The organism is Fructilactobacillus sp. X2R1C3, from assembly GCF_059901425.1.
Genome location: NZ_JBWXUW010000004.1, coordinates 57,672 through 173,014, shown reverse-complemented (window position 1 = coordinate 173,014; position 115,343 = coordinate 57,672). Strand labels below are relative to the sequence as shown.

At 40.9% G+C, this 115,343-nt stretch carries 111 protein-coding genes, 2 tRNA genes and 2 pseudogenes (2 of these 115 cut by a window edge); 50 read left to right on the top strand and 65 right to left on the bottom strand.

Annotated features, from left to right (window positions below):
• Both AC6UDD_RS05900 and AC6UDD_RS05895 read left to right on the top strand, forming a co-directional pair.
• Positions 1 to 1,464, top strand: the 3' portion of a protein-coding gene (locus AC6UDD_RS05900) for an SEC10/PgrA surface exclusion domain-containing protein (RefSeq protein ID WP_500719597.1). 1,269 nt of this gene lie to the left of the window's left edge; the window shows 1,464 of its 2,733 coding nt (coding positions 1,270-2,733); its start codon lies beyond the left edge, outside the window; it ends in the stop codon at positions 1,462 to 1,464.
• Between the two features lie 160 nt (positions 1,465 to 1,624).
• A complete protein-coding gene (locus AC6UDD_RS05895; protein ID WP_500719594.1) occupies positions 1,625 to 2,269 on the top strand; it encodes a hypothetical protein in 645 nt (214 codons plus the stop codon).
• A gap of 1 nt (position 2,270) precedes the next feature.
• Here AC6UDD_RS05895 and AC6UDD_RS05890 read toward each other — a convergent pair whose 3' ends face one another.
• Positions 2,271 to 2,921: a hypothetical protein gene (locus AC6UDD_RS05890; protein ID WP_500719592.1), complete on the bottom strand. Its 651-nt coding sequence runs from the start codon at positions 2,919 to 2,921 to the stop codon at positions 2,271 to 2,273.
• Positions 2,922 to 3,052: 131 nt separating this feature from the next.
• Here AC6UDD_RS05890 and mazE point away from each other — a divergent pair, with 131 nt between their 5' ends.
• Complete coding sequence (gene mazE / locus AC6UDD_RS05885) at positions 3,053 to 3,292, top strand: type II toxin-antitoxin system PemI/MazE family antitoxin (protein WP_500719590.1); 240 nt, start codon at positions 3,053 to 3,055, stop codon at positions 3,290 to 3,292.
• A gap of 232 nt (positions 3,293 to 3,524) precedes the next feature.
• Positions 3,525 to 4,859, top strand: coding sequence for an AbiH family protein (locus AC6UDD_RS05880; protein ID WP_500719588.1), 1,335 nt, complete (start codon positions 3,525 to 3,527; stop codon positions 4,857 to 4,859).
• 224 nt (positions 4,860 to 5,083) lie between these two features.
• Here the strand turns inward: AC6UDD_RS05880 and AC6UDD_RS05875 are convergent.
• From AC6UDD_RS05875 to AC6UDD_RS05865, 3 genes and pseudogenes are all read right to left on the bottom strand, one after another.
• Positions 5,084 to 5,263, bottom strand: a pseudogene (locus AC6UDD_RS05875) (DUF4357 domain-containing protein); the annotation flags it as partial.
• 34 nt (positions 5,264 to 5,297) lie between these two features.
• The gene (locus AC6UDD_RS05870) at positions 5,298 to 5,900 is read right to left on the bottom strand and encodes a GIY-YIG nuclease family protein (RefSeq protein WP_500719586.1); all 603 of its coding nucleotides are present in this window, start codon (positions 5,898 to 5,900) and stop codon (positions 5,298 to 5,300) included.
• 70 nt (positions 5,901 to 5,970) lie between these two features.
• A complete protein-coding gene (locus AC6UDD_RS05865; protein ID WP_500719633.1) occupies positions 5,971 to 6,543 on the bottom strand; it encodes a restriction endonuclease subunit S in 573 nt (190 codons plus the stop codon).
• On the opposite strand from AC6UDD_RS05865, the gene AC6UDD_RS05860 reads away from it, so the two are divergent.
• Positions 6,479 to 7,123 (top strand): restriction endonuclease subunit S, encoded by a 645-nt coding sequence (locus AC6UDD_RS05860; RefSeq protein WP_500719584.1) that lies wholly within the window; start codon positions 6,479 to 6,481, stop codon positions 7,121 to 7,123. The two genes, AC6UDD_RS05865 and AC6UDD_RS05860, sit on opposite strands and share 65 nt — an antisense overlap.
• Positions 7,124 to 7,132: 9 nt before the next feature.
• Here the strand turns inward: AC6UDD_RS05860 and AC6UDD_RS05855 are convergent, their stop codons facing one another.
• The 4 genes from AC6UDD_RS05855 to AC6UDD_RS05840 all read right to left on the bottom strand — a co-directional run bounded on the left by AC6UDD_RS05855 (position 7,133) and on the right by AC6UDD_RS05840 (position 14,179).
• Positions 7,133 to 8,050, bottom strand: a complete 918-nt coding sequence (locus AC6UDD_RS05855; RefSeq protein WP_500719582.1) for a site-specific integrase — start codon at positions 8,048 to 8,050, stop codon at positions 7,133 to 7,135.
• Positions 8,051 to 8,162: 112 nt separating this feature from the next.
• On the bottom strand, positions 8,163 to 9,395 hold the full coding sequence (locus AC6UDD_RS05850) for a restriction endonuclease subunit S (RefSeq protein WP_500719580.1): 1,233 nt from the start codon (positions 9,393 to 9,395) through the stop codon (positions 8,163 to 8,165).
• Positions 9,392 to 11,053, bottom strand: coding sequence for a type I restriction-modification system subunit M (locus tag AC6UDD_RS05845; RefSeq protein WP_500719578.1), 1,662 nt, complete (start codon positions 11,051 to 11,053; stop codon positions 9,392 to 9,394). The genes AC6UDD_RS05850 and AC6UDD_RS05845 overlap by 4 nt, the downstream gene beginning before the upstream one ends.
• 21 nt (positions 11,054 to 11,074) lie before the next feature.
• Complete coding sequence (locus AC6UDD_RS05840) at positions 11,075 to 14,179, bottom strand: type I restriction endonuclease subunit R (RefSeq protein WP_500719576.1); 3,105 nt, start codon at positions 14,177 to 14,179, stop codon at positions 11,075 to 11,077.
• 175 nt (positions 14,180 to 14,354) lie between these two features.
• Here AC6UDD_RS05840 and AC6UDD_RS05835 point away from each other — a divergent pair, with 175 nt between their 5' ends.
• Both AC6UDD_RS05835 and AC6UDD_RS05830 read left to right on the top strand, forming a co-directional pair.
• On the top strand, positions 14,355 to 14,537 hold the full coding sequence (locus AC6UDD_RS05835) for a hypothetical protein (protein WP_500719574.1): 183 nt from the start codon (positions 14,355 to 14,357) through the stop codon (positions 14,535 to 14,537).
• Positions 14,527 to 15,117 carry a GNAT family N-acetyltransferase gene (locus AC6UDD_RS05830; protein WP_500719572.1) on the top strand — a complete coding sequence of 197 codons (591 nt, stop codon included), beginning with the start codon at positions 14,527 to 14,529 and terminating at the stop codon, positions 15,115 to 15,117. Before AC6UDD_RS05835 ends, AC6UDD_RS05830 begins: the two co-directional genes overlap by 11 nt.
• Before the next feature lie 53 nt (positions 15,118 to 15,170).
• Here the strand turns inward: AC6UDD_RS05830 and AC6UDD_RS05825 are convergent, their stop codons facing one another.
• Positions 15,171 to 16,847 carry a glycoside hydrolase family 13 protein gene (locus tag AC6UDD_RS05825; protein WP_500719570.1) on the bottom strand — a complete coding sequence of 559 codons (1,677 nt, stop codon included), beginning with the start codon at positions 16,845 to 16,847 and terminating at the stop codon, positions 15,171 to 15,173.
• Positions 16,848 to 17,046: 199 nt separating this feature from the next.
• Between AC6UDD_RS05825 and AC6UDD_RS05820 the strand changes: the two genes are divergently transcribed.
• The 3 genes from AC6UDD_RS05820 to rbsU are packed head-to-tail and all read left to right on the top strand — an operon-like array spanning position 17,047 to position 20,653.
• On the top strand, positions 17,047 to 18,240 hold the full coding sequence (locus AC6UDD_RS05820) for a galactokinase (RefSeq protein ID WP_500719567.1): 1,194 nt from the start codon (positions 17,047 to 17,049) through the stop codon (positions 18,238 to 18,240).
• Between the two features lie 13 nt (positions 18,241 to 18,253).
• Positions 18,254 to 19,723: a UDP-glucose--hexose-1-phosphate uridylyltransferase gene (galT, locus tag AC6UDD_RS05815; protein ID WP_500719565.1), complete on the top strand. Its 1,470-nt coding sequence runs from the start codon at positions 18,254 to 18,256 to the stop codon at positions 19,721 to 19,723.
• Between the two features lie 12 nt (positions 19,724 to 19,735).
• Entirely contained in the window at positions 19,736 to 20,653 is a 918-nt protein-coding gene (gene rbsU / locus AC6UDD_RS05810) for a ribose/proton symporter RbsU (protein ID WP_500719563.1), read from the top strand.
• Positions 20,654 to 21,250: 597 nt separating this feature from the next.
• Here rbsU and AC6UDD_RS05805 read toward each other — a convergent pair.
• The 7 genes from AC6UDD_RS05805 to AC6UDD_RS05775 form a co-directional block, all read right to left on the bottom strand.
• A complete protein-coding gene (locus AC6UDD_RS05805) occupies positions 21,251 to 21,493 on the bottom strand; it encodes a type II toxin-antitoxin system Phd/YefM family antitoxin (RefSeq protein WP_500719560.1) in 243 nt (80 codons plus the stop codon).
• Positions 21,494 to 21,646: 153 nt separating this feature from the next.
• Entirely contained in the window at positions 21,647 to 22,639 is a 993-nt protein-coding gene (locus AC6UDD_RS05800) for an NAD(P)-dependent oxidoreductase (protein ID WP_500719558.1), read from the bottom strand.
• 11 nt (positions 22,640 to 22,650) lie between these two features.
• Positions 22,651 to 23,724: an AEC family transporter gene (locus AC6UDD_RS05795; RefSeq protein ID WP_500719556.1), complete on the bottom strand. Its 1,074-nt coding sequence runs from the start codon at positions 23,722 to 23,724 to the stop codon at positions 22,651 to 22,653.
• Positions 23,725 to 23,839: 115 nt separating this feature from the next.
• Positions 23,840 to 24,442 carry a hypothetical protein gene (locus AC6UDD_RS05790; RefSeq protein ID WP_500719554.1) on the bottom strand — a complete coding sequence of 201 codons (603 nt, stop codon included), beginning with the start codon at positions 24,440 to 24,442 and terminating at the stop codon, positions 23,840 to 23,842.
• Between the two features lie 475 nt (positions 24,443 to 24,917).
• Positions 24,918 to 25,403, bottom strand: coding sequence for a hypothetical protein (locus tag AC6UDD_RS05785; RefSeq protein ID WP_500719551.1), 486 nt, complete (start codon positions 25,401 to 25,403; stop codon positions 24,918 to 24,920).
• A 12-nt stretch (positions 25,404 to 25,415) separates the two neighbouring features.
• On the bottom strand, positions 25,416 to 25,571 hold the full coding sequence (locus tag AC6UDD_RS05780) for a hypothetical protein (RefSeq protein ID WP_500694168.1): 156 nt from the start codon (positions 25,569 to 25,571) through the stop codon (positions 25,416 to 25,418).
• Between the two features lie 139 nt (positions 25,572 to 25,710).
• Positions 25,711 to 27,618 (bottom strand): thiamine pyrophosphate-dependent enzyme, encoded by a 1,908-nt coding sequence (locus AC6UDD_RS05775; RefSeq protein WP_500719549.1) that lies wholly within the window; start codon positions 27,616 to 27,618, stop codon positions 25,711 to 25,713.
• A gap of 223 nt (positions 27,619 to 27,841) precedes the next feature.
• Here AC6UDD_RS05775 and AC6UDD_RS05770 point away from each other — a divergent pair, with 223 nt between their 5' ends.
• Positions 27,842 to 28,039 carry a hypothetical protein gene (locus AC6UDD_RS05770; RefSeq protein ID WP_500694170.1) on the top strand — a complete coding sequence of 66 codons (198 nt, stop codon included), beginning with the start codon at positions 27,842 to 27,844 and terminating at the stop codon, positions 28,037 to 28,039.
• A 131-nt stretch (positions 28,040 to 28,170) separates the two neighbouring features.
• Here the strand turns inward: AC6UDD_RS05770 and AC6UDD_RS05765 are convergent, their stop codons facing one another.
• From AC6UDD_RS05765 to AC6UDD_RS05710, 12 genes are all read right to left on the bottom strand, one after another.
• Positions 28,171 to 29,007 (bottom strand): MetQ/NlpA family ABC transporter substrate-binding protein, encoded by an 837-nt coding sequence (locus AC6UDD_RS05765; RefSeq protein ID WP_500719546.1) that lies wholly within the window; start codon positions 29,005 to 29,007, stop codon positions 28,171 to 28,173.
• A 1-nt stretch (position 29,008) separates the two neighbouring features.
• Positions 29,009 to 30,184 (bottom strand): amidohydrolase, encoded by a 1,176-nt coding sequence (locus AC6UDD_RS05760; RefSeq protein ID WP_500719543.1) that lies wholly within the window; start codon positions 30,182 to 30,184, stop codon positions 29,009 to 29,011.
• 377 nt (positions 30,185 to 30,561) lie between these two features.
• The gene (locus tag AC6UDD_RS05755; RefSeq protein ID WP_500719541.1) at positions 30,562 to 31,332 is read right to left on the bottom strand and encodes a YibE/F family protein; all 771 of its coding nucleotides are present in this window, start codon (positions 31,330 to 31,332) and stop codon (positions 30,562 to 30,564) included.
• Positions 31,329 to 32,444, bottom strand: coding sequence for a YibE/F family protein (locus tag AC6UDD_RS05750; protein ID WP_500719538.1), 1,116 nt, complete (start codon positions 32,442 to 32,444; stop codon positions 31,329 to 31,331). Before AC6UDD_RS05750 ends, AC6UDD_RS05755 begins: the two co-directional genes overlap by 4 nt.
• Positions 32,445 to 32,577: 133 nt before the next feature.
• The gene (locus AC6UDD_RS05745) at positions 32,578 to 33,834 is read right to left on the bottom strand and encodes a NupC/NupG family nucleoside CNT transporter (protein ID WP_500719536.1); all 1,257 of its coding nucleotides are present in this window, start codon (positions 33,832 to 33,834) and stop codon (positions 32,578 to 32,580) included.
• A gap of 196 nt (positions 33,835 to 34,030) precedes the next feature.
• Entirely contained in the window at positions 34,031 to 34,300 is a 270-nt protein-coding gene (locus AC6UDD_RS05740; RefSeq protein ID WP_500719534.1) for a hypothetical protein, read from the bottom strand.
• A gap of 11 nt (positions 34,301 to 34,311) precedes the next feature.
• Complete coding sequence (locus AC6UDD_RS05735) at positions 34,312 to 35,052, bottom strand: SDR family oxidoreductase (protein ID WP_500719532.1); 741 nt, start codon at positions 35,050 to 35,052, stop codon at positions 34,312 to 34,314.
• Between the two features lie 15 nt (positions 35,053 to 35,067).
• Positions 35,068 to 35,733 carry an SDR family oxidoreductase gene (locus tag AC6UDD_RS05730; protein WP_500719530.1) on the bottom strand — a complete coding sequence of 222 codons (666 nt, stop codon included), beginning with the start codon at positions 35,731 to 35,733 and terminating at the stop codon, positions 35,068 to 35,070.
• A gap of 465 nt (positions 35,734 to 36,198) precedes the next feature.
• Entirely contained in the window at positions 36,199 to 37,122 is a 924-nt protein-coding gene (gene arcC / locus AC6UDD_RS05725) for a carbamate kinase (RefSeq protein ID WP_500719529.1), read from the bottom strand.
• Positions 37,123 to 38,541 (bottom strand): basic amino acid/polyamine antiporter, encoded by a 1,419-nt coding sequence (locus tag AC6UDD_RS05720; RefSeq protein WP_500719526.1) that lies wholly within the window; start codon positions 38,539 to 38,541, stop codon positions 37,123 to 37,125.
• Between the two features lie 79 nt (positions 38,542 to 38,620).
• Positions 38,621 to 39,670 (bottom strand): ornithine carbamoyltransferase, encoded by a 1,050-nt coding sequence (argF, locus tag AC6UDD_RS05715; RefSeq protein WP_500719524.1) that lies wholly within the window; start codon positions 39,668 to 39,670, stop codon positions 38,621 to 38,623.
• A 12-nt stretch (positions 39,671 to 39,682) separates the two neighbouring features.
• Positions 39,683 to 40,921, bottom strand: coding sequence for an arginine deiminase (locus AC6UDD_RS05710; protein WP_500719522.1), 1,239 nt, complete (start codon positions 40,919 to 40,921; stop codon positions 39,683 to 39,685).
• Between the two features lie 599 nt (positions 40,922 to 41,520).
• Here AC6UDD_RS05710 and AC6UDD_RS05705 point away from each other — a divergent pair.
• On the top strand, positions 41,521 to 41,751 hold the full coding sequence (locus AC6UDD_RS05705; RefSeq protein WP_500719520.1) for a hypothetical protein: 231 nt from the start codon (positions 41,521 to 41,523) through the stop codon (positions 41,749 to 41,751).
• Between the two features lie 53 nt (positions 41,752 to 41,804).
• On the opposite strand, the gene AC6UDD_RS05700 is transcribed toward AC6UDD_RS05705, so the two are convergent.
• The gene (locus AC6UDD_RS05700) at positions 41,805 to 42,389 is read right to left on the bottom strand and encodes an NADPH-dependent FMN reductase (RefSeq protein WP_500719518.1); all 585 of its coding nucleotides are present in this window, start codon (positions 42,387 to 42,389) and stop codon (positions 41,805 to 41,807) included.
• Positions 42,390 to 42,583: 194 nt separating this feature from the next.
• Between AC6UDD_RS05700 and AC6UDD_RS05695 the strand changes: the two genes are divergently transcribed.
• Together AC6UDD_RS05695 and AC6UDD_RS05690 are read left to right on the top strand one after the other, a co-directional pair.
• Entirely contained in the window at positions 42,584 to 42,787 is a 204-nt protein-coding gene (locus AC6UDD_RS05695) for a hypothetical protein (RefSeq protein WP_500719517.1), read from the top strand.
• A 78-nt stretch (positions 42,788 to 42,865) separates the two neighbouring features.
• The gene (locus AC6UDD_RS05690; protein ID WP_500719515.1) at positions 42,866 to 43,603 is read left to right on the top strand and encodes a DsbA family oxidoreductase; all 738 of its coding nucleotides are present in this window, start codon (positions 42,866 to 42,868) and stop codon (positions 43,601 to 43,603) included.
• A gap of 43 nt (positions 43,604 to 43,646) precedes the next feature.
• On the opposite strand, the gene AC6UDD_RS05685 is transcribed toward AC6UDD_RS05690, so the two are convergent.
• The 8 genes from AC6UDD_RS05685 to yycF all read right to left on the bottom strand — a co-directional run bounded on the left by AC6UDD_RS05685 (position 43,647) and on the right by yycF (position 52,411).
• On the bottom strand, positions 43,647 to 44,264 hold the full coding sequence (locus tag AC6UDD_RS05685) for a YczE/YyaS/YitT family protein (RefSeq protein ID WP_500719513.1): 618 nt from the start codon (positions 44,262 to 44,264) through the stop codon (positions 43,647 to 43,649).
• A gap of 203 nt (positions 44,265 to 44,467) precedes the next feature.
• Positions 44,468 to 44,947: a 23S rRNA (pseudouridine(1915)-N(3))-methyltransferase RlmH gene (rlmH, locus tag AC6UDD_RS05680; protein ID WP_500719511.1), complete on the bottom strand. Its 480-nt coding sequence runs from the start codon at positions 44,945 to 44,947 to the stop codon at positions 44,468 to 44,470.
• A 581-nt stretch (positions 44,948 to 45,528) separates the two neighbouring features.
• A complete protein-coding gene (locus AC6UDD_RS05675) occupies positions 45,529 to 46,788 on the bottom strand; it encodes a S1C family serine protease (protein WP_500719509.1) in 1,260 nt (419 codons plus the stop codon).
• 59 nt (positions 46,789 to 46,847) lie between these two features.
• Positions 46,848 to 47,636 carry an MBL fold metallo-hydrolase gene (locus AC6UDD_RS05670; protein ID WP_500694189.1) on the bottom strand — a complete coding sequence of 263 codons (789 nt, stop codon included), beginning with the start codon at positions 47,634 to 47,636 and terminating at the stop codon, positions 46,848 to 46,850.
• A 30-nt stretch (positions 47,637 to 47,666) separates the two neighbouring features.
• Positions 47,667 to 48,512 carry a two-component system regulatory protein YycI gene (locus tag AC6UDD_RS05665; RefSeq protein ID WP_500719507.1) on the bottom strand — a complete coding sequence of 282 codons (846 nt, stop codon included), beginning with the start codon at positions 48,510 to 48,512 and terminating at the stop codon, positions 47,667 to 47,669.
• On the bottom strand, positions 48,512 to 49,822 hold the full coding sequence (locus AC6UDD_RS05660; protein WP_500719505.1) for a YycH family regulatory protein: 1,311 nt from the start codon (positions 49,820 to 49,822) through the stop codon (positions 48,512 to 48,514). Before AC6UDD_RS05660 ends, AC6UDD_RS05665 begins: the two co-directional genes overlap by 1 nt.
• Positions 49,806 to 51,665 (bottom strand): cell wall metabolism sensor histidine kinase WalK, encoded by a 1,860-nt coding sequence (gene walK / locus AC6UDD_RS05655; protein ID WP_500719503.1) that lies wholly within the window; start codon positions 51,663 to 51,665, stop codon positions 49,806 to 49,808. Before walK ends, AC6UDD_RS05660 begins: the two co-directional genes overlap by 17 nt.
• A gap of 32 nt (positions 51,666 to 51,697) precedes the next feature.
• On the bottom strand, positions 51,698 to 52,411 hold the full coding sequence (yycF, locus tag AC6UDD_RS05650; RefSeq protein ID WP_039143559.1) for a response regulator YycF: 714 nt from the start codon (positions 52,409 to 52,411) through the stop codon (positions 51,698 to 51,700).
• A 252-nt stretch (positions 52,412 to 52,663) separates the two neighbouring features.
• Between yycF and AC6UDD_RS05645 the strand changes: the two genes are divergently transcribed.
• A tRNA-Lys gene (locus AC6UDD_RS05645) sits at positions 52,664 to 52,736 on the top strand.
• A 101-nt stretch (positions 52,737 to 52,837) separates the two neighbouring features.
• Here AC6UDD_RS05645 and AC6UDD_RS05640 read toward each other — a convergent pair.
• The 16 genes from AC6UDD_RS05640 to dnaA all read right to left on the bottom strand — a co-directional run bounded on the left by AC6UDD_RS05640 (position 52,838) and on the right by dnaA (position 70,444).
• On the bottom strand, positions 52,838 to 53,005 hold the full coding sequence (locus tag AC6UDD_RS05640; protein WP_500694667.1) for a hypothetical protein: 168 nt from the start codon (positions 53,003 to 53,005) through the stop codon (positions 52,838 to 52,840).
• 67 nt (positions 53,006 to 53,072) lie between these two features.
• Positions 53,073 to 53,681, bottom strand: coding sequence for a hypothetical protein (locus AC6UDD_RS05635; protein WP_500719501.1), 609 nt, complete (start codon positions 53,679 to 53,681; stop codon positions 53,073 to 53,075).
• Between the two features lie 14 nt (positions 53,682 to 53,695).
• Positions 53,696 to 55,024 (bottom strand): MFS transporter, encoded by a 1,329-nt coding sequence (locus AC6UDD_RS05630; protein ID WP_500719499.1) that lies wholly within the window; start codon positions 55,022 to 55,024, stop codon positions 53,696 to 53,698.
• 63 nt (positions 55,025 to 55,087) lie between these two features.
• Complete coding sequence (dnaB, locus tag AC6UDD_RS05625; RefSeq protein ID WP_500719497.1) at positions 55,088 to 56,488, bottom strand: replicative DNA helicase; 1,401 nt, start codon at positions 56,486 to 56,488, stop codon at positions 55,088 to 55,090.
• A 30-nt stretch (positions 56,489 to 56,518) separates the two neighbouring features.
• The gene (gene rplI, locus AC6UDD_RS05620) at positions 56,519 to 56,971 is read right to left on the bottom strand and encodes a 50S ribosomal protein L9 (protein ID WP_500719495.1); all 453 of its coding nucleotides are present in this window, start codon (positions 56,969 to 56,971) and stop codon (positions 56,519 to 56,521) included.
• Positions 56,972 to 57,022: 51 nt separating this feature from the next.
• Positions 57,023 to 59,044, bottom strand: a complete 2,022-nt coding sequence (locus AC6UDD_RS05615; RefSeq protein WP_500719493.1) for a DHH family phosphoesterase — start codon at positions 59,042 to 59,044, stop codon at positions 57,023 to 57,025.
• A gap of 110 nt (positions 59,045 to 59,154) precedes the next feature.
• Entirely contained in the window at positions 59,155 to 59,391 is a 237-nt protein-coding gene (gene rpsR, locus AC6UDD_RS05610; protein WP_010022194.1) for a 30S ribosomal protein S18, read from the bottom strand.
• A 38-nt stretch (positions 59,392 to 59,429) separates the two neighbouring features.
• On the bottom strand, positions 59,430 to 59,939 hold the full coding sequence (gene ssb, locus AC6UDD_RS05605) for a single-stranded DNA-binding protein (protein ID WP_500719491.1): 510 nt from the start codon (positions 59,937 to 59,939) through the stop codon (positions 59,430 to 59,432).
• A 25-nt stretch (positions 59,940 to 59,964) separates the two neighbouring features.
• Positions 59,965 to 60,264 carry a 30S ribosomal protein S6 gene (gene rpsF / locus AC6UDD_RS05600; RefSeq protein WP_500694200.1) on the bottom strand — a complete coding sequence of 100 codons (300 nt, stop codon included), beginning with the start codon at positions 60,262 to 60,264 and terminating at the stop codon, positions 59,965 to 59,967.
• A 183-nt stretch (positions 60,265 to 60,447) separates the two neighbouring features.
• The gene (locus tag AC6UDD_RS05595) at positions 60,448 to 61,419 is read right to left on the bottom strand and encodes a GMP reductase (protein WP_500719489.1); all 972 of its coding nucleotides are present in this window, start codon (positions 61,417 to 61,419) and stop codon (positions 60,448 to 60,450) included.
• Between the two features lie 186 nt (positions 61,420 to 61,605).
• Entirely contained in the window at positions 61,606 to 64,047 is a 2,442-nt protein-coding gene (gene gyrA, locus AC6UDD_RS05590; RefSeq protein ID WP_500719631.1) for a DNA gyrase subunit A, read from the bottom strand.
• A 123-nt stretch (positions 64,048 to 64,170) separates the two neighbouring features.
• Positions 64,171 to 66,120 carry a DNA topoisomerase (ATP-hydrolyzing) subunit B gene (gene gyrB / locus AC6UDD_RS05585; protein WP_500719487.1) on the bottom strand — a complete coding sequence of 650 codons (1,950 nt, stop codon included), beginning with the start codon at positions 66,118 to 66,120 and terminating at the stop codon, positions 64,171 to 64,173.
• A 21-nt stretch (positions 66,121 to 66,141) separates the two neighbouring features.
• Positions 66,142 to 67,257, bottom strand: coding sequence for a DNA replication/repair protein RecF (gene recF / locus AC6UDD_RS05580; protein WP_500719485.1), 1,116 nt, complete (start codon positions 67,255 to 67,257; stop codon positions 66,142 to 66,144).
• Positions 67,258 to 67,265: 8 nt separating this feature from the next.
• Complete coding sequence (gene yaaA / locus AC6UDD_RS05575) at positions 67,266 to 67,484, bottom strand: S4 domain-containing protein YaaA (protein ID WP_039143789.1); 219 nt, start codon at positions 67,482 to 67,484, stop codon at positions 67,266 to 67,268.
• A 263-nt stretch (positions 67,485 to 67,747) separates the two neighbouring features.
• Positions 67,748 to 68,887, bottom strand: a complete 1,140-nt coding sequence (dnaN, locus tag AC6UDD_RS05570) for a DNA polymerase III subunit beta (RefSeq protein ID WP_500719483.1) — start codon at positions 68,885 to 68,887, stop codon at positions 67,748 to 67,750.
• A 216-nt stretch (positions 68,888 to 69,103) separates the two neighbouring features.
• The gene (gene dnaA / locus AC6UDD_RS05565) at positions 69,104 to 70,444 is read right to left on the bottom strand and encodes a chromosomal replication initiator protein DnaA (protein ID WP_500719481.1); all 1,341 of its coding nucleotides are present in this window, start codon (positions 70,442 to 70,444) and stop codon (positions 69,104 to 69,106) included.
• A 482-nt stretch (positions 70,445 to 70,926) separates the two neighbouring features.
• Here dnaA and rpmH point away from each other — a divergent pair, with 482 nt between their 5' ends.
• The 14 genes from rpmH to AC6UDD_RS05495 all read left to right on the top strand — a co-directional run bounded on the left by rpmH (position 70,927) and on the right by AC6UDD_RS05495 (position 83,746).
• Positions 70,927 to 71,061, top strand: a complete 135-nt coding sequence (gene rpmH / locus AC6UDD_RS05560; protein ID WP_500719479.1) for a 50S ribosomal protein L34 — start codon at positions 70,927 to 70,929, stop codon at positions 71,059 to 71,061.
• A 58-nt stretch (positions 71,062 to 71,119) separates the two neighbouring features.
• The gene (rnpA, locus tag AC6UDD_RS05555; protein ID WP_500719477.1) at positions 71,120 to 71,476 is read left to right on the top strand and encodes a ribonuclease P protein component; all 357 of its coding nucleotides are present in this window, start codon (positions 71,120 to 71,122) and stop codon (positions 71,474 to 71,476) included.
• A 2-nt stretch (positions 71,477 to 71,478) separates the two neighbouring features.
• Complete coding sequence (locus AC6UDD_RS05550; RefSeq protein ID WP_500696254.1) at positions 71,479 to 72,315, top strand: YidC/Oxa1 family membrane protein insertase; 837 nt, start codon at positions 71,479 to 71,481, stop codon at positions 72,313 to 72,315.
• A gap of 147 nt (positions 72,316 to 72,462) precedes the next feature.
• On the top strand, positions 72,463 to 73,182 hold the full coding sequence (gene jag / locus AC6UDD_RS05545) for an RNA-binding cell elongation regulator Jag/EloR (protein ID WP_500719475.1): 720 nt from the start codon (positions 72,463 to 72,465) through the stop codon (positions 73,180 to 73,182).
• A 146-nt stretch (positions 73,183 to 73,328) separates the two neighbouring features.
• Positions 73,329 to 74,726, top strand: coding sequence for a tRNA uridine-5-carboxymethylaminomethyl(34) synthesis GTPase MnmE (gene mnmE, locus AC6UDD_RS05540; protein WP_500719473.1), 1,398 nt, complete (start codon positions 73,329 to 73,331; stop codon positions 74,724 to 74,726).
• A 26-nt stretch (positions 74,727 to 74,752) separates the two neighbouring features.
• The gene (gene mnmG, locus AC6UDD_RS05535; RefSeq protein WP_500719471.1) at positions 74,753 to 76,681 is read left to right on the top strand and encodes a tRNA uridine-5-carboxymethylaminomethyl(34) synthesis enzyme MnmG; all 1,929 of its coding nucleotides are present in this window, start codon (positions 74,753 to 74,755) and stop codon (positions 76,679 to 76,681) included.
• 152 nt (positions 76,682 to 76,833) lie between these two features.
• A complete protein-coding gene (locus tag AC6UDD_RS05530; protein WP_500719469.1) occupies positions 76,834 to 77,718 on the top strand; it encodes an ROK family protein in 885 nt (294 codons plus the stop codon).
• A gap of 102 nt (positions 77,719 to 77,820) precedes the next feature.
• Positions 77,821 to 78,075 (top strand): type II toxin-antitoxin system RelB/DinJ family antitoxin, encoded by a 255-nt coding sequence (locus AC6UDD_RS05525; RefSeq protein WP_500719467.1) that lies wholly within the window; start codon positions 77,821 to 77,823, stop codon positions 78,073 to 78,075.
• The gene (locus AC6UDD_RS05520; protein ID WP_500719466.1) at positions 78,068 to 78,352 is read left to right on the top strand and encodes a type II toxin-antitoxin system YafQ family toxin; all 285 of its coding nucleotides are present in this window, start codon (positions 78,068 to 78,070) and stop codon (positions 78,350 to 78,352) included. Before AC6UDD_RS05525 ends, AC6UDD_RS05520 begins: the two co-directional genes overlap by 8 nt.
• A 217-nt stretch (positions 78,353 to 78,569) precedes the next feature.
• Positions 78,570 to 80,207, top strand: coding sequence for a ribokinase (rbsK, locus tag AC6UDD_RS05515; protein WP_500719464.1), 1,638 nt, complete (start codon positions 78,570 to 78,572; stop codon positions 80,205 to 80,207).
• Positions 80,208 to 80,305: 98 nt separating this feature from the next.
• Positions 80,306 to 80,923: an NADPH-dependent FMN reductase gene (locus AC6UDD_RS05510; RefSeq protein WP_500719462.1), complete on the top strand. Its 618-nt coding sequence runs from the start codon at positions 80,306 to 80,308 to the stop codon at positions 80,921 to 80,923.
• 362 nt (positions 80,924 to 81,285) lie between these two features.
• The gene (locus AC6UDD_RS05505; protein WP_500719459.1) at positions 81,286 to 82,737 is read left to right on the top strand and encodes an ATP-dependent nuclease; all 1,452 of its coding nucleotides are present in this window, start codon (positions 81,286 to 81,288) and stop codon (positions 82,735 to 82,737) included.
• A gap of 155 nt (positions 82,738 to 82,892) precedes the next feature.
• Positions 82,893 to 83,462 carry an LOG family protein gene (locus AC6UDD_RS05500; protein ID WP_500719457.1) on the top strand — a complete coding sequence of 190 codons (570 nt, stop codon included), beginning with the start codon at positions 82,893 to 82,895 and terminating at the stop codon, positions 83,460 to 83,462.
• Positions 83,463 to 83,602: 140 nt separating this feature from the next.
• The gene (locus AC6UDD_RS05495; protein WP_500719455.1) at positions 83,603 to 83,746 is read left to right on the top strand and encodes a hypothetical protein; all 144 of its coding nucleotides are present in this window, start codon (positions 83,603 to 83,605) and stop codon (positions 83,744 to 83,746) included.
• A 16-nt stretch (positions 83,747 to 83,762) separates the two neighbouring features.
• Here the strand turns inward: AC6UDD_RS05495 and AC6UDD_RS05490 are convergent, their stop codons facing one another.
• Both AC6UDD_RS05490 and AC6UDD_RS05485 read right to left on the bottom strand, forming a co-directional pair.
• On the bottom strand, positions 83,763 to 85,259 hold the full coding sequence (locus AC6UDD_RS05490; RefSeq protein WP_500719453.1) for an MFS transporter: 1,497 nt from the start codon (positions 85,257 to 85,259) through the stop codon (positions 83,763 to 83,765).
• A gap of 117 nt (positions 85,260 to 85,376) precedes the next feature.
• Positions 85,377 to 85,664: an ArsR/SmtB family transcription factor gene (locus AC6UDD_RS05485; protein WP_500695935.1), complete on the bottom strand. Its 288-nt coding sequence runs from the start codon at positions 85,662 to 85,664 to the stop codon at positions 85,377 to 85,379.
• Between the two features lie 847 nt (positions 85,665 to 86,511).
• On the opposite strand from AC6UDD_RS05485, the gene AC6UDD_RS05480 reads away from it, so the two are divergent.
• The 8 genes from AC6UDD_RS05480 to AC6UDD_RS05445 all read left to right on the top strand — a co-directional run bounded on the left by AC6UDD_RS05480 (position 86,512) and on the right by AC6UDD_RS05445 (position 93,597).
• Positions 86,512 to 87,759 (top strand): MFS transporter, encoded by a 1,248-nt coding sequence (locus AC6UDD_RS05480; RefSeq protein ID WP_500719451.1) that lies wholly within the window; start codon positions 86,512 to 86,514, stop codon positions 87,757 to 87,759.
• Positions 87,760 to 88,019: 260 nt separating this feature from the next.
• On the top strand, positions 88,020 to 88,958 hold the full coding sequence (locus AC6UDD_RS05475) for a phosphate/phosphite/phosphonate ABC transporter substrate-binding protein (RefSeq protein ID WP_500719449.1): 939 nt from the start codon (positions 88,020 to 88,022) through the stop codon (positions 88,956 to 88,958).
• A 9-nt stretch (positions 88,959 to 88,967) separates the two neighbouring features.
• Positions 88,968 to 89,732 carry a phosphonate ABC transporter ATP-binding protein gene (gene phnC / locus AC6UDD_RS05470; RefSeq protein ID WP_500719629.1) on the top strand — a complete coding sequence of 255 codons (765 nt, stop codon included), beginning with the start codon at positions 88,968 to 88,970 and terminating at the stop codon, positions 89,730 to 89,732.
• Positions 89,732 to 90,526 carry a phosphonate ABC transporter, permease protein PhnE gene (gene phnE, locus AC6UDD_RS05465; RefSeq protein ID WP_500719447.1) on the top strand — a complete coding sequence of 265 codons (795 nt, stop codon included), beginning with the start codon at positions 89,732 to 89,734 and terminating at the stop codon, positions 90,524 to 90,526. Before phnC ends, phnE (AC6UDD_RS05465) begins: the two co-directional genes overlap by 1 nt.
• A complete protein-coding gene (gene phnE, locus AC6UDD_RS05460) occupies positions 90,523 to 91,329 on the top strand; it encodes a phosphonate ABC transporter, permease protein PhnE (RefSeq protein ID WP_500719445.1) in 807 nt (268 codons plus the stop codon). Before phnE (AC6UDD_RS05465) ends, phnE (AC6UDD_RS05460) begins: the two co-directional genes overlap by 4 nt.
• Before the next feature lie 109 nt (positions 91,330 to 91,438).
• Positions 91,439 to 91,936 carry a hypothetical protein gene (locus AC6UDD_RS05455; RefSeq protein WP_500719443.1) on the top strand — a complete coding sequence of 166 codons (498 nt, stop codon included), beginning with the start codon at positions 91,439 to 91,441 and terminating at the stop codon, positions 91,934 to 91,936.
• Positions 91,937 to 92,096: 160 nt separating this feature from the next.
• On the top strand, positions 92,097 to 93,425 hold the full coding sequence (locus tag AC6UDD_RS05450) for a D-alanyl-D-alanine carboxypeptidase family protein (protein WP_500719441.1): 1,329 nt from the start codon (positions 92,097 to 92,099) through the stop codon (positions 93,423 to 93,425).
• Positions 93,426 to 93,523: 98 nt separating this feature from the next.
• Positions 93,524 to 93,597, top strand: a tRNA-Lys gene (locus tag AC6UDD_RS05445).
• A 58-nt stretch (positions 93,598 to 93,655) separates the two neighbouring features.
• Here the strand turns inward: AC6UDD_RS05445 and AC6UDD_RS05440 are convergent.
• The 5 genes from AC6UDD_RS05440 to AC6UDD_RS05420 all read right to left on the bottom strand — a co-directional run bounded on the left by AC6UDD_RS05440 (position 93,656) and on the right by AC6UDD_RS05420 (position 99,443).
• The gene (locus AC6UDD_RS05440; RefSeq protein ID WP_500719439.1) at positions 93,656 to 93,985 is read right to left on the bottom strand and encodes a hypothetical protein; all 330 of its coding nucleotides are present in this window, start codon (positions 93,983 to 93,985) and stop codon (positions 93,656 to 93,658) included.
• Between the two features lie 322 nt (positions 93,986 to 94,307).
• On the bottom strand, positions 94,308 to 95,228 hold the full coding sequence (locus AC6UDD_RS05435) for an L-lactate dehydrogenase (RefSeq protein ID WP_500719437.1): 921 nt from the start codon (positions 95,226 to 95,228) through the stop codon (positions 94,308 to 94,310).
• A 536-nt stretch (positions 95,229 to 95,764) separates the two neighbouring features.
• Positions 95,765 to 96,673: a zinc-binding dehydrogenase gene (locus AC6UDD_RS05430; protein ID WP_500719435.1), complete on the bottom strand. Its 909-nt coding sequence runs from the start codon at positions 96,671 to 96,673 to the stop codon at positions 95,765 to 95,767.
• 244 nt (positions 96,674 to 96,917) lie between these two features.
• Positions 96,918 to 98,534, bottom strand: coding sequence for a DNA/RNA helicase domain-containing protein (locus AC6UDD_RS05425; RefSeq protein ID WP_500719433.1), 1,617 nt, complete (start codon positions 98,532 to 98,534; stop codon positions 96,918 to 96,920).
• A gap of 96 nt (positions 98,535 to 98,630) precedes the next feature.
• A complete protein-coding gene (locus AC6UDD_RS05420) occupies positions 98,631 to 99,443 on the bottom strand; it encodes a helix-turn-helix transcriptional regulator (protein ID WP_500719431.1) in 813 nt (270 codons plus the stop codon).
• A gap of 161 nt (positions 99,444 to 99,604) precedes the next feature.
• Here AC6UDD_RS05420 and AC6UDD_RS05415 point away from each other — a divergent pair, with 161 nt between their 5' ends.
• Entirely contained in the window at positions 99,605 to 99,784 is a 180-nt protein-coding gene (locus tag AC6UDD_RS05415; RefSeq protein WP_500719429.1) for a DUF3923 family protein, read from the top strand.
• Between the two features lie 80 nt (positions 99,785 to 99,864).
• Here AC6UDD_RS05415 and AC6UDD_RS05410 read toward each other — a convergent pair whose 3' ends face one another.
• Positions 99,865 to 101,004 (bottom strand): trans-sulfuration enzyme family protein, encoded by a 1,140-nt coding sequence (locus AC6UDD_RS05410; RefSeq protein ID WP_500719427.1) that lies wholly within the window; start codon positions 101,002 to 101,004, stop codon positions 99,865 to 99,867.
• 208 nt (positions 101,005 to 101,212) lie between these two features.
• On the opposite strand from AC6UDD_RS05410, the gene AC6UDD_RS05405 reads away from it, so the two are divergent.
• The 8 genes and pseudogenes from AC6UDD_RS05405 (at position 101,213) to AC6UDD_RS05370 (ending at position 109,036) form a co-directional block, all read left to right on the top strand.
• The gene (locus AC6UDD_RS05405; protein WP_500719426.1) at positions 101,213 to 101,887 is read left to right on the top strand and encodes a TVP38/TMEM64 family protein; all 675 of its coding nucleotides are present in this window, start codon (positions 101,213 to 101,215) and stop codon (positions 101,885 to 101,887) included.
• A 169-nt stretch (positions 101,888 to 102,056) separates the two neighbouring features.
• Positions 102,057 to 102,765: pseudogene (locus tag AC6UDD_RS05400) on the top strand (nicotinamide mononucleotide transporter).
• A gap of 351 nt (positions 102,766 to 103,116) precedes the next feature.
• A complete protein-coding gene (locus AC6UDD_RS05395; protein ID WP_500719423.1) occupies positions 103,117 to 104,238 on the top strand; it encodes an NAD(P)-dependent alcohol dehydrogenase in 1,122 nt (373 codons plus the stop codon).
• A gap of 51 nt (positions 104,239 to 104,289) precedes the next feature.
• Complete coding sequence (gene aldA / locus AC6UDD_RS05390) at positions 104,290 to 105,750, top strand: aldehyde dehydrogenase (protein ID WP_500719421.1); 1,461 nt, start codon at positions 104,290 to 104,292, stop codon at positions 105,748 to 105,750.
• A gap of 144 nt (positions 105,751 to 105,894) precedes the next feature.
• Positions 105,895 to 106,383 (top strand): GNAT family N-acetyltransferase, encoded by a 489-nt coding sequence (locus AC6UDD_RS05385; protein ID WP_500719420.1) that lies wholly within the window; start codon positions 105,895 to 105,897, stop codon positions 106,381 to 106,383.
• 120 nt (positions 106,384 to 106,503) lie between these two features.
• Complete coding sequence (locus tag AC6UDD_RS05380) at positions 106,504 to 107,340, top strand: aldo/keto reductase (RefSeq protein WP_500719418.1); 837 nt, start codon at positions 106,504 to 106,506, stop codon at positions 107,338 to 107,340.
• 23 nt (positions 107,341 to 107,363) lie between these two features.
• Positions 107,364 to 107,966, top strand: a complete 603-nt coding sequence (locus AC6UDD_RS05375) for an NAD(P)H-binding protein (protein WP_500719416.1) — start codon at positions 107,364 to 107,366, stop codon at positions 107,964 to 107,966.
• Between the two features lie 23 nt (positions 107,967 to 107,989).
• Positions 107,990 to 109,036: a zinc-dependent alcohol dehydrogenase family protein gene (locus AC6UDD_RS05370; protein WP_500719413.1), complete on the top strand. Its 1,047-nt coding sequence runs from the start codon at positions 107,990 to 107,992 to the stop codon at positions 109,034 to 109,036.
• 90 nt (positions 109,037 to 109,126) lie between these two features.
• Here the strand turns inward: AC6UDD_RS05370 and AC6UDD_RS05365 are convergent, their stop codons facing one another.
• Positions 109,127 to 109,864 (bottom strand): SDR family oxidoreductase, encoded by a 738-nt coding sequence (locus tag AC6UDD_RS05365; RefSeq protein WP_500719411.1) that lies wholly within the window; start codon positions 109,862 to 109,864, stop codon positions 109,127 to 109,129.
• A 150-nt stretch (positions 109,865 to 110,014) separates the two neighbouring features.
• Positions 110,015 to 110,761 (bottom strand): SDR family oxidoreductase, encoded by a 747-nt coding sequence (locus tag AC6UDD_RS05360; protein WP_500719408.1) that lies wholly within the window; start codon positions 110,759 to 110,761, stop codon positions 110,015 to 110,017.
• Positions 110,762 to 110,944: 183 nt separating this feature from the next.
• Between AC6UDD_RS05360 and AC6UDD_RS05355 the strand changes: the two genes are divergently transcribed.
• The 4 genes from AC6UDD_RS05355 to AC6UDD_RS05340 all read left to right on the top strand — a co-directional run bounded on the left by AC6UDD_RS05355 (position 110,945) and on the right by AC6UDD_RS05340 (position 113,800).
• Positions 110,945 to 112,171 (top strand): ammonium transporter, encoded by a 1,227-nt coding sequence (locus AC6UDD_RS05355; RefSeq protein WP_500719406.1) that lies wholly within the window; start codon positions 110,945 to 110,947, stop codon positions 112,169 to 112,171.
• A gap of 130 nt (positions 112,172 to 112,301) precedes the next feature.
• Positions 112,302 to 112,868, top strand: a complete 567-nt coding sequence (locus tag AC6UDD_RS05350; RefSeq protein ID WP_500719404.1) for an LbetaH domain-containing protein — start codon at positions 112,302 to 112,304, stop codon at positions 112,866 to 112,868.
• A 194-nt stretch (positions 112,869 to 113,062) separates the two neighbouring features.
• Positions 113,063 to 113,191: a hypothetical protein gene (locus AC6UDD_RS05345; RefSeq protein WP_500719402.1), complete on the top strand. Its 129-nt coding sequence runs from the start codon at positions 113,063 to 113,065 to the stop codon at positions 113,189 to 113,191.
• 276 nt (positions 113,192 to 113,467) lie between these two features.
• Positions 113,468 to 113,800, top strand: a complete 333-nt coding sequence (locus AC6UDD_RS05340; protein WP_500719400.1) for a helix-turn-helix transcriptional regulator — start codon at positions 113,468 to 113,470, stop codon at positions 113,798 to 113,800.
• A gap of 76 nt (positions 113,801 to 113,876) precedes the next feature.
• On the opposite strand, the gene AC6UDD_RS05335 is transcribed toward AC6UDD_RS05340, so the two are convergent.
• Entirely contained in the window at positions 113,877 to 114,893 is a 1,017-nt protein-coding gene (locus AC6UDD_RS05335; RefSeq protein WP_500719398.1) for an NADP-dependent oxidoreductase, read from the bottom strand.
• A 12-nt stretch (positions 114,894 to 114,905) separates the two neighbouring features.
• Positions 114,906 to 115,343 carry the 3' portion of an oxidoreductase gene (locus tag AC6UDD_RS05330; protein WP_500719396.1) on the bottom strand. 375 nt of this gene lie beyond the right edge of the window, so the window shows 438 of its 813 coding nt (coding positions 376-813); its start codon lies beyond the right edge, outside the window — the gene reads right to left on this strand; its stop codon occupies positions 114,906 to 114,908.

Genomic DNA, 115,343 nt, shown 5'->3' with positions numbered 1-115,343 from the left:
AATATTAATAGCCAAAATGGTTATGACGTCAACGCCATCAACAATTTGGCAGCCAAGTATGGGCTGAAAGTTTACCCCGGAGCGGACGGTTATGAAATCGTTACCCCTGGTGATTTGACCTTTGACAATTACACCACTATGGATACCATCTACTCCAAACTTTACAGTATAATTATGAACTTGCTGTTTAATGACAGTAAGGCATCGGATGCCCACGAGATGAGTCTTTTAGGTCTCGACCCGCAGACCGGAAACGTCAATAACGACAAGTACCTTGGCATCGGCGTTGATAACTACGGTCAAATTCACTTTGTTTTGATTAGCCCAAGTCAAATTCAGGATTCAACTAAGTTTAATGTAAGTGATACATTTATCGCGAGCCCCGAAAAACTGGAACGCCAAATCAATGACACGGACGAAGAAATCTCGGACTGTAAGGGAGCAATCAAACGTAATCAACAAATTCTACAAAACTTACAAAACAAACTAGGACGCTTGACCAATCAATTAGCTAACGATGAAAAGCAAGTTACCCAGTACAATCCAGCCCAATGGTCCGCTAACATTCACAAGGCCAAGACCGAAATCAACGACTTAAACAAGCAGATTGCTCAAAAGCAACAAATCATCGACCACAACAACGCTGCCCTTCCTGGCCTGCAGAACAAGTTAGCTCAGGCTAAACAACGGGTCGCAAACGACGTCAACCAACTCCATAACGATCAAAGCAAGTTGCAGAAGGCAACGGCCGCAAACGAACAGGCCCAAAGTGATTTAGACAAGGCCACCCAAGACCTCATCAATAAACAAAAGGCCCTTGAAAAAGCAGAAAAGCAATTGCAAGATGACCAAGCTAAGCTAGCTTCTTTACAAAAACAACTGATTAATTACCAAAATGAAGCCAATAGCTTAGCGAACGCCAAGGCCAAACTTGCCAACGATAAAGCAAAGTTAGCCGACCTTGAAAAACAAGCAGCCGCTGATCAAGCCGCTTTGGACAAGGCTAAGAGTGACCTGGCAAAGGACCAAGCCGCATTGGCTCGTGACGAGCAAGCTGCTAACCAAACTAGTGGTCAAAACACGACCAAAAAGGCGCACGCTCAAATCATTAACCACGCCATTGACAGGGCCCAACGGACCACGAAACCACGGGCAGCTTACATCAACCACGCGGAAACGGTTCGTCCTGAAAGTGCCCAGACCAACACGTCCAGCGTAACCCCATTAACTGAAGTTAAGTACCGAATCAGTAAACAAGCCGGTGCTCGTTTAACCACCTCACCGCTTGCTTATCGTCAAACCACTGGAGTTAACAATCTGACGAACCAGAAGCAGGGAACTTCAAACGTGACCCTTCCTCAAACCGGCCAATCAAATACCACTTGGTTATCAATCGTCGGACTTCTCACCGCTCTGACGGGGATCTTTGGATTAGCTGACAAGCGCCGTAAATACCTCAAATAATCTTTCACACATTGAAATACTAATAAGCCCTAGTGATGATCACTAGGGCTTATTTTTTAATCGTGCTAATAGGATTTTATTTTAAATAATCGAAATTCATGAAAAATTTCTCCTTAAAGTCCGTATCTAAATAATGAACTAACAAAAAAGGAGAAATATTATGGAACTAAATGAATTACCACTGAATTTATCTGAACCACTTAAGCGAAAGATGCGCAACGAATTTGCGGTCGACATCAACTCGATTTTACCGTCACAGGTGAACCGGAAACTGACCACCTACTCCATTAACTGGAACTCGGTCCTGTTGCTCATCAATTTAAAGGACGCCCACAACCAATTTGATTCCCTCGTGAAACAAACCACCAACGTTCTGACGAAGGAGCTGTGGCAAAAGAACCACCTGTCCCTTGCAAAAATCAAAGCGCTGGCGAGTCACTGTCAGATTAACAAGAACATCCCGTACGTCCGAAATGACGTCCAACTCCTACGCTTAAAATCCATTGACCACTGCAAGCGCAACACGTCGTGGGTTGCCTATCACAACCTCAATCATGTGATTCGTAAGGGTGACGACCGCCTGGAACTGTACTTCAACGACATCGTCACTCCGATCTATCTGGACGGCTCTTTTCCCTTTATCAAGAAACAGGAGGAGTATTCATACAAAATCAGAAGTCTGGAGGAAAAAATATCCAGACTGGTGAATAACTTGTTTGGCTGTCAAGATGGTGGTAATTCTAACCATCACGGTCCGCTTTCAGGTGGATGCGGATGGGAAGACTTAAGTAATCTATTGAAATGATTTAGTAGTCTTTAACGTACCGAAACTCACGATGATACCTGCGACCAGCTAACTTCTGCGCTAGTTGCTTACTACGATAGAAGTGACCACCCTCGTTCATGTCAACGATCGGATTCATCCCGTTGTTCACGTACGTCAGCATGTCAACGTGGTAATCGTCGACTTTTTGCCGTCGTTCCTGGAGGTAAATCCCGTCACCAGTTGATTGCGTCCATCCGTACAGATTAACGGTGGCCGCCCTTCCCTTTGGACCGGATTGCCACGGAATGTAACTCATGTTGCGTAACAACGACCAATTTTCGGTCTTTTTTATGTAACTGTTACTGAGCTTAGTGCGATTGCTGATTTCTTTAAAATGAGGCTTATACTTGGTTTGATGGATTGTGACACGATATGTATCAGGCGTGGAGTCGGCTCCATAAATAGTCGCCGAACTCGTCTTTTTCGTGTTGCGGATCACACTGTATTGATTAGTTTTAGTCGAATACGAGTACCAGGTCCCGCGGAACTTTGCTGGAAAACTGGCCATACTCATCCCTTTACTGGTCTGTTTCTTGTGAGCATGGTGGAATGCGGCAAAACCCGTGCCAGCTAAGGCCACCACTAACAGTACTAATGCTCCAGTAATGATGAAATACCTTTGCTTTTTCATGGACCCCTCCTAGTTAAAATTAAGTAATTAATGTTAATGAATAATCATTACAGTTTAAGCATAGCGCACTGAGGATTGAAGTGCTAGGTAAAATCGTCATTATACAAACTTTTGAAGGGGGGGAATTACTAATGAGACTTAGAAAAGTTGGAAATAAAAATGTGATTACGATTCCAAAACGATTTAACTATCCTGAAGGCACTGACTTTGACATCAGAAAAGAAAGTGATGGCTCTTTAAAACTAACGCCTAAGCACCGAAATCCATTTGAAGGATCATGGTATCTGGATGGATTAGATGAAAAACAAAGGAAAGATTTTAGACAAAAGGAAGAGTCTGGGAAAGCAATGGGAAGGGAAATAATTAAATAAATATTTACTGGTAGAATATAAAAGACTCACATCGTTTTTATATCGATGTGAGTCTTTTTACTTATCTAGAATTCGCTCAGTTACCAAGCCAGTTAATGCTATTCATTGATGGTTACCTTGGTAACTTGTTTTACCAGCAATTGTATTGCAATATTATACTACTAATGAAATAATCAATAGATTCACAAATAAAACATCTCTATACCACATATAATAAGGAGTGAAGTGAAAGATGACAGAAGAACAACAAAAAGAAGCAGACACACTTGTAATTATCGGAAATGGGTTTGATTTAAGTTTAGGATTAAGTACGAGATTCCAAGATTATTTTGAACATAATACTGACGAAAACTTTAATAAAGAAAAGGATGAATTCAATAACATATTAAACAATTTATTTGAAGTTACTACAAAAAATCCAAATAACAAAAATGAAAAGGAAATTTTTACTGAAGTAGAACAAACATTCAATAAATTTAAACCATCAATTTTAAGTTTTTGGGATTTATATTTACTATTATTAAAATATTTAAACAATAAATTGCCAAATTCTCCATACGAATTCAATAATTGGAAAAATGTTGAATCACAAATAGGATCTTTTTTTGGTAAAAATTCAGAAAATAATAAAAGTAAATCTCAAGATTATAAAAAAAATGATTTTAATATTTTTATCAACAACCAAGAAGAAATTGACAATAAAAAATTAATTGGAAATTTTGCATATTGGAGATTTCAAAAACCGCTACATGACCATGACAAAAATCTTTCTTACTTCATTGATGATTTCAAAGGAATGATATTACCTTTTTTACTCAAAAGAAAAAAAGGTTTTCATTATAATTCTCCTTATAATATAAGTAAATATAAACCCTACGTAGATGATCAGAATACTTATAATGAATTATTTAACCAACTTAAAAAATTTGAAAATAATTTCAAAAAATACATTTCTACTCTTAAAATAAATCCCACAATCTACAATGAATATTTAGATAAATTAACAAAAAATCCTAACGATTTAAACGAAAGCAAAAATTACAATGTTTTAACATTTAATTACACACCAATTATAAAAAAAGACGATTCATATATAAGTAAAGTTAGACACATTCATGGATCAGTACTTCCAAATAATAATTATTCCAACCATCCAATTATAATAGGTATTGGAAGTGAAGATATAAATCCAGACAGTAGTGTTTTCCCATTTACAAAAACATACAGAGTATTATCCGAAAGCTTTAACAAATATGAAGACTTAATTGATGAAAATATTAAAAAAATCGTTATATTTGGACATTCTTTAGGTAATGCTGATTATTCATATTTTAAATCAATCTTTGAGACTACTCATTTATACAATTCAAACGTAAATTTAACATTCAAATATTCACTGAGTTATGCAAGAAAAAATAATTATCCAGACAATATTATTCCTAAAGAACAACTAAAGATTGTAACTCAATTATTAAACAAATATGGTCAAGAGTTAAACCCAAGTGATGGAAATGATCTTATGAATAAGATGATGATTGAAAATAGACTCCATATACTTGGAGTGTAGACAATATGGAACCATTATCATAAAAAATAAGTTCTAGTACCAAATACGAAATGTTATAAAAGAATTAGACATTTTGTGTAAATTTATACTCTCAAGGATTTATACTAATATTCAAACGGTTTAAATTTTTTTCTTGCAGTAATTTACTTATTAATCTAAATTTTAAATGTATTTAAATACTTGATACAAAAAACATCATATAATTATTAGATTTAAAATTGTCATCACTTGTTTATTTCTTTTAATGTTTTCCCACCTTTAACATGCCCAAGTGTTAATCCATTGGCACTACTTTTATAAATTATTTTTGCGGCTCTTGATGGTGAATGAAATTTATAATCAGACTGAAAAATATCATTTTTAATAATATTAGATTCTTCTAATTTTTTTAATAGATCAAAGTCATCAAATGATTGAGCAAATCCTAGACGGGAGAGCTTAGATCCCTTTTTTTACTGTCAAACTACCATCTTTATTATAAATTCCAACTGCAAGACTTTCTCTTCCATTCATGTATAGATAACTATCATGATGATTATTTTTGCTAAAAACTGAAAATCCAAGAGATTTTAATAAAAGGTCAATTTTTTTAAATATATTTTGCAAGTCATATCTTCTTGATTCTTCAACAAAAGACTTATGCGGAGTATTTCCATTATATAATTCCATAACATTTGATTTTTCTCCTTTTTGATACATCAAGTTTTCTAGATACTTAATGTCAGCCTTAGATAATTGATGATTTTTGTTATTCACTACAAATGCAACCGCAATTGTCAACCAAGGTTCATTGTTTAAATGTTGAACCAAACGACGTCCAACATTTTCTGCTTCACCAATATACACAGTCTGTTTATTTAAAGAACTATTGAATAATGTGTATACACCATTCCAACTTAATTCTTCTCGACTTTGAATTAATCTTTTTAATACGTCTCTTGGTATATAAAATGCTTGAATCGTTTGACTTGTTATCTCTGATATTCTAAATCCACTGGGATCTCTATCCGGAAAGAAAGTTTTAATAGTAAATGGTTCCAATTATTCGTCCTCAATATTTCTTATTTGGTTTAAGATTATAAGTTTACGTGTATTCCGTCAAATAAATTTATTAATAAAATTTCTTGTGGAACAATATTGTGAAAGAATTTATTAGCTCACAACGATAAAATCCATTACGTTCATTGGCAGCGATAATATTTTCAGTTTTAGATAATAAATCTCCAATAAGTATTTGTTCATTAACGGAAGGAATAAATATATTTTGTTTCAAAAAGTCTCGAACTACTAACTCATTCATCATCGTTCCTGCTTTTGTAGATTTAACTAAGATTTTTTCCATCATTGGTTCATAGTGAATATATTCCTTCCAAAATTTTAATGGATACTTATTAACAGGACGTAAACATATAAATCTTGGTGACATAATACCATCACCAATATCATTCAAAACAAATCTTCCAAATGAAAAATATTTGTTTGTATGACCTTCAAACGCAATATCACCAGTTCTTAAAACTTTATATTTATCCATAGATGATAATGCAGCACCATTTCCACCTGACTTAAATTTCATTTGTGCAATAGAAATAGTCTTATCATTGTTAAATTTATCCTCATTGCGTTCATTATTATTTTTATATAACGCACTTAACTTACGCTGCTCCCAAACTAAAGCGCATATTTGCTTTGTGTATTTAGCTTACTTTTGGGAGCAGCGTAAGTTAAATACTCTTTATAAGAAAATTAGTGAAAAGAATACTAAAGGGAAATTTACAGAAGATAATATAATTTCAGTAGCGGAAATGTATTTTAAAGATGTAAATCAAAAGTCATCGACTCAATATATGAAAACCTATAATATTTTTAGATTAGGTGATATTGCATTCGAAGGGAACAAGAGTAATAATTTTTCCTTTGGAAGATTCGTTGAAAATGATATTGGAGATGGAATTGTTTCACATGTTTTTGATGTCTTTAGACCAATTAGTGAATATAATTTAAATTATTGGAAATATTATATTCATTACGAGCCGATTATGAAAAATATACTACGAATGTCAACGACAAAGGCAACTATGATGACTAATTTGGTAGCTAAAGATTTTTTGAGACAGAAACTTTTGATACCCAATATTGAAGAACAGAAAAAAATTGGAAAAATTTTTACTAAAATAGATAGCGTTATCGCTGCCAATGAACTTAAGCAAAAAAGCATCCATACAGAAAAATATGGATACTTTTTTAAGTTTTTAACTATTTAATTTCACAATCTAGATCAAACTAGCCAAATGTTTCATGACTTTATCATTATCCTGATTTTCTAACTCCTGAATAATATGAAGATATGTTTGTTGCGTTGTCGTCATATTAGAATGTCCCAGTCTTCTCGCTACCGAAGCAACGCTAACACCAGCATATAATAACAAAGACGCATGAGTATGACGTAATCCATGGACCGAAATAACAGGAATATTAACTTTCTTACACAATCGTTCTAACTTATGATTAATCGTATCGTTATAAACTTTACCATGAACGAAAACTGGCTTATCTTGCGGTAAATTCTTCGTTAGCTGAGAAAATTGGATTACTGTTTGCCAATCTAGAGGTATCTTTCTGACTGAAGATCGATTTTTTGTTGGTGCATAGCCACCTTCAGCTGACTTATAATTCCATGTTTTACTTATATTAAGTGTCTGATGAGCAAAATCAAAGTCCTCTGGAGCAACTCCTAAAGCTTCTGCAAACCTTAATCCTGTCTTAGTTATCAATAGAATAAAGTAATCCCAATTAACTTCAGAACCTAAATCTAATGAGTTTAGAAGTGCCTGTAATTCATATTGATGTAAATACTTAGTCTTGTGTTTCCGTTGTTTCACACCCTTAATAATCGCTTTTCTTGTGGGATCACGATCAATAAAATCCTCTTCTAATGCATCAATCAATGATCCCTTTAAATGCCGATGAAAGTCCATCGTTGTTTGTCGTTCATGACTTTCAGCATAATCATTTAAAAGTTGTTGATACGATAATCTACTAAGGTCTGACAACAATAGTTCCGGTGCCAATTTTACCAACTGCTTATGAGTCATAATGTACTTTTCATAAGTAATATCCCTTACCGCATCTAACTTATATAACCTCATCCATTGATAAAAATATTCGTGAAACTTTACATCCTGTGCCATTAAAGCACCTCCATAAAAAATAAGTCGTTAGAAAGCTAACGACTTATTTTATCCTAAAGGTTTCACTCACCAGGATCGTAATTCACATTTTTTTGGCATTTATACGTATTTTTTAAACAAACATGTTTTGCATCAAATATTTCTTCAGATTTTTGAGTTCATCGATCCTACGTTCATTGGCAGCGATAATAGAATCAAACATTGAAAATAGATTTCCAATTAACTTCAGTTCTATTTCATTAGGTACAAAAAATTTCATAGATTCTAAATCATTGTTTGTAATTTGATTTATAGTAGCACCAATACATTTATTTACTTCTTTTTTGAATAAATTAGTACTTAAAAGAACATTAATAAATTTTCCATTACCTCTTAAACCAGTCATAAAAGCGCCAATAACTGTATTATTCATTTTATTACGTATAATCGCATGCTTCCCAATTAATGAACGACTCCCATTACGTACAACCATAATAACGTCGTTTGTATTTACATTAGAAGAATTCACTACTTTATTGTCAACAAATACGTTGTCATTTAGTACTACATGGTCATTCGAGACATTTGAGGAACGTAAAACTAATGTTCCTCTATCTCTAATATCTCTAGGTGAATACGTTAATCCATGAAATAAAGTTGTGATTTCCAATAACTTACGCTGCTCCCAAGGGTCAGTAAATCCCTTAAATCTCCAATTTTGACTAAAAATTCGTTGCATTAACAACTTTTTTAGTCGCTTTAACTGTTCTAATTTACGTTCATTGGCAGCGATAAGTGAATCAATATCAGAAAGAAAAATACCGATCTTTAATTGTTCTTCTATAGTTTTTGGCATACTAGTTACTATTTTTTTTAAGTTTTTTTGACTTATTCCTTTGGCCGTTCCACCAGAAGATATTTTCATAATTTGTCGTTGGAATAGGTTAGATCTTAAGTATTGTTCAAAAAACTCATTATTCACTTTGAATTTATTTGTTTTAAATGCAATTATTCTCTGACTTAATATATATTTTTTATTATCAGGAACCAATGTGACATTTCCAGCTGGGGCTTCTGTAGTAAGAAGAACATCACCAGCATTAAGTTCTTTGTCCCCCATCCATTTTTTATAAAGATTATCATCAGCAAAGTGTGCATCTACTAAGTTATCAATATATCCATTTTTTACATTTAAAGCTGAAAGAGCAAGAATATTACCATTATCACTCCATTCCAACCCAATCTTTTTTGGTGTCTTACCTCGATGATCCAAGACATCGTCTAAATTGTCATAGAACTTACGCTGCTCCCAAGGATCAGTAAATCCCTTAAATCTAATTTTTGGAGTCATTTCTTCATTTTTCATTTAAACAGCCCCTTAATTTGCTCAAGCTGCTGTTGAGCGACAGCATCCTGACCCACAAGATCGTCCAACATTCCTGATACATCAGTCTCTAGTCCACTAATTTCCTTATCAGTAGATTGAATGTCTGATACTAATTTATCAACATCTACGGGTGGTTCTTCCTCAAAAGTATCAACATAACGCGGAATATTAAGGTTAAATTCATTCTCTTTAATTTCGTCTAAGTCAGCCTTATGAGCGTATTTATCTACGTCTTCTCGTTTCTTATAAGTTTCAACAATCTTATCAATGTCTTGTTGACGTAAAACATTTTGATTCTTGCCCTTTTCAAAATCACTTGAGGCATCAATAAAGAAGATATCTTTATTACTACGATGCTTAGAGAATACCAAGACAACCGTCGGAATTGAAGTTGAATAGAAAAGTTTTGCTGGGAGTCCAACAACAGCATCTAAATAATTTTTTTCAATCAAAGTTTTTCTAATGGTACCTTCAGCTCCTCCGCGGAATAGAACCCCGTGTGGTAAAACAATTGCCATCTTACCTTCGTTCGATAAATGATAAATAGCATGCAGAACAAAAGCAAAGTCAGCTTTCGACTTAGGTGCTAAACGACCAAAATCTCTAAAACGTGGATCTTTCATCTTTCGTTCATTATTATCCCAATGGGCAGAGTAAGGTGGATTAGCAACCACAGCATCAAAGTTTCGCGGATGATCGACACCATCACTGTCCATTCCATCTGGCCAATCCATTTCTAGTGTATCAGCGTTTCGTAGATCCATATTTTGGTACTCCACACCATGCATCATAAGATTCATTCGTGCCAAGTTATAGGTTGTCGTGTTTAATTCTTGTCCAAAGAAACTAACTCGGCCTTCATAACCCTTATGTTTTAACACATCTTGAACAGTCAAAAGAAGCGAACCAGAACCCATGGCAGGATCATAAACCGTAAACTGATGATCAATTCCATTAAAGTCAGAAGTTGCTAATTCTGCCAACAATTTGGAAACTTCATGAGGAGTATAAAACTCACCCGCTTTTTTACCAGAACTACTAGCGAATTTAGCAATTAAATACTCATAAACATCCCCAAGAATATCGTGCCCGTCTGCATCATTATAGTTAAATTTATTAACCATTTTAACGATATTGTTAAGAGCACGGGCTCTAGAACTCATGTTATTCCCTAGACGAGAATTGTTAAGATTCATATCAGTAAAGATGCCACTGAAATCTTGGCGAGCTTCCTTATTGATCTGAGCGTTTCGGTTAAAATCGTCAAACATTTCTTGAAAGTCAGTGGCAGTAATTGTGCCATCTTCAACTTTTTGATTAATCGTAGCCCAGGTATATTGGGGTGCAATGGCATATCCAAGTGAATCGGCAGCATCTTCCAAATAATCCTTTAAGCTATCAGGATCTTCTTTAACAGCTTTTACATATGCGTCATTGATGGTTTCACCGTCTTGTAAATCAAATAAATCAGCATTTTTTTGGTATTGTTCCTGACGTTCAGATAAATAACGGTAGAACATAAAACCCAGGATGTAGTTCCGATATTCACTAGCATCCATATTCCCACGAAGCTCATTCGCCATCGCCCATAATTCAGAAGTTATATCTTGTGCTTCTTTTGTTTGTTTTTCAGCCATTATTTAGTTCCTTCTCTATTTTTAATATTCTTGAGTTAAATTATCTGCAAATTTTTCTACTGCTTTACGTAAGTTAATTCTGTATTTAATCCTTGAAAGTGACTTAACTTCTGGATCAATGGCATCTTGCTGATAATAATTTTGAGCTAAATTAATAATCTTTTTTAATTCTCCGTTATTATCAAGATCATCATTCCCATAGATATGACGATCTAAGATCTTATTAAACAAATCTTTAGTTCCATCAGCATCAACAAATCCATACTTTTGGCGAAATTTTAAGATCTCACTTCGTCGTGATAGGTCTTCCTGATTATCCATCAAATCTTTCATGTCATCACCTTTTAAGGGATAAGCACCAAGTTTAGATTTATCGATTTCATCATTTTTAATTGCTTCAGCAGTTCGTTTGATTTTTTGAGCATATTTTTCATCAACTTGATTGGCGATATCGTTCAATTTGTTATATGTTTCTACAGCCCCATCTTCGTCTTGGTCGTTGACTTGATTGGCAAGTTTAGCCAATAATTCTCTAAGGTAATCGTAATCAACATCAATTTCATTAATATGTTCCATTTTAAAGTCAATCTCAAAATCAGGATCATCTTTTTTAAATGTATTCTTTAATTCCCGTTGGATCTTAGTGGTTAATGCAACCTCCTGGTCTTCAGAAATACCAAGCTGATTTAATAAATCATTTGGATGATCATAATCGTACTCGTCGTACTGTTTCAAAGCTACAACATTATTATTGTATGTCCTTAATAACTTTAAAGTCTCTTTATCCTCATCACGACTAGGTGAGATATATTGAAATCCATTGGTTAAGGTATCTAACTTATCAACCACATCAGACGTTTCAGTGATCATGTCCTTATAATCAGGAAGGATTACAGCCTCATCTGCTTCTTCATCCATTGGAAGTTTGGTTTGATAATTAGCAGAATCTTTGTTGGCATATACCGCTAGTGCATCATTCATTAAATCTTCAGACAGCTTGGGCCAACGATAATTAACAATGCGTCCGAACCATTTGTAGTTAGAGTCTTGAATCCGATTAGTTCTGGAATAAGCCTGAATTAAATTAGCCCCGCGTAAAGTTCGATCGACATATAACGTATTTAATGTAGGGGCGTCAAATCCAGTTAAAAGTTGATCCACTACAATTACTAGCTCAAGATAATTACCATCTGAAACACTACGATTTAGTCGTGACATCACATCTTCACGGTATTCTTTAAAAGTGGTGTCATCAAAATTTGTCCCAAACGTTTGATTATATTGTTTTATAGCATCACGTAAATTCCGATTAGTTTCTCCCATATTATCTTTGTTGGAATTGTCGTTACTAAAAGTTACCGCGACTTTTAATGGATGATCAGAATTAGCCGTTTTCTTAGTAATTGCATCATAATACATTTTAGCCATTTTAGATGATGAAGCCATCCCACCAACATGAGTAGTCAAAATGGCACTATATTGGTAATTCACAGAACGATTCTTCCACTTTAAAAGAATATCATCAACAACCTTATTAATGTGATCTTCATTATAATCATAAACACTACTTGATACCTGATCATCCATATCAGCTTGAGTTAGATTATCAATCTTATTGTCAATTTTTTTTTGCGACCATTTGGGATACTTCTGTCGATAGAATTCAGGTAAATACTGGGTTCTTAGAATTGATTCTGGCAAGGTAGTATTAAAGTCAACTTTAAATCCAAGCACATTATGGTCGGCAATCGCCTGACGAATGGTATAAGCATGAAGCAAATCACCAAAAATTTCTCGAGTCGTGGGTCCATCACTTTTACCATTTTTATCAGCAAATTTTGGCGTTCCTGTATATCCAACCCATTCAGAATGTGGAAATGCATCTTTAGCACGTTGCAACATATCACCACTAGTGGAACGATGGGCTTCATCGACGATAAACAAAATGTTTTTATCAGGTAATTTGGTTTTTCTTTGAACTAATTTATCTAGCTTTTGAATCGATGTTACAACAATTCCATTACCGTTACTTTTCAACTTTTTAGCTAAATCTCTGACGTTGGCAGTATTATCAACTACTCCATTTTTATTATTATCATCACTATCAGGATCATAAGCGGAATAACTTTCAGCCGTTTGTTGCGTTAAAGCACGCCGGTCAACAATGAAGACGACTTTATCAACATTAGGGAGACGTGAAGCTAACCAAGCTGTTTTAAAACTACTAATGGTCTTACCTGAGCCAGTAGTGTGCCAAATATAACCTAATTTTTGGTCTGCTTTTTCAAAAGTTGCCGTTTTTAGTTTATTGATGACACGTTTTGTAGCATAAACTTGATAAGGACGCATGACTTTAATACTTTGATGACCTCTAGATCCGTCTAAAATCATGTAGTTGGTTGCCATTTCATGAGCCATGGGAATTGATAGTACTCGATTACTAAAATCACGCCAGTTTAATACTGGCTCATTATTACTTTCTTTTTCCCATTGAAAAGCAAAATCCGTATTAAAATCATCGTACGTAGTATTAGCCATGTATCGTGTTTCATTGGGTGTCATTCCCACTAGGATTTGAAGCGTCGAAAAAATATCAGTGTATTGACCTTCATCAATATACTGTTGCATCTGATTAAATGCTTCTTTAACGGGATGATCAGCTCGTTTTTCTTCGATTTGAATTATAGGAAGACCATTAATCAACATGGTAACGTCAAAACGACGATCTCTTCTTCCAGAGATCTTCGCAGGTCTCTCAATTTGGTTAACGATTTGATAAATATTATCTCCGGCACCAATTTGATCCTGTTTAAAAACAGTTAAAATAGCCTGTTTTCCATTATCTAGATCAACACTTACTTCTGACTGGCCGTTAAAACCATACAAAAAACGACCTGCCATGTATGGAGTATGAAGATCCTCAATTTGCCGTTTAACTTGAGAAAACTCATTATTACTTAATGGCTTATCTAATTTATCTTGATTATGTTGTTCAAGAATCGCTTTGAAATTATTCCATAACTGCTCAGTCGTTTTAATATTAGGATCATATTGCCACTGTTTATCGTTTCCAATTTTAGTTAAATGATCAATTAGTTCATCTTCAAATCCTAGTTCTGATTTCATAAAAAAGTTCCCATCCCATAGTTCTAAAAATTGTTTATATAATGAATATTATCACTAAATCATTGTTTACTTAAGCTAATTAAAGTGATTACAAAGAAAGTGTATCAAATTTATTTACAGTAATATACAATTATCGTATTATAATTATATAGAGAATTAAAAGGAGGAATTCATCATGGGTGTAAAACCATTAAATAATACTATTTCTGTAAATTCATCCAAAGAATTTAATAAAGTTTCTAATATACTTGTTCCTTCTAAACGCACTAGAAAAACTCAAAACTATAAAAATAGTGTAAATCAAGCAAAAAAGTCATTGCAAAAAGCATTATTCGAAAATATAATTAATGGAAAATAATTGTTCAATCATAGATTTAAATAGTTCTATGGTAAATAGTAAAGAATTAATGAATTTTAACTGCGGGATAGAGCAATTAAATAATTTTATAATAAATGATGCAATAAACTCTGATGCACATTACCAGACAAATACTGAATTGTTTATTGATAAAAACATTAGCGAAAAAGTAATCAGTGGTTTTTGCACAAATAGTGTTGGATCATTAAGATTAACTACAAATTCCGACAAAGATAAATATAAGTCATTAAGTCCAATTAATGACCAAGAAACTATAAATGGTTCTCACAAAAACTTTATATTACCAGTTTTGAATTTAATGTATTTAGGTGTAGATAAAAGTGCTCAACAAAAACATATTGGTACTACTTTAATTCTAAATCTATTTAAAAACTTATTTTGGTCTTATACTAAAAATCATTTAGGAATATCTGGAATATATTTAGAAGCTTTGCCAAGTGCATCAGAGTTTTATGAGATGTTTGGATTTGATTATCTATGTGATGCAGATAAGTGGGATTATAAGCCTAATATTTATCCAATGTTTATACCAATAACTAAGATAACTGATATCTTGTAAATAGATAGAAAAAGATCGAAACGGTTGTATTAACCGTTTCGATCTTTTTCTATCTATTTCATTCTATACACTTTACTCTCATATGCCCTCAACTGCTTACCAGCATCATCAGCGTAATTTCCAATCAACTTTTCCGCACCATCAGGCACATAATAGTCACGTTCTACCTCGTGATCAGTGAAATTACTGATAACCAACAAAGTTTTATCTTGATAATGACGCTTGTAGGCAAAGGCTTCCTCATCGTTTGGGTCTAGCAGTTCAAAGTCTCCTTCAATGATAATTGGATTATTCTTTCGTAGTTCAATTAACTTCTGGTAGTAAGCAAAGACCGAGTTTGGATCATCAACTTCATCCTTCGCGTTAATTTCTTTGTAATTTGAATTTACCGCAAACCAAGGTGTCCCAGTGGAAAAGCCAGCATTCCTGGAATCATTCCACTGCATCGGTGTTCTCGCATTATCCCGAGACATATGAGCCAGATAGCTCATCATTTTTGTTGGTGAAACAATCTTCTCCTTTTTAACAAATTGGTCGTAAGCATTAATTGTTTCAATATCTTCATACTGACTCAAGTCTTCTTTGTGGGCATTCGTCATCCCGAGTTCTTCACCCTCAAAAATGTATGGTGTTCCTTGCATCATGTGGAGTGTCGTTCCCAGCATTTTAGCAGCCAACTTCCGATACTCTGGTTTATCAGTCGCAAATCGACTAACAGCTCGTGGTTGGTCATGATTACTCCAGTAAAGTGAATTCCATCCCTTACCGTACAACTTAGTTTGCCAATTATTGAAGACCCGCTTCAAATCAGTCAATTTTACGGGCTGGTCGTTCCATTTATTCAGTCGTGTGTCAGGATTAGGTGTCAATTCAACGTGTTCAAATTGAAAGACCATGTTAAGTTCATGTGCGTCAAAACCAGTATATTCTAGTGCCTGTTCTGGATTAGTTCCTGACATTTCACCGACCGTCATGATGTCATATTTCGATAAGACATCGGTATTCAATTCATATAAGAATTCGTTCAAACGTGGTCCGTTCAAGACCCCTGCACCAGGAGCGGAGTACTTCGCATTCTCAGGTTTGGGCATGTTGAGCAGTCCTTTTGGTTTTGAAATCAGGTTAATGGCGTCCATTCGAAAACCGTCGACACCCTTATCCAACCAGAACTTCATCAGGCTTTTGACTTCTTCTCTGACTTTGGGATTCTCCCAGTTCAAATCAGGCTGTCCGTCGGCAAAGAGATGCAGGTAGTACTGACCCGTTTGTTCATCGTACTTCCACGTTGAACCGTTGAAAAAGGAACCCCAGTCGTTTGGGGCGTGACCGTCAACCGGATCACGCCAGTAGTAGTAATCACGGTACGGATTGTCTTTTGATTTGCGACTTTCCTTAAACCACTGGTGCTGATCGGACGTATGATTGACAACTAAGTCCATCACAATTTTAATGCCCAGTTCATGAGCTCGGTCTAATAACTTCTGAAATGACTTCATGTCGCCGTACTTCGGATTAATCTTCCGATAATCTGAAATATCATAACCGTTATCTTCTTCTGGTGACTCATAAATGGGATTAAGCCAGATGACATTGGCACCCAACTTTTTAATGTATGGTAACCGTTCTCTAATGCCGTCTAAGTCGCCGACCCCATCACCGTTACTGTCCTGAAAACTCTGCGGATAGACCTGATATACGACTGCTTTTTTCCACCATTGCTCTTTTTTCATTCCTTTTCACCCCACAAATCTGAATATCATTATCATTTATTTCAGATTACCATACAACTCCCACTTGTTCAGCCCTTCGGTAACAATTAAATCAAATAATTATTTCACAGAATAAAAAGTCTTGCTTTAATATTTGAAAACGCTTACTCTTAAAATAGAAATCATTTTAAACGAAGTGATTGATAAGGAGATGTCTGATATGACTGAAAAAGCAACTTCAACGAACAAGATTATCAGTAACTTAACCAGTAAATTTCAGGATTTATTTAAACAAAAACCAACCAAAGCGTACTTTGCACCAGGCCGGATCAACTTAATCGGCGAACACACCGACTATAACGGTGGACACGTCTTCCCGTGTGCCATCAGCCTGGGAACGTACGCGTTAGTGACACCCAGTAGCGACAACAAAGTCCAAATATACTCGGAGAACTTTCCCGACACGGGCGTGAACTCATTTGACCTTGACGACCTGAACATCAACAAAGACGACGGCTGGATTAACTACCCGAAGGGAATGTTTAAGGCCTTTTCTGACAAGGGTCACCAACTGGGCAATGGCTTCAACATTTTAATTTACGGCACTTTACCGGATGAGTCGGGACTATCATCTTCCGCTTCCATTGAGATGTTATTTGGCAAAATCCTAAACGACCAGTTCGATGACGTCTTCTCGGGACCAGAACTAGCCAAACTCGGCCAACACGTGGAAAACACCGACATCGGTGTAAACTCTGGCATCATGGACCAGTACGCCGTTGATATGGGAAAAAAAGACACAGCCATCTTGCTGGACACCAACACGATGAAGAGCGAGTTCGTTCCGATTAAACTTGGAAACGACAAAATTGTCATCATGAATACCAACAAGAAACGGGGACTCAAAGATTCCAAGTACAACGAACGCCGCCAAGAATGTGAGGACGCTCTAAAACTCGTCAATCAGGTGGCCGACTTCTCGTCATTTGGTGCTATGTCCAACGACGAATTTGATGAGTACACCTACACCATCAATAACGCGACCCTGTTGAAACGAGCACGGCATGCCGTTTCAGAAAATCAACGAACTTTAAGGGCCGTCAAAGCCTTGCGTAACAATGCCATTGCTGAATTTGGTCGCTTGGTGAACGCTTCTCACATTTCCCTCGAATACGACTACGAAGTTACCGGACCCAACCTTGACACATTGGTGCACGAAGCCTGGAAGAACGGTGCGATTGGTGCTCGAATGATCGGAGCTGGTTTTGGTGGTTGTGCAATCGCTATCGTGCCCGCCGACCAGGTTGACAGCTTCACCAAGAACGTTGGTGACACCTACAGTTACCGCTTCGGTTACGACGCCGACTTCTACATCGCTAACATTTCGGACGGTCCAAAGGAAATTCAGATTTAGGTAGGTAAACACAATGAAAAACTTAGTTGAACACTACGCGGACCAGGTCATTGCGACTGGTCAAACGTATCGGCCAATGGACCGCACGTACCTAATAAATTACTTGTATCACCTGGTGGGCGAAAAGAACGTGACCAGTTCCAACTCGTCCGACAAACTGCTTGAGACGGTCAACCAGTTAATCGACGTGGCTATTCAAAATGGTCAGATTGAAGACACGCTCAAAAACCGTGAGCTACTAGAGGCGGAATTGACCAATCTCTATACGCCACTTCCAAGTGCTGTCAACGACCACTTCTGGAACTTGTACCACGAAGCGCCAGAACGGGCCACGGACTATTTCTACCACCTCAGTCAACAAAACAACTACATTAAGACCGCTCGCATCAAGAAGAACCTGCACTGGGACACTGACACCAAGTTTGGTGAACTCGAAATCACGATTAATCTGTCAAAACCGGAGAAGGACCCTAAAGACATTGCAAAGGCCGGTCAGAACACCCACTTTGGTTATCCAGAATGCAACCTGTGCGCCCAAACCGAGGGTTACTACGGCAACTCGCAAATTCCAGTACGGATCAATCACCGCATTATCGACGTCTTGATTGGTGGAAAACCGTGGGGCTTTCAGTATTCGCCCTACGCCTACTTCGACCAGCACTGCATCTTTTTAGATGACGTCCACGAACCGATGAAGATTAGCGCGCAGACTTTTTCCAACCTGATTGAAATCGTTTCGATGTTTCCTGCGTACTTTATCGGGAGTAACGCGGACCTGCCAATCGTGGGTGGTTCGATTCTGAGTCACGAACACTACCAGGGCGGCTACCACACTTTCCCGATGATGAAGACACAGACCCGTTTCACCTTTGACCTAGACCAGTATCCAGACGTTAAGGCCGAAGTCTTAAACTGGCCGATGTCGACGATTCGACTGACGGGACCTAACAAACAGGATTTGATTAACTTCGCCGGTCACATTTTAAAGAAATGGCGCAAATACTCGGACCCAGCCGTTGACGTGCGCGCTGAAACGAACGGGACACCGCATCACACGGTCACACCAATTGTTCGCATGAACGAACAAGGGCAGTTTGAGGTCTACGTGGTCCTGCGTGATAACCAGACGTCAAAGAAGTATCCCGATGGCATTTTTCATCCCCACGCCGAATACCAGCACATCAAGAAGGAAAACATTGGCCTGATTGAGGTGATGGGCCGTGCCATCTTACCCGCGCGCCTGAAACCCGAATTGGCGGAGGTCAAAAAATATTTACTTAATCAGCCCAACGACATCGCCGACTACCACGTTCCATGGGCCAATCAACTTAAACAAAATTACCAACTCAGTCCCGACAACGTCCAAGACGTGATCGACAAAGAAGTCGGGATTACCTTTATGCACGTCTTGGAAAACGCCGGGGTCTTTAAACTTAACGACCAGGGAACCGCGGCGTTTCAAAAATTCATTCATACACTTTAGGAGGTTATTATTATGAATTGGCTAGCGATATTAATTGGTCTAGGACCGATGGTCGGTTGGGGACTCTTCCCCACGATCTCATCGAAGATTGGTGGAAAACCCGCCAACCAAATCTTGGGTGCCACCCTTGGTACCTTAGTCTTTGCGGTTGTTCTATTCTTCATTGAAGGACTGGCCTTACCCGGTTGGATCAGTACAACCTTCGGGATTATTTCCGGACTTGGCTGGGGATTTGGTCAAATCATGCAGTTTAAGGGTTTTAAGTTAGTCGGATCATCACGAGTAATGCCGATTACCACGGCTCTCCAGCTGATTTTGACGTCACTTTGGGGTGTCTTTGTTTTAGGCGACTGGACCGGCATTATCGGAAAAGTCTTAGGATTTATTGCCTTAATCATCGTAATCCTCGGTGCTACTCTGACTGCTTGGGTACAAAATCCCGAAGCCACCAATAAGGGTGCTTTAAAGAAAGCCACGATTTTTCAGGTCATTGGTGCCTTTGGATACTTAGTTTATTCAGCCGCTCCACAGGTGGTCATCATGCCATCAATGAAATCGTTGTTGCCAAGCATGCAGGCCATGGACGGGAATCACGCATTTCTCCCTCAGGCCATCGGAATGGTACTGTGTGCCGTCATCTATGGTTTATGGAACCTAAGAGACGAGAACGTCTTCATTCAATCCGTTTCATACAAAAACATCCTGGCTGGATTATCGCAAGGTTTCGGTATGTTAATGTACTTAATCTCGGCACAACCCGACATGAACGGTCTGGCAACCGCCAACGTTCTTGGTCAGTTAGCCGTCCTTGTCTCCACTTTGACCGGAATCTACTTCTTACATCAGAAGAAGACGCCAAAGGAAATGACTCTGACCTACCTCGGGTTAGTGCTCATCGTCTTTGCTTCGGCCATTACGGCATTTATTTAATTAAATTGAAATGGTATCATAGAAGTAACGAGGCTCCCTGCGTTAGTGGGAATGGCACCATCTTGTCAATGTCTCCACATTAGCGAGACCTATAGTACCAAAAAGGCTGAAACCAATTGGGGTTTCAGCCTTTTTATATGTTTTTATGAATAAAAAAGAGTTCATCAGCGACAAGCCGACGAACTCTCGATCATCAATCCTACCAAAAATCGGTGACCATGTGTTATTTACATTTATTATTATAACCCAACTTAATAATAAAGCAATTATACTGTATAATAATTAAAGCGAGCAAATGCACTACCAAAAATCTAAATGCGCTCACTGGTGACAATATGTGTGTTATTTACAATTTATTATCGTATCTATCACGATTAGTACTTTATCACATTTAATCATTCGATTAATTGATATATTATTTGACCGTTTAAACAGACACGATAATTAAAAAGTGCAGCTTCCTAAATGGAGGCTGCATTTTTTAATCTTAAGTATAAAAAAGAGTTCATCAACTTATAGTTGATAAACTCAATCCCATCAACCCTATTAAATCGATGAGCAGATTACATAATCTTCATTAATTATTATACAACATAATTATTTCAAATGATTCGTTTTTCCATTCTTCAACTGCTTCCTCGAATGTTCCAAGAATTTCAAACTCTCACCATTTCCTAAGACAAACAGATTTTCGATCATATTATCATATTTCTTTTTTGAAATGAGCACTGCCGAATCACCATTCTCACAATGAATGGTAACCTCTTCATCGTCCTTCATAACCTGATCCATGTATGTTTCAAAGTTCACTTTGAAATTATTACAATTAACCACTTTCATGTAGTATCATCTCTCTTCATACGTAAAAAATGAAATTTTTATAGTTATGATTATACCATATAGAATAAAAAGTAAAACTAAAAAGAGTGCCTTTTAAAAAGACACTCCCAAAACTCGTCAAATGCTGACTAAAATTAATATTCTCTTTTAATCTTAAATCTCGTTCTTAGACTTACCCGTCGGCACCATTTCATGAAAATTATCGTAGCTAACGGTAATCATATCCGTCAAGGCTGGTTCCGTAAAAGAACCAACGTGTGGCGTCACAATGGCGTTTGGGTATTTCTTCATCAGGCTAACAACTTCCTGGTTCTTAATATCGTCGACGCCTTTGAATTCATGTCCAAAAATGTTGGCTTCATCAATTAACACGTCGGCACCGTAGCCACCTAATGTGCCGGAAGCAAGAGCCTTATCGACGGCTTTTAGATCCACCACTTGACCACGAGCGGTATTAACCAAAATGGCATCGTCCTTCATTAAATTAATTTGAGCGGTACTGATTAAATCATCAGTTTCACCCTTAATGTATGGAACGTGCAGCGAAACAATGTCAGAGCGCTTCAATAGTTCATCAATGGGAACGTATTCATCGATTTCAGGAGCGTCAACCTTGTGACCGTCATTAGCGAGCACGGTCGCACCCATCCCACTATACAAACTAGCTTCAGCACGACCAATGCGACCCGCACCAATAATTCCAACGGTACTGGAATGAATCTCACGACTAAAGTACGAATCGTTGACGATAAAATTGCCGTCGTGAGTGGCGTTGATTTCGGAAGCTACTTTGCGAAACAGACTCATTCCGAGAGTCATCGCCAGTTCGGCCACAGCGTATGGCGAATATCCGGGAACGCGAGCGACCTTGATACCAAGTTCTTTAGCAGCCTTCAGGTCGATGTGGTCGTATCCAACCGTTCGCGTAAAGACATGCTTAATGCCCCAGTCGGCAAATTTCTGTAAATTTTCTCGGTCAGCCAGACAATTTCCACGAACTAACACTCCATCTGAGCCTTTGGAATCGATGGCATTGTCGCGATTTAACATTTCCGAAACCAGGTTCAATTCATAATCGTATTTATTTAAATCTTTGAAGTAACTGACTTCAACGGGACGCACCCCGTACGCAGTAATTTTGAACATTTTATCACCCATTATTTGATAATCACCGAGTTATTGATGACTTCCAGCAGCGCAATCCAAATCGGCATCATGATCACTGACAGAATGGTCGACAAGAACGATGCATTCGAAGCCAAGACCGGATCCCGATTGAAACTAATTGCGTAAGCCGAAGCGACCGTAGCAGTTGGGGTTGCCATCATGATGACAATCGTTGCGATGGCCACGTAGCTCATTGGCATGATGCCCAGCATTGAGAGAGCAGTCAACGCAATCAGGTTGAACAATGGCACGATGATGACCTTATTCCAACTGTAGTACCAAGAAAGCTTGTTGGAAGCGGCCTGCTTGAATGAAATCGAACCTAGAGTGACACCGATTGATAACCAAGCCAGTGGAGATGAAAGCTGAGCCAGGTAACTTAACGGTTTCCAAAGCCACAAGGCGGTTTGGTCAATGCGGTAAAAAGCCACACTGCTGGTACCTTTGCCAGGAATACCGTTCAACATCGTTTGGACTGTTACATGTGGAACATAATTCTGTCCCAACCACAGGAAAAGTCCTAAGAAAGTGGCAATCACAACCGGATTTAGGAACATTTTCTTGATGTTCTTCATTTCCATCTTCAAACCTGACATTCTGATGTAGGCGTATGAATAAAGGAAAACCCGGTAACCAATGTTAAAAATGGAACTGTACATAATTCCCTTGGGTCCAAAGACCGCACCGACAATTGGAATTCCAAAGAAAGTGGTGGAACCAAACGTCGTCAAAATTCCCATGACTTCTTTTTTATCCTTGTCTTGCTTGGGATAAAGCAGTGGCGCAACGAAAATCAAGATGATGTAGATGATGAAGCCCCACAGCAGGACGTTCATTCCTTCTTTCAAGGTATCATCGTTGATTGGCTGCATGAATGAGTTCAGTGCCAAAGCTGGAATGGCGACGGTTAATACGACCTTTGACAACATTTTCCCGAATTTATCGGTAAAAATGTTCTTCTTACGTAAAAAGAAACCCAGTAAAATAATAAAAATCGTTGAGGTGATCGAACTAATGATTCCCGCATTAGTGACGGTCTTCTCAATTGCTTGCATAACGTTCATGAACGTTAACCTCCAAGTAGAATATTATCGTACGCACAGCAAAGTACGTAAAAATGAAATTTTTCACGATAATAATTTTACCATAGGGAATAAATGAGAAACAAGAAGATGTTTATTATTTGTCTCTAATCCATTTTGACTTCTCAGCATATAAATCATCATCAATACCATATCTAAATTCTATAACCAAAATACAAACACATGTAATCATCACCACAAAAATAGACAAGTTAACAATATATAAAAACATTCTTAATAATAAATGTGACATACTTCTTAAAGTTTCAGGGCAAACGTTGGGTTTAAGAAACAAATAGAAACCACCAAGTAAAATACCAACTATTATCGAAAACAACACAACACCTTTAAAATATATTATTGGATTGGTGGTATATTTATGCAAATTAACCATATTATCAAAAACTTTACCTAAGTAATATTTATACAATTGCAATCCAACCGATATAGTTACTAAATAAACAAACATAGTTACTATAACGTTCTCACTATGAGAATATGGTTCTAACATACTAGCTAGAAAAACAAACAAAAATAGACAACTCTGAATACCATTTATTACACTTTGACTTTTCAAATAACAATTTTGCAGATAATCATGTTCTATCTTTCTTACTCTTAATCTACTCATATTACTGTCATTTGTAATAGAAAGTAATTCTTTTGTATTTTCATTTGGCCACATCGGCTTAAAAGACAAAAAAAATCTTCCTATGCATTTATTATTACTTAAGTAATAACTCAAATAAACATACACAACTAAGACGTTACAACATATCATTACTAGAAACGCAACAACAAAAGAGGATTTAAAATGTTTAATCTTACAAATAATATTAAGAAAAATAAGTAAATAAGGAATTAAATTCAAAATGGCTGACAATAATGAAAATAAATTACTCGTTTTATTTCTAGTATGTCTATGAAAACTGTAACGTAAATAAATGCCATATATTACGAAAATTATAATAGCTATTATAAGAATCACACATGTGCTTAAACTACTCAAAAAATACATCATCATTAGTATGAAAGAAATGAGTGAAAAAGATAAATCCCATAATGATAAACATAATTGTGAATTTTTCATATTTCTAACATTCCTACTTTTCATTTTAATTACCCCAATTAAAGCATTTTATAAAAAAAAGCCCCACCACAGGGCTCTTCAACAACTATTTCATTTCCGCTTTCTTATCCTTCTTCTCCATTCTCATCTTTTCCTTATGCGTCTTCTTATGCTTCATCTGGAGATGTGAAGTTATCTCTCGATGATGCAACATATCCAACTGGTTGTTTGACGAGCAGTAGAACGCGATAAAGAAGATCAGGGTTGCAAGCAGTGCGTACACGGCTCTTCTAAAGTACTTAATGAAGACCGTCTGATCCCAACTGTAGTGTTTACCTAAAGCCACGACGAAGTAGCGAACCAGGTAGTAGACAAACAGGACGAAGGCAATCACAAAGCCAGCAACCGACAAAATGTTTCTGGTGGCAACGGCAAAAGTTACGACAGCAACCAAAATACATAACATGAAGACAAAGTATTTAAAGCTCTTGATATAACTCTTATCGTCAGCCCGACCGCGATTCGTCCAATACAAATCCCCCGCAATGATTAGGGCAATCACTGCGATAATCAACAAAATTGGCTTAAACATCTAATTCCTCCTTTAAATTTTATCTCCCAGGACACAATTTAAACTGTGAATCAGCATCCCAATTACCATCATATACATTGAGACCATACTGAAACCCATGGCTAACACCACGAAGGTTACGATCCAAAAAACAACTAAAAACCAGTTAACAAATCCCTTAAAACTCATAATTTCATCTCCGATATCCTCTTGTGATTGCCTTAATTTTACCATTAAATCACCGTAAGCTGGGGAATTTGCTCAAGTTTTTACATCACCGATTGCCTACAAAAAAAGAGCTCTCAATGAGAGCTCTTTTTCTTACTTATTAAAGTTTAACATCGTATTTGTCGAAGAAGTCCTTGAGTGGTAACAAGCCTTCACCACCATATTCTGCGAAGAATTCTGGTAATGTGTAAGTCTTGTTGTCATTCTTGTCCTTCTTGTAGTTTGGACTGATGGTTTCAACGATTTGGCCATTTTCAATCTTAACGATCAAATCTTCAACTGGGAGACCACGGTCTTGGTTAATCTTAGCGTCAATCAAGAATGGGTGACCAGCTTTGGTAACCTTAACGGCTTTGTCGAACGCTGCAGGAAGTTCAGAAACGCTGTGAACCGTGATGGCGTCAACGCCCATTCCCTTAGCGATTAATTCAAAGCTTTGACCCTGAAGTTGAAGTCCGAAGAATTGCATTGGTAAGTCTTCTTGTTCACCCTCGATGAAACCGAGGTCTTCGTTTGAGGTAACCACGTTGATAACTGGAAGTTGATACTTCGTCAAAGTTACTAGGTCTTGGATAACCATTGAAAGTGCACCGTCACCGGCAATGTTGAAGACTTGACGATCTGGGTAAGCCTTCTGAGCAGCAATTGCGCCAGGAAGTCCGGAACCCATCGTTGCGAATAATGCGGAGATGACCCACTTGTTAGTTGGTTGAATGTCCAAGTATCTGAAACTGTTGATGATGTTGTCACCAACGTCGATTGAGAAGACGGCGTCCTTGTCAGCTACACGGTTGATTTGTTTGTAGATTGGAGCAACTGGCATGGTTGAGTTAGCGTTGGTAATGGTGTCCTTCAAGTGCTTACCAAAGTCCTTGAATTCGTCCATGAAATTACCACTGCTTTGGCTTTGTTCGTCACTGCCAATGTTTAACATCTTGTGAATGTACTCCATCCAGTTAGCTTGGTCAGCAACAGCGGCCTTGTAGAATGGACTTGGAGCAACCTTTTCACTTTGAGCCAATGCCTTGTCAACAAATGAACCAGCGTCAGACCAGATTGGGAGGTCAACTTCGTGGTGACGACCAAGTTGGATTTGCGAATCGTCAACTTGGATGTAGGCGAATTTGTGACTTGCGTAAACTGATTTAGCGAATGGGAAGTCACCACCGATGGCGATTACTAGGTCGGCGGTACTCAAGATTTCGTCAGCGGCCTTTGATGCGGCACGGTTGGCGGTTCCTAGGTTAGCTTCGTAGTTAGCGTCAACGTAGCCTAAGGCTAAACCATCCATGATAACTGGAATCTGGAGTTTCTTTGAAAGTTCGATTAACTTGTCGCCGTTCCCCTTGATTCCACGACCAACGTGAAGCACTGGACGTTTAGCGTTCTTAATCATCTTAAGAGCTTGATTTACTTCGTCATCGGTTGCGACTGGTTCAGGAGCTGGCTTGTCGTAAGTCTTTGATGCAGAACTGTATGGAACATCTGGGATTTCTTCAAAACCGAAGTCATTTGGAATAACAACTACGGCAACACCCTTGTTAGCGTATGCTTCGTGGATCGCACGATCAACAACGTGTGGCAAGCTTTCAGGAGTCATTACGATCCGGTCATAAACCGAAACGTCAGAGAACATTGGGGTCTCTGGAAATTCTTGGAAGTAATTATAGTTCATGTTGTCATGACCAACTTGACCAACGATGGCAAGCACTGGAGCGTGGTCTTCTTTAGCGTCATACAAACCGTTTAGTAAGTTGACCGCACCAGGACCAGCGGAGCCAAAGGCAACTCCGATTTTACCAGTTAGTTTAGCGTGAGCAGCGGCCGTTAAAGCACCAACCTGTTCGTGTCGAATTTGTACGTAATTAATGTTATCTTTTTCTTGATCGAGCGCAGCAAGCGTTGAGTTAATGGAACCACCAGGGTATCCATAAACGTCCTTAACGCCATATGATTCAATAACTTTAAGCATTGCTACTGCTGCAGGGATTTTCTTTACATCTGTCATAATTTCTTCCTCCCAAAAGTACTTAATTCTTTTGTTGTTCCTAATATACTCCCATATGAAAACGGTTGCAATAGAATTGCTTGGTTAATTTATTAAGTATTCCTAACGTCAAATATTAAATTATCAAATGGCAAGAAATTCCCAATTTAACGGCATTTTAAGCGTGTTATTAGTTATCTTTTGGCGCGTCATATGTAATAATACTAGTAAGGAGGTGAATATCATGAACTTTTCTGGATTAGTTGAAACTGGCGACGGTCGTTTGATTAACGTAAACAACGTTAACTCAATCCATCCCCGCGAATCAGAAGGTAACATCATTTCATACCAAGTTACCTTCAACAACAATACTACTGAAGAAATCGATATCGATGCTTTTGAAGCCCTTAAGAATATCGCTTTGAACAAAGATAACAAGTAGGATTGGCAATACTTAGAAAAAACAGGTCAACTGTGAGGTTGGCCTGTTTTTGTGTGGAATAAGTTTCACGTGAAACAAAAATCCCCCAAACATTTGGAGGATTTGATCGTATTTTTAGACACAGTGTTCAATTATTTCTCAGGAATTTCCCACTCATGGTCCTGATTATGTTTCTTCATGTAGTTCATGAACTGCTTGGAGTTGTAAGCCTTCTTGACGTCTTGCGCCCACTTGGTGTGCTCATTCTTCTTGTTTACAACGGCCAGCAGCATGTACTGACTCTGTGGATTTTCCTTCAGCAGCATTGAACTTGCCGGAATCTTAGCTCCGTATGTGTCAGAACCAGGAATGATGGCGTAGTCCACGCTGTTTCTGGAACGTGGTTCGTTGGCCGAATCCATTTCGTCGAACTTCAGGTCGTACTTGTTGTCGATGATATCATTCTTAGTGGCTTTGATGGGGTCAACACCCTTCTTCAACTTAATCCAACCGGCTTTTTCCATTACCAGAAAAGCCCGTGACATGTTGGATGGATCGTTTGGAATGGCAACCGTGTCACCTTTCTTGACGTCCTTTAAACTATGCTTTTTAGCGGGGTAAATCCCAGTTGGAATCGTTGGCACCTTGGTCAAGGCAACCAAGTTCCCGTGATTTTCCTTGTTAAAGTTGTTCATGTAAGCGCCGTGTTGTTCAACATTTAAGTCAACCTGACCCTGGTTTAGCGCCATGTCAGCGTTTAGTAAGACGGAGAATGACTTGTTTTTCACCCTGTAACCGTCTTTTTCAAGAATGGGCTTGATGCCCTTCATGAATAGGTCACTGTAAGGACCGGGTGAACTCGCCAAAGTAATGGTTTTCTTGTTTGACTGTGGAGCATGGGCCTTCTGATACGGCCGGTACACAAACGTATATCCAAATAAAATCACAATAATTGCGACTAATGCGGTAATCCAATATCTCTTCTTCATCCTATTTCTCCCTTTCAACTAAATAATCCTGCAACTTTAAAGCTGAGTTATAAAACCATTTCACACCCGTCATCAAACCGTCGTCATTGACGACCAAGTTAGAATGATGGAGGCCAACGTTTGCGCCACTGCCGACTTCCGCAAAAACACTGGGAATCTTGTCGGTGTAAAACGCAAAGTCTTCACCACCAGGAGTCGGCGGTACGTCAACTAGTTTAGCGTAACCTTGGGCGTCATCTGCTAGGATTCCGGCTAACTCATCATCATTCTTGAGGACGCGGGGACCCTCGATCCACTCAATGTCTGCGTTTAACCCGTAAGTTGCGGCTTGTCCTTTAACGATTTGGTAGAATTTCGACTTCGCCATCTGGGCGTCATCTTCAGAAAACGTCCGCAACGTCCCTTCAAACCGGGCTTCATCGGGAATGGCGTTCCAAGTAGAACCACTCTCGATGTGAGTCACGGATAGAACGCTGGGCTGCAACGGATCGATGTTACGGCTAACAATTGTCTGAAGTGACGTAACTGTGTTTCCCAGTCCAACAATTGGGTCCACGTCCTGGTCGGGATGAGCGGCGTGACCACCTACTCCCTTAAAGGTTACCTTGAACTGGTCGACGGCGGCATCCTGAACGCCACCACTGACACTGATTTCTCCCGCCTGAATGCTGGGCTCATTGTGAAAGCCAACTATGACGTCAACTCCGTTTAAGGCACCAGATTCCAGCACTTCTTGGGCGCCGACGTGAGTTTCCTCGGCCGGTTGAAAGACCAACCGCATTCGACTGGTTAACTGCGACTGATGTTTAGCTAGTAGGACGGCCGCTCCGAGTAAGGACGCCATATGAAAGTCATGACCACAAGCATGCATTACCCCGGCGTTTTCGGACGCAAAGTCCAAGTCAGTGTCTTCGTTAATCGGTAACGCGTCGATATCAGAACGGAGCGCAATTACCCGTTCAGTACTTCTGGGGCCAATTTCCGCAATCACGCCAGTTTTCAGGCTACTCGGTGTAATAACGCGGTATCCTAATTGATCTAAAAAGTTGGTAATGAACTTAGTGGTCTCAAACTCCTGGTCCGACAATTCGGGATGACGATGCAGAAAGTGCCGAATTTCCTTTAACTGACTAAATAACGTGGGACTTTTAATTTTACTAACGCTTTTACTCTTCATCTTGTAATCTCCTACCTACATAAATAATGTAATAAAAAAGGACCAGTTGGACTATCATCAAGTTAGCCTAACTGATCCTTTTTCTCCACGTAAATAGAGTAGATTAGTATATTCGATTGAGTTGGAATTCACCAATCTCAGCTAGACTAACAAAATGTTGTATCTAACTGAGCACAAAAATTACTACACTTAGATACAGGCGTTTGATCAACACCCGCATCTAAAACTACGAACGCTGACCTACATGTAACAAGTACAGCAACAGTAAGTATTTTGATAGTTCGTAGTAATCGTTGTCATTGGTTTCATCCCTTTCGTATTTTTGTCAATTTAAACACAGAAATCGCGAGTTGTAAAGGATAAAGTTCACAAATTGCTTAATCTTGTTTTGCTTTTTTCAACTTGCGATGCTTCAGATACAACATCACCGCAATGGTCACGGGAATGGTCAACACCACCCCAATGGCGGAAATCAACGTCATGATTAACTCCGACGCGAAGATTTTGTCGTTCATGACCATACCAATACTGTAGTGCAGGCGCGCAAACCAGATGAATAAGCCAACTAGTTCCCCGTAAAAACTAAAGAACAAGGTGTTAAAGGCCGTTCCAACAATTTCCTTTCCAATCGAAACCCCGATATAACTGAAGTCCTTATCAGAAATCTTGATGTTGTGGTCCTGAATCTCAACTAAACCAGTTGCCATGGCAACAGCCGCTTCGGCCACCGCTCCCAGGCAACTCAGAATCGTCATCGCACACGAAATGTTCAGGAACTTCACCCCAATTAAGAGTGACATTCCCTCCAAATCCTCGGTATTTTCGGGTCCAAAGCCTTGCACCTGCGCCCAGTGTTCCACCGGAATAATCAATGCAATTACGATTGCCACCACGATTAACGAGGTCACAAACGCCACGTCGGCGTTTCGGCCCTGCTCATTACCGAAGTAAATCGTGATGACCAGGATGATAACGGCGTTAACCAGTGTGACCCAGAGATACGGAATGCCAAACGCAATCAAAACCACGGACATGAAAACCAGGCCGAAGTTACACAGTAATCCAATGAAGGCCACGAAACCCTTGGAGCCCCCTGCCAGCAGCATTGCGAGAAAGAGAATGATTAATAAGACGGTCATGGTACTCATTTGATCACCTTCGTTTCACAAAGCACACTCGCAATCAAGCTGGTAATTGGCACCGTCAGCGTGATTCCAATCGCACTAATCAAACTCTGAATGATTCCAAGTGACATAATCATTGAGAACGAGTAGCCCCAACTATTGCCGTTTCTTAAGAACAGCACCATCATTGGGAAGGTCCCGGCCACAAAGATCAGGAACAAAACGTTAATCAGCGGTCCCATGATTGACCGTCCGATGTTTTGGCCGTTCTTTAAGAGCTTTAAAAACGAAAGACTGTGGTCTTCCTCATAAACCGCAAACAGACTGGACGTGATGTCCGCTGAGAGGTCCATGATGGCCCCCAGCGACCCAATCATACAACCGACGAAGTAGATTGGCAGTCGTTGCTGAGTCACGTAGTCCATCATCTCAAAGTTCATGCCCCGTTCGTGTGTCACTGACAGCACAATGAACGCAATCAGAATTGCGACCGCGGTTCCTAGAATTGTGGACGAAATCGTTACGACCGTCTCTTTTGACATCCCGAAAATCAGGATGGCGGTGACAATCGTAAAAATGATCGACAAGATGGCAAACAAAACGAACGGATTGAAGCTCGTCCCCACGTCAATTGAGACCGCCAAAAAGAACAGGACGGCGTTGATGATGATACTTAAAAGCGCCATGGAGCCACTGAACTTCAGAATCACCAGCAACAGCATCACCGTGAGCCAGATTAAGAAGACGACCGCGGTGTCCCGCTTAAAGCCGTTGATCAGAATCGACGAGGGCTTTAAGTTCTTGTTGGCGACGTGGATAAAGACCTGTTGGCCGGCATGATACTTCATGTCGGTCGCCCCGGACCCAGAATACTGGTTGTTGGCGCTAATCGTCTTGCCCTTGTATTCTCCGTTTAAGACCTTGAGGGTCAGCTTTTGATTTTCTTGGTAATCATGATTCTTAAATTCATCAGTCTGTGAAGTTCGCCCGTAGTTATGCACGTTTACGACTCGAGCCACCGTCTGTTTGTACATCGGTGCGTCGAAATGAGTGAACGTCACGGCGACGATCCCCGAGATCAGCACCAAGACGATGGCAAGCCAACGAATCTTTAGCTTTGGATGGATTCGTTTCAAATTCTCATCCCCTAATTATTTACGTTCAGTGTATCATACTAAAATTAAGTTTCGCTAAACTTACGTATTTATAACTAGCCATAAAAAAACACCTCTGAATTAAATCAGAGGTGTCTCGAATTTAATTTTATGCTTACCAGACGAATAGTCCAACAATTCCGGCCGAAAGTAGTGATACCAAGATTCCAGAAAGAATCAGGTAACCGACGTTTCTTGAAATAACGTCGTTCTTTTCACGACTTACAAGTCCTTTCAGACATCCAATGACCATGCCAACGGTACTGAAGTTGGCAAAGGAAGTCAAGAAGACACAGAGTTGAGCCTGGTAGTGAGCTGGGAAGATGTGAAGATTGTTAATGTGTGGTGCAATGGCACCCATGACCACGAATTCGTTGGTCACTAACTTGGTTCCCATGTACTGAGCAAACTGGAAGGCGTGGTTAACGTCCATCCCCATCAGCCATGCAAACGGGAACATCACGATTCCAAGTAAATGTTGTAGAGAAAGCCAAGGATTAATGAGTCCCAGTAACTTACTGATTAAGTTAGCTAAGGCAACGAAGGCAATGACGTTAGCGGTAATGATTAAGACCAACTTACCGGCACCCAAGATTGAATCACCCAAAAATGAGAAGAACGGTTCTTTCTTGGGTTTTTCCGGCTTGTCGTCTACCGTCTCTTCAGCAACCTGTTCTGAAGGTTCCGTCATCGTCGCAATCGTGTCTTCTTCAGGCGTCACGTGAACGGGGTTTAGTAGTGAAGTCACGATGATGGCGTTCAAGATGTTAAGCGGAATCGCGGTTAAAACGTATTGACCCGGAATCATCTGGGTGTATGAACCAACGATCGCAGCCGTGATACATGACATCGACATCATGGCGACCGTCAAGAGTCGTTCACTGGATAATTTCTTGAGTTGCAGACTAGAAACAGCCAGAGCTTCCGTGTTTCCAAGGAACATCATTTCAACGGCGTAAAATGATTCGAACTTTGGTTGTCCCGTGACCTTTGATAACGCAATTCCGATCCATTTAATGATAAATGGCAAAATTCCAAAGTATGTAAGGATATCAAACAATGGAACAATCATCAAGATTGGAAGCAGTGCCGAAGTAACAAAGTTCATCTGTTTGACGTGCACCCAGTTGGGAAGTGCGAAGGCAATCCCAGTGTATGCAACCTGGACAATCCAGTTGAATCCTTCAGCAGCCCCCTTGACGGCGTCTCGACCCCAACTAAAGCGAGTAAGGAGAAACGCGATGACTAGGTTTAAGACTAAAACGAAGATAACCGATCGCCAGTTGACGTGCTTGTGATCCTTGGAAAACAAAAAGGCAATTCCGAGGAACACGGCAACCCCAATGATGTTAATGATTAGATAGTAATTCATCGAACTTTCTCCTCCATTTTTATGTGCAATGTTCGGATATTGTCAGATAACAAAATTCGAACAACCTGTTTTTTATAATAATAGTATTAAACATTAACAATTTCAACCTCAATCACGGAAATGGTTCACGGATTGCTTAATTTTTCCGTAAAAAAAGACTAACGATCGGTTAAAAGCGACAGTTAGTCTAATTAATTTATTTCTTTTCTCGTCGTTTATCAATGCGTTCGTCGTACCACGTAAAAACGAGCAGCAACCCGATCATAATCAGATTGACGATCGACTGTAGGACCTGGTCTGAAACCAGTCCGTACATTAAGACGGTAATTAAAAATAACACTAGGTACTTAGCCGAACGCAGATACTCCTGGGTGTAGACGTAGCGTGCAAACTGCATGATTGACAGGATGGCGATGATTAAAAACGAACCATCCCGTAGGACGTGTTTTGATACATCTAGTTTCATATACGTTAACCCTAAACCTGATCGGTTGGTCGAATCACGATTTCGTTGACCGAGGCGTCCTTTGGCATGTCAATGGCATACAGGATTGATTGCGCAATCCGGTCAGGACTAAGGGGCGTCAGGTCGTATGACTCAAACTGCTTCTTAATGTCCGGGTCGGTGATGTGATTAGGCAATTCCGTAGCAACCGCACCGGGTGAAATCATGGTTACCCGAATGCCGGACTTGGCCTTGGCCTCTTCCTCTCTGAGTGAATCACTAATCATCTTCACGGCCGCCTTTGTCGCACTGTACACCCCACTGTTAATTCCAGAAGTGTGGGCTGCAACCGAAGCGGTGTTGATGTATTGGCCGCCACCTTGACCACGCATGGTATCAAGTGAAGCGGTAATCCCGTACAAAACACCCCGGATATTAACGTCAATCATGAGGTTCCAACCCTTGACGTCACCCTTAATCAGTGGTGATTGGGGCATCACACCAGCGTTGTTCATCCAAACGTCAATGCGACCAAACTGGTCAACCGCAGCGGAAGCCAGGTTTCTGACCTCATCGAGTTTAGTGACGTCGGTCTTCTGAATGGCAGCGACGCCACCGTCAGCTTCGATATCTTCCTGAATCGCACGTAAGCGATCCTCTCTTCTAGCGCCCAACACGACCTTGGCGCCGTTCTTTGCCAACAACTTGGCGGTTGCTTCACCAATTCCACTAGAAGCTCCCGTAATTACAACTACTTTATCTTTAACAGCCATCTTAATTCTCCCTAACTATTTTAAATTGTTAAGTGCAGTTTCGATACTCATGTCGCCACTGTGCATGATGATTACCTTGTCAAAGGCATGCTGGTTATTTAAAACGTCAAACAGGACCTGCGAAACGTCATTGATTGAGTTCGAACCAGGTTTGTCATCATTAAAGGTGACTTCGCCGGTTCCAGGGGTCTCAAGCAAGGAGCCCGGTTGTAAAATGGTGTAGTTCAGGTCAGTATCGTGAATTAACCAGTGGTCGGCCATGAACTTAGCGGCCTGGTAGTCCTGCAACTTGGCGTAGTGTTTCTTTCCTTCCCACTGGTCCGGTTGAAGCGCAAAGGCTGAACTGAGCATGATGTAACGTTTGACGCCGGCTTTTTCAGCGGCCTGCATGGTCTTGATGGCTCCGTAACTGTCAACTAAGACCACGTTGTGGCCACCGGATCCAGCGGTGAAGTAGATGGCATCAAAGCCCATCATCGCATCGGCCATTTCGGACACACTCATGTCGACAATGCTAAACTTCAAAGTATTAATCTTGGGACGTTCCTCAACGGTATCCACAAACTTGACCTCTTCGGGATGACGAGCCGCAATGGTAACCGAGTCGTCAGTGTTTTTTTGAAATTGTTTTACTAGGTCAGAACCGACTCTTCCGGTTCCACCAATAATCATAATCTTCATAATTGAAACCTCCTATATATGTCTAAAGCATAACAAATTCAATTAAACGTTAATAGCGATATGCATGTGAAGTTTCTGTTAAGTACGGCAGTAGTTATGATGTTCATCAATCACATAAAATAAATAAAGATAGACATTTTTATCACGTGTGGTATACTATGTTTGTACCGCGTAGGCGGTAGTTTTCAAATAAGATGCACTACTCCTTTCTATTTGATGGTTATGACCCATAAGTACCATGAAGTTCCCTTTCAACTATTTTTGATAGCTGGAAGGGAACTTTTTGTTTTAAAGACTCATCATGACATTGGATTATATCTAACCAGATAAGAATAATCTTTGACATCTCGGACTTAAATGCTAATATCGAGTTGGAAAAATGGTTCACGTCCCTCCGTATCACTTAATAACAACTAAAAATCACCCAACGACTAGTTCATAGCCATCGGGTGATTTCTTCAATCGTTATTTTTTTATGACCGTTGCTCGACCGTTTTCCTCAAAATCAGCAACGTTATCTAGTGACGTAATCACGGCTTCATTGCCGGTGTTTTTTACGAACTGCATCGCCGCTTGAATCTTGGGTTCCATCGAACCCTTCCCAAACTGACCTTGTTTTAGATACATGTCCAGTTCGTCAAGTGACACGTTTCCTAATTCTCTTTGATTGGGCCGTCCGAAATTAATGGCCGCCTGGTCAATGCCGGTCAGGATAATTAACTGGTCGGCGTTCACCATTTGTCCGATTAACGAAGCCGTAAAATCTTTATCAATCACGGCTTCCACGCCTTCGACGTCCCCGTCATCGGTCATTACGACCGGAACGCCGCCACCGCCTCCAGCAATGACAGTGAAACCACTGTCAACCAGCGTGCTAATCTGCTTGGCCTCTAAAATGCTGATGGGGTGAGGTGATGGAACTACCCGCCTGAATCCGCGTCCTGAATCTTCGGCGAATTTCCAGTCCGGATGTTTCATTAAGACGGAATTAACGTCCGCATAAAACGGACCGATGGGCTTGGTTGGATCCTTAAACGCTGGATCATCGGGGTTGACTAACACCCGCGTAAGAATGGTTGAACTAGTCATATCATTGTCACACAGGGCGTCTCCAATCCACAGTCCTAACTCACCTTGAGTCATCGCTCCAACCACGTCAAGTGGCATTGGCGGATTTTCCTTCGTGCTACCGTTTAGTTCTTGTAGCAACAAGTTTCCAACTTGCGGACCATTACCGTGAGTAATCACCAACTGAATGTTCTCAGTCGAATTACGCACGAACTTCACGATTTTTTTCGTCGTTCTTTTTAAAGCTTCTCTTTGGCCTTTCGCAGTTGGATCATCGGTTAAAATCGCATTGCCACCTAGTGCTATCACGATTCTCTTCATTTATGACACTCCTATCTTTCCCATAAATAGGGCAATTACCGCACTAATGGCAGCAATCGTTATCAATGCCATCATGATCCATTCAAAGGTTGTAATTTTGCGTCCTTGATTCTTGATCGCTTTGATGTAGAAACCAAAGCCTAGAACGTATGCAATTGAGCATAACCACAAGAATTGTAGTCCCGCCACTGCGATTCCGACAACTTCAAACAGGAGAGCTAGGATTCCCGGTATCATTTTCTTGACCGAATGAGCCTGAAGTCCAGCCTTAATTTGATCGGCACCAACCAGCGCGTAACAAATCACAATCGCTGCCGTACACAACGAGATTGCCAGGTTGTACGCCTGATCGGTAAATAGTAACGAAATCAAAACAATTTGTACCAAAATCTGGGTTAACCACAATGAGTGTGAAGGTGAATTGTGCTTGTTTAAGTAACCGAACCACCGGGGTAGTAGCTTCTGATCAGCAAGTTGTGACGTCGCTTCAACCGGAAGCATGGTCCATGACAGGAGGGCACCGACCATGGTGATTATAAGTGAGATACTGACAAAAGCCGCACCTATTGGTCCAATCATATCTTTAACAACATAGGTTAGGGCCGGGTTACTCAACTTTGCTAGTTTGGCTTGGGGTAAGTAACCATATGGTAGCATCGCAATCACGATGTTGATGATCAAGAGTGAGATGGTGCCAATAATGGTCGCCTTGGCCGCATCAGAACGCTTCTTCGCACGTCCCGCCATCATCGTGGCTCCTTCAATCCCAATAAAGATCCACATGGTGGTGATGATACAGCCTTTGACTTGATCAAATACCCCCATTGCCGTCGCCGGACTATACGTGAAGTTAGTACTGAAATTAGCCCAAAAGTGGGCGGTGAAAACGTTAGCTTTGAATAAGACGATTCCTAAGATTGCGAAAGCAACCAAGGGAATTATTTTTATTACGGTGATAATGGTATTGATAAAAGCCGCGTTCTCAATCCCCATCGTTACTAACCACGTGAGTAGCCACGTGAATACCGACGCAATGATTACCGCTTGAATTGAGTTGCCTGATCGAAAAACCGGAAAGAAATAACCGATCGCTGACATCATCATGGTGGCAAACGCAATGTTACCAAGCCATGCCGATAGCCAGTATCCCCAGCCCGATAGAAATCCAGCAAAATCACCAAATCCATCTCTGGCAAAATCGGAAATTCCAGTCAGTTCTGGTTTATCCTCACTTAGAGACTTCAAACTCATTGCTAGTGCAAAAATTCCGACTCCGGTAATGATCCACGCCACCAGCGCAGGTCCTGGAGTGGCCGCCGCCGCAATCTGTTCACTGGCATTATAGATCCCAGCACCGATCGCCGAACTAATGACCAGCATGATTAATCCAAATAATGAAACTCCCTTTTTATTTCCCATATAATTTACGCAATCCTCTCAAATCCTAATTTAGGACATGATTGTATCATTGATAATCCTATTTATGCTTTAGTAAAATTTAATTTTCGTTGTACATGCTCAAGTCGCCTAAAGTGGCGGCCATAATTGCCATGATTGAGTGCTTCCGGTTACCAGCTTCAACGAACTGGCGCCCGTAAGGACTTCTAAAGATCTCATCGGTGACTTCCATTTCAGGACTGTCTAAGCCCTTGTATTTTTTAACCGCTTCTTTAGCAGTAATGGTGTTGCCGTCATGAAAGGCTGGCAGACAGTGCATGAAAATTAGTTCATCGTCTGGGGTGCCCGTCTTCTTCATCAAGTCCATGTTGACTTGGTACGGTAATAACTGGTCAATTCGTTGTTGCCAGTTGTTTTCACCCATTGAGACCCAGACGTCGGTGTAGATAATGTTTGAGCCCTTAACTCCCTTGTCAATGTCAGAGGTAATCATGAAGTGGGCGCCCGATTCCTTGGCGTACTTTTCCGCCAAGTCGACGACTGCTTTTTCGGGGTGCAGTTCGTCTGGAGCCACGATGTGAACGTTCACGCCCAGCATCGAGCCGGTCACTAGTAAAGAATTAGCCACGTTATTTCGGCCGTCACCAACAAAGGTCAAGGTGAGGCCCTTTAGGTGACCGAAGTTTTCCTTCACGGTCATAAAGTCAGCAATCATTTGAGTGGGATGCCACTCGTTTGAAAGGCCGTTCCAAACGGGAACTCCCGAGTACTTGGCCATGATTTCCATGTCGGATTGTTCAAAGCCCCGGTACTCAATCCCGTCAGCCAGTTCGCCAAAGACGCGCGCGGAGTCCTCCACTGATTCCTTTTTGCCGAACTGACTTGAGGTTGGATCAATGTAGGCCGTGTTTCCACCTAAGTCGTCGCCACCAAGCTCAAACGAGAGTCTGGTTCTGGTTGAAGTCTTTTGAAACAAGAGCACCAGGTCCTTGTCGTGTAAATACTTGGTTACCTTGCCGTACTTCTTGTGTTCGTTTTTCAAGTTAATGGCAAAATCAATCAAAGCTTCAATCTGGGCTGGTGTAAAATCAGACTCCTTTAAAAAAGAACGTCCTTGCATTGATTTTAATTCCTCTAATAATGTACTCATTGATTTACTCCCCTAATTATTTTTATCGAGTGGTTCACGAATGATTGGTTGTGACATGCAACGAGCTCCACCCCGGCCACGTGATAGTTCTGATGACAGAATCTCGTGGACTTTAACGCCGTGTTTTCTCATGACGTCAATTGTGACCGTGTTACGGTCGTAGGTGACAACTTCACCGGGAGCGATCGCTAGGTTATTTGACCCATCGTTCCACTGTTCACGTGGAGCTGCAACGGGATCACCGTCACCGGTCTCCATCAAGTCAATCTCAGAAAGTCCGAGGACTTCTTTGAGTGTGTCTGGCAGACTTTCGCGATGTTCCATGTTAATGGTGTGATCTTTTCCGGGATGAAGGATGTTAATATTCATCTTACCACCGTTCATGATCCCTGGGTATACGGTAAATTGGTCGTAGTTGACCATCGTAAAGACCGTATCCAAGTGCATCATAGCGTGGTTATGCGGAATTTGGACGGCCACGATCGTGTCGAAATGAGACTTCGGGTCCTCAAAAAGTTTGTGAGCCAGTTTCTCAATCGAACGTGTCGAAGTTCTTTGCGAGCACCCAATCGCTACCACGTGGTCGTTTAAGACGAGCTCATCGCCACCCTCAATACGAGCATCATTATAGCGGTCCAGCCAGATGTCGACTTTTCCAGCAAACCGTGGATGATACTTCATCACGTACTCCGTGATTAGTGACTCTGGACGACGAGCATCAAAAGTCATGTGGTTAATCGTTAAACCAGATCCCATTGAAGCTTGAGGATCCCTGGTAAAGTAAGCATTTGGTAGTGGATCCAGTAGGAAGGGATCAAAAGCGTTCGTCCCGGCCACGTCGTGCAAACTTGGGTGAGTAAAATGAATCTTATCTCGTCTTAAACCAGCATAAATCGTACTGACCAGGTCGTGAATCGAGAGGCTCTCAAAGTAGCGTTTGATGTCCTCGGCCGAACTACCCGTGTAGTAATGTTCCCTTAGGTAAGTTGACTCAAAATCATCCCTTACGTCATCTTTTTTCAAGATGTCTTCCAACAAATCTTCGATGTAGACCACCTCAACTCCATGATCACGGAGTAGATTGGTGAAATAGTCGTGCTCTTTGTCAGCGATCTTTTGATACGGGATGTCATCAAACAGCATCTGTTTCATGGTATCCGGAATGACGTTTTCAATCTCCTTTCCAGGCCTGTGCATTAAAACAGACTTGAGCCGTCCAATTTCAGAGTTCACTTCAATTGCAGATTTCATAATAATCCTCCTCAAGATTGTTACTTAGAAATATGGTTAAACGATTTAACCACCCATATCGTACGGGGTTTCGCAATTTATCACAAGCATTTTAACTGACTAGAAAAAGTTTCCTAGTCGTACGTCAATAATGATAACTGTTTCACAAATATTGTCAAATTGTTAAAAGATTGATAATTTGTAAAGGACGATATAGGTTGATATACTGGGAAAGTTAAACATTTTTGCCAAATTTTAACTAACTTTTTAATAGTTACATACTTAACAATTGTTGCATCAGAAAAATCCTCGAACGTAATACAACTTAGTTCTTAATTAATTAACTTTGTTGGATGGACCGACTGATGATAACCAATTATTAATTAATACTTAGACCTTTTTAAATCAAGATTGGTTTCGGATACTCGTCAACCATTTAACATAATTAAAAATAATCTGGCTTTTATTTTAATGCAATGGTATAATCAGTCTTGGTAATGAGAAGTATCAATCTCTACTACCACCTTAAAAACATACCTGTGCACCAAATCTATTGGGTAAACCTCCATGTCTACTCGGGGTTTGGTGTTTTTAGTCAATAAGAAAGGAGGTTACTTGAATTGACAGTCTTTAAGGAACTACTTGAACTACTGATTCTGGTGTTGCTGATGCTCCTCACCTTTTTTCATCCCAATCCATGGGTTGGAATTGGTCTAAACGTCCTCTTAATCTTGATCTTATGGTTCTTCCCCGAAGGAAGTAATAAGATTAACAAACTCTTCAAGTACATAATCACAGCGGTCTTCTTGATCTCGATTATCCTGATCGTCTTGCAGATGATTTTTCAATAAAAAAAGGAGCACTTCAAAAATGAGGTGCTCCTTTTACGTATTTATTTGTAGTTCTACTTACCCAAAAGCTTGGTGTAAGAAGCGATGTCACTTACGGCATCCTTTAACTGTTTGGAATAGTATTCTTCTGATGGCGCATTACTTACAAAATTGCCATCCTTTTCAAAGTTGTCGTCAATGTGGCCAATCATGGTCATGTGGGGTAACATTACCATTCCCAGCATGGATAAAGTGGGAAGGATTGCTAAAGCTGAAGCCTGACCAGCCATGGCGTTACTTGAATATGAGACAATTCGGGCCGGCTTGTCAGCCGTTTCAAAGCCGATGTAATCAAGGGCATTCTTGAACGCACCAGAAAGACCGTTGTCATAGACTGGTTCGATAAATAGATAACCGTCTCCGTCCTTGATGTTATCAATCCACTTCTTGGGTGCCCCCGTTAGTTTCCGATCAGGATTACCCATTGGTGGAAGTGGCTCATTGAAGATTGGTAGATCTAAGTCACCGATATCAATAAAGTTCAACTTGACCCCGTTATCAGACTCAAGTTCTTTTGCGTTCTTCTTTAAAAAGTTAAAAATTCCGGCACCACTAGAATTGGATCGAGCGCTACCTAAAATTACGTCAACTGTTTTCATTTAATCTCTCTCCCTTTACTCACAAAAAGTAAGTTAATATATATTTTAATTCTATTTAATTTCCCATCCAAAAGCAAGCAAAAGGTCCGCTTCGTAGTTGACCTATCACAATTCTTTATAAATTAGTTAACTTTCATTACAATCAAAACGCACTATACTATAATAAGGTGAGAAGTAGATGAGGGGGAAGTAACATGAAGAATTGGCTTAATAAGATTCTCAAATCAGTCCATGGCGATTCTGACAAGAAGTCATCGGATCATGCCGAGAATGAAAAGCAAAACACTACAAATGAAACAAAAAACAGTGATAGTAAGCAGACCACTGAACAAAACCAAGATCCAAAACAAATCAAAAACGATAAGTTACTTGGAACAAGTAACGCCATTGATAAGTGATTTTGAAGCAATATGATTGTGATTGATTCAGTTGAACACTATACTTTAGTTAGTAAATAACCTGTAGGAGGTAATGAAATGACGAAAAAAATGGAAGTCCAAGTTTGGTCCGATATCGCATGTCCGTTCTGTTACATCGGACGCGCCCACTTCAAGTCCGCACTAAATGACTTTGACCACAAGGACGATGTCGATGTTCATTACAATAGTTTTGAACTCGATCCCAACGCATCTGGTGAACCAGAAACCATGGCTGACCACATGAGTAAAGAAAAAGGGATGTCCAAGGAAAAAGTTTCCGAATTCTTATCAACCATCACCGAACTGGCAAACGAAGCCGGTCTAAAGATGGATACCAGTAAGATTAAGGTGGTTAATACTTTAAAAGCCCACCGCTTGCTTCACTTTGCTGGAACCAAGGGCAAAGAATCCGAACTGATGGACAAGTTATTTGAAGCTTACTTCGCCGACGGTTTAAACGTTGACGACAACTCCGTTTTAGTTGACCTTGCCATGAGCGTTGGTCTAAATCAAGACGAAGTCAAATCTGTCATAGACAGTGATAAATTCAAGGACGACGTCCGAGCTGACGAAGCCGCCGCTCAACAAGTTGGAATTAACGGGGTTCCGTTCTACATCTTCAACAAGAAGTACGCCGTTTCTGGTGCTCAACCAGTAAAAGTCTTCAAGTCCGCTTTAGACAAGGCTTGGGATAGCTTTCAACCAATTGAAATGGTTGGTGGCGACGACCAGCAAAAGGGTGCTAACTGTGAAGGCGGAAGCTGCAGCGTTGACCCCAATGATAATAAGAATTAGTTAAACTAAACGGTCCGTTGGAATAATCCAGCGGACCGTTTTTTTATTTAATCAGATGGAGGTGTCTACCCCAGAGTTCCACAAACGGACCTGAACACAACGAGATGATGACCGTCATGATTCCAATTGGACCGGAGACGAGGAACGCCAAAAACATGAAAAGCACATCCTGAATCACCCGCACTGACCAGTATGGCATGTGCATTCTTTGAGAGAAAATGGGCGCAATGGCGTCATACGAGGACACTCCAAACTTGGCCGACATGTACACGGCAATTCCGACCGTAAATATCAGGAATCCAAGGACGGCAAACAACAATTTCAACCAGAAGTTATCGAACACCAAGTAGGCACCAAACCAGAGCGTGAAATACTGAACTCCGTACCCCACCAGCATGTTAATTAGCGTCCCAAAACCAATCTGATGGTAATCCAAAAACAATACGATGACCAACAAGATCATGTAATCGATGAACTGGATGTTACCCAAACCAAGCGGTAAATGGTGCGACAATCCGACACTTAATGCGGTAAAGGCGTCCATTCCGAGGTTTTCCTTCCGCATCAGGGTCATTCCCATCGCGATGATGGCCGTTCCGACCGCGGTAATTAGGACTTGAACCAGAAAACGCAGCACCCGATGCGAATTTAAATTTTTCATTATTAATGACACCCTTTCGGCGTGTAATTGTAGCAAATATACGTATTCTATAAATAAAATAATAAAAAAAGCTAATCATCACTGATTAGCTTCACCACAGTAACCGCACCTAACTTGCGAACATGGAAGAGATGATACCAGCATCTCTTCCTTTTTAATTACATAATTATTATAATCTTAGTTTCTAATAAAAGTCAATCCGCCTACTTATGGTAAGGACTGCCGCTGTTAATCATAAATGCCCGATAGATTTGTTCGGTCAACACCAAGCGCATTAACTGGTGTGGCAACGTAAAACGGCCAAACGATAGTTCAAAGTTGGCCCGCTTCAACACCTTGGAAGCAAGTCCCAGCGATCCACCAATGACGAAGGTAATGTCCGAGTGACCGTACGTTGCAAGATCCTTGATTTTCTTTGCAAAAGCTTCAGAAGTCAGTTCATCACCCTGAATTGCCAAAGCAATCACATACTCGCGGTCCTTAATTTTAGCCAAAATCCTAGTTCCTTCTTGCTCCATCACCTCGTCCATTTCCGCTTGACTAAGGTTCTCAGGTGCCTTTTCATCTGGCACCTGAACGACCTTAAACTTGCAAAAACGAGAAAGTCGTTTGACGTACTCATTAATTCCGTCTTTGAAGTATTTTTCCTTCAATTTTCCAACTACCACTAATTTAATGTTCATAAGTCGACTCCTTTAAACAGACTATCCACAAAGTTATCCACAGGCATCTTCACAAACTATCATGTTTTTGAAGAAATTAAAGACCTGTTAATAATTCGATTTTGTCAACAACATTTTTATTTATCCACAGAAATAAACAATACATATGTTCGTTAACGCAACTTTTGTTGTTGCTATATCAACGGTTCTCGTGTTCTTTTTTGAATAAAATTTTGTTCCATAAACTTATGCACACTGCTTGTGGATAACTTCTTGATACTTTTCCACTATCATTAAAAGCCTAAATTACAGCTTTTGTGTTTTCACAATGAGTTTATCCCCAAAGTTATGCACAGACTTTTACCACTTGACATTTCCAATCATGTATTTTCTGATTATTAATTTTTTTTAAACCCATTTTGTTCGGAGTTTACCGTCAATAGCTCTATCACGGAATTCATAAGCATCGTTACAATAATCACAACTAAAGTCCCGGTCTTAAGAGGCCAGTTGCTTCAATTATCGCATTAAGCTTCATGAATGTCAGTTCACTCTTTTCAAACAAAAAATGTTCGCCGCATCTACGACGAACATTTTTTCAATTACTGCTGTTTAGCTTGCTGATCTAATGTAATCTCGGACGTTTTCATTTGCCCATTATGATAATAGGTAACGGAAATCTTGTCGCCAACGTTATGCTCATACAAGATGTCACGTAACTTACCCTGATTGGTAATGTCTTTTCCAGCCAATTTGGTAATCACGTCATTCTTCTTGAGACCCGCATTAGCCGCTGGTGATCCACCCTTAACGTCCATCACCACAACTCCGTTGGTGACGTTTGAAGGTAGCTTTAAAATCGATTTCTGCTGCTTAACCGAGATGTTAGCTAGGTCCACGTACTTAATTCCTAGTTCGGGACGAATTACCTTCCCGTTCTTAATGAGCTGGTTGATAATCCGTACGACCTCGTTACTTGGAATGGCAAAGCCCATCCCTTCAACACTAGTACCGGAACTATCCTTTGACAATTTCATTGAGTTAATCCCAACGACCTGTCCGGCACTATTTAGGAGTGGTCCACCCGAGTTTCCGGGATTAATGGCGGCATCGGTCTGGATAACCGTTGCGTCACCGGCACTGGCGTTCTGTTGACCATTCTCGGTGCTGGCTTGTGGGACCTCCCGTTTCTTAGCGGAAATGATTCCTTCAGTCAGAGACGAAGCGTACTCAGAACCAAGCGGTGATCCAATTGCAAGGGCGGTTTGACCCACCTTGATGTCGTCAGAATTACCGAAGTTAGCCACCTTATTGACACCATCGCCGTTAATCTTAAGAACGGCAAGGTCAGTCACGGCATCATGACCAATTAGCTTAGCTTCCTTCTTCTGGCCGTTACTCAAGATGACTTCCAGGTTAGACGAACCCGACACCACGTGATTGTTGGTCACAATGTACGCCGAGCCGTTATCCTTATTGTAGACAACTCCAGAACCCTCACTAATCTGTTGCTGATCCTTTTGGTCTTGGCCACCATTGTCTCCGCCATTTCCTCCAAACACGCCACCAAACATACCTTGCAGTGGATCAGAGTCACTGGACTTGGTCTTCTCGGTGTTAATGACCGAAACGACGGTATCCTTGTTGTCCTTAAAGACTTTTTCCGCCTGATTAGAGGCATTCACCCTTACATTCTCAACTTTTGCGGTTCCACCACGATTGGAACCCGCAGGGACGGATTGAGTTCCTAGAGACATTCCGCCGTTATACCACGAAATCCCACCATAGGCAATTCCACCGCCCAATAGACCGGCTACTAGTGCCACGATGGCAACTGTTAGTAGCGGATGTGTTCTCTTCATATTTACACCCCATTTAATATTATTCTATCAAATAGTTTTTAAAAAAGTATCAATTATTCTCAAAGAGTTATTAAATCGGATGGTTTTTCGACGTCAGTGTCAAACAAATTAAAGTCTTGTCCGACCCCAAAATCTTCATTTTCAAGCATGGAGGCGACGGTGAGATGAGCGAGTGACTTCATGTTGTTATGGTGACTGCGGTGCCCGATGAAGATGTTCTTGGTGTCACGTCCAATGATTTTCATCATGGCGTCCGCCCCGTCTTCGTTTGACAAATGGCCTTCATCACTCATGATGCGTTGTTTGGTTGGCCACGAATAATCGCCGTTTCTCAGCATTTCCACGTCATGATTACACTCTAAAACGTACGCGTTGGCGTCTCTTATGACCCCTTCAATGTGATCAGAGACATAACCCGTATCAGTCAACACCACAAAGCTCTTATCGCCGTCGTGAAAATTGTAGAACTGGGCGTCGGCAGCATCATGGGACACACTGAAACTTTCAACGTCCAGGTCCCCAAACGATTTGGTGGTATCGGGATCGAAAATAAACTTCTGTTCCTCAGGAAATTTTCCAATCTTGTTCCCCATCGCGTTCCAGGTCTTCTCGTTAGCGTAGACCTGCATGTCATACTTACGGGCTAAGATTCCCACTGATTTGGCATGATCGGTGTGCTCGTGAGTCACAAATAACTTATCAACGTCGGTCAAACTCCGTCCAATTGAATTCATGAGGTTCTCGATCTTTTTGCCCGACAGTCCGGCATCAAGTAAGACTTTGTGCTGGTTCGTCTCAATATAAGTAACGTTGCCGCCGCTTCCGCTCGACAATACACTGATTTTCATTGGATCTTCGCTCAACTTGTTCCCAGCTTTCTAATTATCTTCTGTCCCACTTGTTATTTTATTTTTAAAGTTCTCCTGAACGTTTTCGGTCTTTAATACGGACCCAGTGAAGGCGTTAATCCGCCTGATGGAAACGTCCTTGGAGTTGCGGGTCTGGATGGCAATGACCCAAGTAGGGATGTAGACCCCGTTATTATTAATGTTTAACAATTTAGTGTACGATCTTCTGGTCCAAAGCACCTTTGAGTTGTTAGGAATCTCATTGTACTGGTAGAGCCAGATCAGTGCTCGTTCTTCCGAAATGGTCTCAGAACTCTCATGTAAAATCTTGATGTTGTTAAGCGCCGTTTGCGTATAACTCTTAATATTCCCGTCGTCATCTAAATAGAAGATGATTCTGGCATTATTGTCCATCAAATTACTCGTCAAAGCCTTCTGGATGTAGACAATCTTACTTGAATTGGACTGGTTTTGGTCGTACTCATAGTCTTCACCGTTAATCACAAAACTCTTTCTTTTCATGAGCGGATCCAGCGTGTTCTGCGGATTGCGATTATCAATGTCAATCGGCGTCCGCAACGTACTTACGACCGCGCCGTTTTCAAAACGCGCGTCCTGATTTTTCAAGTTGCCCATCTCACTAGCGAGATTACCATCATTAGAAGCGGAAATGTAGTAACCGTTAGAGCGCTTATTGGAGAGCTTCCCAACGGAAATCTCATCCCTGCGCATCTCTTTGATAATGGTGGAGTTCGCACTACTTTGACTCGTGTTCTCCGACTGCATGTTTTGGTTTTGGACAATCATTAGGACCAAGAAGACGTCCAAAATAATGAAAGCCAGCAAGAAGATCTCTTGAATTCGCTTAAAATTCATTAGAAGCTCTCCTTTCCGGTCCCATTGCCGATTAACTGGGAGTTAATCCAGGTGCCATCGTAGTTAACGAACCAGGATGGCTGTAGCGTAATCAACTGCTTGTTGTTCTTTTCGGAAACGACCTGATAACCAAGGGTGATGGATCTGACCTTCTTCATGTCAATTCCCTGAGCGGACAGTTGGTTTAGGACCGTCCCGGTGCTTGGCAACGTGGTACTCTCAGCGTTGGTTGGAATTGGGATTTGAAAACTCAATAACGAGAACTCGTAGCGGGTGGCGCCACCGTTCCCCATCTTAAACGAACAAGTCCCTAGTCGTTTCTGATTGAAGACGGGATAGCCCTCCACAAACGTTCGGTAGGTGACGGTGTTTTTGACCGGATTATAGCTGTCAAAACGAGCATTATCTAGTGGAATTCCCAGCTTAGTAGCGTAGCGATAAGCCGAGTTCAAAACTTCCGCGTAACTGTGACCCCGCTTACTCTGCTGGTAATCCTGATAGATAACGTTGTCCTCATTGTCAAAGTTTAACGACTGGTCTCGGCTACTGTAGGTCGTACTCTTCTTTCTGTGCTTGACGCTGGTATCAGTCGTGTTACCAAGCACCCGATTAATGTAAGCCGTCTGGGACTGTTCGGCGAGTAAGTACCCGTAGTTACGCATCTTAACCCGGTTCGGGTAGAAGAGAAACGGACGATCGTTTAACGTCCGCATCTGGACGTCCACACTTTGAACTTTCGTGGTGAGAATGTTCTGTAACTTGGCTAAATTCCGCTTTTTGGTGGTAACCTGGTACACGTGGTAACCATCATCGCCTAGCAGGTAAAAGTGGGTGCTATCATTTAGCGGAATGACCATACGATCAACGTTAAAATCATTCTTTTTCACCTGGTTATTAAAAATCTTACTCAATAAATTAACCGGAACCTCGCCACCGTAGTTAAGCATCAGCGAATTTTCGGAGTTAAGGGTATCGATATACCGCTTTTGGTTATCTTTTGAGACCTCTTTGATTGACTTGACCTTATAGGTCTTGATGTTTTTGACGATTTCACCGGTCAAACTCGTAGTCTCACTTGTAAGCGACTTCTGCTTCCCGCTCTTAGAGGTTGAAATAACCTCGGTGGGGGAATAGATATCGTAACGATTCTTAGAAGAAACTTCGCTTTTAAGCGTAGCTGACTTGTCCTGGTGCATCCGACTCCCAAAGCGAGCTGGATTGACCAGTAGTGCCACGATGAGCACCAAACTGACTAGTACGGCAATGCACAGTGAAACCGGTAAAATATAAGGTTTAAGCTTCTCCTTCATCCCAAAGATCCTCCTCGACTGGTTCGTTTGGTAGTGAGATATAGAACGTTGAACCCTTTCCTTCAACACTATCGACCCAAATATGGCCGCCAAAGGCCTCCACAATTTCCTTGGAAATTGCGAGCCCCAGTCCACTTCCACCTTGAGCCCGTGAACGAGCCTTATCGACCCGATAGAAACGATCGAAAATGTGTTTAATGGCTTTTCGTGGCATTCCGAGTCCCTGATCGGAAATACTCATGATGATGCGGTTATTTTGTTCATACAGCCGACAGGTAATGACGCCACCGTCTGGTGAGTACTTGATCGCATTATTCATGATGTTATCAATTACCTGGGTAAAGCGGTCGGTATCAATATCGGCCCATAGATCCTGTTTAGTAAAGTCTCGTTTAATGGAATAATTCTTCTTTTTCGGATTATCATCGGTCTTAATGATCATGTCAAAACGATCCAAGATGTAGTTAAAGAGCTTGTTGATGTTAACTAATTCCGTATCGTACTTCTGGGTTCCAGAATCCATCCGTGACAGTGTCAAGAGGTCGTTGATCATTCGAATCATCCGGTCGGTCTCGTCCTGAGTGACCTTCAAAAACTTGGGTGCCAACTCTTTGTCCTTCCAGGCGCCGTCCTGTAAGGCTTCAATGTAAGAATGCACACTAGTTAAAGGCGTTCGGAGTTCGTGTGAAACATTGGATACGAACTGCTTTCGATCGTCATCAATCTTTTGTTGCAGGGTGATGTCATGAAACACGCAAACAAGCCCATTAATAAAGCCGGATTCGCGTTGAATCAACGAAAAATGAGCGGACAAAATTAACTTATGGTCATGATCGGAGAAGTCCAAGTTGACCTGCCCCGGGTCCTCAATCAAATTCTTCAGTGTGAAACGGTCGCGTAAGTGCAAGACATCCAGGATGGATTTACCGATGACCTGTTGCTTACTAACCCCTAGGAAACTAAGCGCCTCATCGTTAATGATGATGACGTTTCCACGGCGGTCCGTGGCAACAACCCCGTCGGTCATGTTATCTAAGACCGAATCCAATCGCCTTCGTTCTGACTCGGTTGACTCCTGTGATTCTTCAACTCGCACTGACAAGTTGTTGACGGCCTTCGCTAGTTGGCCCAACTCGTCATTTCCGTAGACCTTGACGTGCCCGGAATAATTTCCGCGCGCAATCTGTTCCGTTTGCTTCTTCATCGCGTCGATTGGCTTCGTAATGGCCCTCGAAATGATGAACGTTAACAGTAAGCCCAAGATGATGGCGACAATCGCCGCAAACAGGTAAATCAGGGTGATGCTGTTAATGTTTTGGTAAACCGGGTTCAGATTAGCCCGAACGTAGACGACTCCTTCCATGTTGTTCTCGTTTCCCTGACTGTTAATCAAAGGCGTAATCATGGTGTAGTAACGGTTCCCATCACTGTAGGTGTTTTTCTCGATGGTTTTACCGTTATTTAAGGCGTTCTTGATGTCATTGTCGGTGGTCTTTTGCCCCACTAACGACTGGTCACTACTCTGATTGGTTCCACGGATGTTTCCCCTGGAGTCAACCACCAGAATGTCATCAGAGTTGTTGGTATCAACGTCTTCCAGGATCGTCTGAATCTGCTTATTAGCCTTCGTTTGATTCTTTTTGGCTAACTGCTTTTTAAGGGATGTATTAACGTAGGGCTTCAGTTGAATGGAGTCCTTAAACGTATTCAAATTTTGGTACTCGAGTTGACGCACAAAAACGGCACCCACTACTTCCAAGGTAATGATCATCATTAAGGCGAAAACTAACGCAATCTTAAAATGAATGGACCTTAAAAAGTGCCAACGTCTTTTCTTCTTCATTACATGAATACCTCTAAACTAATCAATTTGGGTTATTCTTCCTTTTCGGAATCCCGCAGGTAATAACCAACCCCACGTCTGGTTACTAACCACTTGGGGTGACTTGAATCATCTTCAATTTTTTCTCGTAAACGACGTACGGTCACGTCGACGGTGCGAACGTCACCGAAGTAATCGTAGCCCCAGACGGTCTGAAGCAAGTGCTCTCTGGTCATCACCTGACCAATGTGTTGGGCCAGATAATGAAGAAGTTCGAATTCTCGGTGGGTCAAGTCCACGCCCTTCCCGCGTTTAGTAACGGAGTAAGAGTCGGGATGAATTACCAGGTCACCAATTTCAATGTCGTGATTATCGTCCTTGCCTTCACCAGCTGAGCCAGTGATATTCTGCCGCCTCAAGTTGGCCTTAACCCGGGCCACAAGTTCACGGTTAGAAAATGGTTTGGTAACGTAATCATCGGCACCAAGCTCCAGTCCGAGCACCTTATCAAGTTCGGAATCCTTGGCGGTTACCATAATAATTGGCATGTTGTGGGTCTTTCGCACTTCCTTAGCAACTTCCAGACCATCGACCTTTGGCAACATCAGGTCAAGAATAATGAGGTCAGGCGTGTTACTATCAACCTTATCAAGGGCCTCTTGTCCATCGTGGGCGACGTCAACGTCAAATCCTTCTTTGGTTAAACTAAATTTTTCAATGTCTGTAATTGGTTTTTCATCATCGACAACTAGAATTTTTTTCTTCATAATATTATTTGTCTCCTTTGGACTACTGGTAGTCCCTATATCAATCAAGTTTGGGATCAAGGCTTATTTTACGCTCAATCCTAGTTAAATTGTAACACATCAAATTACTCGCTTCACGTTATTCAACAACTGTTATTAATTAACAACGACTCGCTTCAGTATTTCTTCCGTCGCTTCAATTTCGCATTTTTTGTAAATTAGTGTTGCATGGGTTTTTGCGGTATGCTATTATAATAAATGTACTTTTGATTTGGGCAGTTAGCTCAGCTGGCAGAGCAACGGACTCTTAATCCGTGGGTCCAGGGTTCGATCCCCTGACTGCCCATCACATATCATGATTATGGTTAACGCCATGATCTTTTTTTATACCATTAATTTCAGCGCAAAATGAAAGACCTACTTTATTTACGGCAGGTCTTTCATTTTTTATTTTTTAATTGCTAAAATCTCGGTTAAAATTGCTAAAACAGCACAGAGACCTGCCATCGCTAAACCAATCCAAATCAAGCTCTGATCCTCAATGAATGGGATTAGGATCAAAAACATCGCGGCCAAAAAGGCCAAGATTAACGATAGGACATGTTGCTTTTTCACATTTAACACCTCTAATCCTTGAACCCCATGGGATTACATCAATTGTTTCACGTGGAACAATTATCATTTAAAACAGTGACATCTGTTGATGGTCAATCTCACCTAATTCTTTCAGCTGGTCGCTTACGATCCTTTCACCCTTTTCAGTGAAAGTCGCGTTGACGTACAGTTTATCTGCTCCGCACGGTTGAGGTAAATTAAAGTGGCCAATTTCTGGGACCATTAACTGTTCCTTAATGCTCAGATCACTCGGACTATTGTTACCCTTAAGCCATTTAACGGTGTAGTGGTGCGTTCTTAGAAACCGGTAGAAGTCACGCTTGGTCATTTCCATTCCACTCGCTTGTAACTCAACGTAAACGTCATCAATCGATTTAGTGGTCTGGTTCTGCTTTAAACTATTTCCGTAACGCAGCAAGATGGGTCTAACCTGCTGCTGAATCCAACGAACTAGTCGGTCGGAATCATCATAGCCACTCAAAGAAACTAAGTCACAGGCTCCCTTAATGGTTAATCGTTTAACTCCCATCTTTGTCACTAATCCGTTCGGTAGTCGTGGCACCGTTTTGAGTTTCAGTAACTTGACCACGTCCAAATAGTCAAAATAGATGTTTGATCCATCGAAACTAACGGTCAGTGGATACCCACGAAAACCACCTACATCAATTACCTGCACGTTCTCACCTCCAACTAGTCTTTAATGTCATTTAAGATCCACACTGAGATTGCTGCCAAAACCATGGTAACCGCCGCAATCACAAAAATGTTGGCGATTGATCCAATTGCCATCACCACTATTGGACTGGCAATTGAAGCCACGATTTGCGGAATACAAATTTGCACGTTAAACAGCCCCATGTACACACCAATGTACTTTCCCGGAATTTCACGGGTCACAAACGTTAGCGGGTAGACCGACACACCAGCCCATCCAATCCCGATCAGGATAAACGCAAGCACCTGCAAGAAAACGGTATGAGCGAGCGCGGACATTAAGAAGCCGGCGCCGCCAATCACCAGGCTAATTGAAAAAAGCAGCTTATACTTTCGTTGTGGGATTCGCGACAGTAAGAGTGAGACAATCACGGCCGACAGGGCATAAACAGCGGATAAAATTCCGAACAAATTACCACCGGACTGATAACCACTGCTCATCGGATTGGTCGTGTTGAAGACGTTTTTGGCAATGATACTCGTCCCGTACATCCACATGTAGGCAAAGCCAATATAAGCAAAGAGTTGAATGATTGATACTACCCAGAAAACCCGGGGCGCATCCTTTAAAAGCATCCATGTACTCTTTTTGGCCCGTTCACCATTCTGTTCCAGTCCATGGTAGTCATTGAACTGTTTGGGCGGGTACTCGTCAACTTTCATGACGGTAATAAACGTACAGAAAATTAAAACGACCACCGCCACGTAGAACGAAAAGATGACCGAATTAGGAATCATCCCTTTACTAGCGGTATTACTTACCCCGAGTTCAGTGAAGACCCACGGTGATAAACACGCTAGCACACTTCCGATGTTTAAGAAAAAGCTCTGAATCGAGTAAGCAAACCCACTCTGACGCTGATTAACCATGTCACCAATCAACATCTTGTAGGGTTGCACACACATGTTAAACGCAATCATTAAGACCAGCGTGATGACGGCAGCCAAAGAAATGGTAATGATGCTCGGCCAACCAAAATCACCAACGTTCGGCAAAAGAAACAGGGTAATGGCGGAAGCAACGGTTCCAATAATCAGGTAGGGAATTCTTCTGCCCCATTTGGGCACCCAGGTTCGATCGGACCACGCTCCCACTAGCGGTTGCACAAATAATCCCGCAATTGGGGGAATGATAAACAGAAGCCCTAAAAGACTCGGAGACGTCCCGAGGGTCTGAAAAATTCTTCCAAGTTGCGAATTCATTAAGCCAAACGCCATTTGGACTCCAAGAATTCCAAAGGATAGAAACCAGATTGCAGCCGTGGTAAGTTTTGGCAATCCTTGTGTCTTTTCGTTGTTATTCATTGAAAATCCTCTCAATCATTCTTAATTTTAATAAAAAAGGTCACTTACTCTGTAAGTGGCCTTTTATTGTACACCATCATTTGAAGCGTATGAAATCGATGAAAACTTGTTATACGATTTAATAAAGAGCAATTTAACCGTTCCTCTGGGACCCGAACGATTCTTCTCGATGATAACTTCAACTTCGCCAACGTTATCATCATCATTTTCACCACCGGAACGTGGATCTTGATCCTCATCGTCTGAATCGTGTTCATAATAATCCTCTCGGTATAAGAACGCAACAATGTCAGCATCCTGTTCAATTGAACCCGATTCACGAATATCAGACAGCACCGGACGCTTGTCCTGACGCTGTTCCACCCCACGTGAAAGCTGGGATAACGCAATCACTGGCACCTGAAGTTCATTGGCCAGCTTTTTAAGTTGTCTGGAAATCTCAGACACTTCCTGTTGCCGATTTTCCTTATTACTACCCTCAATTAACTGGAGGTAGTCGACCACAATCAGCCCTAGGTTCCCCGTTTGTTTTGCCAAACGACGACAGTTGGCTCTGATTCCAGCCATTTTATTTCCGGGAGTGTCATCAATGTAAATGTGGGCCTTTGAAAGACTACCCATCGCGATGACTAAGTTCTGCCACTCCTCTTCGGTCAACTGACCCGTTCGTAGGTGATTAGCGTCAATGCTACCTTCCGCACACAACATTCGGTTCACTAACGACTCCGCGCTCATTTCCAAACTGAAAATGGCCACCGTCTTGTCGGTCTTGGTTCCCACGTTTTGCGCAATGTTTAACGCAAAGGCGGTTTTTCCAACGGCCGGTCTGGCGGCTAAAATCATCAATTCACCAGGATGAAGCCCGGTTGTCATCTTATCGAGCTCGTGATAACCGGTCGCAAGGCCCGTGATGTCGTCCCCACCATTTTGAGAAAGTTGATCAATCTTTGTAAATGATTCGTTTAAAACGTCCTTGATGTTCTTAAATCCCGACTGATTACGGTCCTCTGAGACGTTCATAATGTCACGTTCGGCATTATCTAAGAGGTCTTCGACGTCTTCGGACTGTTCGTAACCTTGAGTGGCAATGTTAGTAGCCGTCTGAATTAAGCGCCTGAGCACGGCCTTATTTCTGACAATTTTAGCGTAGTAGACCAAGTTAGCGGCCGTAGGAACGGCGTTGCTCAGATCAATGATGTAAGGCACACCACCAACGTCTTCCAGTTGGTCACGCTGCTTCAAAAGATCGGTCACGGTCACGGCATCAATGCCCTGATCGTCATCATTTAAATCCAACATCGCCTTAAAAATTAACTGGTGAGCCCGCTTGTAGAAGTCATCTGGATTCAGGTATTCCATCGCGTCAACCAAACCGTCGGTACTCAGAAAAATGGAACCCAAAACGGCCTTTTCGGCCTCAATATTTTGTGGTGGCGTGTGATCATTTAAAGTATCGTTGTTCATTATCGACTCTTTTCTAACTGCAACTTACGATTATTTTTCGCTTACGTGAACCCGAATTTGAGCGGAAACTTGGGGATGAACCTTAACGGGAACATCGGTGTAACCCATGGCCTTGATTGGTTCACTAAGTTCAATCTTCCGCTTATCCAGTTTAATGTTGTACTGATCTAAAAGTCCCTGGGCAATCTGTTTACTGGTAATGGAACCGAACAAGCGCCCGTCAGATCCAGCCTTAGCCTTCAACTCAACAACGGTTTTGTCATTTTCAAGCTCTTTTTTCAGTTTCTTGGAATCTGCTAATTCCTCTTGCTCGTGCTCCTGTTCAACGTGTTGTTGAGCCTTTAACTCACTGATGGCTTGCTTGGTAGCTTCTTTAGCAAGACCTTTTTTAATCAAAAAGTTGTTGGCGTACCCAGACGGCATGTCCTTAACCTCGCCCCGGTTTCCCTTACCTTTAACATCGCTTAAAAAGATTACTTTCATTTTAAATCACTCCTTGTTTACTAATAATTTAACAGATTTAAACTAATTCTGCTATTTGTCCGTTTTTTCATCGTTATTAACGATTTTATCAATGGCACCCAGCAGCGTCTTCTTAACTTCTGAAACACTTTCATCGGGAATTTGCGTGGCTCCCGCTGATAAGTGGCCACCCCCACCGAGTGCTTCCATAATCAACTGAACGTTAATGTTACCATTACTTCGTGCCGAAATTCCAATGTTACCGTTCGTTCGCTTAAAGACGATAAACGAGGCTTCCACTCCGTCAATTGTCAAAAGCGAATCAACCGCTTGTGCAGCAATGACAGAATCATACTCCTTATCATCTTCAGCGGTGATCAGGGCCATGTTCTCATCAATCTGTTCCATCATGGAAATCAGGTGGTTTCGTGCCATGTAATTATTGATGCTTTCCTTCATGAAATCGGCCATTTCGTCAGCATTAGCACCAGCTGACCGCAGATAACTCGCTGCGTCAAACGTTCTCGTTCCCGTCCTAATGGTAAAGGATTGGGTGTCAACCACAATCCCACTCAGCATGGCGGTTGCTTCTAGCTGGTTGATGGGATCGGCGTCTTGAGACTGGTACTCAAACATTTCGGTAATCAGTTCACAGGCCGAAGAAGCGTAGGGTTCAATGTAAACCAGGATCGGATTCTCGGGGAAGTCCTCACCACGTCGGTGATGGTCGATGATGACCACGCGGTTCTTTAAGCGTTTGTACAGGTCACCTGAAACCCCCATGTCAGGCTTGGAATGGTCAACCATAATCAGCAGACTGTTGTCAGTGGCCCTTTTCAACGCCTTATCCGGGGTAATAATTGATTCCTTAATGTCTGGATAATCATCAATCGCGTTTAATAACCGCTTGATGTCAGAGTGCGGCTCTTCGTCATCCATCACGATCCAACACTGCTTCCCGTTCATCTGGGCAATCCGTCTAATTCCCATGGCGGCTCCCATTGCGTCCATGTCAGGTTGGGCGTGCCCCTGAACGAAGATCTGATCCGATTCTTTCATTAGTTCCTGTAAAGCGTGGGAAATCATTCGCGCTCGGACCCGCGTTCGTTTCTCCATTGGGTTCGTCTTTCCACCGTAGTAGCGGGCTTCTTTGTCCTTGGCCTTGACGACGACCTGATCGCCACCACGACCAAGGGCTAAATCAAGGTTACTTTGGGCCTGGTCGGCCAGATTATTTAAGTTATTATCATCGTATGAAATTCCCATACTAAGGGTCAACGGCAGGTTTTGTTTAGAGGTATTCTCACGAATTACGTCTAAAATCTTGAATTTATCCGCCTCAATCTGATTTAACGCGGAAACGTACAACAGAATAAAGTAATGATCGGCATCAATTCGTTTTAGAAAAATCCCGTATTCCTGCGCCCACGAACTCAGTTCATTGGTGATGTAGTTTCTCAGGTTTGAGACGTCCTGGTCACTCATTGATTGCGTAATTTCGTCAAAGTTATCCAGAAAAATCTGTCCGACCGCAATTTTACCGTTCTCATACTTACTTTCAATCTCCGCATAGTGGGTAATGTCCATCATGTAGACGGTGTTGTATTCCTTTTGAATCAACATGTCGAACATGTGCCCGCGCCAGGTAACCTCAATCGGCTTGGTCTGGTCAAGGTTGGCCTGAATGATGTCAAAGAGGTCCGGAGCAGAATGGTCAAGTGGATAGCCGACCACTTCCGTACTATCAAAGTACGGTTGTAAATATGGGTTAATCCACTCCACCACGTGTTTATCATCAAAGATTAAGATCCCAATCGGCATCTCAAGCAACGACTCCTGTTGCCCGCGCATGATTTGATAGGACAGATCGTTGATGTACTTATCGGATTCTTCACCCACGCGGTTCATCGTGTTAATGGTGTAGACGAGTCCCACACAAGCAATCAGTAAAAGAACGATTCCGATAAAGAAGTTGTAGAGAAAGGCAATTACTAGTCCCAAAATCAATGAAATTGCAATAAAAATCGTAATTTTTCTTAATCGTGTATTTTTTAAAAATGGCGGCAACGTCATTTGTGAAAAGAATTTCTTCATAGTAACTCCCATCTTTTCTCCATTATTTCTTCCATTTTATCACATTGAGGCCACCCCAATAATAGGATAAAAAAAGACCTAACTAAATTAGTTAAGTCTCAGATTCTTCATTAGTCACCAACTACGAATGGCATTAAACCCATGATGCGGGCACGCTTGATCGCAATGGTCAACTTACGTTGGTTTTTAGCGCTTGTTCCGGTAACTCGACGAGGTAAAATCTTACCACGTTCTGATACGAAACGTCTTAACAAATCAACGTCTTTGTAATCAATGTATTCAATGTGATTAGCGGCGATAAAGTCAACCTTACGGCGACGATGGCCACCTCTTCTTTGTTGAGCCATGTGTAATTCCCTCCTAAAACATTAATCAAATCGTTCCATTAAAATGGAAGATCATCATCGGAAATATCAATCTGGTCTCCAGAGTTAGCAAACGGATCGTTCGAATTGTCGTTACCCTTGCTATTGTTAGGAGTGGCTTGACCACTCGTCTTTGGAGTTCCAAATGGATTTTCGCTAGGAGCGTGATTGCCACCGTTGTTTGCTTGACCCTGACCATTCCCGTTCTGTGAACGTGGTTCAAGTAGGGTGAAGTTCTCAACGACTACTTCGGTAACATAAACTCGTTGGCCTTGCTTGTTTTCGTAATTTCGGGTCTGAATCCGACCTTCGATTCCAACAAGTGACCCCTTATGCACGAAGTTGGCAAAGTTTTCAGCTGATTTGCGCCAAATGACACAGTTGACGAAGTCAGCTTCCCGATCACCATTCGAGTTAGTGAAACGACGGTCAACAGCTAGCGTAAAAGTACCCACTGCTGCGCCGTTTTGGGTGTATCGCAAATCAACGTCTCGTGTTAAGCGTCCAGTAAGAACTACTGTATTAATCATACTGAAAAACTCCTTTCATTCTAAATTATTTGTCGTCTCTTCTTACGATCATATGACGTAAGATGTCTTTATTAAACTTAGCAAGACGGTCAAACTCGTCTAGACCTTGGTCGTTGTCGCCTTCCTCAACGTTAACAATGTGGTAAGTACCTTCATTGTAACCGCCGATTTCGTAAGCAAGACGACGTTTTTGCCAGTCTTTTGAATCGATTACGTTTGCACCGTTATCAGTCAAGATCTTATCGAATCGGTTGACCAAGTCAGTCTTGGCAGCATCGTCGATATCTGGTCTGATGATGTAAGTAATTTCGTATTTGTTTTCCATGAATTACACCTCCTTGTGGACTGTCGGCTCTCCAGTGATTTGAAGAGCAAGGGGAGTCAATTAAAATCTAATTAAACTCACAACGACTGATTATATCATTGATTGTTATTTACTTCAATAAGACATTTGAGACGTTGACTTGCGATACATGATTAAATACGAAGCATTTATTAAATCTTTTTTTTAATCACCATTATAAATTGAATTTTTTACGACTACGTAATCAACTTTTCTAATGGCATCGATGTCTTTTCCACCAGCATAAGAAATTGATGACTGCAAGTCTTCCTGCATTTCTCTTAAAGTGTCGTAAATGCTGCCCTTAAACGGAACCAGCAGCTTCTTACCCTCGACGTTTTTGTAGGCGCCCTTTTGAAATTGCGATGCGGAACCAAAATACTCTTTGTACTCTTTGCCGTCTTTTTCAACTTTTTTACCGGGTGACTCTTCGTGACCCGCAAACATCGATCCAATCATGCACATTGTAGCACCAAAGCGAATTGATTTGGCGATATCACCGTCGGTCCGAATCCCACCGTCAGCGATGATCGGCTTTCTGGCACCTTTAGCACAGTAACGAATGGCGGCTAGTTGCCATCCCCCTGTTCCAAATCCGGTCTTAATCTTGGTGATGCAGGCTTTCCCGGGTCCAATCCCGACCTTGGTAGCGTCCGCTCCAGCATTTTCAAGTGCCCGGACGGCTTCTGGCGTTCCGACGTTTCCGGCAATCAGGAAGGTGTCGGGCATTTGTTCTTTGACGAATTTAATCATATTGATAACCGAGTCTGAGTATCCGTGAGCAATATCAATCGTGATATATTCAGGAATTTGGTTGGCTTTGACTAACTCCTTAATGAAATCATACTCGCCAGGCTTAACCCCAATACTGATGGAGGCAAACACGCCATCAGCGTGCATCTTTTTAACAAAATCAAGTCGTTTTTCGGGTTGAAAACGGTGCATGACGTAAAAATAGCCGTTTTTGGCGAGGCTTTCGGCTAAATCAGCATTAATGACCGTCTGCATGTTGGCGGGTACGACCGGAATCTTGAACTTACGGCCACCAAATTCAACGGAAGTATCACACTCACTTCTAGAATTGACCACACACTTATTCGGAATCAGTTGAATATCTTCGTAATCAAACACGTCCATCTTCATAACTCTCCTTGATTATTTTACGAACTATTTTGTCAAATTTACTTTGATTGTTTCAAACACAACCAATATCATAATCGAATTGACCCATTTAATCAACATGAAAGTGCCAATTTACGAATATTAGCCATAAATTTAGCCAAAAAAATAGCACTACCGTTAACGTAGTGTTATTTTAAAGCATTATTCTTCGGATTGATCAGTAGATGAAGCTGGTTCATTGACCTTTGACTCATTCTCTTCATCCTTAGCAACGACAGCCATCGTCGCAACTTTGGCATGATCATCGACTCGGATTAAGTGAACTCCAAGGGTGGCACGACCAGTCTCTGAAACGTTATTAACCGCAAACCGAATCATGACTCCCATGTTAGTGATTAACATGATGTCTTCATCGCCAGTCACGGTACTCAACCCAACTAGTGGACCATTCTTCTTGGTAACGTTTGACGTCTTGATTCCTTTACCACCACGACCCTTGATCGGGTAGTCGGCGGCTTTCGTGCGTTTCCCGTATCCATTTTCAGAAATGACAAACACGTCACTATCCGGTGTCAGGATGGCCGCTCCAACGACATAGTCGTTTGGTCTAAGGCGAACTCCTCTAACACCTGAAGCCGAACGTCCCATGGAACGAACGTCATCGGCCTTAAAGCTAACGGCGTATCCCAAGTGGGTCCCAATGATCATGTTGTCACCATTATCAACGATTGAAACGCCAATTACTTCGTCATTATCGTGTAAGTGAATGGCCTTCAAACCGTTCTTTCTGATGTTCAAGAAGTCAGAAACCGGAGTCCGTTTAACCGTTCCTAGCTTAGTGGTAAAGAACAGGTACTTGTCCTGATCGTTGTGTTGAGAAGAAATACTGATGACCGTCTGGATCTTCTCATTTTGACCTAAGTTTAAGAGGTTAACAATTGGAATTCCCTTCGCTGATCGTCCATATTCCGGAACTTCGTAGGCTTTCATACTATAAACTTTGCCAGCGTTGGTGAAGAACAAGAGTCGATCATGGGTTGCCGTTGACAGGAGGTGTTCAATGAAATCGTCCTTATTAACGCCCATTCCTTGAATTCCACGACCCCCACGATTCTGGGCCTTGAACTCATCGGTTGGTAACCGTTTAATGTAGCCATTGTGGGTCAACGTAATTACGACGTTTTCCTCTTCGATTAGGTCTTCGTCCTCAATGCTGGTAATTTCACCAACCAGCAATTCAGTCCGACGTTTGTCACCAAACTTCTTCTGAATCTCAAGGAGTTCATCGTAAATGATGCCGTTGATTCGTTTTCGACTGCTTAAAATGTCCTTGTAATCTTTAATGTTAGCCAGTAATTTGTTGTGTTCGTCGGTAATCTTGCCACGTTCCAGTCCAGTTAAACGAACCAGTCGCATGTCCAAGATCGCCTGGGCTTGCTTGTCGTCTAAATCAAAATTACTAATCAGTTCGTTTTTGGCAATATCGCCGGTCGCAGAATTACGAATAATCTTGATGACAGCGTCAATGTTGTCAAGGGCAACCAGTAAACCTTCCAGAATGTGAGCTCGAGCCTGTGCCTTACGCAAATCAAACTTAGTTCTTCTGGTAATAACTTCCACCTGGTACTCCAGGTAGTACTGCAGAATTTGTTTCAGACTCAAGACTTTCGGAGCCCCATCAACGATGGCTAGCATGTTGAAACTAAAGGAGGTTTGCATCAGGGTTAATTTGTACAGATTGTTCAAGATAACTTCAGCTGAAGCATCCCGTTTGACATCAATCACAACCCGCATTCCGTCCTTATCGGACTCATCATTAATGGCGGTAATGCCCTCAATTCGTTTGTCCCTTACTAGTTCCGCAATCCGTTCGATTAACTTGGCCTTATTGACCATGTACGGCAATTCAGTCGCAATAATGCGCTGCTTGCCGTTTTTTTGTTCTTCAATGTCAACCTTGGCACGAACAATGATGCTACCACGGCCCGTTTCGTAGGCCTTTCTGATTCCAGATTTACCCATAACCACTCCCCCAGTTGGGAAGTCAGGTCCAGGAAGAGCTTCCATCAAATCATTGGTGGTAGCGTCTGGATTTCGCATCAAAATATGAATCGCACTAATTACTTCGCTTAAATTGTGAGGTGGAATGTTAGTGGCCATTCCAACCGCGATTCCAGAAGCTCCGTTTAAAAGGAGGTTCGGTATTCGAGCCGGTAAGACCACTGGTTCACGCTCAGTCCCATCGTAGTTGGGCTGAAAATCAACGGTGTCCTTGTTAATGTCACGCAACATTTCCATCGCAATCTTGGAGAGTCGCACCTCGGTGTAACGCATGGCAGCGGCACCATCACCGTCGACGGAACCAAAATTTCCGTGTCCGTCAACTAGCATGTAACGATAACTAAATTCCTGAGCCATTCTAACCATGGCCTCGTACACGGAACTGTCACCGTGAGGATGGAATTTTCCTAGAACATCCCCAACAATTCGCGCGGATTTCTTGTAAGGCTTATCCGGTGTAACTCCTAGTTCGTGCATGTCGTATAGGATCCGACGATGAACCGGTTTCAAACCGTCACGAACGTCAGGAAGCGCACGGGACACAATCACACTCATTGCATAATCCAAGAATGATGATCTCATCTTCTTCGATAATTCAATGTTTTGAACTCGACTTGGTTTATTATTTTCTTCATTTGCCAAGAGATTTTGCCTCCATTCCTTGTTAAATCAGTCAATTAACCTAATTGTTTCACGTGAAACAATTTATACATCCAGGTTTTCAACAAAGGTTGCGTTGTCTTCAATAAACTTCCGTCTTGGAGCCACCTTTTCACCCATTAACATGGTGAAGGCTTCTTGAGCAGCCGAAGCATCATCAGAAGTAACCCTTAGTAAACGACGATGATCTGGATTCATGGTGGTGTCCCACAACTGTGAGGCATCCATTTCGCCTAAACCTTTGTATCGTTGAATTTGTGGTTTTGGTGAAGCTGGAAGTTGAGCTAACAACTCCTGAAGTTCTTCATCAGAATCAACGTATCGTTGGAACTTATTTCCCTGACGAACTCGGTACAACGGTGGCTGGGCAATGTAGACGTATCCAGCATCAATCATTGGACGCATGTAGTTATAAATTAAGGTGAGAAGCAAAATCTGGATGTGGGCCCCATCGACATCGGCATCGGTCATGATGATTAACTTGTGGTAGTTAACCTTATTAATGTCGAAGTCACTGCCAAAGCCAGTCCCCATCGCGGTAAACAAAGAACGAATTTCTTCGTTGGCAAGAATTTTTTCCATCGTGGCCTTTTCAACGTTTAAAATCTTGCCACGAATTGGCAGGATGGCCTGCGTCAGTCTAGAACGACCCTGTTTAGCGGAACCTCCAGCCGAGTCACCTTCGACGATGAATAACTCGGAAACTTTCGGATCCTTACTAGTATTGTTAGCTAACTTCCCGGGTAAACTGTTGATTTCAAGTCCGCTTCGTTTTCTGGTTACTTCTCGAGCCCTTTTAGCGGCGGCTCGAGCTTTAGATGCCACGGAACCCTTCTCAACAATCTGTTCGGCAATTTGCGGATGTTCCATCATGAACTTGGAAAATTCCTGACCAAAAATGTGATTCGTAGCGGTTCTTGCATCAGAGTTACCAAGTTTGGTCTTGGTCTGACCCTCAAATTGAGGATCGGGATGCTTAACCGAAACGACCGCGGTCATTCCTTCTCGAACATCGTCACCAGAAAGATTCGGTTCGCTATCCTTAATTAAGTTGTTGTTTCTCCCGTAGTTATTGATAATTCGGGTCAATGCTTGCTTAAATCCTTCTTCGTGGGTTCCACCCTCATAAGTATTAATGTTATTAGTAAACGTCAAAAGGGTGCTGTGGTAATCGTTAGTGTACTGAATGGAAACTTCCACCGTGATGCCATTTTCCTGACCCTCAATGTAGATAGGATCCTTGAAGATTGGAGTCCGACCCCGATCAAGGAATTCTACGTAATGACGAATTCCACCTTCGTAGAAGAAATCGTGTTCCACGGGTTTTTCCGGACGATCGTCTCTGATTGTGATTCTTAAGCCTTTGTTTAAAAAGGCCAGTTCTCTAACACGAGTGGTCAAAGTCTTCATGTTAAAGGTCGTGGTCTCGGTAAAGATGTCTGGATCGGGAACAAAGTGGACCTTAGTTCCGTGGGCATCCCTGGGTGCGTCGCCAATGACTTTCATTGGGGTCTTGACGTGACCTCTTTCAAAGTCCATGTAGTAACGCTTACCGCCCTTGGTAACGACGACGTCCAGTTCCTTTGACAAGGCATTTACCACTGAGGCTCCAACTCCGTGAAGTCCACCAGATACTTTGTATCCGCCACCGCCAAATTTACCACCAGCGTGAAGAATGGTGAAGACGGTCTCTAAAGCCGACTTACCGGTATCTTTTTGGGTGTCAACGGGAATTCCCCGACCGTTATCCACGACCGTAATACTATTATCTTTTTCCACGGTAACGTTGATTTCGTCAGCAAAACCCGCCAACGCTTCGTCAATTCCGTTATCGATAATTTCCCAAACTAAATGATGAAGTCCCTGTTCATTAGTGGCTCCAATGTACATTCCGGGACGCTTTCTGACCGCTTCCAGTCCCTTTAAGACCTGGATTTGGCTAGCGTCGTACTCCCCGGCCCGTTCCCTTTTTGCTTCTTTTTCTTGATCAGTCACTACAATTCCTCCTTAACTACGTTACTCGGATACAATGACTCCCTTTTCAATGTGAAAAGTCTTGGGATTGTTGATTAAATCAGATGCGACCCCACTCATACTTGTGGTGGTTAGAAAGGTTTGAACCCGATCCTGAATGGCAGTCAGCAAGTGGGTCTGCCGACTTTCATCTAGTTCAGACAAAACATCATCAAGTAGTAACACCGGGTACTCACCGGTTTCTTCTTTCATTAAATCGATCTCGGCCAACTTCGTGGATAGTGCCGCCGTTCGCTGTTGCCCCTGTGAGCCAAAGGTCGAGACATCCTTGCCGTTGACCATGAAGTGTAAATCGTCACGATGCGGACCAAAGATGGTCGTTCCTTGTCTAATTTCCTTATCCCGATTGGCCTTAAATTTGGTCAGCAGACTCTGATAGATTCGTTCTACCGACGTTAAATCAGCCTTTTTTAGCGCGGTGACGTACTTAAATCGCAACGTTTCCTTTTGCTGTGAGATCTCGTGGTGAATGGTCGAAGACCACTTCTGTAACTTGGCAATCAGTTGAATGCGTTGAAAAATAATCTCAGCGGCATACGCTGAAAGCTGGTCTGACAGCACATCCAGGTAGACTAGATCACTCTGCTTGTGAAGTGAGAGTTCACGTAAATAGGCATTTCGCTGTTTCAAAATTCGCCGGTACTGGGTCATGTTGTATAGGTAGCGATTACTCATCTGGCCAAACTCCATGTCCATAAAATGCCTTCTAATCTGAGGCGAACCCTTTACAATCGACAAATCTTCGGGGGCAAACAAAATCACGTTCAGCTGCCCAACGTAAGACGATAGCTTGGGCTGCTCAATGTGATTGACCTTAGCTCGTTTGCCATTTTTACCAAAATCAAGCTCTAGTTCAGTAGTGGTGTGGTTCTTTTTAACTCTCCCCCACAATTGCGCATGGTTCTCTTCCCAATTAATCAAATCACGATTGGTAGTGGTCCGATGGCTCTTGGTGAGTGCGAGCGCGTAAATCGCTTCAAGTAGATTGGTTTTGCCCTGGGCGTTTTGTCCAAGTAACACGTTCACTCCATCTGAGAAATGAACGTCAGCATCCTTATAATTACGAAAATTGCGTAATTTCAATTCTTCTAGCTGCATGCTTAACCCTACTTTGTCTTAATAAAAAACATCCCTACGTCCGGAATTGAGACCGTATCACCTTTGTAGAGTTTCTTGCCACGTCGATTCTCAGGTTCATCGTTTAGGTACACCATATTTTCCTTTAAGTACCACTTCGCTTTGCCACCTGATTCAACAATGTTCTCTTCTTTTAAGAGTTGCCCTAAAGTTATGTACGGAGTCGTTATGAAAATGTCTTTTTTCATGAATTCACCCACTTTCAATCTATTTCTATTATACGCCAAAATTTAGCAAAAGTACATAAATCGGGCGATTTTATGCGTTTTATGCGCATATACGTATTTCTAGACAAAAATGCCTAAAATGATCTAAAAAGCTCATATTCGTAAATAAATGGAAATATGAGCTTTTTTAATATTTTGAAGTCTTTGGTAGGCAAAATTTGGTTTCATTTTCAGGACATAAAAAAAACGACCTCAAAATGAAGGTCGTTAGTAATCATTCTTAATTAAAATGTTCGAACTGGGGTAATCAGTTGGATGAAATCTTCTTTGTTTTCGGTTGGAACCAACGTAAACGGACGAAGGGCTGAGGTAAACGCAATCTCGATGTCAGTTTGGCCAAAAACTCTAAGGGCTTCCTTCATGTAATCGGGGTTAAACGAAATTTCAAGGTCGTCACCCTCTGAAGCCTTTGGTTTTAAGTCTTCCTCAACGGTTCCGACGTCAGGAGAATTCCCCGAAATGGTAACGACTTGGTCGGTTGGTTTAATCGTCAACTTAATGACATTATTTCGTGATTCATGTGACAAGAGTGAAGCCCGCTCAATTGCGGCGAGCAAGTCGCCGGCCGCAAATTCCATCTTGGTACTTGACGTCTTTGGAATCAGGCGTGATGTATCAGGATAGTTACCTTCAAGTAGACGTGAGTAGAACCGGGTGTCGCCGAGAGTAAAGAGGACTTGGTTCTCTGACAGGTTCATCTGAATGTTTTGATCGATTCCGTCAAGCATGTGAGAGAGTTCTTTCAAACTGTCACCTGGGATGACCACGTCGAATTTCCCGTCATCATCAGCTGGGAGGCTAACTCTTCGTTGGCTTAAACGGTGACTGTCGGTCGCAACCGCCAGCAACTTATTGTTAGCAAGCGTGAAGTGCACCCCAGTCAAGATTGGACGACTTTCCTGCTTTGAAACCGCAATGACCGTCTGTCCGATAACCTGTCTGAAAATATCGGCTGCTAAATCAACCGTATTTTCGGAATCAACTTCTGGAAGATGTGGGTAACCGTTCGCATCAAGACCATTGATGGTAAATTCTGAATTACCGGATTTAATCGTGGTCTGAAAGTTGTCACCAACTTCTAATGACATGGTTTTATCGGGTAACTTTTTAACGATCTCACTAAAGAACCTAGCCGGTAAGACGATACTACCGGTGGACTTAATCGTGAGTTCATTATCCGGGTTAGATGCTTGAACACTTGTTTGAATTGAAACGTCAGCGTTACTACCGGTTAGTAGGATGTCACTTTCTGATACGTCTAATTTTAAACCAGTCAAAATTGGAATGGTCGTTTTTGATGAGATTGCTCTTGATACGGTATTTAGTGCTTTGATGAAAGCATTACGGTTAATTACGAATTTCATTGCCAAATTTCCCCCTCAAAATGTGGTGCATGTTTATTTACTTAATTAAAAAGATAAAAAACAGTAGAAGCAGTAGGCACTGTTAATACTGTGGATAACTCAAGGATTAGTTACGGAATAAAAGTTATCAACTGTGGATAACTTTGTGGGTAAATCAACGGTTAACTTTCCGTTTATCCACACCCGTCATTATAACATTTTTAAAACGAGCAACGCTTAGTGTTGGAGTTCCGTCTTGATGTCTGAGATTTGTTTACTTAAATCAGAATCATTCGCGGCCATTTTACTAATCTTGTCGTAGGCGTGAATGACGGTCGTGTGATCCTTGCCACCGAATTCGTCACCAATCTTTGGAAGCGAATTGTCGGTCATTTCACGTGACAGGTACATGGCAACCTGTCTGGGAACCACGATGGCCTTGACCCGTTTGGTTCCCTTAATTTCCTTGACGCTAATGTGATAGTAAGAGGCGACTTTTGAGATGATATCCGACACGGTTAGAGCCGAACGTGCTTTTGCTAACTTCAATGGTCGTAGAGCGTTTGCTACCAGCTCAGTGTCAATGGGCGAGTTGTTGAGTTTGGCGTAAGCCTGCACCCGTGATAACGCGCCCTCCAGTTCTCGGACGTTGGATTCAATTTGACTCGCGATGTAACCTAGTGCGTCCGCTGGAATGTTCATGTTGTCAGCTTTGGCCTTGGCCCTAAGGATGGCGGTTCTAGTCTCTAAATCGGGAGCAGTAATGTCAACGGACAGGCCCCACGCAAATCGTGATACCAACCGGTCCTTTAGTTTTGGCACCTCGTTTGGCAAGCGGTCAGACGTTAGGACAATCTGTTTGTGATTGGAATATAACGCTTGAAAGGTGTTAAAGAACTCATCCTGAGTTCCTTCCTTATTGCCAAAGAACTGGATGTCATCAACTAAAAGGACGTCGATGTTTCGATAAACGTGTCTGAAATCATCCATCTTGTTGTTCTGGATGGCGCCGATAAAGTCGTTGGCGAATTTCTCACTCGTGACGTACATCACCCGCTGACTCGGGTCGTGTTTGATGATGTTGTTGCCAATCGCGTGCATCAAGTGGGTTTTACCTAAACCAACTCCACCATATAAGAAGAGCGGATTGTACAATTTTCCGGGTGATTCACTGACCGCTAGCGCAGCGGCCTGAGCCATCTTGTTACCCTGCCCAATCACGAAGGTCTCAAAGGTATAGTTGGGTTCCAGGTGCGTATCGGTGTAACTATACGGTTTTTGCCCATCATTTTCGGTTTTTGGAGCTGGAGTTTGTTCCTTTTTAAGTTCTTCTTCTAGAACAAACTTGGGCGAAATGTTCTTATAGGTAATGGCATAAGCGTACTCAACCAGTTGACTTTTAAGCATCTTCTCCCAGTAGTCACGGTGAAGCGAGGATGGTAATTCGAGTGTTAGGGTGTCGCCGTCGTATGAAATTGGTTTCACGGTGGCAATCCACGTGTCATATGTCGTTCCCTCAAATTTCGGATCCGCTTTAAATTTACTTTTAATTTTGTCCCATAGTTCGTTTTGATCCATTGAGAGTGACTCCTTGTGTTTAAATTATGATTGTATAATATCATGTAGCAAAAAAGTTTTCCACAGAAAAAACAGGGTGTGGACAAATGTTTCACAGGGTGTTCACTACTTATCCACAGAGATGTTGATAACCATGGAATTCTAATCAATATTTTAGTAAATTGACATAAAAATGTGAACAACTGATTCCCATTATGGCGGCAATAACAGCATGATTATTGTTTTTATCCACAGATTGTGGTTAACGTTGTTAACATGCTGTGTTTTTGTTCAAAAACGTGTTGGATTCGTGTTAATTATGGTATAAGTTATCCACAATAATCCACAGGTAAATTTTATGAAACTTTTTTGAATCGAACGGAGTGTTACCTATGAATTTAAAATCCCTATTTGAAGATTGTTCAATTTGTGATACTATAAGTTAGAAAAGCTATTGAATAAACAATTTAATATAGGCGATTAATTAGTAAGGAGGGTTAGTAATGAAAAGAACTTACCAACCAAAGAAGCGTCGTAGAAACCGCGTTCACGGATTTAGAAAACGTATGAGCACTGGTAAAGGTCGTAAAGTGTTATCACGTCGACGTCAAAAAGGTAGAAAAGTATTATCGGCATAGGCCACTGACCATTCAGTGGTCTTTTTCATTATTTTTTGAAAATACTTGGAGATTATTCATGAGAAAATCGTACCGTGTCAAAAAAGAAGCTGACTTTCAAAAGGTTTTCGAAAAACATGATTCGGTTGCTAATCGACAGTTTGTCGTGTATCAACTGGAAAAGCCGGGACAAAAACATTTCCGCATCGGGATTTCCGTTGGAAAGAAGATTGGAAATGCCGTGCATCGCAACTGGGTAAAACGTAGAATTCGCCAGTCGATCACCGAGTTAAAGCCAGACCTAAGAACGGACGTTGATTTTTTAATCATTGCTAGACCGAGAGCGGATGCGATGTCACAAAAAGACGTTAAGGCCAGTCTAATTCATGTTTTAAAGTTAGCTCATTTACTAGATTCTGATTATAGCGAGGAATAAAATTGAAAAAACTTAAACGAATCGCTACTACACTTGCGATTGCCAGTATTGGTCTGGTGCTTACGGCATGTAGTAACGCCCCAATTACTAGTCATAGTAAAGGAATTTGGGATGGCTTAGTTGTCTTGAATTTCTCAAGAGTGATTATTTGGTTATCAAAATTCTTTGGCGATAACTACGGAATCGGAATCATCCTCTTCACCATTTTGGTTAGAATTATTCTTCTTCCATTAATGATGTATCAAACGAAGAGTATGAAGAAGACCCAGGAAATTCAGCCCCAGCTGAAGGCTCTTCAAAAGAAGTACTCAAGTAAAGATTCTGAGACCATGGAAAAACTGCAGACCGAGCAGCAGAAGCTCTATAAGGAAGCAGGAATTAATCCATGGGCCGGCTGTTTACCAATGGTAGTCCAGTTGCCAGTGATCTTTGCCTTGTATCAAGCCATCTGGCGAACTCACATCCTGCGAACTGGTCACTTCTTGTGGTTACAGCTGGGAACTCCGGATCCGTACTACATCCTGCCAGTTTTGGCCGCCGTGTTCACGTTCCTTAGTTCGTGGTTGTCAATGAAGGGTCAACCCGAATCAAACGGAATGACCACGATGATGACGATTGGGATGCCAATCATTATCTTCTTCACTGCGTTAAACGTTCCATCTGCCTTGTCACTGTACTGGGTGGTCACCAACGCGTTCCAAGTGGTTCAGACGTTATTGATTCAGAACCCCTGGAAGATTAATCGTGAACGTGAAGAAAAAGAACGTGAAAAACGGCAGCACGATCGCGCCGTTAAAAAAGCCATTCGGAAGGCCAAACAGAGTAAACATCACAAATAAATTACTAGATAAAAAGCAGATGGTGGTCTGCTTTTTTTTATTTTTGTGGCAAATGTAATATTACATCTCTAAAATCCTATTCCAACAGCTATTTAATTTGTGCTAAGATTAATAGCGTTAGACGTTTACAAAAATAGGAGAACAATAATGACGAAATACACCGGAGCCACCATCGAAGAAGCCGTTAAAAATGGCTTAAAATCACTTGATACTAATCGAAATAATGTTGAAATTAAAGTTATTAAAACCGCAAGTAAAGGATTTCTCGGACTTTTTAAACATCCCGCAGAAGTTGAAATGAAAGTGAAATCATCTGCTCCAGATCAAAGACCAGCAGGTGGCAAGTTAAAGATTAAAAGAGAGGCGAGCACGGCGGTTGCTAATCCAGTTCAAACTGAGGATCGTCACGCCAGAAACGTCGAGGCCATTAGTGGTCTAATTAAATATTTACAGGCAATTACTGATCAGATGGGGATTGAGGCCGAACTAAGTTATGAGATGCCAAACAATCGCCACGTGACCATTAATTTTGATACGCCCAAAGAGGGCCTTTTGATTGGCAAACACGGTCGCACGATTAACGCCTTACAGGAGTTAAGTGGGATTTATCTAAATAATATTGGGATTAGTTACCTAGAGGTCGAGCTAGATACGGCTAATTATCGCAGTCGCAGACTTCAGATCCTTACTAGTTTAGCTGACCGCACCGCAAGAGAGGTCTCCGCCACTGGCAAGCCGGTCTATCTAGACCCGATGCCATCTTTTGAGCGTAAACAGATTCACGTGACGCTTCAAGATAATCCCTACGTGATGACGTATTCGGCTGGTCGTGAACCGCATCGTTCGATTGTCGTCGCCCCACGTTAAATTGATTGACAAAATAAAACTTTCGTCCTATTATATGGAGGATTGTAAATTCGAATAGGTAAAGTAGTGAAAGTACTTTATCCACGCAACGGGCGTGGTTTAAGTACTTTTTTTATGCGATTAAAAATGAGAAAGGAGTTTTTAAAGTGGCACTGACAACGACTGATTACGATACCATTGCGGCAATTTCGACCCCACCTGGTGAAGGTGGAATCTCGATTGTTCGAGTTAGTGGATCGGATGCAATGAAGGTGGCTGAAAAGATTTATCGGGGCAAGAACCTTGAAAAGGTGGCGTCCAACACGATTAACTACGGTCACATCGTTGATCCGTCCAATCACAACAGTGAAGTTGATGAAGTGATGCTTTCGGTCATGAGGGCACCCAAGACGTATACCAAGGAAGACATTATTGAAATTAACTGTCACGGTGGAATTGTGGCAACTAATAAGATTTTGCAGTTGGTTTTAAGTAACGGTGCCAGAATGGCAGAACCGGGTGAATTCACTAAGCGGGCCTTTTTAAACGGACGTTTGGACCTTTCACAATCGGAAGCCGTGATGGATCTGATTGAGGCCAAGACCGATGAATCGATGAAAGCCGCTTTAAATCAACTCGACGGCAATCTCTCTCATCTAATTAAACACCTGCGTCAGGACATCTTAGACGTGCTGGCTCAGGTCGAAGTCAACATTGATTATCCGGAGTACGACGACGTGGAGACGATGACGTCCAAGCTTTTAATGGATAAGTCCAAGGAACTAAAGGCCCAGATTGACCAATTGCTAAAAACGGCTAAACAGGGAAAAGTCTTACGAGACGGTTTAAACACCGCCATCATTGGACGTCCGAACGTGGGCAAGTCGAGTTTGTTGAACCGACTCTTACACGAAGACAAGGCGATTGTAACCGACGTTCCGGGTACCACACGGGACGTTTTGGACGAATACGTGAACGTTTCGGGAGTGCCGCTGCACCTGGTGGATACCGCCGGGATTCGTGACACTAAGGATAAGGTCGAAAAAATTGGAGTCGATCGTTCCAGAAAAGCAATCAAACAGGCGGACTTGGTTTTGTTGGTGTTAAACGCTAGTGAACCGCTGACTGACGAAGATCGGGAACTTTTGGATCTGACGCAGCACAGCAAGCGCATTATCCTATTGAATAAAACGGATTTACCCGAAAAAATTGATGTGGATGAACTTAAAAATCACTATCACGCTGATAACGTGATTAAGACCCAAGCCGTAAAGGATGACGGTACGAAGTCTCTAGAGGACATGATTTCAAAGATGTTTTTTACCGGTGGCATTAAGAGTTCCCAAAATGACGTCATGGTTACTAATGCCAGACATATCAGCCTCTTACAACAGGCCAGTGACGCCCTTCAGTCCGTTGAAAATGGGTTAAATAACGGAATGCCCGTTGATTTAGTTCAGATTGACATGACGAACGCTTGGGATTTACTGGGTGAAATCACTGGTGATAGTTACGATGGCGAATTGTTGGATCAATTATTTAGTCAGTTCTGTTTGGGGAAATAAGACTTTGACTCAATGGAGGTTTTTAAATGAATAAAATGATACAGCAAGAAGTGAAGCAGACCTACAACGGTGGCGATTATGACGTCATCGTCGTTGGAGCCGGCCACGCTGGTTGTGAAGCCGCACTGGCCGCCGCCCGCATGGGTCAAAAAACACTGCTTGTGACAATTAATCTTGATATGGTGGCGTTTATGCCATGTAATCCGTCGGTTGGTGGTCCCGCTAAGGGAACGGTCGTCAGAGAGATCGACGCCCTTGGTGGTGAGATGGGTAAAAACATCGACAAGACCTACATTCAGATGCGGATGTTAAACACCGGGAAGGGTCCCGCCGTTAGAGCTTTAAGAGCGCAGGCGGATAAGCACGCCTATCACCATGAAATGAAGAACACCCTGGAAAAAGAGCCCAATTTGACGCTCCGCCAGGGAATCGTGGAACGTCTGATTGTTAAAGACGGTCAGGTTGAAGGTGTGGTTACCAATACGGGTGCCAAATATCACTCCAAAGCCGTGGTCATCTGTGCCGGAACTGCCGCTCGTGGTAAGATCATCATCGGCGAATTGATGTATTCCTCGGGTCCCAACAACTCAATTCCAGCCATTCATCTTTCAGAAAACCTGGAAGACTTAGGCTTTGAACTGAAGCGCTTTAAGACCGGGACCCCACCGCGTGTCAACGGTGAGACCATTCACTACGATGAAGCGGAGGAGCAACCGGGCGACGAAACGCCCCATCATTTCAGTTACACCACCCCGTACGCCGATTATTTACCGGTTTCAAAACAGATTTCGTGCTGGTTAACGTACACCAACGAGGAAACTCATCAGATTATCAAGGATAATTTGGATCGGGCCCCGATGTTTACCGGTGTGATCGAAGGAGTCGGTCCCCGGTATTGTCCGTCAATTGAAGACAAAGTGGTTCGGTTTGCGGACAAGAAGCGGCACCAGGTCTTCTTAGAGCCGGAGGGACGCCACAACGAAGAGTGGTACGTCGATGGGATGTCGACCTCACTTCCAGAAGAAGTGCAACAACAGATGTTGCACTCCGTGAAGGGTCTTGAAGACGCTAAGATGATGCGTCCCGGTTATGCGATCGAGTATGACATTATCTCTCCATACCAGTTGAAACCAACCCTTGAAACCAAGAAGGTCAGTGGATTATTTAGTGCCGGCCAAACTAACGGTACCTCGGGCTACGAAGAGGCTGCCGGACAAGGCTTGATTGCCGGAATTAACGCGGCCCTTAAGATTCAGGGAAAAGACCCGTTGATTTTGCAGCGGGACCAAGGATACATTGGCGTCTTGATTGATGACCTGGTTACTAAGGGAACCAACGAACCATACCGACTTTTGACAAGTCGAGCCGAGTATCGCCTCCTGCTTAGAAATGATAATGCTGACATGCGTCTGACTCCCATTGGTCACCAGTTGGGTCTGATTTCAGACGAACGTTATGCCAAATTTGTTGAAAAACGCAGTGCCGTTGAGGATGAAATCAAGCGGTTGAACACCGTGCGGATTAAACCGAGTGAGAAGGTCAATCAATTTGTGGAAGCTCAAGGTGATAAGCCACTGAAGGATGGCATCATCGCGGCTCAGTTCTTGCGGCGTCCGTATGTAAATTACGAAAAGTTACTTGATTTTATTCCCGCTCCAGATAAAAAACTGGATCCAGAAGTGGTTGAGCAGGTTGAGATTAGAACAAAATACGCTGGCTACATCAAAAAGGAAGAGGACAAGGTCGCCCGCATGAAGAAGATGGAGTCCAAGAAGATTCCCGATAAGATTGATTATTCCGTAATTGATGGGATTGCGACTGAGGGTCGGCAAAAGTTGGAGAAAATCCAACCGGAGACGATCGCACAGGCTGCCCGAATCAGTGGGGTCAATCCATCTGACATTGCCATTCTTTCCGTGTACATTCAGCAGGGAAAAATTGCGAAGAAAAAATAAGATTAAGCTGGACTACGTGAATAGTCCAGCTTTTTGTTATTTCTAAATTAAGTTTTTAACAATTTTTGTGGTAAACTATTGCAATCAATATGTAAGCGCTTTATACTGTTAACAATAAACGATACAAAAAAATGGCAAAGGGGATCATTTTTATGCGATATGGAAGTATTGAAGCAGGTGGAACAAAGTTCGTTTGTGCCGTTGGGGATGACGATTTCAATATTGTTGATAGTGTTCATATTCCAACTACGACACCAGAAGAAACTTTAGCAAAGGTCGTTGAATACTTTAAGAAGTTTGATCACATTGATGCATTTGGGATTGCATCATTTGGACCAATCGACGTTCGAAAGGACTCCGACAAATACGGTTGGATTATTAAAACCCCTAAAAAGGGTTGGAGTAACGTCAACTTTGTTGGAACCATGAAACGCGAATTTGGCGTTCCAATTTACTGGACGACCGACGTTAACGGTTCGGCTTACGGTGAATACATCAAACGCAAGCAGGCTAATAACAACATTGAAGCCGTTAGTTACATCACTGATGGAACTGGGATTGGTGCTGGAACCGTCATTAAAGATGAATTCTTAGGGGTTCGTGGAACTCCTGAATTTGGTCACATTCGCGTTAAGAGACACCAAGATGACATGAACTTTCCTGGAATCTGTCCTTATCACGGTGACTGTCTTGAAGGAGTTGCTTCTGGTCCGACTTTTGAAGCTCGAAACAACATTAAGGGTCAAGATACTCCACCAGATGATCCAGTTTGGAACATCATTGCATACTACATTGCCCAAGGGGTTATCAGTTTAACGGTTAACTTCCGTCCTGACCAAATTGTGCTTGGTGGGGGAGTATGTACTCCTCAATTCGTGCAAAAGGTCAGAGATCAATTCAATCTGTTGTTTGATAACTACCTTGATGTTGGTCCACTTGACGAATACATTAGTCGTCCAGTCGTACCACACAACGGTTCCGCTACTTTTGGTGATTTCGTATTAGCTAAAAAAGCTTTGGATGAATCAAAGAAATAATTAATTAAATTGTTTGAAAGGGATGCCTACGGGTGTCTCTTTTTTTGTGTAAATTGACATTTATGGTACCACATGGTACCTTAAAAATAAGGAGGGATAATCATGACACCTAGTAAGTCACAAATTCATTTTAGAGTAGATACTGAAACAAAAAAACAATTTGATGAAGTTCTAGACGCAAGTGGAATTAGTTCACCAAATGAGGCTTTTAAAACATTTATGCAACAAACAATCAATCATGGGGGGCTTCCTTTTGAAGTTGATGCTCCAAATGAACGTTTAACTAAAGCAATTAAGAGTAATGACTATAAGAAGTTTGATAATCCTGATGAAGGGTTGAAGTGGTTAAATGAGTAAAAATTCTTATGTTTATAAGCTTGCCATTGAAAATAAGTTTAAAAAGCATTATAAATCAATCTTAAAAAATCCAAATTATAATAAAAAACAATTTAATTGTATTTTCGAAATATTAATGAAAGATTTGCCTCTTCCAGCTAAGTATAATGATCATGCTTTGGTCAATAGAAAACCTGAAAGAGAGCTACATATAAAGCCAGATTGGTTGTTAATATATCGTTACGATGGGGAATATATTAAGTTGATTGATACTGGTAGTCATTCAGATTTATTTTAATTTTTTATCTAGATTTACTGTAAATTATTAATAGTGTTACTTAGGCCTCTAGTTATTTATGATAATTAGAGGTTTTGATTTATACGGAGTTTAATGTTGTATTAATCAACCATCCGTGATAAGAAACATCATTTCTGACCAAATCCATGTACAACAACTTCTTACAATGATATGATGGATACATAATGAAAGCGGTTGCAAATAGGGAGGCAGTAAAATGAGTAAAAAAGTTGTTGTGATTGGATCCACCAACGTTGATAAGGTTCTAAACGTTGATAAGTATGCGTTGCCAGGTGAAACACTGGCGGTCAAGAATCACCAGGAATCTCATGGTGGCGGAAAGGGTGCCAATCAGGCAATTGCTGCGGCAAGATCTGGTGCCGATACGACTTTTATCACTAAACTAGGTGATGATGAAGACGCCAAGTTCATGATGGAAGGATTTAAAAAGGACGGGATGAACCTTGATTCCGTGATTACCTCTAAAGCACAACAAACTGGTCAGGCCTACATTACCGTTGATAGTACTGGTCAGAACTCCATCTATGTCTATGGGGGAGCCAACATGGCAATGACACCGGAGGACGTTGACCAACATGAAGACGCCGTAAAGAATGCGGACCGTGCGATTGCGCAATTAGAGATTCCGGTACCAACCATTATCGAAGCATTTAAGATTGCGAAGAAAAATGAGGTTCAGACTATTTTGAACCCAGCGCCAGCCAAGAAGTTACCAGAAGAACTCCTGCAATTGACTGACATTATTACCCCTAACGAGACCGAAGCAGAAGCGCTTACTGGGATTAAGGTGATTGACGACGATTCCATGATGAAGAACGCCGAATACTTCTTTAAGCTAGGCATTAGAATGGTCATCATCACCGTGGGTGACAAGGGTTCGTTCTACGCAACCCCAGCCAGTCATGCCTTCATTCCAGCCTTTAAGGTCAAAGCTGTCGACACGACTGCCGCTGGTGATACCTTCATCGGAGCCTTGGCATCTCGACTTGATTTAAACAGTGCCAACATCAAAGATGCGATGTTGTACGCCAACCATGCCTCATCACTGACGGTGCAGGTGGCTGGAGCGCAGAACTCCATTCCTTATGAAAAGGATGTTTTGGACGTCATCAGCAAGACTTCTAAGACCAAAGAAGTGATCGAAAAAGAAAAGAAACAAGCTGCTGAATACGCTGCTGCCCAAGTTCCCAATCACATTGTGCTAGGGCTTGGATCTGGCAGTACCGCAGCCTACTTCGTCAAAGCCATTAACGAACGAATCAAAAAAGAAGGTTTGGACGTTCAGTGTGTCGCAACTTCAGTTGGCACCGAGAAATTAGCCGAGAGCCTTGGCATGCCAATGCTTGACGTTAACACCATTGATCGCGTGGACTTGACGGTTGATGGCGCCGACGCCGTTGACGACAAGCTCAACGGAATCAAGGGTGGCGGAGCTGCCTTACTGTTTGAGAAATTAGTCGCAACCATGTCAGACAAGAATGTTTGGATCGTTGATTCGACCAAGTATCACAAGACCTTAGCCGGCCAGAAGTTACCGGTTGAAGTCATTCCGTTTGGTGGGATGGGAGTCTTCCGATACTTAAATGAGGCCGGATACAAGCCGGAGTTCCGCTTCAGAGACGACGGTGACATTCTCCAGACCGACTCAGGAAACTACCTGATCGACATTACGATTCCAGAAGATGCCGATTTAACTAAGTTAGCTCATAATCTTAAAAACTACACTGGGGTTGTTGAACATGGCCTGTTCTTAAATATTTGTGACCAGTTAATTATCGGTGGCGATAAAGTGAAAGTAATTGATCGTCCGAAAAAAGAAGAAGCTAATAAATAGTTGATAAGTAAATTTCCGGATCGGCGATAAAGCTGGTTCGGTTTTTTATTTTGATTTTAAAGGTATAATGATTAGAAAATGAGTTGAGGTGATGTTTAATGACAATTAACGTTATTTTGAGTAGTTCAAGAAAGGCCAGTCTGGGGCGTCGGATCTTTAAGTATTTACGTAATCGACAGGATGATTTTGAGCGGGTTAATGATGCAAAGTATAATTTTATTAGTTTATCGGACTACGATTTGCCGTTTTTCTACGAAGATGTTGCGCCAATGGATAATCAAAATCGAATTTTAAAACCTAATGAACAAAAATGGGTGGATGACATGCAGAATGCGGACGGTTATCTCTTTTTGGTTCCCGAGTATAATCATTCGTTTCCGGCTGTTCTAAAGAATGCGCTCGACTTCTTGGCGTTTGAAGCCAAGGGCAAACCGGCCAAGATTGTTACTTATTCTAATAATTCACGGGGTGGTCAATTTTCCTATCCAGCCTTGTTACCAACGCTTGGACAACTAGGCTTGTTTACCCTGCCAAAGCCAACTTTAATTCGAAAGGTTGATAAAAATTTTGCTGACGACGGGAGCTTTTTAAAAGATGCTCCCGGTAAAACTGTGGACATAAAGAAGTTAAATCGAGCTTTTACCGAAATCGCGTTTTACGGTCAGTTATTTAAGGACCATCCCTTTAAATATGATGCCAGTATTTATGATAAATAAACAAAATTAAGATAGTTTCACATGAAACAATTTGTCAAAGCACCTGTCACTATTGGTTTGAAGTGACGTGGTACACTTATTAATCGATATTACGGTTTTTGAAGATGATGATTTACAAAAGTTAGTTTATAACTTAAAAAGCTACACAGTTGTTGAAAACTATTCTTGACCATCTGTTATCAAGGGATTATTGGTTATTATCGGTTCAAACTAGTTAATCGCCCAAAAGAAGAAATTAAAAAGAAGAATTGATATTCTTCTTTTTTTGTGAAGTTAGATCAAATTATTGTTTAAAATGCTAATCTAGTAGTGTATTATAACGATATATGATAGGTCTTTTACTTCTGGGGGATATTGGGAAAATGTATATAAAAGAAATTAAATTACATAATTTTAAATCGTTTAATGGTGATAAAAACATAGAATTTAAACCTAGTGTTAACTATATAGTTGGAAATAATAATGTTGGAAAAACGACAATTTTTGATGCTGTTAATTTTGTAGTTTCAGGTGGGAAAAAAGAATCTTATATAACAAAAGGAAAAGAGAATGAAGATGTAAGTGTATCATTAATCTTAGAAGATGTACCTGAATTTAACACTCCCTCTTTAAAAAAGTATGATCCTTATATAATAATTAAAGATCATAAAAGAGAATTAGAAATTAAACGTTCGTCCAAAGAAGAAAATATAAAAGTTGAGGGGAAAAATAAAAGTTTAGATATTAAAAAGATTCAAGTTTTGAATAAAAAAAATTCACAATTTGAAAATCCAACTGGTATAGATAAAACAATCAGAGCCCTCTTCGATCCACAGTTTGTTTACGCAGATATACATAATGAAGATTATCAGAATTTTGGGAACACAAAAATAACTGGAAAGTTAATTCAAGAGGTAACTAAGGGTTTTCAAAATAACCAAGCATTTATTGAGCTTGAAGAAGCTCACAAAAAAGCATTTGGAGAAGATGGAATAAGAAAAGAATTAAAAAATACGGAAACTAAAATTGGAGAAGTCTTAGAAAGCCAGTTTGGGGAATCGATTGTATCTTTTAAATTTGATTTTCCAGATGTTAGTGACTTATTAAAAAGAGGAGATATCTTAGTTGATGAGAATAATATAACAACTAGTATTTCTGAAAAAGGAAACGGACTACAAAGAGCGTTAGCATTGGCTATCATACAAGTTTTTGCTAATTTGAATACAAAGGGGAAGGATATACAGTATTTTATTGATGAACCTGAGATATTTTTGCATCCCAAAGCTCAAGACAAACTAATGCATTCATTAATAAAGATTGCCGATAAAGGTGGGCAAGTTTTTATTACAACACATTCTCCATATATAATTAGAAATTACCGTTCTGATAAAGATTCAATTCACATTTTAAATATTAATCAAAATAAGGAAAAAGTTATTAGTACCGTAGAAAAGTTATTATTTTCAGAAACTTCTATTGGGGAAATAACATATAAAGCTTTTGATGTTCCTACAATTGATTTTCATCAACTTTTGTTTACAACTATATATTTGAGATGGATGAAAGAAAACTCTGAAGAGAAACCTAGTATAAATAACTTTGAAAAAAAATATTTAAAAACAAGATGTGAGGATCATTGTAAACCGTTTACTGAAAGATATGTCAAAGATTGGAAACCAAAGTGTAATCATTCACTTCCATATATCATAAGAAATGAAATTGATCATCCAGAAGTATTAGAAAAAAATGAGCGATTTACAGATAAAGAGCTAAAAGATTCTATTGATTGTTTAATTAATATTTATAAGTTAGATGATATTAATCAAGATAAATAAAGTTGTATTTTTTAATATTAAATTTTTAACATAGTATTTATAAATATAGTGTAATTTCACATGAAACAATTTGTCAAAGCACCTGTCACTAGTGGCTTGAAGTGACGTGGTACACTTATTAATATAAAAATAAATTGAAATGAGGAAATTCAAATATGAAAGCAGTTGCAGTATTTTGTGGTGCGGCTCCTGGCAATGATCCGGCATACCAAGAAGCCACTAAAAAATTGGCGAAATGGTTGGTAAATCATGACCTAACACTAGTTTACGGTGGTGGAGGCGTTGGTCTCATGGGATTGCTTGCCAAGACAGTTCTAGAACTCGGTGGAGTGGTTCATGGCATCATGCCAAAAGAACTCGTTGACCGTGGTGCCAGCATGGACGGCCTCACTAGTTTAGAGGTAGTTCCCAACATGGATATTCGCAAACAGAAAATGTTAACTCAATCGGATGGTTGTATTGCACTTCCAGGTGGTCCTGGAACCTTGGAAGAGATTTCTGAAGCTTTTTCATGGGCTCGAATCGGTGATAATGATGATCCATGCGTGTTATATAACGTTCAGGGATACTACGACCCACTTAAACAAATGTTTGACGAAATGACCGACAAGGAATTTTTGACGGTGGAAGATCGCAAAAAGTTACTCTTTTCTGATTCATTGTCTGACATCTATGAATTTATGACCACATACACAGCACCAAAGATTAGAACCTACACAAAATAAGATACGAAAAAAACATCCTCACTCTTTTGGAAGTGGGGATGTTTTTTGAGTTTTATTCAATTATTAATAATAATTAATGTATATATAATGTTTTCATTGTCTACATGATGCCTTACTATTGATCTAAGGGGATGGACATTATGATAAGAAGAAAAGCTGAAAGTAATGTATGCGATAATAAAGATACTTTAGCAAATATTCAAGCCATAAATGATGCTCTTAACGGTAAAACTAATAAAATTGGAAATATTGATGATTTCGATAAGTGGGCAGACAGCTTATGATGCGTACTTAAACCATTTATTTTTTTGTTACATTCAACGGTTTATTCAACTTATCCGCTAAATTTACCACCACGATAATGATGAATAGTACCAGTGCGAACCAGAAGACGTTGTGAAAGGCGCCGAGGAGAATCTGATTGATATCACTAATGATATGGGTTGGAAGGTGAACCCCAGCCGAATTTTTCGATGAAATGACACTGTTTAGAAGTTTGCTGTTGATGGCGGGGTAACGGTTATGACCTAAATTGATTGATAGATTAAAGATAAAACCAAACACGCCGGTCATAACGGTCTGTCCCAGTGTTCTCCCCAAAGTAATCATTGAGGAAGCGACACCAACGTTGTCTTTTGGCACGATTGCCTGCGCAACAACCGTGTTCATCGTGATTACGATTCCTAGTCCGGCACCGGTAATTCCAGAAATGATGTAGAACCAGATCATTGGTAGGGAAACGGAGCTGAACACCAGAATGAGGTAGAACGCGAATTGAATAATCACGATTGGAATGGTGACGAACTTTGGAGCGAAACGCTTAATCAGCGCTCCAACGAAGAATGAAGTAATTAACCAGGCAACGGGACTTGGTGTAATTGCCAAGCCTGCAATCGTTGCTGAGACCCGGTAGATGGACTGTAACCACATTGGAAAGTAAATTTGAAAGCCAAATTGAATTCCACTCAGTAGTAAAGCCGTTAAGATTTGGGCGGAAAAAGTCCATGATTTAAATAGTTTCAGTGGAATAACAGGATCGCTGGCTTTTCTTTCGGCATGAGTGAACATGATAAACGATGTAACAATAATGACCAGTCCAATAATAATTACGACAAAGTTGATTTTTTGTTCACTCAAAAATTGAAGGGTAACTAACAGTGATACCAGAAACAAGGCCAAGTAAGTGCTGCCAAGATAGTCCATTTTGAGGGATGTTTTCTTGGTGATAGGATCTGTGTATCCAAAGTAGATTAGAATGAATACAATGATGCCCAGTGGAACGTTGATGAAGAAAATCCAGTGCCAGCTAAGTTGGTCAACAATAAAACCACCAATGATGGGACCAATTAAGGCCGAAATCCCCCACGCGGTGTTATTCCATGCCATCATGTTAGAACGTTCTTCTAGTGGAAAGGTGTCGGCGATTAAGGTAAACGTGATTGGCATAATTGCACCAGCACCAAGGCCTTGAAGGGCTCGGGCTGCAATTAACAAGCCGATATTCATTGAGAGTCCACAAGCCATCGATCCAATCGTGAACACTGCTAACCCGAAGAGAAAAATTGGCTTTCTTCCAATTCGGTCACTTAATTTACCGTAAATGGGTGTGCTTAGTGTTGTAGTTAATAGATATGTAGCGAACACCCAGCTTTGAAAAGCCAGTCCGTGTAAATTGCTTAAAATTGAGGGCAGCGCTGTAGTGACAATGGTGGTCTCGACTGATGTCATGAACGTGGCGATTAACACTGAAATGATGATGAGGACTTTTTTCTTGGTCCATTGCTTCTTTTTCTTCAAGATGATTCCTCCTAATTAGTAAAATGTATTTCGATAAGTATCGAAATTATAATTAGAATAATCCCATCTCGAATTGTTTGCAAGTATCTTTATAGCAAAATAAAAACAGAAACCTAATTAGGGCTTCTGTTCAATAACGTTATTTAAATGAATTTTGTTAATTAAATCTTGATTTACAGACAAGTATTTGGTTTGCCCAGCTTTTCTCATGTTGGTTAAACCAGCGTGTCTGAGAATTTTGAAATGGTAGGAGACGGTTGATAAGGATAGATTGAGATGGGAACTAACTTCACCACATGTCATTTCATTTTTATTTTCCATGAGAATTCTTAGGATTTTGATCCGATTTGGTTCAGAAAGAGCTTTGAAAATGCTGGCTAATTGTTGTTCGTTAGGATTATCCAAGAGACTTTCTCCTTTCACTTCATTTTAAAAATTAACTATTCCATTATTTAGAATAATTGGGTATGATTATATACAGAGCGATAATTGATTTGATCACCAATTGGAGCTTTAGTAGGTTTACTGTGTTGGACCTCATCTCCACCTTAATAATTAATGAAGAGGTGAGTCGTTTGAATACAGAGGAAAGTGGGTTATTGGGATTGTTCCACTAGCAGTAGTGGTTCTTATTATCTCGCGTGCGGCAATTAATTTTGCCAAAGCATACGCGATAATAAAAAAAGCTAATCATAAAGATTAGCCAATCACCAATAACACACTAAACCTATGCAGAAGAGATGGTAACAGCATCTCTTCTTTTTTATTTAGTATACTATTATTTTATTTCCGTCGATGAAGAATGTCAATTATTATTTAACATAAAAACCATTCCATTATTTGAGATAATTAGGTATGATTAACATATAACCATTTTGTTAACAAATGGTTTAGCAGATTTGCGTGTTATGCGACCATCACATCCTAAAAACTATCAAGGGGGTGATTAGCATGAACACGAAGAAAGTGGGTTATTGGGATTGTTCCACTAGCAATAGTGGTTCTTATTATCTCGCGTGCAGCGGTTAACTTTGCCAAAGCATATGAGATAATAAAAAAAGCTAACCATAAAGATTAGCTTTTACCCAAATAACACATAAATCTGTGCGAGAAGGGATGGTAACGACATCTCTTCCCTTTTTATTACTCTTTAATTCTATTTCTAATTTATAAACCTGTCAATTATTTTATTATTTGGCATGAAATTTTATTTTGACAATCAATACCGTTAAGCATATATTATGCAAAACAAATGGTAGGTGATTTCATGCTACATATCTTCAAAAATAAAACTTTTGAAACTCTTATAGCCTCTAGTGCATTTGAGACGATTGGGATTAGCTTGTTTAATATTATTTTGCTAATGTACGCCAAAACATTCTCGTATCCGAATATTTTTGTTTCCATCGTCTCGATTGCAACCGTCCTACCTGGATCTTTTGGGATCTTTATTGGCAGAATTGCTGATAAAACAAACCACAAGAGTCGTTCTTTAATTCTAGTTAAATTGTTTCAAGGAATTATGTATCTGATTCTTGCCAGTATCATCACAGAGAAATCTACATATATATTTTTCTTAGTTATAATTATTAACATTTTATCTGATTCAATCGGAGTTTTTAGTTCTAGTCTGACGATGCCCATTGTTCAGAGCCACATTAATGGACCAGATCAGCAGCAAACAATGGGAGCATTTCAAAGTGTTAGTACAGTTTTAGAACCGGTTGGACAAGCTATGGGACTTTGGCTTTTATCGGCTATTCACAGTTATTCAATTGCTGGATATGTTAATGCGGGGACCTTTTTTGTTTCAGCAATGATTATCTGGGGCGGAAGAGAATTCATTAATTTTAATGTCCCAAAGGAACCTACCAAATTTTTAGCAGATGAAAAGGAACAAAACGTTTTTAAAATGACACAAATCATTTTACGCTCGGCATCAGGCGTTAACGTAGTTAATTTACTTTTGTCATTGATTCTAATTAATGGAGTTGGTGCCAGTATTGACAGTGTATTAAACCTTTTTATTCTTGATAACAGAACAATTTCGTCGTTTGGATATGGAACCTCAATTTTGCTTATCAACATCTGTTTTATCGGTGGGATTGTCGCTGGTAGCTTGATCAAAAAGGATTTATTACAAAAATGGTCGCTCAAAACGATCATCATTGGTACGACAATCATGATGATTTTATTGTTTATGAATCTGATTTTCTGGAAGAATTATTTTGTTATTCTTCTTACCATTTTTATGGTTGCTTACGGTGAAGGGAAAGTCAATCCAAAATTAACTTCAAGTGTCATGAAAATTAGTGATCCCAAAATTATCGGCACGGTCTTTGGTTTTATCAGTTCAATTGCAACAGTGGCAGCACCAGTTGGGAGTGTTCTGGTTATCACTATGTATAATTTAATTGGTGGAATGATTACTTTCTCTGTTGTGATTGGAATCTGTGCTACTTCAATAGTCATAATCTTATGGGGAAAGAAAGTTCAATAGTTTCACGTGAAACAGAAAATAATTTTATCTACCAAAATTTTCTTAAGGACAACTCGTACTTATTAGTGTTGTCCTTTTTGTTTTCCCTAATTACACTGATTATTAATATTCGTTAATTAATTAATATATTGAAAATAAAAGGATATATTGAATGCATATTTAAATAAAATACGAACAATTAAAAGATATTTATTGAAAATTGTATGTATCATGATATGATTAATTTGTCTGGTACAACAATTTTTTGGGAGGGACTCGTAATGAAACTCAAGCAAGCTTTGAAATGGATCACAGCAGGTGCTGCCATTACATTTTTGTCGGTTGGATTAGTTGGATGTGGGAAACAGTCTAGTAACTACAAACCAAAGAAATTGACGGTTGGTTTTACGCCATCAGTGAACGCTGGGCAGGCCAATGCCGAAGCCAAGCCGCTCGCCAAGCAGTTAGAGAAACAGCTCCATATTCCGGTCACGGTCAAGGTTTCAACTGACGGGAACTCACTTATTCAGGCCATGGGTTCAAAGACGTTGGATGTTTCTGAAATGAACCCCGGGGACTTTGTTTTAGCGCAAAAGAATTACAAGGTGGTTCCCCTCGTTCAAGCGACGCGTCAAGCACGCGATCCAAAGACTTTACAGCTCACTAACAAGTCCTCAGATCACTTCTATTCCACAATTGTTGTCAGAAAAGACAGTGGTATCAACAATATCAACGATTTAAAGGGCAAAAAGATTGCCACTGGTACCACGAATTCAACGGCGGGTTATATTTACCCGGTCGTTGAGCTTATGAAACACGGAATTAATATTAATAAGGATGGCATCAAGACCGACGTTATCAACGGTTACGATCAGGCCGTGCTGTCCGTTTTAAACAAAAATAACGATGCTGCCTTCACCTTCCAAGGCGCTCAAACCTTAGTCCAAAAGGATAATCCGAACGTTATGAAGGATACCAAGGTCATTTATACGACTAAGGCCATTCCAAATGACGTGGTGGCTTGTCGAAGTGATATGTCGAAGTCATGGCAGAAGAAGATTGCCAAAGCCTACGAGAACATGGCGAAGACCAAAGAGGGTCACGACGTTATCTTCAAGATTTATCAAGAAGAGGGATACGTTCCGTACAAGAAGTCAGAATTTAAACAACTTCATTCGTACATGGATCAAGCCAACAAGATTAGTAAAACCAAAGAATAGGCGAGAGGGATTAAATTGAGCGATTCGGATATTTTACAAGTTAATCATGTTACCAAAACTTATCCTAGTGGTATTAAAGGATTAGATGATATTAGTTTTAACGTCAAACGAGGTGAATTCATCGCTGTTGTTGGACTATCGGGTGCTGGGAAAAGTACCCTGTTTCGTTCCATTAATCGGATGCAGGACATCAGTGACGGCGAGATTATCATCAACGGGACTGATATTTCTAAATTGAAGGGGAAAGCGCTCCGCCACTTTCGCCGAAAAATTGGGATGATTTTTCAGAGTTTCAATCTAGTGAACCGACTTACGGTTCAAAAAAACGTCTTAAGTGGAAGGGTCGGATACTATCCAATCTGGAAGACGCTCCTTGGTTTGTACACTAAAGAAGACAAGGAGAAAGCGGTTCGATCACTGGACCACGTTAACATGCTCAAAAAATTATACGATCGGGCGGGCTTCCTTTCTGGAGGACAGATGCAGCGGGTCGCCATCGCAAGAACAATGATGCAGGAGCCTGATTTGGTTCTGGCTGACGAACCGGTTGCCTCGCTTGACCCCAAGACCAGTCACGGGGTCATGCAGGATTTGAAGAATTTAAACGTCAAAGATCATGACACTGTTCTGGTTAACCTCCATTCGGTTGAACTGGCGCTTGAATTTGCCGACCGAATTATTGGAATTCGGGACGGAAAATTAGTGTTTGATAAACCAGCGGCTGACTCGACTCCAGAAGATTTGAAGGCGATTTACGAAGGAGGCAATAGCTAATGCACACTAGCGACATGCCGAAGATGTCCTTTGTCAAAAAGTATCACATAAAGGGCATCGTTGTAGTTGCCATTCTGGTCGTTTTGTTTATCTATTCCATGAAAATCTGTGGGGTTGATCCCAGCTTGTTTATCTCGAACATCGCCCAGTTTGGGGTTCTGATTGGTCAAATGAGTAACCCGGACTGGTCGTACTTTAGTTTTATCTGGGATCCGCTGGTTCAGACCGTTCAGATGGCAATTCTTGGAACCACGATTGGGACCGTCTTTGCGATTCCCGCCGCGTTTCTGGCCGCACGGAATCTTGACCACAGTAAGGTTGTTCATGGCACATCTCGGTTCGTACTGGACATCGTCAGAACATTACCATCACTGCTATTGGCAGCTATCTTGGTTGCCATCTTTGGGATTGGTCCAACGACTGGAACGATTACCCTTGCCATTTTCTCGTTTGGGATGATTTCTAAACTGTTCTATGAAGTATTAGAGACGGTCGATATGGGACCAGCTGAAGCCATGAAAGCTTCTGGTGCCAGCATCCTTCAGATTATTCGTTTGGCCATTATTCCCCAGATTGCGGGTCAGTTTTGTAGTTTCTTCCTGTACACGTTGGAAGTTAACGTTCGTTCTTCAACCGTCTTAGGATACGTTGGTGCTGGAGGACTTGGGTTGTACCTTCAACAAACCATCGATGAATTCAACTACTCCGAGACGGCGGTTGTAATTTTAGCAACCTTCGTAACGGTTCTGGTGATTGACATCCTTAGTAATTACTTGAGGAGGAAACTACAGTGACCATTCCAAAAATTAACGAGAAACAAAAACGATGGGACCGTTACAGCTGGATCATTTGGGCAATCGTCATTATTTTGGTCTATGGCTGGTGTTTCTCAGACATGAAATTTAGTCAGATTCAGGAGTCCGCTGGTACGGTCTCGAAGTCCATCTTCATGGGACTGATTCACCCCGATTGGTCTTACATCTACAACGGTAGTGGGGAGGACCTAGTGTCCCAGTTGATTATGACGCTTGCCATTGCCTTTTTGGGAACCATCATTGCCGCCGTCATCAGTGTTCCCTTTGCCTTTTTTGCCGCTCGTAGTAAGAGTAGCAAGTACAACGTAACGTCTAAGGTGGGAACCTTCCTTTTGACTGCCATTCGAGCCTTTCCTGAAATTGTTTTGGCCATTATGTTCATTAAAGCAGTTGGACCCGGTAGTTTTGCCGGGGTCATGGCGCTTGGGATTCACTCAATTGGGATGCTTGGGAAACTCTTCTCAGAATCCATTGAGGAAATGAATCACAGTTCGGAGTACTCCATCGTGGCGGCTGGTGGTAGTAAGCCGCAGGTCTTCGCACTATCGACGTGGCCGACCATCCTTCCAGCTTTGATTTCGTACACATTGTACAGTTTTGAAATCTCGGTTCGTTCCGCTTCAATCCTTGGTTTGGTTGGTGCCGGCGGAATCGGGGCGCCAATGATTATGGCATTGAATACTCGAAACTGGCCGAGAGTGGGAATCATCCTGTTTGGGATTGTCATCATGGTCATGGTGATTGATGGCTGTTCTGGCTACATTAGAAAGAAATTAATTTAATTAATAATATAAAATACCAACTAATTCCAAACGGGAGTTAGTTGGTATTTTTTTCGTTTATAGTATAATTTACCTAAGGATTGAATTTAATTGAGAGAAGAGTGTCTATATGCGATTTCTTAAGTCATTAGGTAAGTTTATCTTGGCACCATTGCTTTCGGCTTTGATTGTTTTCGGTAGTTTTCCTGAATTGTTTGCGGTTTTAAACATTAAGACCAGCCTCACCCTTAGTCCCGCCATGTTTTGGATTATTTTAATCTACGGAATGGTGGTATTTGCCGTGGTTTACGCTTTGTTTTATAACGTCCTGTTTAAAAAGGGTAAGTCAAGTTCAACTAAATACAGTAAGTATGCCACAGTCGGGACGCTTATCATCAACTTGATTTATGTGGTTTCCGCGTTGCTGCTTGGTTTAATCATGATCGGAACGAAAATGCCTCAGTTTATCGATCCAATTGTAAGCAGCATCACGATTATTGGTCTACCGATTTTACTAATCCTCAACTTGATTGTTTTCTTGTGTTATCCAACCAAGAAAATGTACGTAATTAACGGAATTTTCTTTGCGTTTGCCACCATCGTTTATGTGATGTTGTGGTGGAACTAATCATCAATATTAAATGATGAAATATTTTGATTGAGCTAATCGTTATCGGTTAGCTTTTTATTTTTAATGCCATATTTTGATTATTTTACTAATTTAGTACAATAGACGTATAAGTGTTATCTACAAAAAATATCATTTAATAAAAAGAGGTCATTTAATTTTGAAAAGCAAAAAACATCAATTACTGGCGCTGGGTGTGATAATGTCCATCGTGCTTTTAATCACGCCGCTCATCTTCAATCCCAGTACGGTCGATGCTAGTAACAAACAACCGCCCATTTCGCAGAATGAGATTAACATAAAGGCTAAAAGTGCCATTGCCATTGACGCCACCAGCGGCCAGATCATTTACACCAAAAACGCTAACCAGGAGCTACCGATTGCGTCCGTTAGTAAACTCATCACTACATATATTGTGTTAAACCAAATAAAGGCAAAAAAGATTTCATGGGACAGCAGGGTCAAAATCAGCCCGGGGATTGCTAGTTTGAGTCAGAAGCATGATTTTACCAACGTTCCGTTGAAAGCCGGACAATCGTACACGGTTAAACAACTGTACGACGCGAGTCTGGTTTGTTCTGCCAACGGAGCTGCGATGGCGCTTGGTGAGTATCTCGCCGGACCCAATCAGGACTTCGGCAAGATGATGGATCAAGAGGTCAAAAAGTTAGGAATTAAGAACGGCCAGTTCTACAACGCGTGTGGATTAGCTAATCATGATTTAGGCACTCTAAAGAATCCGAAACTAAGTGATGACGCCGAAAACACGATGTCGGCGAAAGCATTGGCTCAGTTGTCGCAAAAATTAATAACCCAGTATCCGCAAGTCTTAAAGACCACGTCCATGACCACGATGGAGTGGGATGGAAAGACACACAAAAACACTAACCTGCTCCTGGGACAAACTAATCCATTCAAGATTGATGGATTAAAGACGGGAACCAGTAATACCGCGGGCGAGAACTTTGTGGGAACCGGTACCAGCAACAACGACCGCGTCATTACCGTCGTTTTGGGAGCGCCCAAGGAGCAGCGTTTCGCTCAAACTCAATTAATGCTCAATCAAATCAGTCAAATTTTGGAACCAATTACGATTGGTAATAACGTTCTTAAAAATAAAACCGTCAACGTTGTTAACGGACAAAAGCAAACGACCAAGATCGGAGTGGTAAAACCGCAAACTTACTGGTTACCACAGGGTGAGAAACTAAAGACGGACTTTGTCTCAACCAATCACTCTAAGGTCTTTAAAACACCACTGGCTCCAATTACGAAGGGTGAGAAGGTTGGAACGGTCAACATCAAGGCGTCACAAAATGAACTTGACTTACTTCCAAACAGTTCGATGACTATTCCCGTCGTTTACAAGTCAGCTAATCCGGTAAACATGATGAAGATGGTCATGGGAGCAATTGAGTTACTGGTTATTCTTCTGTTGTTAGTCTACTTAATTCTGAAAATCAGAAAGTTTAATCGACGTCGGCACTAGTAATTAAAATTATGAAGTTTTCATTAATCGACCGCAAAAAGTGTTGTCGAACGCGCCAATATGCATTATACTATTAACTGTAATTAAGTTTTGCTTGCGAGCGGCTAGCTCAACTTGTTAGAGCAACGAATTCTTTATTCGTGAGATTGAGGTTCAAGTCCTTGGCTGCTCATATAAATATAAAATAAAATGATTGCTTGATAGGCAATCATTTTTTTATACTTAACATATTAGTCTTTGTTCATTTTGTTGACGAATTCTAATAATTCTTCTCTGAATTTTTTAAGATATTTTTGTTTCTTTTTCTCATCAGTTTCATCAAAGTTAATTTCTTTTTCCATGTTTTCAGTAAAGTCTATTATTTCTTTCTTTTTGTTCGGTTCTAAGATTTGAACCCCCATACAAAAAACGAGCATGTTATTCTTATTAGTATTTGGATCATCTGAATTAATTGGTCCAAATTCTGGGAAGTCTTTCTCCAACTCTGCTGATGGTTTATATCCATTTATGTGATCTTGAAAGTATATAATTATTTGGTATTCTAAATCATTAGTATTCATATTTTTTCTCCTTGTTATTTATTTAACATAATATAATTAAAATTTTAGATTATTATAATAGGAATTCGTGTAAATGTTAAATGATTATCGTTGTGATAATCCATTTAAAAATTGACATCCAACTATTTATTCCATATAATAAAAACGAGAAGAAATCTCTAACTTTTTTCTCATCGCAAGTTGGATGCGATTATCATAGTTGAGTTAGTCCACTATGATTGGCTTTTTTTATTATTACGTCTGCTGTGGCGATTTTAATTGCTGACAGTATTAAAACACACCGTAACTGCTAGGAGACTAGTGGTTATGGTGTGTTTGTGTTTTAGCTGTATTTTTCAACGTTCTTTTTGATAAAGTTGGCGGAAGCCTGGAGTTTATCTTTCTCTTCTTCGGTTAAATCAAGTGGGACATCAGCAATTACGCCGTCTCTTCCAACTACAACTGGATAGGAGAAGTATACGTCATAGTCGGAACGGTAGTTTGAGACTGGTAAAACGGTGCGGGCATCAGAGAGAACGGTGTTGGCGAGTCGTACTGCGGCACTGGCAACTCCGTAACTGGTGTAGCCCTTACCTTGCATTACTCTAAAACCGCCGTGGCGAGCTTCCTGGTCTAAAGTGTCGAGGTCAAGATGACGACTTTTGGCTAACTTTTCGATTGGTTGGTCAAGAGCCCGAACGGTCGACCATGCGGTAAACTGAGAGTTACCGTGCTCGCCAAGGTTGTAACCAGTGACCGAACGTGAATCAATCCCTAGTTTTTCACCAACGGCACGTTTCATTCTGGCGGAATCTAGGAGTGTTCCCGTTCCAATGACGTGCTTTTTTGGTAAACCAGTAATTTGTTGGTACAACTGGGTAATCACGTCCACCGGGTTGGTAATAGCAATTAGAACGCCATTAAAGCCAGAGTCACGAATCTTGGGTGCGACCTCTTTGACCTGTTCAATGTTATAAGATAATTCGGCAAAACGATTGTCGCTGTCGTTATTTGACAGTTTAATCTTGCCAAGGGCCGAGATAACAACGTCGGCGTCCTTTAGGGCGTCGTAATCATTCACAACGATGTTGGTGTGAAAAGGAAGATTAGGCATCCCCTCCCGAAAATCAATTGCGTCGGCGTTGACCTTAGCCTCATTTTTATCAATTATTACTAAGTCATCGGCGAACCCACTTACGACGATGTAATTTGCCACCGTTGATCCAACGTGACCGTCGCCAATAATTCCAATTTTTCTAGTCATAATATGCCTCCCATTGATTATTTGGTTTCAGTTTAACAGATTGAGGTTGATTGGGAGTAAAAAAAGTTGGATTGACATTTATGCATTTATCACATACAATAATAGTGTAATAAAAAAAGGAAGAGATGTGTGAGATCTCTTCCAAGCGCGTATTTCAGGTGCGTTAATTTGGGTAAGCTAATCAGTGATGATTAGCTTTTTTTATTATCGCATATGCTTTTGCAAGGTAGAAAATGGCTTTTGAAATTGTCATTACTATCTGTGACGTGGCATATGCTAATAATATCCAAATAACGCACACCTCTCGATCTGTTCATCATGCTCCTCCTTATTCAGGATGTTTTGGGAAGCGATGTAACACATCTGTACGCTGAGGCATTTGAGCCTGTATATCAATTCTACAGGATAAAACAGTTCAAAACACTTAACTCCTTAAGTAATATTGTGTGATTTAACCGTTGATATAATGAAGGAAAAACTTTTTAAATTTTTTGGAATAAAAGTTACCGTTAAACTAAGCATTAAATTTTCTGGCGTTAATTTATCTTCACTAAAATTCTTCCTTGTTTTCCATGATCACTTAAATGTTTTTGGGCTTCTTTGACATGATTAAAATCATAGATTGAGTCAATATAGGATTTTAAAGAACCATCATTTAGCATTTGGATAATTTTGTTGTATTTTTGAGGAGCAATTGGTTTATTTTTAAACAGATAATTAATCTCTTTACGAATGGAAATAAAGTTTGGTAATGCTGACGAAAAAATGGTTCCATTCTTACATAATTTGGCTTCTAAACTGTGTAATATTTGTACATTTCCAGTTGTGTCTAAAACATAGTTGAACTGGTTGTTAGACAACTCATTTTTATCGGTCACAATATTATTTTTAAAATTACTAGATAAGAACTTTTGATCGATTTTAGAGGAAAAAATTACTGTACCGATTCCTAATAAATTTAACATTTGAATTAGGTAAGTTCCGACACCACCGGATGCTCCTATTAAAAGGACTTTATCATTGTGATTGATTTTTGATTCTTGGATCATCATTAGAGCAGTATCTGCACCACCAAAAATGGTAGCACCTTGTTTCAAAGAGACTCCTTTAGGTAATTTAAATGTATAAAATGGTATTTTTGGTGAAACATATTCGGCGTAGCTTCCAGTGGTTGAAACTCCAATCACATTTTGGTTGATATTTTTGCTGTTTTTTAATAATCCCGAATTTTGGATGGTACCGGAAAAACTATATCCAATAACATTAGGAAGTACCTTTGAATTTAAACCTTCTAGTAATCCATTTTCACTATAAATATCCCATGGTAAAACTGGTACGTATTCCACTTTGACTAAACTGGATAATGGTAATGTTCTGGGTTGTGATATTTCTTTAGATGCTAGACCGTCAATCCCATCATAGTTGGTTTGAACAATTGCTTTCATATTAATTTCTCCCTTATTTTTATGAGTTAATTTTAAATAAGTAGATAGAAAAACGATAATTAGTATTCTAATTATCGTTTTTTAGTAAGCTCAATTACTCTTATATTTAGTTAAAGGAGGGATGCTTATGTTGTGGCAATTGATTGTACTTTTCTTTATCTTTACTTATTAAAGTAATTATTGTGTATTCTATGTCTTTTATATTGCTTGGGATTAAGTCAGTTGTAATAACAAATATTACTTATTATTGTTTGTACTTCTTAAGTTCAATTTCTAACTCTTCTATCTTTTTGTTTAATCTTTTAATTTTTTCATCTTTTAATTTTTCTCTATCACGACTCATAGTAAGAATTTTTTGAATTTCTGTATAAAGACTTTTGTTTTTAATAATTACAATATCCAATGAATTACTTGCTCTTGTAATTGCTTCATATACCATTTTTTCTAGATTATATGGATACTTATCTGGATTATCAAAGACTAATTTATCGTCATTATTATAATGTACATTTGAAGTAAATATTAGCAAAACATTTTTAAACTCTTGACCAATTACATCTTTAGCATTTTTAGAGTAAATAGTTTTGTGAGAAAAAGTTCTTACTTTCATTGTTTTAGTAGTATATTCGTCTGGTTCTATTATTGTAATTTTTGGATCAATACCCTTGTAATTAACATATTTTTCTCCTTCTTCTAGCGAAGGAAAATAGTGTATGGATATATTTTTAAAATTATAATAGGAAGAATGACTTTTTTCATCAAATAATTTTTTTTGAAAAGCTGTTAATTCAGGATTAATTCTGATAGATTTCTGAAGAATATGAAAATTCTTTTTCGGTACGGATTTTTTTAATTTTTCCTCAATGTTATTTATTCTTTCTGCATCATGGACAACTTGAACTCCATCGACGCTAAAAATCCGAATAATATTATTAGGTAAGTTAATGGCTTTATCAATCATATTAATGGGAATTCGTTGACTTTCATCAAAAAACCAAATATTACATTTATTAAAAAAAGATTCTAAATCGTCTTCATCTCTACAACTATAATACCAGTAAAGGTTAATATTTAATTTATCTGCTAATATTTTTTGACCAGAGCTTGGTTTTGCTCCCATCATCATTCCTACTGATTTTCCCTTATTACAGTAGTAGCGGGCAATGTCAATTAATAAAAGGGTTTTCCCACTGCCAGCTTTACCCTTAATTACCGAAATGCCTTCATTATTTTCTAATATCTTATTTTTTATTTTTTTCTGTGTTGTTGTTAATTCATATTGAGACTTTAAAAATTCTTCTGGTTGATTGTATGGTGAAACCAAAAAATCTGATGTTGTTAGATTTTGTAGTTCTTTTATTGAAGTTGAAGTATAAGGAACTAAACTTTTAATTTGATTGTAATCAATTTTTTTCATTGACTTACTAGTAGGATCGTATTTCCATACTTCATCTTCAATTGCTAGGTGTTCGATAACAATAACGTTTTTGTATCTCATATTTAAAAAACGATAATGTTCTTTTGCTTGTTTGGAAATAGTTTTATTTTCTGGAGATTCTGATTTAAATTCAATGTTGACTACCGTATCCTTAGATACTCTTAAAAGATCAAATTGGGTGTTTACTTGATTATTCAGTTTAAATCCTAAAGTAAAACCCGATAGTTGTTCCATAGAAAGATTATTGATTAGGTGGGACAAAAGTGTTTTATAACTTTTTAATTCATTTATTTTAATTTGTTCATTATCTTTTTTGAAATTATATTCAACATCATGTAATTTCAAATAACTATGTATCATGTCGTTTGGTTGATTAAGTATGTCAAATAACTCTAGTAAATTAACTTCGTTTTGTTTACTCATTGTGTTACCCCACTCCTTTATGCTTATGCTATTTATTTCACTTACATTTATATAATATAAATGTTTTATAGGCAAGGTAATTATTACTTTAATGATTCAAAAGTCCTTATTAATCTTTTGGTTGAATACATCTGATAAAACATTGGCATTTTTTCTAGATTTATTTTCATTATCTTTATCACGCAACTTTTCGTAGCATTTTGATAGTAAGAAATATAAATCAGGCAACATATAGCTAGAATTGTTTTTTGTGATCCAAACAATTCCATCGGAAATCGTATCAATTGCATCGCTATATTTTTGGTGATCGTATAGAGCTAAAGCATATTGATAAAAGACAATATTTAAATTTTCACTGTAATCTTTAAAGTCACCGTTTTTAATTTTATTAATTAAAGAGTTGAATTGTTTGTTATTGAGTTTTGATGATTTGGAATTAATAAAATCAACGGCACTGTGTAGAAGAATTTCAATCGACGATAAATTTCGCTTAGCTTTTGGATTATAGGTGTATTGCAATGCCATTTTAAGAATTTTGGCAGATTCCTTTGGATCCTGCTTTAGTTGAAATACCGCACAACCATAATAATAGTAATATTTCTGAAAATCTTTGTCGTAGTGAAGTTGATTGATGACATCTGAATGGTCCAGCAAGTCGATCAATTTACGATATTCATGTTGATTACATAAATTTTCGATTTTTTTCGTAATGTCTTTGAATGAGCCGATTTCAAAGTAGTCGGCTAGTAGCACACTATCAATGGAAATGTCTAATTTATGGCAGATTTGTGATAGAAGAATGGCATTTGGGATATAATTTCCCATTTCGATACTACTAATCATAGACTGTGAACAGATTCCGTCTGCTAGTTCAGATTGAGAGAAGTCGTGTCTTTTTCTCTCTATCATGATGTTGCGTCCCATTATTTTTGATGCGTGATTAACATTGTTCATGATAGAGATGCTCCTTCAATGGAATTGGCTCGTTTAAGCAATTATAGACGACCTTACGAATAATGTGTATAATCATGTGAAAATAATATTATTAGAATTATTGGGGGGCTTTACATATGAAATTATGGGCTGGAGTATCCATTTTTGAAACGATAACGTTTGTTGTATTTACAACACTAATTTTTGTTAGAAAAGTTGATGCGACGGGTGTGGTTCAAAACACTGAACTAAAATGGATTACTTTTGGGATCTTGTTAGTTCCGTATGTAATTCTCTTTATTTGTCAGTTAATTTAGTACCTCATGATTAAAAAATATCATTCGGCAAAATAAAGAAGCTAGCATATTCGTATCTAAATATGCTAGCTCTTTACTTCCTAAATTTTATCAAACGCCTGTTTCAAATCGTCCAGTAAATCTTCTTTATCCTCAATGCCAACTGACAAACGAATCAGACCATCGGCAATTCCGTCCTTTAGACGTTGTTCTCTTGGAACGGAACCATGAGTCATGACTGCGGGAACTTCAATCAAACTTTCCACGCCGCCAAGGCTTTCGGCCAGGGTGATAATTTTCAAACTTTCGACAAACGTCTTCGCTGACAGTCCTGGCTGGAGTTCAAACGAAATCATGGGACCAAAGTTACGCATCTGTTTCTTTGCCACTTCGTAGTTCGGATTGTCAGGATCACCAGGGTAGTATACCTTCGCAACTTTTGGTTCATTTTTGAGAAAATCAAGAATAGCGTTGGTGTTGTCTTGATGAACGCGCATGCGAGCACCCAGCGTCTTGATGCCACGTTGAACGAGCCAACTGTCATCGGGACCGAGCGTACTACCGATGGAATTCTGCAGAAAGGCCAACTGTTCGGCAATCTGGTCGTCATTGGTGACGGCAACGCCCGCCACAACGTCACTGTGTCCGCCGAGATACTTCGTGGCGGAGTGAACCACCACGTCAGCGCCCAAGTTCAACGGGTTCTGATTGTAAGGCGTTGCAAAGGTGTTATCAACGATGGTTTTGGCGCTATGTCTTTTCGCCATTTTGGATAATTTGTGAATGTTGGCTACCGTCAGCAGTGGATTCGTGGGAGTTTCGAAGTAAATGGCCTTAGTGTTGGGCTTAAAGGCAGCCTCGACAGCGTCAGTGTCCTGCATGTCAACGGCCGTGAATTCTAGCCCGAAGCGTTTCATTACCTGATTAATCAGACGAATCGTCCCACCATACAGGTCTTGTCCAACGATGATGTGATCACCCTTGGAGTACATCGAGAGGATGGTGTTGATGGCAGCGGTCCCCGAACTAAAGGCAAAACCAGCCGTTCCGTTTTCGAGTTCAGCCATCTGGGTTTCAAGAGCGTACCGGGTCGGATTGCCCGTCCTTGAGTATTCCCAGCGTGGATTGTCACCGAGCTTAGTTTGTTTGAAAGTTGAGGTGCGATAGACCGGGACGGAAACGGCACCCGTTTCCTTGTCGCCGGTGATTCCACCGTGAATTAATTTTGTGTCAATGTGCAAAGTAAAAACCTCCTTGAATGTGACTATTAGGATTGATTATAGACTAGTGGTGAAAGTTAGAAAAGAAATAGCATTGTTAAGCATGGTTTTGCTAAACTGGTTTGACTACTTCGTCACATGTGTTAGAATTTTCCTATTCAATTAACGTTAGGGGAAGTTTATCATCATTAAAAAATTAGAAAATAAGAAAATCGTATACTGTCTTTTAGTGATTATCGTCGTTATTGGATTAGTGATTCTATTTAAAGACTATTTTCCACAGATTCGGATGTTTTTTGATCCAAGTCAACGTGGCGAGGCCGTCAAAGAAATTCATGAGCATGGGGTCATTGATGCGGCTCTGTTTTTAATTGTTTTAACGTTTGCGACGCTGTTACCATTTGTGCCCTATCAAGTAATTTGTGTGTTAGCCGGCATTTGTTTTGGAAACGTTCTGGGCTTTTTTATTAATTTAATTGGATTGACCCTTGGAGGTCTTTGCAGTGTTAAGTTGATTAAGTCCGTCCGTAACATCGCCAGTAATTATCGAGATAAAAAATTGAGTTTTAGTAACGTTAAGCATCCCTTTATCATTCTGTGTATCGGCTATGCCATCCCGTTCTTCCCCGTTTATTTAATTAGTTACGCGGCTTCACGGTTCAAAATATCACGTAAACTACTGGTCCTATCGGTTTTGATTGGATCAATTCCCCAGTCGATTATCTACATCGTCGGTGGGATGTACATCATTAATGGTAGTTTAAAGCGTATTGTCGGCGTCCTAGTTGGTGCTATTCTGTTTATTATTGTTTTACACATGGTCATTAATCACTTTACGAAGAACAAGGGTACTAGTTCCAAGCGCCAGGAACCGACCAAAGAAAGTAAAAACGAATCCAATTAGACTAATTAATTAGGCAATCCATCCGGATTGTCTTTTTTTACGTTCATAATTTATTCTTAGTAATGATAATGGTGGTATAATCAAGCTGTTTAATTGTTTGTAACAAAAAACTAAATAACGAGGGTTGCTTCCGATACGCCTCGCTAAAAACAATGAGGAGATGTTTATAATGTTACATGCATTAGCAAAGAGTCGATGGTTTGACCTAGTTGGAGTCGCAATCGTGGTGATTGCGTCGATTGCGAGTGGTTATCTGACGGAGAATCTGGCAGACGTCACGCACTGGGGCTCCTGGGCGGTCTTTGTTCCGTTTGGGATTATTTCGATCGTAAACGCCGTCCTTTCCATTTATTCGACGCGTTTAACCGGGAGAATGAATAACCTCGGCAACGTGATTGGCATCATTAACGTGGTGTTGTCCGGCTTTATTGACTACGTTTTAGGTGGTCGTGACCTATCCGGTGACGTTCATCATCTACACGTTTGCGATTAATAAGTGGATGAAGACCGCTAAGTACAAGGCGACCAAACCGTATACGGGCGTCAAGAAGTGGGTCGTCATGACCAGCATTTTACTTTTGAGTCTGGTATTTTCGTTTGGGGCCAATCTGGTTGGTTGGCCGTATGGTTACACCCATTTGTTATTCTGGATTGTTGTGATTGCCTTTGATTTGTCGCTAACGGCGAACATTTTAAACGCTATGAAATTGACGGTTCAGTGGAAGTACTGGTTCGTCTACAATCTGATCCAGTTACTAAAAGCCATCGTGCAGGGTAACTTCGCAAACGTTGGCAAATACATCTATTACATTATCAACTCGATTTGTGCGCTTGATTTCTGGGAGAAACCAATCTTGAAACCAGCAAAAATTAAATAATTCAGCAAAGGGGACTCCATTTATTTGGGTTCCTTTTTTATACATAATTAAAGTTTGTTTAATCACAATGTTTGGAAAGTTTTTTTGCATTTGCCTCCGCTAGAAACTCAAGTGTTTGAAAGAATTCTTTCTTAGATAATTATGATTTTGATGTGTTATAACTTGAATTTTTTTAAAAGGCGAGTATAACAATCTGTAAGCGGTTACAGATCAAACCAATCATTTCGAAAATTCCAATCCTGTTTAATAGAAAAGAGTTTAAAAAATCAATTGTTGATTAATGAAATCAGCTTTTTCTTTGGTCATAATTGCTCAATAATTAACAATTTTACATTATGGGAGGGTTTAGTTATGAAGATTGAAGCAGCGGTTGTCAATAAGAAAAACGGCAAGTTCGAAATCAAAGACGATGTCGAATTGGCCAAAATGCAACCAGATGATTTACAAGTTCACATGGTTGCGACCGGAATTTGTCACTCAGATGAGGCCTTGAGAAAGGGCACGGCCGAGATTGGTTATCCGATTGTTTTGGGTCATGAAGGTTCTGGGATTGTCGAAAAGGTTGGTTCGGAAGTCAAAGACTTTAAGCCCGGGGATCACGTCGTTCTGTCATTTTATGGTTGTGGAAACTGCATTAACTGTTTAAGGGGAATTCCTACTCAATGTTTAAACTACGCGGCCAATAACCTATCGGGGGTTCGTCCCGATGGCAGTGCACACTTTACCGAAAATGGACACGATGTCGCCGACATGTTTGACCAATCATCGTTTACAACGACTACGGTGGTTCGTGAACGAAACGCCGTCAAGGTTTCAAAGGACCTTGATTTAAGAAAGTTAGGGCCACTTGGTTGTGGATACGTGACTGGGAGTGGGACGGTCTTTAATACTTTAAAGCCGGAACCCGGTTCAACGATTGCGGTCTTTGGGACTGGCGCCGTTGGTTTGGCGGCCATGATGGCTGGTCGCATTTCCGGATGTACCAGTGTCATTGCCGTTGACATCGTTCCGTCGCGATTGAAATTGGCCAAGGAACTTGGTGCCACCGACGCCATTAATAGTAAGGATGAGGATCCCGTTGATGCCATCAAGAAATTAACTAATGGTCACGGGGTTGACTACGCCGTTGATACTACTGGTGTTAAACAGGTCATGGAGAGTTCAATTCAAGCGTTGGCTCAAGGTGGAACCACGGCCACGATTGCCGTTACCGACCAGCACATTAACTTGGATACTTGGAACGACCTTTGTACCAGTGACCGCAAGGTTGTCGGTGTAAACATGGGTGATTCGATCCCGCAGGTCGACGTTCCACGTTTAATTCGTTTTTACCAGTTAGGCATGTTCGACTTTGATAAGACCGAGAAGTTCTACCCATTTGATGAAATTAACGAAGCCAATGCTGATTCCATTAGTGGAAAGACGATTAAGCCGGTATTAGTGATTGATGATGACTATCAACCCGGAAAATAAATAATGATGATTAAGTGGTTTTAACATGACAATTGAAAGGAAGGATTTGTTATGGCTGAACTAAAACATTACCAAATGTACATTAACGGAGAGTTTAAAGATTCGGATTCAGGGAAAGTACTAACGGTGCTTAACCCGGCAACAGGACAGGCGATCTCAACCGTTCCTAGTGCTAGTAAAGAAGAGACACAAGCGGCCATCGATGCCGCAGCTAAAGCCGAAGAATCATGGAAGAAGGTTCCGGCTGCCACCCGTGGTCAGTACTTGCACGCGGTCGCTAACGAAGTCCGCAAACAAAAGGATCATCTGATTTACATGCTTCAAGAAGAACAGGGCAAGATTAAGTCACTGGCCACCACGGAGATCCTGTTTTCAGCCGACTACTTTGACTACATGGGGAGCGCCAGTCGAACCTATGAGGGAGAGATTCTTCAATCTGATAATGAGGACGAAAGTATCATGATTGAAAAACAGCCGATTGGCGTTGCGGCCGGCATTCTGCCTTGGAACTTCCCGTTCTTCTTAATTGCCAGAAAGATGGGTCCAGCGCTAGTCACCGGGAACACCATTGTGATGAAGCCAAGTTCTGATACCCCGAACTTAGCGCTCGAATTCGCTAAGATTGTTGAAAAGGTTGGCATTCCCAAGGGTGTTGTTAACATTGTCACGGGACCCGGTTCGGTCGTTGGCGACGAGTTATCAAAGAACAAGAAGGTTGGCATCATCAGTCTTACTGGTTCGGTTGAATCCGGGAAACGAGTCATGACTAGTGCCGCTACTCATTTAGCGAAAGTGTCACTTGAACTCGGTGGAAAAGCTCCCGCCATTGTATGTAAAGACGCTGATATTGACTTGGCGGTTCAATCCATCATTGATTCCCGAGTTGATAATAACGGTCAAATCTGTAACAACTGTGAACGAGTATACGTGCAAGAGGACGTTGCCGACGAATTCATCAAGAAATTATCGAAGAAGATGTCAGAAATCACGGTTGGCGATCCGATGAAGGACGAAAACGTTGGGATGGGTCCGCTGATTAACCAAGGAGCTTTGGATAAAGTTTCAAAGATGGTCGATCGAGCCGTTGAAGCCGGCGGTAAGGTCACCGCTGGTGGTCACAAGCTGAACATCGAAGGTGGTTTTTACTATGAACCAACGGTCATCACGAACGTCAAACAGGATTCTGAGATTATTCAGGATGAAATCTTTGGACCAGTTCTCCCGGTTGTGACCTTTAAGACCTTGAGTGATGCCATCAAGATGGCTAACGATAGTGACTTTGGCCTCACTTCCTCAATCTTCACCGAGAATCTGGATAACGCTCACCGAGCCGCCAATGAACTCGAAGACGGTGAAACCTACATTAACCGTTACAACTTCGAAGCCATTAACGGTTCACACTCCGGTTGGAAGGAATCTGGAATTGGTGGCGACGACGGTAGGCACGGTATCGACGAATTTCTGAATACGCACACCATTTACTTGCAGGGTCACCCTGATAAGGCAAAATGATAATCAATATTAATAATTAGAAACGGGATGAACTCGTAGAGTCGGAGCAAAAGTCGACTTTATGGGTTCATTTTTTGAAATTGTCAAAGTGAATAAAGATCGATAAGATTTAGGCACTACTAAAAGATAATCGAGGAATTTTTCATGAAATTACGTGCTTTAGAGAAAACTGATTTACCCAAGCTCCATGAACTGTTTAACGATAAACGCGCCATGGACTACTGGTTCACTGAACCATACCTTTCTATGTCGTCCCTTAACGAAAGATACGAACGTGAGAACAACGACCCCGCTATTCGCAATTTTGCGATTGACGTTAAGGGGAAATTTGCGGGAATCGTGTCGTTGATTGATATTAACCCACGGGACCGAAACGCCGAGATTGAGATTGCACTTGGTGATGAATTCGTTGGTAACGGCATTGCCCAGGCGGCGTTTGATGCCTGTGTGAACTATGGATTTGAGACGTTGAACCTCCACAAGCTTTTCCTGTACGTTGATGTGCAAAACAAGCCCGCCGTTCACATTTACGAAAAGTTTGGTTTTAAGATTGAGGGAACGCTCAAAGACCAGTTTTACGTCAACGGAAGTTACCATGACGTGTACTGGATGGCAAAATTTGAAGATGCGTAAATTAAAGACAACCAATCTTTGGTTGTTTTTTCTTTTCGATAAAACGCTTTGCTTGCATTCGGGTCCAAGTAAAGGTGTAAATTATGGGTAGTTAATAAATAACAGATAAGGAGATCTATCATGGAATATTTCACATTAAATGACGGTAACCAAATGCCCGCAACTGGTTTTGGGACCTTTCAAATCACTAACCCCGAAGAGGCCGAACAATCGGTCATTGACGCCATTGCATCGGGCTATCGTTTAATCGATACCGCACAGTACTACCAAAACGAGGAGGCCGTGGGTCGTGGTCTCAAGAAGTCTGGCGTAAAACGCGAGGATCTATTTGTTACCTCTAAGGTTTGGTTTACTGACAGTGGTTACGACAAAACCATGAAAATGTTTGAGACCAGCCTCAAAAAGTTGGGACTGGATTACCTTGATTTATACCTGATTCACCAGCCTTACGGCGATACCTTTGGTTCATGGCGGGCCCTTGAAGAACTCCAAAAAGCGGGCAAGATTAAGTCCATTGGGGTTTCGAACTTCTACGACGATCAAATTACCAATTTAGCACTGTTCAACGACGTTAAACCTGCCATTAATCAGATTGAGATTAACCCATGGGAACAACAAAAGACGGCCGTGGACTACCTGGAATCGTTTGACGTTCGTCCAGAAGCATGGGCTCCGTTTGCGGAGGGCAAACACGCCATCTTTAATAACGAAACCCTGAAAGCAATTGGTTCTAAGTACAAAAAGAGTGTCGGTCAGGTTATCTTGCGTTGGGAATTTCAACGTGGAATCGTGACCCTGGCTAAATCAACTCATAAGAACCGGATGGAAGAAAACATCGATATCTTCGACTTTGAGTTAAGTGACGATGATATGAAAGAGATCGCCAAGTTGGACAAGGGCGAAAGCCAGTTCTTTGACCACCGTGATCCAAAGACCATTCAAAATTTCGTTAAGTAATGAGAGTGTGAAAGGCATAATTCATGAAGAAAATTTTAATTGTTGGAGCGACCGGAAACGTCGGTCAAGAGGTCAGAAAGAACCTGTTGGAAAAGACCGATGATTTTTTGACACTGTTTTCAAGAAGTGCAGGTCAAAGGTTTAGTGATGACAGTCGAGAGCGAGCCGTGAGCGGCGACGTAAATGACTTATCTGACCTTGAAAAAGTTGTGCATGGTCAAGACGAAGTGTTTGTGGCGCTTAGTGGCAATTTACCGGAAATGGCAAGGAACGTTGCGGCCGCCATGGATGATGAGAACGTTAAACGTCTGGTCTTCATCACGTCAATGGGCATCTATAATGAGGTCCCTGAAGAAATCTCGGCAAGTGGCAATCTGAACAACAATCCGCGACTGGCACCGTACCGAAAAGCGGCCGATGTGATTGAAGAGTCTGACCTTGATTACACGTTAATTCGTCCCGGGTGGTTTGACAATGGCAGCGGTCAGTACGAGATTACCTATAAAGGTCAAGATGTTAGCGGTAATCGGGTGGCCGTTGCCAGTATTGCGGATCTAGTGACGCGCCTGCTACAAGATGACCAGTTGGATGTAAGGGAAAGTTTAGGAATTAATCGAAAAGCTTAGTTAAATGAATGTGAGGAATTAAAATGAAAGCAACGGAATTTATCAAACCGGGTGATGTCGAACTCGTTGACACACCCAAACCTAAGATTGAAAAGCCAACCGACGCCATTATTAAGGTGGTACGGGCCAGCGTTTGTGGTTCCGACCTCTGGTGGTATCGTGGCATTGACGAACGAAAACGGAATACCTTTGTCGGCCACGAAACCATCGGAATTGTGGATTCAGTTGGGTCAGACGTCAAGGACGTTCAGCCCGGTGATTTTGTGATTGCACCATTTACCCATGGTTGTGGTCACTGTGCCGCTTGTTTGGCGGGTTTTGACGGTAACTGTATGAACCAGGAGAAAGGCGCAAACATTGGTTATCAAGCCCAGTACTTCAGATACATCAACGCCAACTGGGGACTTGTGAAGATTCCCGGTCAACCATCGGACTATTCGGACGAAATGTTGAAGTCACTGGTCACCCTCTCTGACGTCATGGCAACTGGCTATCACGCCGCCGCTAGCGCCGAAGTGAAGGACGGTGACACCGTTGTCGTCATGGGTGACGGAGCCGTTGGTCTCTGTGGTGTGATTGCGGCCAAGTTGCGTGGTGCAAAGCGCATCATTGCCATGAGTCGGCACGAGGACCGTCAAAAGTTAGCTAAAGAATTTGGCGCCACTGACATCGTACCAGAACGTGGGGATGAAGCGGTTAAGCACGTCATGGAACTAACCGACGGTGCTGGAGCTGATGCCATTTTGGAATGTGTTGGCACCGAACAGTCGGTTGATACGGCAACAAAGGTTGCTAGACCAGGTGCCGTCGTTGGTCGAGTGGGAATTCCGCAAAAGGCCGGGATGAACACCAACAACTTGTTCTATAACAACACCGGTTTACGTGGTGGCATTGCGCCCGTTACCACCTACGACCGTGATGTATTGCTGAAGGCGGTTCTTGACGGCAAGATTAATCCCGGAAAAGTCTTTACCAAGGAATTTAATTTAGACCACGTCAAGGATGCTTATGCCGCCATGGATAAGCGGGAAGCCATTAAATCGTTGTTGATAAGGATTAGTTATGTTTGACTGAACAATAGTTTAATGAAATTAGAATGACTAGTTTTCCAAAAAATAAGTCCTTACTCGATTGAGTAAGGGCTTATTTGGTTTATTCACTTATACATCCTGGTCAGTTGGACGAACCAAGACTTCGTTAATATCAACGTTTTCTGGTTGACTCATCATGAAGACCGCGATTTCCGCGATGTTTTCAGGACTCAACCAACCATGCTTGCCAGCTTCAATCTGTTTTTTAATCTTGTCATCGTTGATGGTGTCCATCAGGTTCGTGTCGACAAAACCGGGTGAGACGATCCCAGTCCGAATCCCATTTTGGTGTTGTTCTTGACGGAGACCCTCCATGATGGCTTTAACGGCGTACTTGGAACCATTATAAACGGCCGAATTAGGGTAAACTACGTGACCAGCGACTGAATCGGTAGCCATGATTAAACCTTGACCCTGTTGTTTCATTTGTGGGACGGCCGCCACAATCCCGTTCAAGACTCCCATGATGTTGGTATCAATGGTTTTCTTCCAATCGACTAAACGATCCGGGTCATCAACAGGCCCCTGCGGCATGATGCCAGCGTTATTATACATGACGTTTAGTTGACCATACTTGTCAATTGCCATGCCGGTCAGTTCCTGGACGTCTTCTTTCTTAGTAACATCCGTAATTTTGTAAGAAAAGTTTTTTGGATTATCAACTTCGGTGGAAAGCTCTTCAAGTTGTTCCTCGTTTCTAGCACCGACGACCACTTTGGCACCCCGAGACAAAGCTAACTTGGCGGTGGCAGCTCCCATCCCAGAACTACCACCGGTGATAACTACAACTTTATTTTCGATTGTCATAATAAAACCCCTCTTCCAACTTATGACTTCCGATACGAGATCATTTAACGCTAAATTTAGTCCTGATTCAAGTAAATGGGTTCCAAAATTGATTAAGATTCTGTGACAAAAAACTCCCACTCATTGAGCAGGAGTTAAATCAAGGTTTTATTAAACGTCTTGGTCGGTTGGGCGAACCAAAACTTCATTAATGTCAACGTTTTCTGGTTGACTCATCATGAAGACCGCAATCTCTGCGATGTCGTCAGGCTCTAACCAGCCATACTTGGTGTTGTTATTTTGTTCAATACTCTTTTGAATTTGATCGTCGTGAACGGTTGACATCAGGTTGGTATCAACGGCTCCGGGTGATACAATCCCGGTCTTTATGCCGTTTTGGTGTTGCTCCTGACGCAAGCCTTCCATGATTGCCTTAACGGCGTACTTCGAACCGTTGTAGACGGCTGAACCAGGATAAACCACATGACCTGCGACCGAGTCGGTAGCCATGATTAAACCGTGACCCTGTTTCGTCATTTGAGGAACGGCGGCCACAATCCCGTTTAATACTCCCATGATATTGGTGTTTAAAATATCCTGCCATTCGCTCAATTTAGCTGGATTGTCAACCATTCCCTGCGGCATGATTCCAGCGTTGTTGTAAATGACGTCGAGCTTGCCAAACTTTTTGATGGCTAAATCGACTAAGGACTGCACCTCGTCTTTTTTCGTAACGTCAGTTTGTTGGTAGGCAAAGTTTTCGGGATGGTCAACTTCATCGGCCATTCGTTCTAATTTTTCTTCATTTCGTGATCCAACGACCACTTTGGCACCTCTTTTGAGGGCCAACTTAGCGGTAGCTTCTCCCATTCCAGAAGAGCCACCGGTGATGACAACAACTTTATCTTTAACAGACATCGTAACAACTCCCTTCTTTAATACAGGTAAATGGTAAACCCTTATATGGCGTAAACGTCAAGAAAGGCGACTTGATGAAACTTTTCTGTCTTTCATGTCACATATTGAGACATCAAACCTGTTCAAATGAAAATTAAAGCCTAGACTATTAGTATACTAAATTGATGAACGGGCGTGACTAACATGGCAGCAAACGAGGTTTTTGTATTTATCTGTACGATTTTGGTGTTCTTCATGACACCGGGACTGGCGTTTTTCTACGCCGGGATGGTTTCAAGGAAAAACGTGGTGAACACCTTGATGTCGGTCTTCATCATGTGCAGCATTCCCGTTCTTTTGTGGGTCATCATTGGCTACTCGCTCTCATTTTCGGGGAACTACTTCAACGTTATTGGTGGGCTGCATGATTTCATGTTACATAATTTCAACTTTACCGCCCCAGCAACTGCCGGTCCCATCTCGAACGGTTCATACATGCTGTTTCAGATGATGTTTGCCATCATCACGCCAGCCCTTTGGATTGGTGGGATCGTGGGCCGGATGAAGTTTAAGTTCTTGATCTTGTTCACGATTGCCTGGTGTATCTTGATTTACTACCCACTCGTTCACATTGTGTGGGGTGGGGGATTCTTACAACAGTTGGGCGTCTTGGACTTTGCTGGTGGAACGGTCATTCACATTAACGCTGGGATTACCGCTCTGGTGTTAGCTATCATGCTCGGACGACACAAACGCGGCAAAAACGACAAGGCTTATAATCTGACCTGGGTCTTTTTGGGAACGGTCATCTTGTGGCTCGGTTGGTACGGCTTTAACTGTGGATCAGCGCTCGCCATCAATCACATTGCGTTTCAGGCGATGCTGACGACCACGATTGCTACGGCAACTTCAATGTTGACATGGATTATTTTAGACGTCTTCATCCTAGGCGCACCATCCCTGATGGGCGCATGTACCGGAACTTTGTGTGGCCTGGTTGCAATCACTCCGGCCTGTGGGTTTGTTGGAATTGGCAGTGCAATTGCGATTGGCGTGATTGCCACGTTATGTAGTTACACCTTCATTAAATACTTAAAGCCCCGTTTGCACGTCGACGATACGTTGGATGCGTTTGGTTGTCATGGGGTGTCTGGAATTGCTGGTAGTCTTTTGACCGGACTGTTCGCTAGTAAGAAAATTAATCCGCAGGTCAAGTTTAGTGGGCTTTTTGCGGGTGGTTCACTCCACCAGTTCTGGATTCAGCTATTGGCAACCGGCTTCAGCATCATCTTTGTGACCGTCATGGTCGTTTTGATTGTGTTAGTGCTAAAACACGTCACGAAGATGCGAGTAACTCCAGCAGAAGAGACCAAGGGATTGGACCTAAGTGAGCATAAGGAACGAATTGATTGTGATGCGATTAATCGCTAGGATTAGCGTTAAAAATTTAGTTAAATGCTGGATGGGCAACCATTGGCCGGTTTTTAAGTTCTATAGGCAATGATACAATCGTCGTAGGAGTCTTTATAACTCTAAAAAATAAAAATCGAGGTAGATATCTATGTCACAAGAAGATGATCTTTTAAAAGCCGCTTTAAACGGTGGAACATTTGACTTTCGTGACCCGTCGTTTAAACCAATTTTTGATATTCATTTTAAAAATGCGGAACTGTTGAAACAGTTTAACAGTGAACCAGATCCAGTTAAGCAACAGCAAATCTTGGCTAAGATTACTGGCAGAGAAGTACCAGAAAACGTGATTGTCTTTCCACCACTTCAGACTGATTTTGGTCGCAATATTTTCCTAAAATCGGGTGTTTTAATCAACACCGATTGTCTGTTTGACGACGCTGGTGGGATTTATCTCGACGAAAACGTTTTGATTGGACCACGAGTTTCACTGATTACGCTTAACCATGATACGCGGCCAGACCACCGGAATTTGATTACCGCTAGTGCCATTCACATTCACAAGAATGCTTGGCTTGGAACTGGTGTCATTGTCCTTCCGGGCGTTACCATTGGTGAGAATGCCATTATCGGTGCTGGCTCGGTTGTCAATAAGGATGTGCCTGCCAATACAACTTACGTAGGCGATCCGGCCAAACCAATTAAGCGGCATGATTAAGAGTAAAAAGTGGTTTCAGCGTTTTTGAAACGTGGAATGATTTGATATAATAAAAATGTGAGTATTAACAATATAAATGCCAAAGTCCCTAACTAATGCGATAGTTAGAGGCTTTTTTGTAGCATGGCAAGGTTAATCATTGTTACATAGATAAGAAGTAGTAATATTAAAAGAAAATCAGGGAGGAATTTAATATGAGAAACAAAAAATGTTACAAAGATACATCACTATTAGTAGGTTCACTAATTCTTGGCGCTATTTCTATCGCTGGAATTACAGTTTGGTCATATAGGTATGGTAATCCTAAATTTGAGAAGAAATAATTCATAAGTAAATTATGTTTCTAATAGTTTTAATGTAGAAATGAGGCAAAAGAATAAATTAATTTTGGTTTAATAAGTAATGAAATTTATGTGTTATAATTTATTTGTATGAATATAACAATATAAATACCAAAGCCCTTAACTATGGCATTAGTTAAGGGCTTTTTTGTGGCATGATAGCTTCTGAAATAACAGATTTGATATATTTCTAAAAAGTAATATAATCTCAATAATCATTAGATTGTTAAATACATATAGTAATAGGAGATAATTTAAATGAACGTTGTATTTCCAGAGAAACTAAAAAGTTACATACATGCTAACCATATGTCTGAAGTGGAACTAGCTAGCAAACTGTCCGTTTCAAAGTCAGAAGTGGATAATTGGGAGAATGGTATTTCTACTCCTGACCTAACAAATTTAATTAATTTAACTAAGATTTTCAACTGTACCATCGATGATCTTGTTTTTGGATCCAGTGATGTGGTGGTAAAACACACGCACAGTATGAATTTTTGGTATTTTATCTCTCATTATTGGTGGTTGTTGTTTGTTTTTGGGGGATTTATAGGGTGGTTTGTTCCTGAAATTGTCAATGGATTTAAATAAATAAAGCGAAGTGCCAGATATAGAAATTTAACTTTATCTGGCACTTCGTTTTTTTTACGGTTTTTATTAAATAAATTCACTTCATCTCAATCACTATCTTGCCAGTAGCGTGGTGTGATTCCAGTAGTTTATATCCTTCAAGCACGTCACTAAACGGGAAGACCTTGTCAATAATCGGTCTTAACTGCTGGTTTTCAATCATCTGGGTTAAGATATCGAGTTGAGGTCCACTGGGATGCATGATGAAAAAGGTGTATTCAACGTGATGTTTTTTAGCTAAAAGTCGCAGGGGACCACTAGCAATTCCAAATAAAATTGATTTAAACCAGCCGAGATGGTGTTTCATTCCAAATTTAAAGGTTGGAATTCCGTTGATTGTGATTAGCTTGCCACCTGATTTTAAAATTTTAAAGGTATCTCTGAGGGTCTTGCCGCCACGACTGTCAAAGGCAATGTCGTAGTCACTTAACACCTCGGAGAAATCCGTCGTATGATAATCAATCACTTGATCGGCACCTAAAGAGCGCATTAACGCCACGTTCTTTTGACTCGTGGTTGTCGCAACGAAGGCACCCCGCGCTTTGGCAATCTGAATTGCCATGGTACCAACGCCACCGGACCCAGCTTGAATGAAGACTTTTTGGCCCCTTTTCAGTTTGCCAATTTCAATTAAGGCCTGATAGCTCGTTAATCCAGTTAAGGGAACGGCACTGGCGTCTACTAGACTCAAGTTACTAGGCGTTTTAGCGATGTCGTTCTCGTCAATCGCGATAAATTCGGTTAAAGTGCCACTTTGATAATCATCAGGACGTCCGTACACTTGGTCACCCAATTTGAATTTAGTTACCTTTTTGCCAACTTTGACCACCGTGCCGGAGAAGTCGTTTCCGACGGTAATTGGCAACTTGTACGGCATGATGATTTTTACCTTACCGGATTGAATCGTGTAGTCGATTGGGTTGAGTGATGAGGCCGCGATTGACACCAAGACCTCGTTGTCATTGATTTGAGGAACGGGAATGGTGTCTTTTACAAAGGGCGTGCGGTATTTGAGCAGTTGCAATGCGGTCATTTGTTTGGGAATGTTAGTCATATTAAGAACCTCTTACATAAATTTAGGGATCAGACGATCCATCAGTCTCGTTGGTAAAACGGCATTGAAGAACGCAGTTGGTTTTGCACCGAACCCAATGAGATATCGTGGTCTAGGATTTCTGGCTAAAACGACTTTTTGAATTGTTTTGGCAATCAGAGTGGGTTGTGACGCTAATTTTGAAGCATAAATTTTATTAGTTTTGTCGGCCATTTCTTTCGCGGCTGCTTCGTACTTGGTTCCTTTAGAGGAATTAACCAGCTTGTTCATAGCGATGTTGGACCAGTTACTTTTAACGACACCCGGTTCGATTAGAACCACTTGGATGCCAAACCTTCTTACTTCCATTCGAAGTGAATCACTTAAAGTTTCAAGCGCATGTTTGGAAGCAAAGTACCAGCCGGCGAGTGGACTACTGAATCTACCCGCCATTGAAGAGATGTTGATGAT

What these genes read in the sequence shown, in the direction of transcription:
- AC6UDD_RS05845 (WP_500719578.1), bottom strand. Translation starts at nt 11,053, where the DNA reads ATGGCTGAAAAACAAACAAAAGAAGCACAAGATATAACTTCTGAATTA.
- AC6UDD_RS05665 (WP_500719507.1), bottom strand. Translation starts at nt 48,512, where the DNA reads ATGAATTTTAAGCGAATTCAAGAGATCTTCTTGCTGGCTTTCATTATT.
- AC6UDD_RS05335 (WP_500719398.1), bottom strand. Translation starts at nt 114,893, where the DNA reads ATGACTAACATTCCCAAACAAATGACCGCATTGCAACTGCTCAAATAC.
- mazE (WP_500719590.1), top strand. Translation starts at nt 3,053, where the DNA reads ATGAGACTTAGAAAAGTTGGAAATAAAAATGTGATTACGATTCCAAAA.
- AC6UDD_RS05500 (WP_500719457.1), top strand. Translation starts at nt 82,893, where the DNA reads ATGAAAGCAGTTGCAGTATTTTGTGGTGCGGCTCCTGGCAATGATCCG.
- AC6UDD_RS05440 (WP_500719439.1), bottom strand. Translation starts at nt 93,985, where the DNA reads ATGAATACTAATGATTTAGAATACCAAATAATTATATACTTTCAAGAT.
- rpsF (WP_500694200.1), bottom strand. Translation starts at nt 60,264, where the DNA reads ATGGAAAACAAATACGAAATTACTTACATCATCAGACCAGATATCGAC.
- rplI (WP_500719495.1), bottom strand. Translation starts at nt 56,971, where the DNA reads ATGAAAGTAATCTTTTTAAGCGATGTTAAAGGTAAGGGAAACCGGGGC.
- AC6UDD_RS05760 (WP_500719543.1), bottom strand. Translation starts at nt 30,184, where the DNA reads ATGAAGAGTAAAAGCGTTAGTAAAATTAAAAGTCCCACGTTATTTAGT.
- AC6UDD_RS05745 (WP_500719536.1), bottom strand. Translation starts at nt 33,834, where the DNA reads ATGAATTACTATCTAATCATTAACATCATTGGGGTTGCCGTGTTCCTC.
- AC6UDD_RS05720 (WP_500719526.1), bottom strand. Translation starts at nt 38,541, where the DNA reads ATGGGAAATAAAAAGGGAGTTTCATTATTTGGATTAATCATGCTGGTC.
- AC6UDD_RS05755 (WP_500719541.1), bottom strand. Translation starts at nt 31,332, where the DNA reads ATGAGTACCATGACCGTCTTATTAATCATTCTCTTTCTCGCAATGCTG.
- rlmH (WP_500719511.1), bottom strand. Translation starts at nt 44,947, where the DNA reads ATGAACATTAAATTAGTGGTAGTTGGAAAATTGAAGGAAAAATACTTC.
- AC6UDD_RS05675 (WP_500719509.1), bottom strand. Translation starts at nt 46,788, where the DNA reads ATGAAGAGAACACATCCGCTACTAACAGTTGCCATCGTGGCACTAGTA.
- AC6UDD_RS05495 (WP_500719455.1), top strand. Translation starts at nt 83,603, where the DNA reads ATGATAAGAAGAAAAGCTGAAAGTAATGTATGCGATAATAAAGATACT.
- AC6UDD_RS05895 (WP_500719594.1), top strand. Translation starts at nt 1,625, where the DNA reads ATGGAACTAAATGAATTACCACTGAATTTATCTGAACCACTTAAGCGA.
- AC6UDD_RS05340 (WP_500719400.1), top strand. Translation starts at nt 113,468, where the DNA reads ATGAACGTTGTATTTCCAGAGAAACTAAAAAGTTACATACATGCTAAC.
- AC6UDD_RS05890 (WP_500719592.1), bottom strand. Translation starts at nt 2,921, where the DNA reads ATGAAAAAGCAAAGGTATTTCATCATTACTGGAGCATTAGTACTGTTA.
- argF (WP_500719524.1), bottom strand. Translation starts at nt 39,670, where the DNA reads ATGAGTACATTATTAGAGGAATTAAAATCAATGCAAGGACGTTCTTTT.
- dnaN (WP_500719483.1), bottom strand. Translation starts at nt 68,887, where the DNA reads ATGAAATTCGTAATTAACCGTAATGCTTTCATCAAAGCACTAAATACC.
- yaaA (WP_039143789.1), bottom strand. Translation starts at nt 67,484, where the DNA reads ATGAAAAAAGACATTTTCATAACGACTCCGTACATAACTTTAGGGCAA.
- AC6UDD_RS05365 (WP_500719411.1), bottom strand. Translation starts at nt 109,864, where the DNA reads ATGACAATCGAAAATAAAGTTGTAGTTATCACCGGTGGTAGTTCTGGG.
- AC6UDD_RS05780 (WP_500694168.1), bottom strand. Translation starts at nt 25,571, where the DNA reads ATGAGTTTTAAGGGATTTGTTAACTGGTTTTTAGTTGTTTTTTGGATC.
- AC6UDD_RS05795 (WP_500719556.1), bottom strand. Translation starts at nt 23,724, where the DNA reads ATGAACGTTATGCAAGCAATTGAGAAGACCGTCACTAATGCGGGAATC.
- phnE (WP_500719447.1), top strand. Translation starts at nt 89,732, where the DNA reads ATGCACACTAGCGACATGCCGAAGATGTCCTTTGTCAAAAAGTATCAC.
- dnaA (WP_500719481.1), bottom strand. Translation starts at nt 70,444, where the DNA reads ATGGATCAAAACGAACTATGGGACAAAATTAAAAGTAAATTTAAAGCG.
- AC6UDD_RS05430 (WP_500719435.1), bottom strand. Translation starts at nt 96,673, where the DNA reads ATGAAAGCAATTGTTCAAACCAACTATGATGGGATTGACGGTCTAGCA.
- AC6UDD_RS05345 (WP_500719402.1), top strand. Translation starts at nt 113,063, where the DNA reads ATGAGAAACAAAAAATGTTACAAAGATACATCACTATTAGTAGGTTCA.
- AC6UDD_RS05435 (WP_500719437.1), bottom strand. Translation starts at nt 95,228, where the DNA reads ATGACTAGAAAAATTGGAATTATTGGCGACGGTCACGTTGGATCAACG.
- AC6UDD_RS05685 (WP_500719513.1), bottom strand. Translation starts at nt 44,264, where the DNA reads ATGAAAAATTTAAATTCGCATCGGGTGCTGCGTTTTCTGGTTCAAGTC.
- AC6UDD_RS05660 (WP_500719505.1), bottom strand. Translation starts at nt 49,822, where the DNA reads ATGAAGGAGAAGCTTAAACCTTATATTTTACCGGTTTCACTGTGCATT.
- AC6UDD_RS05480 (WP_500719451.1), top strand. Translation starts at nt 86,512, where the DNA reads ATGGTAGGTGATTTCATGCTACATATCTTCAAAAATAAAACTTTTGAA.
- rbsK (WP_500719464.1), top strand. Translation starts at nt 78,570, where the DNA reads ATGAGTAAAAAAGTTGTTGTGATTGGATCCACCAACGTTGATAAGGTT.
- rnpA (WP_500719477.1), top strand. Translation starts at nt 71,120, where the DNA reads ATGAGAAAATCGTACCGTGTCAAAAAAGAAGCTGACTTTCAAAAGGTT.
- AC6UDD_RS05415 (WP_500719429.1), top strand. Translation starts at nt 99,605, where the DNA reads ATGAAATTATGGGCTGGAGTATCCATTTTTGAAACGATAACGTTTGTT.
- AC6UDD_RS05475 (WP_500719449.1), top strand. Translation starts at nt 88,020, where the DNA reads ATGAAACTCAAGCAAGCTTTGAAATGGATCACAGCAGGTGCTGCCATT.
- AC6UDD_RS05360 (WP_500719408.1), bottom strand. Translation starts at nt 110,761, where the DNA reads ATGTCTGTTAAAGATAAAGTTGTTGTCATCACCGGTGGCTCTTCTGGA.
- aldA (WP_500719421.1), top strand. Translation starts at nt 104,290, where the DNA reads ATGGCTGAACTAAAACATTACCAAATGTACATTAACGGAGAGTTTAAA.
- AC6UDD_RS05740 (WP_500719534.1), bottom strand. Translation starts at nt 34,300, where the DNA reads ATGAAACTAGATGTATCAAAACACGTCCTACGGGATGGTTCGTTTTTA.
- AC6UDD_RS05595 (WP_500719489.1), bottom strand. Translation starts at nt 61,419, where the DNA reads ATGGACGTGTTTGATTACGAAGATATTCAACTGATTCCGAATAAGTGT.
- AC6UDD_RS05380 (WP_500719418.1), top strand. Translation starts at nt 106,504, where the DNA reads ATGGAATATTTCACATTAAATGACGGTAACCAAATGCCCGCAACTGGT.
- AC6UDD_RS05800 (WP_500719558.1), bottom strand. Translation starts at nt 22,639, where the DNA reads ATGTTCAAAATTACTGCGTACGGGGTGCGTCCCGTTGAAGTCAGTTAC.
- AC6UDD_RS05385 (WP_500719420.1), top strand. Translation starts at nt 105,895, where the DNA reads ATGAAATTACGTGCTTTAGAGAAAACTGATTTACCCAAGCTCCATGAA.
- AC6UDD_RS05395 (WP_500719423.1), top strand. Translation starts at nt 103,117, where the DNA reads ATGAAGATTGAAGCAGCGGTTGTCAATAAGAAAAACGGCAAGTTCGAA.
- rpmH (WP_500719479.1), top strand. Translation starts at nt 70,927, where the DNA reads ATGAAAAGAACTTACCAACCAAAGAAGCGTCGTAGAAACCGCGTTCAC.
- AC6UDD_RS05420 (WP_500719431.1), bottom strand. Translation starts at nt 99,443, where the DNA reads ATGATAGAGAGAAAAAGACACGACTTCTCTCAATCTGAACTAGCAGAC.
- AC6UDD_RS05615 (WP_500719493.1), bottom strand. Translation starts at nt 59,044, where the DNA reads ATGAAGAAATTCTTTTCACAAATGACGTTGCCGCCATTTTTAAAAAAT.
- AC6UDD_RS05425 (WP_500719433.1), bottom strand. Translation starts at nt 98,534, where the DNA reads ATGAGTAAACAAAACGAAGTTAATTTACTAGAGTTATTTGACATACTT.
- AC6UDD_RS05505 (WP_500719459.1), top strand. Translation starts at nt 81,286, where the DNA reads ATGTATATAAAAGAAATTAAATTACATAATTTTAAATCGTTTAATGGT.
- rpsR (WP_010022194.1), bottom strand. Translation starts at nt 59,391, where the DNA reads ATGGCTCAACAAAGAAGAGGTGGCCATCGTCGCCGTAAGGTTGACTTT.
- AC6UDD_RS05830 (WP_500719572.1), top strand. Translation starts at nt 14,527, where the DNA reads ATGGAAAATAATTGTTCAATCATAGATTTAAATAGTTCTATGGTAAAT.
- AC6UDD_RS05630 (WP_500719499.1), bottom strand. Translation starts at nt 55,024, where the DNA reads ATGAATAACAACGAAAAGACACAAGGATTGCCAAAACTTACCACGGCT.
- mnmG (WP_500719471.1), top strand. Translation starts at nt 74,753, where the DNA reads ATGAATAAAATGATACAGCAAGAAGTGAAGCAGACCTACAACGGTGGC.
- AC6UDD_RS05530 (WP_500719469.1), top strand. Translation starts at nt 76,834, where the DNA reads ATGCGATATGGAAGTATTGAAGCAGGTGGAACAAAGTTCGTTTGTGCC.
- AC6UDD_RS05835 (WP_500719574.1), top strand. Translation starts at nt 14,355, where the DNA reads ATGGGTGTAAAACCATTAAATAATACTATTTCTGTAAATTCATCCAAA.
- AC6UDD_RS05700 (WP_500719518.1), bottom strand. Translation starts at nt 42,389, where the DNA reads ATGAAAACAGTTGACGTAATTTTAGGTAGCGCTCGATCCAATTCTAGT.
- AC6UDD_RS05690 (WP_500719515.1), top strand. Translation starts at nt 42,866, where the DNA reads ATGACGAAAAAAATGGAAGTCCAAGTTTGGTCCGATATCGCATGTCCG.
- AC6UDD_RS05520 (WP_500719466.1), top strand. Translation starts at nt 78,068, where the DNA reads ATGAGTAAAAATTCTTATGTTTATAAGCTTGCCATTGAAAATAAGTTT.
- AC6UDD_RS05730 (WP_500719530.1), bottom strand. Translation starts at nt 35,733, where the DNA reads ATGAAGATTATGATTATTGGTGGAACCGGAAGAGTCGGTTCTGACCTA.
- AC6UDD_RS05775 (WP_500719549.1), bottom strand. Translation starts at nt 27,618, where the DNA reads ATGACAGATGTAAAGAAAATCCCTGCAGCAGTAGCAATGCTTAAAGTT.
- AC6UDD_RS05785 (WP_500719551.1), bottom strand. Translation starts at nt 25,403, where the DNA reads ATGTTTAAGCCAATTTTGTTGATTATCGCAGTGATTGCCCTAATCATT.
- recF (WP_500719485.1), bottom strand. Translation starts at nt 67,257, where the DNA reads ATGCAGCTAGAAGAATTGAAATTACGCAATTTTCGTAATTATAAGGAT.
- AC6UDD_RS05825 (WP_500719570.1), bottom strand. Translation starts at nt 16,847, where the DNA reads ATGAAAAAAGAGCAATGGTGGAAAAAAGCAGTCGTATATCAGGTCTAT.
- galT (WP_500719565.1), top strand. Translation starts at nt 18,254, where the DNA reads ATGAAAAACTTAGTTGAACACTACGCGGACCAGGTCATTGCGACTGGT.
- dnaB (WP_500719497.1), bottom strand. Translation starts at nt 56,488, where the DNA reads ATGAACAACGATACTTTAAATGATCACACGCCACCACAAAATATTGAG.
- AC6UDD_RS05765 (WP_500719546.1), bottom strand. Translation starts at nt 29,007, where the DNA reads ATGAAGAAGAGATATTGGATTACCGCATTAGTCGCAATTATTGTGATT.
- AC6UDD_RS05770 (WP_500694170.1), top strand. Translation starts at nt 27,842, where the DNA reads ATGAACTTTTCTGGATTAGTTGAAACTGGCGACGGTCGTTTGATTAAC.
- AC6UDD_RS05455 (WP_500719443.1), top strand. Translation starts at nt 91,439, where the DNA reads ATGCGATTTCTTAAGTCATTAGGTAAGTTTATCTTGGCACCATTGCTT.
- gyrA (WP_500719631.1), bottom strand. Translation starts at nt 64,047, where the DNA reads ATGAGATCATCATTCTTGGATTATGCAATGAGTGTGATTGTGTCCCGT.
- AC6UDD_RS05735 (WP_500719532.1), bottom strand. Translation starts at nt 35,052, where the DNA reads ATGGCTGTTAAAGATAAAGTAGTTGTAATTACGGGAGCTTCTAGTGGA.
- AC6UDD_RS05855 (WP_500719582.1), bottom strand. Translation starts at nt 8,050, where the DNA reads ATGGCACAGGATGTAAAGTTTCACGAATATTTTTATCAATGGATGAGG.
- yycF (WP_039143559.1), bottom strand. Translation starts at nt 52,411, where the DNA reads ATGAAGAAAAAAATTCTAGTTGTCGATGATGAAAAACCAATTACAGAC.
- AC6UDD_RS05820 (WP_500719567.1), top strand. Translation starts at nt 17,047, where the DNA reads ATGACTGAAAAAGCAACTTCAACGAACAAGATTATCAGTAACTTAACC.
- AC6UDD_RS05525 (WP_500719467.1), top strand. Translation starts at nt 77,821, where the DNA reads ATGACACCTAGTAAGTCACAAATTCATTTTAGAGTAGATACTGAAACA.
- AC6UDD_RS05805 (WP_500719560.1), bottom strand. Translation starts at nt 21,493, where the DNA reads ATGAAAGTGGTTAATTGTAATAATTTCAAAGTGAACTTTGAAACATAC.
- AC6UDD_RS05850 (WP_500719580.1), bottom strand. Translation starts at nt 9,395, where the DNA reads ATGAAAAATGAAGAAATGACTCCAAAAATTAGATTTAAGGGATTTACT.
- arcC (WP_500719529.1), bottom strand. Translation starts at nt 37,122, where the DNA reads ATGAAGAGAATCGTGATAGCACTAGGTGGCAATGCGATTTTAACCGAT.
- ssb (WP_500719491.1), bottom strand. Translation starts at nt 59,939, where the DNA reads ATGATTAATACAGTAGTTCTTACTGGACGCTTAACACGAGACGTTGAT.
- jag (WP_500719475.1), top strand. Translation starts at nt 72,463, where the DNA reads ATGACGAAATACACCGGAGCCACCATCGAAGAAGCCGTTAAAAATGGC.
- AC6UDD_RS05350 (WP_500719404.1), top strand. Translation starts at nt 112,302, where the DNA reads ATGTCACAAGAAGATGATCTTTTAAAAGCCGCTTTAAACGGTGGAACA.
- AC6UDD_RS05840 (WP_500719576.1), bottom strand. Translation starts at nt 14,179, where the DNA reads ATGAAATCAGAACTAGGATTTGAAGATGAACTAATTGATCATTTAACT.
- AC6UDD_RS05375 (WP_500719416.1), top strand. Translation starts at nt 107,364, where the DNA reads ATGAAGAAAATTTTAATTGTTGGAGCGACCGGAAACGTCGGTCAAGAG.
- walK (WP_500719503.1), bottom strand. Translation starts at nt 51,665, where the DNA reads ATGAAGAAGAAAAGACGTTGGCACTTTTTAAGGTCCATTCATTTTAAG.
- AC6UDD_RS05370 (WP_500719413.1), top strand. Translation starts at nt 107,990, where the DNA reads ATGAAAGCAACGGAATTTATCAAACCGGGTGATGTCGAACTCGTTGAC.
- AC6UDD_RS05880 (WP_500719588.1), top strand. Translation starts at nt 3,525, where the DNA reads ATGACAGAAGAACAACAAAAAGAAGCAGACACACTTGTAATTATCGGA.
- AC6UDD_RS05710 (WP_500719522.1), bottom strand. Translation starts at nt 40,921, where the DNA reads ATGAAATCTGCAATTGAAGTGAACTCTGAAATTGGACGGCTCAAGTCT.
- AC6UDD_RS05670 (WP_500694189.1), bottom strand. Translation starts at nt 47,636, where the DNA reads ATGAAAATCAGTGTATTGTCGAGCGGAAGCGGCGGCAACGTTACTTAT.
- AC6UDD_RS05510 (WP_500719462.1), top strand. Translation starts at nt 80,306, where the DNA reads ATGACAATTAACGTTATTTTGAGTAGTTCAAGAAAGGCCAGTCTGGGG.
- AC6UDD_RS05695 (WP_500719517.1), top strand. Translation starts at nt 42,584, where the DNA reads ATGAAGAATTGGCTTAATAAGATTCTCAAATCAGTCCATGGCGATTCT.
- rbsU (WP_500719563.1), top strand. Translation starts at nt 19,736, where the DNA reads ATGAATTGGCTAGCGATATTAATTGGTCTAGGACCGATGGTCGGTTGG.
- AC6UDD_RS05355 (WP_500719406.1), top strand. Translation starts at nt 110,945, where the DNA reads ATGGCAGCAAACGAGGTTTTTGTATTTATCTGTACGATTTTGGTGTTC.